The organism is Acinetobacter nectaris CIP 110549 (assembly GCF_000488215.1).
Taxonomy (GTDB): Bacteria; Pseudomonadota; Gammaproteobacteria; order Pseudomonadales; family Moraxellaceae; genus Acinetobacter; species Acinetobacter nectaris.
Map to the genome: position 1 here is coordinate 607,566 of NZ_KI530712.1, position 115,343 is coordinate 722,908.

Consider the following 115,343-nt stretch of genomic DNA (forward strand, 5'->3'; position numbering starts at 1 on the left):
TTAGCCATATTAAAGACTCTCTTGGTATGAGTGTATCTGGTGGTGAACGTCGTCGTGCAGAAATCGCACGTGCCTTAGCAGCAGACCCAAAATTTATGCTGCTCGATGAACCTTTTGCAGGTGTTGACCCAATCTCTGTCGGCGATATTAAAGATATTATTCAAACGCTGAAAGATCGTGGTATTGGTGTTCTCATTACAGATCATAATGTACGTGAAACACTTGCCATCTGTGAAAAAGCATACATTGTAAGTGAGGGTGCTGTTATTGCCGAAGGCACAGCCGCTGAAGTCCTTGCTAACAGCACCGTTCGTGAGGTTTATTTGGGTGATGACTTTACAGTCTAAATAATGAAAGCAAGGTTAAACCTTTTAGCCTTGCTTCTTATAAATGCTTAAATACATTGCATGTATTGCAACAAAAAAACTGAGCAATACAATACTAAGTACCCAAACAGGTACAACAAAATACATTATCCCCAATATTCCTAAACAAGTACCTAACTGCTTAGCATCTGCACGATAACACCAATGTATTAATTGATGATTACATTGAATAAGGGTGTGTAATGGCTTTACATAGCTAAACCATGCACGATATGCAAAGAAAATGAGAACGAGCAAACCAAGCCCTGAGACCACCAAAAACAATTGATTTACCCATCCAAATAAGACACCGATATGTAAATCTACTCCCCAACGTGTCAATTTTGCAGACAATGGAAAGTCTTTAAAATAAATCCGATCTACAACCAATTTATCTTTAATATTTACCGCCAAAGCATCTATTTTTATTGGCCATTGATGTTGTAATTCTTCAACTGTCCAAGCACGTTTTTCATCATAACTTGGTTTAATTTGTAACGCAGATGCATTTAGCCCATGTGTCCGTGCAATATTTACCATAGCATCAAAATCGGTTAGATTATTTAATGTCATTTCGCTGCCATGATGCATCATCATACCCATACGATGTTCAGCATGTTCATCTGTATTAGCTACTGAATAAATACCTAACTGAGTATTTAAAGACGGTGTATCACTATTCATCAAATGCCTAAACTTAGCAATATTCCCCCCTGCCCAATTTGACCATGTCAGTCCAGTTGCCGAGAAAAATAAAAGCATGGGTAAAACACATATGCCTATCAGACCATGCCAATATATAGACTGACTTCTTAAATACGCATTGGATGGTTTTCTTTTTCTTCTTTGCCATTGAATAAAACCTGTAATCGCAAATATACCCAACCAACTCGCAGCAAGTTCACTATAGATACGTCCATACTCACCAAGTAATAAATCACGATGTAAATGGTCTAAAAAGGTACGTATAGGCAAAACCCCACTTGTTCCATAAACAGGTAATTTACCTTGCATTGTCAGATTATAAGGATTAATAAATATAGCTACGGTTTTACTTGGGTCTCTCATATCCATATACAACACTCGCGTTGTTGTATTGGCATCTATTGCAGGTCGAACAGCAGTAATATGTGCAGATGATGGTAAAAACCTTTGAGCACGTTTGACTTGCTCACTTAAAAGGTGTGGCTGCTGATGCACTTGATGTTTTGCAATCAAGTACGGCTCATAAAGCTTTTTCTCAATTTGTGGTGTTAATCCATAAAGTGTTCCTGTCAACGCTGCAATAAAAATAAACGGCGCAACAAGAACGCCCACATATACATGTAGGACTCGTAAAGTTTGGTCTATAAAGCCTTTAAATGAGAAATTTTGGTGCATTCTATTAGCAACATACTTTTTTACCTTACATATATTAACAATTATAGAGTAAGATAGCTGTGCTTTTCATATTTTGACAATATATTTATGTCTATGCGTAAACTTGCCTTATCACTTGCGACAATTGCATTGATATTTCAAAGCCTTGTGTTTTGGCAAGTTTTTATGCCTAAATCTATGCATATGAATGCAGTTTGTATAGAGATACAACATGCAACTCAACACATGGATAAGCATAAAAAAAACATGCTTAGCTCCATGGAAAGTAAGCATACATTCACATTAGACGATTGTCACTTTTGCCAAGTCTTTTCTCATGTCTATAGTACACCTACATTCAGCCCTCAATTAATCACTAATAAAATACAAGTTAAGCTTCTATTTTTAGCAGAACTAACCTATATATTTCTATATTTACGTCAACTACTCTTATTTCCACAGAGCCGAGCCCCACCTTTACTCATATAAATATAAAGATTAATTAAGGATCTGATTCAAATCAGAATAATTCAAATGAATGAATATTATTAGGCAAAATATGTCTCAGTTTTTCTCACCTAAATTTTATATTGTTGTAATGGGTCTTATCTCTATACATACCGCTTTTGCGGAAGAAACTCGACTACCGACAATACAACTGACTGCAAATACCAATCAGGAAAACACTTTAGAAAGTAAATCTCTTACAGGATTCAAGCATAATTTACTAGAAGTGCCCTTAAATAAGTCCCATATCTCTAATGATGTTATTCAGCAGCAAAATATACAACGAGTGAGTGATGCACTCTCACAAGTTAGTGGTGTATTTTATCAAGACAGTTACGGTGGTGGCTTTTGGGATAACTATTCCTTTAGAGGCTTTAGTACCGATCCAAATATGGGAACAAATAGTTTAAGGAATGGTCTAAGTACCATTAGCGGTATTCATACACCTCAAGATATGGTGAATGTAGAAAGTATTGATTTTCTAAAAGGTCCTGTCGCAGCTATGTACGGTCAGAGTGCAATTGGTGGCATGATGAATATTACAACCAAGAAGCCTTCATGGACATCTTCACACACTCTTTCTCTAAGTGCTAGTACATACCAACAATACAGAACATCCCTTGACCTTACAGGTCCAATTAATGATCGTCTTGCTTATCGCTTAGGTCTTGCCTATGAAAATAACCAAAGTTTCAGAAATGATGTTACTCAAAAGCATTATTTTATTGCACCACAAATTACATGGAAACTTTCTGATCACACACAACTTTTTTTAGATACCGAGTTTGCAAAATACTCTGGATTATTTGATCGAGGTATACCACTCATCAATGGAAAATTTGCCAATATTAAAAATTTTTATGGCGATCCTCGCGATGGTGATATGCAGGTAAAGTCTAATTTTTATCAGCTTAGGCTAAATCATCAAATTAATCCCAACTGGGAAAGTACAACTGCTTTGAGTTACAACAATGGTGAACGTTTTGGTACGTCTACTGAAATATCATCCGTAGCTACAGATCAGCAAACGCTTAATCGATTCCGCAGATATAGATACTTCTCGACAAATACGCTTTTACTACAAAGTGTACTAAAAGGACATATCAATGACACTTTCGGTTTAAAACACGAAGTCTTAGTCAATGCCGAAATTGGAACTTATAAAATTCACCAACTCCAAAAACGAAATCTATTAGGTACAAATAGTCCAATTAACCTTTATGCGCCTATAAATAGTAGTACACCTTTAACACTCGGAAGAACAACCAAATATTCCGATGAGAAACAGAATACTTTTGGTATTAATTTACAAGATCAGATCTTTTTCAATGATCAATGGAGTCTTTTAATTGGTGCACGACTCGATCAAATGCAGCAACATATTATAGATCGGAAAAATCAGATACAGGCAAAAAAGACATATTCCCCTTTCAGCCCAAGATTAGGTCTTAATTATCAAGTCAGTTCTCACCTTTCTTTCTATAGTAATTGGGGAAAAGCATTTGAAATGAATACAGGTTTAAATAAAAACCATTTACTTTACTCCCCTGAACAAACACGAAGCTGGGAATTAGGTGGGAAATACTCACTTAATCCAATGAGTCTATTCAGCCTGACTTACTTCGATATGACGAAGAAGCACCTACTTACAGAGGGGATTACAGACAGTTATGTAGATACAGGTAAAGCACAAAGCCGTGGTATTGAAGCAAGCCTTTTACATCACTTTAATGATCACTTCAATGTGACTGCAAACTATACTTTTACCGATGCCTCTATCTTAGAAAGCGAAGTAGAAGCTAAAGGTGCGAGACTAAAAAATATTCCAAAGCATAGCGCCAACCTTACCGCAAGCTATAACTTTGATATAAAAGAATATCCAGTGAATGCTTCTCTCAGTGCAAACTACTACGGTACACGCAGTGCAAACTATATTGATAATGGTACAAGCCTACCTGCTTTTACCACCATTAATCTAGGTGGAAGTATGCAAATAAATCCTGATTTAAAAGCACGTCTAAACATCACCAACTTACTCAATAAAACCTATTATGTATCTAGTTATACCAATTATTGGGTACAGCCCGGAGAGCCGTTAAAAGTAACATTATCTTTTGACTGGAATTTCTAAACCATTAAACTGCGTATCTATACGCTTAGATACGCAGTTGTTTCGTAAAATAAAGTGTCAAAGCATAAAAAACCATCAACATCTATTTGTTTTTCTCGTATAATGACCCGCCTATCTATCATGTACTGTTCTACGATTTTTTATTATGCAAAGACCTAAACTAGAGTTGCCAAATAAGGCGGATAAGTTATTACTTCATTCTTGTTGCGCACCATGCTCTGGTGAAGTTATGGAAGCACTCATCGAATCTGAAATTGATTTTTCAATCTTCTTTTACAACCCAAATATTCACCCTGTAAAAGAATATATCATTCGTAAAGAAGAGAATATTCGCTTTGCTGAAAAACATAATATTCCTTTCATCGACTGTGACTACGATACAGACAACTGGTTCGAACGTGCCAAAGGCATGGAAGAAGAACCTGAACGTGGAATCCGTTGCACCATGTGTTTCGATATGCGCTTTGAACGTACAGCACTTTATGCACACGAACATGGGTTTCCTGTCATTTCAAGTTCGTTAGGTATCTCTCGTTGGAAAGATATGAAACAGATTAATGGCTGTGGTGTCCGTGCCGCATCTCATTATCCCGACATGACATATTGGGAATACAACTGGCGTAAAGGTGGTGGTTCAAGCCGTATGATTGAAATTAGTAAACGTGAAGAATTTTACCAACAAGAATATTGTGGTTGCGTTTATTCTCTACGTGATACAAATCGTTTCCGCAAAAGCCAAGGTAGAGACCGAATTAAACTCGGTGTAAAATTCTACTCAGCCATGAGTGACGAAGAGTAATTATATTTAAGAGCTTCAAAATATTGAGGCTCTTTTTATTTTCCCCAAATATTTTCTAAAACACTTAACCAGTTTCTATGACTAATTTTATCAATTAAATCATCACTATATCCATGCGCTGAGAGTTTATCTATAATTTTTGGAAAATAAGAAATATCAGCCCACGCATTCGACATAAATCCACCATCATAGTCAGAGCCAAATCCAACATGATCTTCTCCTAAATATTCAATAAGATGATCAAAATGGCGAATTAAAATGTCAAATGATGTCTCTGCATTACGCTTCCCATCCTCACGTAAAAAAGCAGTATCTAAATTTACGCCAACAAAACCTTTAGATGCAGCAATTTCTTCCAACTGCATATTGGTTAGATTACGTGCTTGAGGACATATTTCATGGACATTAGAGTGCGTCGCCACAATGGGTTGCTGCAAAATACTTGCAGTATCCCAAAATGCTTTTTCATTCATATGAGAAACATCAACAACCAATCGTTTATGTTGACAATAGCGAATGAGTTCTTTTCCTAATGCTGTTAAACCTTGCCCTGTATCAGGCGAATGAGGAAAAGGTACGTTTAAGCCATGACCAAACTGGTTTGGTGTATTCCATAGTGCCCCAATACTTCTTAGTCCCGCAGCATAAAAAACATCAAGTAAATGAAAATCTGCATCAAGTACTTCAGCACCTTCAATATGCATGACTACTGCAAATATCCCATTTGCAATACAATCATAAATTTCTGCAACAGTTCGACAAATCTTAATTTTTCCTGCTGACTTTGCCTCTATCTGTAGTAGATAGGACATTTGTGCAAAACAGATTTGTTCAACTTGCTGCGTTGTATATGCAGTTTGATGTAAAGTCCAATCAATTTTATGTGGATAGTTCTTTTTTACATATTCAAATGGCGGAACAAAAATAGCAAAAAGACCACCGATCAGTTGACCCTTTTGACATCTCTCCCAGTCCATTTGTCCTGTAAGCGTACTGTGCAAAAAAGCAGATGATGGGTCTTCATCATCTGCTAACCAAAGTCTTGCCAAAAGATCATTATGACCATCGAATATCTTTGGTTTTTGCATTAAAAACTATCCTTTAGAGACCAAGATCAACTTAGAGTTCTTTTTATTTCTAAATGTCAGCTCATGTAATGCAAGCTCACGTTCGCTTTCTTCCCTTGCCTTTAAAATTAAATGATGATGGTCTGACTTTGAACAGACTGGATCTGGCTGAGATGCATCTCCTGTCAACATAAAGGCTTGACAGCGACAACCGCCAAAGTCTTTTTTCTTTTCAGGGCAACTTTTACATGGCTCAGGCATCCATGCATCACCTCGGAAGTGATTAAACCCTGTAGAGCGATACCATATATCAGAGAGCTTTTCATCTTTAACATTAGGGAAATTCATTGGTAGTTGACGCGCTGCATGACATGGTAATGCCGTACCATCAGGTGTAATTGTCAAGAAAATACTTCCCCAACCATTCATACATGCTTTTGGACGCTCTTCATAATAGTCAGGCACTACAAAGATAAGCTTACATGGATTACCCGCATCACTGAGCTTTTTACGATATTCATTGGTAATCCGCTCGGCACGTACCAATTGCTCCTTAGTTGGAAGAAGTCCTTGTCTGTTTAAGTATGCCCATCCATAAAATTGACAAATCGCAAGCTCAACTTGGTCTGCTTCAAGTTCAATACAAAGCTGAATAATATCTTCGATTTGATCAATATTATGTCTATGTATAACAAAGTTCAGAACCATCGGATATTCATATTTTTTAACAAGCCGCGCAATTTCATTTTTCTTTTCGAAAGCACGCTTTGAACCTGCCAACATATCATTAATGACAGGATCACTGGCTTGAAAACTCACCTGAATATGATCTAAACCTGCTTGCTTAAACTGAGCAATTTTTTCCTCATTAAACCCAAGGCCTGAAGTAATGAGATTGGTATAAAAACCTAATTTATGCGCATATTCAATAAGTTCGGGCAAATCTTGGCGAACCAATGGTTCTCCACCCGAAAACCCTAACTGAACTGCGCCCATCTCACGTGCTTCTTTAAATACATCGAACCACTGCTCTGTTGTTAGCTCATTTTGCATAGATGCAAATTCAAGCGGATTGGAACAGTATGGGCATTGTAAAGGACAACGATATGTCAGCTCGGCAAGTAACCAGAGCGGTAAACCAACCTCACTCATTTGTCTAACTTAATCCAATTTTCTTTTTGCGCTACAAGCATATAGTCGGCTACATCGGTATCAATTTGCTCAATATCGCCAAACTGTTGTTTTAGGTTTGCAATGATATCTGCAATCGTACGCTGACCATCGATATGCTGTGCAATCGCTGCGGCAGATTCATTCAGCTTAATCATTCCCTCAGGATACAAAATAATATGTGCTTGCTGTGATGGCTCATATTGAAAACGATAGCCACGTTGCCATACGGGTACAATACTTGTATCTAAACTCATCTAAATAATCCTTTATGCCATACGGGTTGGTCTGTCACACTGTGATACGGCGCTTCATTGTGCACATGTGCTAAGGTCAGTGCATCTAAAATTGACCACAAAATATCAAGCTTAAACTGCAAGATTTCTAACATACGCTGTTGCGATTCATACGTTGTAAATGAATCTAACGTAATATTTAGGCCATGCTCGACATCACGGCGAGCTTGTCCAAGCCTTGAACGAAAATAATCATACCCCTGCTCATTAATCCAAGGATAATGCTGTGGCCAAGAGTCTAAACGTGATTGGTGAATCTTCGGCGCAAAAAGCTCAGTCAAAGAGCTACTTGCTGCCTCACGCCAAGACGTTCGGCGAGCAAAATTCACATAAGCGTCTACAGCAAAGCGTACACCCGGCAGTACAAGTTCTTCTGAAATCACTTGTTCACGTGTTAGTCCTACTGCTTCAGCCAAACGTAGCCATGCTTCACGCCCACCACCATCTGGATACTCACCATCTTGATCAATCATACGCTGAATCCACTCTTGGCGTACACGTTGATCAGGACAATTCGCCATAATCGCAGCATCTTTTAAAGGAATATTAATCTGATAATAATATCTATTAGCAACCCATGCTTGAATTTGCTTTTGAGTTGCACGCCCTTCATGCATCATGACATGAAATGGATGATAAATATGATAATATTGACCTTTATCTAAGATCGCCTGCTTAAATTCCTCAGTCGTAAAAGCTGTCTGCGTATGACTCATTTTCTTTCCTTGCTCTTTATGTTTTAAAGCTCTATTTGCATGCCGTCAAATGCGACTTCCACATCATGTTTCTTTAATGTTGCAAACTGCTCTGAATCTTCATCCAAAATTGGATTAGTATTATTAATATGGATATAAACCTTACGTGTATCTTCAAGTTGGTCTAGATAAGACAGTGAACCACCCTCGCCATAAATATACAGGTGTCCCATATCTTTACCCGTTTTCGTACCAACGCCACGCGTTTGCATTTCGTGATCTGTCCACAGTGTACCGTCAATCATCACACAATCCGAAGCTTGCATAATTTGCATAACTTCATCATCCACCTTTCCTAACCCAGGTGCATAAAATAATTGCTTCTGTGTTTTACGATCTTTGATAATCATTGCAATATTATCGCCATCGTGCGGGTCATTTCGGTGTGGTGAATATGGTGGTGCAGCACTGCGAATAATCAATGGAGTAAATTCTAAGTTTTCAAATCCATCAATTTTAAACTGCTGTGTAGGGTCAATTTTATGATGCTGTAAACCACCATTCCAATGTTTTAGCATATTAAACAATGGAAAACCTGTGGTTAAATCTTGATGTACCATATCTGTACACCAAACATTGATTGGACAGCCTTCTCTAAGCGTGATCAAGCCTGTTGTATGGTCAAGTTGACTGTCCATCAATACAACACTTTTAATACCTGTATCTCTTAATGCTCTAGCAGGTTGTGCTGCTTTAAAGTCAAAAAGTTGCTGACGAATATCTGGAGAAGCATTGAATAAGACCCAGTCTATGCCATTTTCAGAAACTGCTATTGAAGACTGTGTTCTTGTTTTAGCATTGAGTGTACCTTTTCTTACGCCATCACAATTAGCGCAATTACAATTCCATTGTGGGAAACCGCCACCTGCAGCCGAACCTAACACATAAATATACATATTTTATTTACCTATTCCACAAAAACATAAGCCCTAGAATTTCTAGGGCCTATCAATAAATACTTTTAAATTAACGATGTTCGAAATACATCGTTACTTCAAAGCCAATACGTAAATCAGTGTATGCAGGTTTAGTCCATTGCATGTCCAATACTCCTATCATTATGTGCTAATTGGTCGCACATCCGGTTAAGGTAAATTTGAAATTCCATTGTAACTAATTCTATATAAAATAGACAGCCTTGAAATTCCACAAAATGTAAATTATGCACTGTAGCTGCTTAAACGCTCAGTCAGTAAATCAAAGAATCCATCACGATCAATCGTATTTAAAAAGTATGCATTCTTAGGACGGTCTGTCACTTTCCACCAATCGGCAACTGTTGCACCCATGGTTAACTCGCTTGTAGTTTCGATTTCCACATTAATTTGCTTGCCCGTAAACAAATGTGGTGCAACCAAATAACCAATAACACATGGGTCATGCAACGGCGCACCTGCTGAACCATATTTTTCTTTATCATAGCGTTCAAAGAAGTCTGTCCACGAAGCCACTGCTTCACCCACAAGTGTATTTAATGCTCTCAACTCTTTAATCCAAGTCGCGCTTGTTAACGCCTTATGTGTAACATCCAATGGTACAACAATAATTTCAATCCCTGCATCAAATACAACTTTTGCTGCATCAGGATCTACAAACATATTAAACTCGGCAGAAGGCGTAATATTACCACCCTCAAAGAAGCCACCACCCATCGAAATAATTTTTTGAATACGTGTCGCAATGTCTGGTGCTTTCATTAACGCCTGAGCAATATTGGTCATTGGTCCTAATGTACACAATGTAATTGTTTTCTCAGGTGCATTACGAAATGTTTCTATAATAAAGTCAACAGAGTGCTGTGCTTGTAATGGCATTGTTGGCTCAGGCAAATCTATACCATCTAATCCAGTTTTGCCATGCACATTTTCAGCAGTAACCAATGGTTTCTTGAGTGGTCTATCACAACCTGCAAAAACTTTGATATCTGAACGCTTTGCAAGCTCGCATACCATTCTTGCATTACGACTTGTTAAAGCAAGAGGTACATTTCCTGCAACAGTGGTAATACCTATAACTTCTAATTCTGGGCTTGCAAGCGCAAGTAAAATTGCAACACCATCATCCTGACCTGGATCTGTATCAATAATAATTTTTTGAGTTGTAGATCGCATGTAAATACCTTTCAATGAGCAGAAAGTCAACACGACTGTATCGACTTAAAAATGACACGGCACTATACCGTGAACCCTATATGAAGTGAACCTAACTCTGTACAATTCTAATGCAACTATCATAGCGCATGCTTAAGTTAATATCTTTTAAAATAAGTTACATAAAAAAAGCCAAACATACATTCCGTATAGTTTGGCTGAGTAAAAACAAATTATTTTATTTATCACATTGTGAAAGACAAACAAATGCCTGCAATTGTTGCACTCATTAAATTAGAGAGAGTGGCTGCCAAGAGTGCGCGTAATGCAAGTTTAGACAAAACTGGTGTTAGACTTGGCTCTACAACACTAAACGCACCAATAACAATACCAATTGAACTAAAGTTTGCAAAACCACAAAGACCAAATGAAATAATTGCAGCAGTATGTGGTGAAATGCTGTGATCTGCTAGATGAGGTGCTAAACCTAAATACGCAACAAACTCATTAATTGCCAATTTTTGACCAAGTAATGCACCTGCAAGCGATGCATCATTCCAATCTACTCCCATTAAATATGCAAGTGGAGATAAAACATAGCCGAAAATTGAGTTAATTGATAAATCTGAGAATCCAAATATTCCACCAATTCCACCAACTAGACCATTCAGTAATGCCAGTAAACCGACAAAAACCATAATAACAGTACCAACACCAGCAGCAATTTTAAGACCGAGCATGGCACCACTTGCAGCAGCTTCAATAATATTGGTTGGTTTGTTTTCACCAAAAGATATTTCTTTTACTTCTACTTGTGAAACTTCAGTTGCAGGGCTAAGTAATCTTGCAAATAAAATACCACCCGGAATAGCCATTAAAGAAGCTGCAAGTAAATATGTCATAGGTACACCAAGACCTGCATAACCAACCAATACCGATCCAGATACAGCAGCCATACCACTACACATTACAGTAAATAGTTCATTTTTATTCATTTTAAGTAAAAATGGACGGAGTGCAGCAGGTAGCTCATTTTGACCAATAAAAATGGTTGTAACCGCGGCAAACGATTCCACTTTACTAATGTTTAATACTTTTTGAAATGCACCACCTAAAACACGAATAAATACATTCATAATTTTAAGGTAATACAAAATAGTAATGAGCGCTGTAACAAAAATAATGGTTGGAAGTACTCTAAAAGCAAAAATAAATCCTGCGCCATCAAAGACCGCATTCATTTTACTACCAACAAGGGGCCCAAAAAGAAAAGCGCTCCCTGCATCAGAGTAACTAATAATTTTATTGAAACCTACCGCGAGTTGTTCAAATAAATATTTCCCAAATGGAACATATAAAATTAAGATTCCCAATGCAAACTGCAAACCCAATGCAGGCAAAATGGTACGTATCTTAATCATTCTTCTGTTATTGGAAAAAATAAAACCAATGAGCAACAGAATTAATATTCCAATTAAGCCGCGGTATTCAGACATACGTATCTCCGTAATATAAGCACAAGTCTACTCGCACCTATTTAAAAATAGATTACATAGATACTTTTCTTATATTACAAAACTCAGATTAAACTTGATGTTGCAGTAAATTCTAGCATTTACATATTACCAAACAGCAAATACCCTAAAATCTACCCAAAACGAATTGTTCATGCTAAATTTCAAGCATAAAAAAGAAGCAGTTAAAATTAAGCAATTGTTTTTTATAAACAAAATTATTTTGACTACTTCAATTAGCACAAATGTAACAAATTTCTACTAAAATATCGAATATTTTTTTGTTTATCTTTTAAATTATTACTTTTGGTAATAGCGATTATAACTCAAATTTAGGCATATCTTTTGCTCACTCACAAGTCAACGTCACAGTAAATTGAAAAAAAACACGGTATCATTTATCTCATTATTTTATATTTTGGGTAATTCATGAATTCTATACCTCATAAAAAACTTGTTGTGCTCGGTAGTATTAATGCAGATCATATTCTCAAACTAGAGCACTTCCCTCACCCCGGTCAAACCTTAACAGGGAATGATTATCAGATTGCTTTTGGCGGCAAGGGTGCAAACCAAGCAGTTGCTGCTGGTCGTAGTGGTGCAAATATTTCATTTATTGCTTGTGTTGGGAATGATGCTATTGGCGACAGTGTTAAAATGCAATTAGAAAAAGATAATATTGATATACATGCCATTCAATCAGTTAATGAACAACCTACTGGTGTTGCTCTTATCTTTGTAAATGCACTTGCTGAAAATTGTATAGGTATCTGTGCAGGAGCGAATGCTAGCCTTACACCTTCATATGTACAACAACATAAATCGCTTATTTCTGAAGCAGATGCTTTATTATTACAATTAGAAACGCCATTAGAAAGTATTATAGAAGCTGCAAAAATTGCAAATGAAGCCAATGTAACAGTTATTTTAAACCCTGCACCTGCACGTGAGTTGCCTGAAGCACTCCTAAACTTAGTCGATATTATTACGCCAAATGAAACTGAAACACTCAGCCTAACTGGAAAAATCGTACATAATGAAAAAGATGCTGATGATGCAGCTCAAATTTTACATGGCAAAGGTATTAAAACCGTTGTAATTACTATGGGTGCACGCGGTGTTTGGCTCAGCCAAAATGGACAAGGTCAACTCATTACTGGGTTTAAGGTACAAGCAATAGATACGATTGCCGCTGGTGATACATTTAATGGTGCTTTTATTACAGCGCTTCTTGAAGGTCAAACAGCTCAGGAGGCAGCACGTTTCGCCAATGCTGCTGCTGCAATTGCAGTAACTCGTGCAGGAGGTCAACCTTCAGTACCATGGCGCAAAGAAATTGATCTATTTTTAGAAAAATAATAAATAAATAGCGCCCTTACGTCACCCTTCCACAAGGGCGCTATTTATACATCAAAGACCATATATGTCTTGATGTGATTTATATACTTTACTGAAAAAAATACAAAATTATCTGCTTATTTTTACTTAATATTGACATAAAAACAGAATCTAAATAGAGTATTTTCAACATTTACAGCAGATTCTTCTGATGAATACTTAATGAACAGTACAGAATATACACTAGATGCATTTGATTACAAAATACTATCTGCCCTTCGAAACAATGGTCGACTTACTGTTGCACAACTTGCGGAAACTATTGGTTTATCTTCATCGCCATGTTGGACAAGGCTTAAAAGATTAGAATCACTTAAAGTTATTGAAGGCTATACAGCAACAATTAATAGAAAAGCCCTCGGGATTCATGAGCTTTTCTTCATAGAAATTACCCTTGAAAGGCATGATGATGAGACCCTTGAAAAATTCAGTGAGATTCTCGCAGATATACCTGAAATTATAGAAGCTCATTTAGTGACAGGTGAATATGACTATCTCGTTAAAGTTGCTGTTAAAAATGCAGAACATTACGAGCGTTTTTTGAGAAAAAAGTTATATTCAATTGATGGTATTCGCCATACTCGATCTATATTTGCCTTACGTCCATTAAAAGTTGAAAACTCAACTGAACTTACACATTTTAATGAAATTTAAAATAAAAAAAGCCGACTTAGATTAGTCGGCTTTTTTATTAGAAGGATATTGATTCAAATCGCTCTGCGACACTTAATACGCTAGCATCAGCAAACCTTTAAATAAGCCTGCAATAACTGCAAGTACTAAAATACCGCCAAGCCACAGAAGCACAAACCATTTTATTTGAGAACCTTTCATATTTCCCTCATAAATTAGTGATAACCTTCATCACCTACACGAACTTTATCTCTAAATACCCAATATCCCATAATGGTATACATAAGGATAATTGGTATGAGTACCAATGCACCAATTAAAGCAAATAGTTGACTATCTCTAGGTGCTGCAGCCTGCCAAATTGTTAAAGATGGCGGAATAATATTTGGCCACAACGAAATAATAAACCCTGTATATGCTAAAAACATGATACATAATGTATAGAAGAATGGCTTAAAGTCATCACGTGCAAAACAAGATTTCCATGCAAGGAAACCAAATAGAATTACAAGCAATGGTACAGGCATAAAGTAATAAAGCTGTGGCGTTGTAAACCATTTTTGTGCAATCGTGTGATGTGCAAATGGTGTATATAAACTAACAGCCGCAATAAGCAATAATACTGCAATCACAAGCTTTGGCATAAGACGATACATTTTATCTTGTAGCTCATGATCAGTCTTCATAATTAACCAACCACAGCCCAATGCCGCATACATCACTACAACGCCAATACCAGTAAATAGAGAGAAAGGTGTTAACCAATCTAATCCACCACCAACATATAACCCATTCTCAGTTTTAACACCTTGGATATATCCACCCAAAATGATACCTTGAAGGAAGCTTGCAAATGTAGAACCGCCAATAAATGCCATGTCCCAAACTGGCTTAGAACGATGTGCTTTAAAACGAAACTCGAAAGCAACACCCCTAAAAATCAGCGCAACAAGCATCAGCATAATTGGCATATAAAATGCTGAAAGCAACGTACCATAAACGACAGGGAAAGCACCAAATAGACCAGCACCACCAAGTACCATCCAAGTTTCGTTACCGTCCCATACAGGAGCCACTGTATTCATCATTACATCACGTTCTTGCTGATCTTTAATGAATGGGAATAAAATTCCTATTCCTAAATCAAACCCATCAAGAACAACATAAATTAGAACACCAAGCGCAATAATAACAGCCCAGATTAAAGATAAATCAATCATTATTGTTTACCTCCCTTGTTACCATGACTGTCATCTTCATCAATGTCATCATCAACTGCACTTAAAGGACGCATAGGTGTTTTAAAATGACCAACACCACCAATTTCTTCAGGGTTCGAGTGAATAAATTGAGGACCTTTATGCATAAGTTTCAAGATATAGTAAATACCAGTACCAAAAACTACAGTATAAACAATCACAAAGATAATCAGTGTAATACCTACTTGGTTTGCAGATACTGGAGACATTGCATCAGATGTACGTAGTACACCATACACAACCCATGGTTGACGCCCCATTTCTGTTGTAATCCAACCTGCGAGCAATGCAATATATCCTGTAGGAGCCATTACAATTGCAAAACGGTGGAACCAAGACTTCTCATAAAGTGCCTTACCTTTACGCAGTACTAAACCTGTTACTGCCAATAAAAGCATAAGCATACCTAGACCCGCCATTACACGGAAAGTCCAGAAAATTACTGTCGAGTTTGGACGGTCTGCTGCAGGAAACTCTTTGAGACCTTTAACAACACCATTTAATTCATGAGTCAGTACAAGGCTACCTAAATATGGAATACCAATTGCATATTTGGTTTTCTCTTCCTTCATATCTGGAATACCAAATACATATAGAGGCATAGACTCATTTGTATTTGTTTCCCAGTGACCTTCAATCGCTGCGAGTTTTGCAGGTTGATGATGCAGCGTATTTAAACCATGCTGATCTCCAACCATAACTTGTGCTGGCGCTGCAAACAAAATCATCCAAAGTGCCATGGAAAATGATTTTTTAACCAATTCATCACGGCGACCACGTAGTAGATGCCATGCTGAACAGCCTGCAACAATAAGTGCAGAAACAAGAAATGCTGCTATTGCCATATGTACAAAGCGATATGGGAAAGATGGGTTGAAGACAATTGCTAACCAATCTTTTGGTACAATAACACCATTTTCAATGGCAAATCCTTGCGGGGTTTGCATCCAACTGTTCGAGGACAAAATCCAGAACATTGAAATACAAGTTCCTATTGCAACCATGAACGTTGCAAAGAAGTGGGCTCTTTCACTCACTCTTCCCCAACCGAACATCATTACACCCAAGAAACCTGCTTCCAAGAAGAATGCTGAAAGCACCTCATAGGTAAGTAGAGGGCCTGTAACACCGCCGGCGATTCTTGAAAATTCACTCCAGTTCGTACCGAACTCATAGCTCATTACAACGCCAGAAACCACGCCCATACCGAACGCAACTGCAAATATTTTAAGCCAATACTTAAATAGGTCTTTATATACAGGGTTTCTTGTACGTAACCAACGCCATTCCAAAACTGCTAAAAAGCACGCTAAGCCAATAGACGTTGCAGGGAAAATGATATGAAAAGAAACCGTAAAAGCAAATTGAATTCGTGCCAATTCAAGTGCTGTTAATCCTAGAGACATATTTCCTCCTCAGGATTATGAGATCTAGTCATCTCGACTAAGTCATGCTTAAATTTCCTTTACCGGTAAATCATCTGCAAATATATCGATCTGGCTGTCTGCTAGACGATAAACTCACAGCTGCTCAGTTAACTTCAACCAAACAATTGATGATTTGGGTATAAACTGCATCAATATGCTATCCATGTTTATAATGGTATATATTAACTGAGTTATATAAGATTTGATGCCAAATATTAATATTTTTTTCAAATTACTGTTATCTCTTTATACAGCATCCAATTATTTTAAGGCCTTGTATTAAAACAATAATAATTAAGAAAAAAGATCTAAAGTAAACGTTTTTTTAGATAAAGACCAATTTTCCTTATATATTTTTAATATATTATTAATGCATAAATTAACTATCTATAATACAATTATGTGACACAAGTCACACTTATGGGAAAATGATTAGTTTTTCTTTGCAGAGAAGTTCGTTATCTATTCTATGCGCTACTTCTATTTATACATCACATTCACTTGCATACACTCCGCCTCTCTCTATTCCGCAAAGTCAGATAGTGACACGTGAAACTGCAGTACAGATGGTCTACCAAGGAAATATAGATGTCGGTATATCTCAGCTTCAACAACTTTTAGACAATGAGCCAACCAACCAAAAACTTCTTGCTGACTATTTAACACTACGCGCTCACTATCAGCAATTCACAGAAAGTGATCTACAACACCTGAAGCAGATTCATATTTCAGACTATCCGAGCTATGCCCAAATACCCACAATACAAGGATTAAGAAATAGTAAATATTTTTTAGTTGCTTTAGCATTCACAGAAAAACTCTACAAGCAGTGCCCATCACCAAATCTTTTATTATTAAAAGCAATTTTAGAGGCAGAAGCACAGCAAATACCTCAAGCTATAGAAGACTTGAAATTATTGCCTGTGGCACAGCTTACTGTAGAACAGCGCTTACAAGTCGCTTATGTATGGCGTATTACCAGTCACCCATTAAACAGCTTAAATATTTTAGTTCCTCTATTCGAGAGTGATCCAAAAAATAAAAAAATAACCGAAGAGTATATTCAAACACTTATTGCTCTAGGCAACCACTCCAAAGCGTTAGATGCACTAGAAAAGTCAAATTTGTCTCAAGACTTCCCTGAGCTATTCATCAATTTAAAGTTGGCAATTTTCAGCACGAATATCAATGATGCAATTGCACATTATAAATATCTATCTAACAAGGGTGAGCCCGATCAAGTTGCTTTTAAACAGCTCGACGAGACTTTAGATGAAACCAATGATTTAAAAAAAATACTTACAGATCAATCTAAACAATATCTAATGTTTTATTACGACTATGTCTATGCACTTAACTTTAGGAAAAGTTTCTCAGAAGTTCTTAAGTATGCATCCCAACCCCATAAGCCGTACCTACAAATGCCTGCATATGTACGACATGCTATTGCCAATGCTTATCTTTATTTAAAGCAACCACAATACGCCCAACCATTATATGAAAGTTTACTGCAAGAAAAAAATTATGCTGATATGGAGGTTTATAGTGGTCTTTACTATGCATATTTAGAACAAGAAAAATATAAAGAAGCAAATGAGCTCATTGTTAAAATTGACCAACTCATTCCAACATTTATTTATAGCAATGCACTAGGCACAGACAAGACAACAGCACCCGATCGTTACGAATACATAGAGCTGCAAGGCTTAAACATTGCATATCACAACCAATTAGACTTAGCTGAAAATCACTTTCAAAAACTTGTCATTAAGTCGCCAAGTAATGCCAGCTACATCAATGATCTTTCAAAAATACAACGTTGGAGAAGCTTACCTCTCACGGCACAAGCAACACTTAGACGGCTCAATGGCAAAAACACTATTGACAAATCAACGTTCATTAATAGATTGGAAAACTTCCAAGCACTTGAAAATATTAATGCTTGGCGGACACAACTTGAGCAGGTAGAAGATCTATACCCTCAAGATACAAGCATACAAAAAAGCCGTAAAGACCTAAATGCAAGAGATAAATTCACAGTTAACCATGAAACTCGGCTTGGACGTAATACCAATAATGTTGGACAAGATTTAGAAAGTATTTCTCAAATATATTCACCATGGGTTGAAAATAACTACCGTGCATTTTTCACACATCAGTTACGATTAGGAAAATATCAAACACAAAAAATACTTTCTGAAAGCTATCAAACTGGGCTGGAATGGCGTTCAGAAAGAAAACAGTTTGATATTTCCCTTTCACAATCGAAAAGAACCGGGCTAATGCTAAACTGGTCTGCATGGCTAAATGACCATTGGCAATATAATATGGGCTATAACAGCCAAGACCCTATTCCTTTACAAGCCATTCAAATGAATTATAAAGGGTTTACCTATACCATAGGTGCGCTATGGCAAAAAAATGAGTCACTCTCTGCTAAATTAGCTTATCAGTCGACTTACATGTCGGATACAAACCAACAAAATGATTATTCAATTCATCTTACAAAGCGTATTTTTGCATCTCCTCATCATACCACTGAAGCACAATTAAACTTCAGTACAGGAACGAATCGTAAACAAAGCTCGGAGTATTTCAGTCCAGCAACATATTTAGATTCAACACTGGTACTACATCATGATTGGCTAACATGGCGTAATTATGAACAATATTTTAATCAACGCTTTGAACTAGGCCTAGGCATCTATCAGCAAAAAAATACACCGCCGCTTCCATTTTTAAGCCTCCAATACTTACATGATTGGGCATTAAGCGACTCATGGCATCTTCAATATGGTATGAACTTTACCAACCATCCTTATAACGGTCAGCATGAGAATCAGCTCTCAGGACTAATAGGCATACAAGGATCTTTTTAATGACTATTTACAAGCTATCAAAATACTTCTCTTGTTTGCTTCTCAGTCTGAGTACTGCAACAACTCAAGCTATAGAATTTAATGAAAATCTAAAAAAAGATCAGTCTATTTCTTTTAATTTTCATGATGTAAGAGATGATGTACAAAAACAAGGAGATCGTGACCCTTATGCTATTCATACAAAAAACTTAACTGCTTTTCTTGACTGGCTTTCCACATCTAAATGGAATCCTGTAACACTACAACAAATTTTAGATGCAAAAGAAGGTAAACATCCTCTTCCTCAAAATGCAGTTCTTTTAACTTTTGATGATGGCACACTGAGCAATTACACTCATGTTTTTCCACTACTCAAGCAGTATAAAATTCATGCTGTATTTGCAATTGTCACGAGTTGGATTGATGGACGTAATTCAGGTGGTGAAACCGCATATGGTAAAAAAAATTTAGTTTCTTGGGATCAACTTAGAGAAATGCAACACTCTGGATTAGTCGAGTTTGCAAGCCACTCTGACCAACTCCATCAGGGTATATTGGCTAACCCCCAAAACAACCTAGAACCTGCTGCTATTACTCGACAATATTTCATAAAAGAAAACCGTTACGAAAATGATGATGAATATTACAACCGCATCATTACTGATCTAAAAATATCAAAACAAAGATTAGATCATGAGCTAAATATTCAGACCAATACAATTATTTGGCCTTATGGTGCAGTAACACCAGAGTCTGAAAAAATTGCCAAAGATGCTGGCTTACCGCTATCTTTTAGTTTAGGACGTTCAGGTATCAATAGCGCACATGACGGTACATTAAAACGACTCTTAGTTACAGACAATGCAACAGCCGAAACTTTAAAAGAGGAATTATTAAACCTGACGCATTATCATGAAGATTTAATCACTGATCAAAAGCACAGTATCCAATTTAGTTTAGATGACCTCATTTCCCAGCCAACGAATGATGTAAATAATAACCTTGGGCTTTTTCTTAATTATGTGCAGGCTTTATCTGTAAATCGTATTTTCATTAATACGATTCAGGACTCATCCGAAGGACCTGTAACTTTTTTCCCAAATGAAGTATTCCCCATAAAAATGGACTTACTCAACCGAACTATTTGGCAATCTAAAACACGACTCTTTCTTAGTGCTTATGCATCTATTCCAATGCATTACTTCTATGCAAACCCTACTCATTTAAATACCTTTGTGCAAAATCTAATGAAGAATAATACGGGTATTTCAGGGTTAGATTTAGATTTTGGCGATCAACTCTATAATAATTTTATAGCAAATGAGAATGCTCAATGGTTTGAAAAACTACAACACATTAAAGCCACTGCTGAATATTTATCTAATGTAAGTACAACCTTTAATATTGTATTACATGGTCAGGTATCTCTTACTGAAATGCCTGCATTTAAGCAAAAACTTGCTTATTTAACCCATTATTTTAACTATATAAATATAAATATCCCTACTCTTACAAATAATAAGGAATCTCATGCTTGGATAAATATATTGAAAGACATTCCACAGCATCAAAAAAACAAATTAATTGTCAGTTTAAATATTAAAAATATCAACCAAGCAAAAGTATGGGAGACTGCTCAAAATTTTCTTCAAGAGCTTGAACGCATAGGTATTCATAATATTAAAATTCAACCTTACACCCTCGCAAAAGCAGCAGATATACAAAAGCACTTATACTTTCCAATAAGTGAAAATAGCAGTCCTTTAAGTTATAGAAACCCATTTCCTGAAGGAGAAAGTCTATGATTTCTTGGCTAGAATATCTCTTTGATTTTTCTTTTTTCTATCCACTACTCATGGCATGGATTTGGATTGTTGGCGGACTATGGTTCTTCTTTAAACATGAATTTACACCATCACCACTTCCAGTACCAAATACAGAAGAAGGTTGCAGCATTATTATTCCATGCTTTAATGAGGAAGCCCAAATACATGAAACTATCCGTTATGCTTTACAAACACAATATCCAAAATTTGAGGTTATTGCCGTAAACGATGGTAGTTCTGACCGTACAGCTGAAATACTTGATCAACTACAAAAAGAAAACCCACGTTTAAGAATTGTACATCTAGCTGAGAACCAAGGTAAAGCCATTGCGCTACGTTCAGGAACATTGGTAAGCCAATACGAATACTTAATTTGTATTGATGGTGATGCATTACTACACCCGCATGCTGTTCTTTGGATGATGCAACCTTTAGTTTCCCATGCACGTGTTGGTGCAGTTACAGGTAACCCACGGATCATTAATCGCTCAAGCATATTAGGAAAACTTCAGGTTGGAGAGTTTTCATCAATCATTGGTTTAATTAAGCGTGCTCAAAGAACTTATGGCAGAGTATTTACCATTTCAGGTGTAATTGCTGGGTTTCGTAAAACTGCGTTAGAGCGTGTTGAGTTTTGGTCAGATGATAAAATTACAGAAGATATTGATATTTCATGGAAACTACAATGCGACCACTGGGATATTCAATATATTCCTCAAGCACTTTGCTATATCTATATGCCTGAAACGCTTAAAGGATTATGGAAACAAAGACTCCGTTGGTCTCAAGGAGGCATTGAAGTTTTAAAGGACTATATTCAAAGAATTTTTAAATGGCGCTTACGAAGAATGTGGCCAATTATTCTTGAAGGAATTGTAAGTATTATTTGGGCTTATACCATCGCCCTTATTTTCATTCTCTTTATTCTTGGGCTATTCATACCTCTACCAAATGCAATATATATCAAAACATTGTTTCCTGAATGGTATGGTGCAATGCTTGGTTTAACCTGCTTAATTCAATTTGCCATTAGCTTATGGATAGACAAACGCTATGATGGTCAAAACCGTTTCATACGCAACTACTTTTGGGTGATTTGGTATCCTATCTTTTTTTGGTTACTTACAACACTCACAACTATTACAGCTTTACCAAAAACACTCTTACAAAAGAAAAAACGTGCAAGATGGGTAAGTCCAGACCGCGGTTTTAATGGGAACTCATCTCCATGAAAAAAGATCATATAAAACTTGATATTCCTCAATATATTGATAACCCACACTTTGTGACTAAAAAAAGTAGAGATCATCTCATACAATTTTTAGGTTGGTTCTGTTTTATGGGATTAATACTGCCGCTTATCACTCTCCTACTTTGGGCATTTGAGTTCACTACTATTCAACATTATATATTCATTGATGGGCAACACGCACGTCAAAACAATCTTATTCGTACAAGCATGGCCACTTTCATCTGCTCGACAATTTTATTGAGTTGGGCATCTTATAATTGGATACGCTTTAGAAACAATGAAAGACGAAAAAAACCATTAAATACCCCCTTAAACCAACTTGCACAAAGCTTTGATGTTACTGTTCATGAATTAAATGAACTTCAAAAGTGCCAAAATCTCACGTTATATTATGATATTAATGGCAAATTAACTCATTTTCGTCAAAATAAAACATAGCACATTAGTTTTTCAATAGATCGATAGGTTCAACTTGTACATCACTCATTCTTTCACCGTGGTGTAATAATTGATTAAAGTACTGCTCAACAACTTCTGCCTGTTCAGCAGTGCTATCGACCTTATACATTTGTTGACGAAAATCATTACTTGAGTGCAAACCTTTGGTATACCAAGCAATATGCTTCCTTGCGATACGGCATCCTGAATATTCACCATAGAAATCATATAGTTCAGTTAAATGCCCAAGAAGTACATTTCGCACCTCCTCGATTTCAGGCGCAGCTAAATATTCACCCGTTTTTAAATAGTGAGCGATTTCTCTAAATATCCATGGTCTTCCCTGTGCAGCACGACCAACCATAATGGCATCTGCACCAGTTGTATCTAAAACATATTTTGCTTTTTCAGGGCTATCTATATCGCCATTTGCAATTACAGGAATATTAATCGTTTTTTTGACTTCAGTAATCAAATCATAACGTGCGGTATTTAAATACATATCTTCACGTGTACGACCATGCAATACGAGTGCTTGTATTCCCGATTTCTCAGCACATTCTGCTACTCTTAGAATATTTTCCTCACCATTAAGGAAACCTAATCGAGTTTTTAATGTCACAGGCACATCCACAGCTTCAACAACTGCACTAAGTATTTGCTCAACTAAACCTTCATCTTGAAGTAATGCTGATCCTGCAAGCTTATTGCATACCTTTTTTGCAGGGCACCCCATATTTATATCAACAATTTGTGCACCGTTAGCAACTTGATATCGTGCTGCCTCAGCAAGCTCTAGTGGGTCAGAACCTGCAATTTGTGCAGATATTGGTGCAATTTCCCCATCAAAGTTTGCTCTATATAAGCTTTTTTTTGTCATTCTTAATGTTTTGTCTGCTGTCATCATTTCACTAACAGCATGACCTGCACCAAAATATTTGCATAGTGTTCTAAATGGTCTATCAGTAACACCTGCCATCGGTGCAACCCAAATCTTCTTATCTATTGATCTATCAAACAATTCTCTAATTACATTGTTTTTACTCAATTTTTACAACCTCATTAAAGTTTGTTTACCCTCATCTTATTAACTTTTAACTCCCTATTTGCCCCTTAAAAAATTATGGTGCAAATAGGGACTATTACTAAACGTCAATAGATAGTACAAATAAATATCGTGCTCAAGCATGCATACACACACAAAACTTATCCAATAAAAACATTAATTAAAAGCCCCTACCTAAGAATGGCTGAAAAATGAAGCTTAGATAGAAAAAACCAAAGAAAAATACTTAATCAAAAATGATAAAGCCTAAAACTTTAGCAAATCTCATTAAAAAGTATTTAGAAGAAGTAGGCAGTTTCGCTAGGATAAAACTTGGATGCTTAATTAAGTCATTAGTTTAAGCATTTCTGAGAAAAATATCTATTTATTAAAAGTAAGAAAAGCTTAATCTGTGCTTCAAAAGAGTTCAATTTCAAGAAATATGCAAAAAAAATTTAATTAAATACAATATTATCTTATGCACACATTCTTAAAAATTAACTTTAACCTATGCTCTGACTATTGGAATAAGTTTACCCAGTAACTCTATTAAGCTTGGCGTATCAGGAACGCCAAAATACTCGACATTATCAGCATATAAAGAAAAAATAATAATATATTGATACATATCTGCATTTACAGTTTGTGCGATCAATACAGTAATGTATTTAGGAGAGTTTTCAGGATTAAAATATAAACTAGGATCGCAGATATACCCTAAACGCTCCATTCCCTCTTCAGGAGTAATGGGTCCATCTGTTGTCTGTAACTCTCTATTTAACTCAGCACTGAAATCATATTTAGCATCTACCCATCCTGTTCTATAGTTATACTCATACATCTTTATTCGTTTCCGCTCTCAATGATCTTCAGTGACTCAGTATAGGCTGTTATAGACCGTTAATAAATTTCTTATTTCTCTATTCGAAATGACTGCGAAGAATAAATAAAATAAAATGCGTAGAGTTTACGCATTTTATAAAAAACTTAGTTTTGAATATCAATAATCTTATATCTTGTTTCAAGAAGCAAAGAACCTATTTCTTTTCCAATCTCAGGTTGTTTCAATGCTTCAAGATAGTTATTTTCTTTGATTAATTGTTGATCTTCGTCATACCACTCCACAACAGTTACTTGATCACCATTAATTTTTTGCTTGATCACTTCCTGAGCAGACACTTTTAAAGTAGAGCCATCCAGTACTTTTTCTAGCGTAACAATCACTTCACATTTCCTATGTAACTTTTTAAAGTGCGTTATAGATACCATAGAAAAGGCTATTTGTGATGCAATAAAGTGTTTCAAACCATTGCATTTCGCTTATTTAGTTTTTTAAGGCATAAAAAAAACCACGCAATTGGGGTATTAACGTGGCTATAAAAAGAGGGTGGTTAATAAACATCTTTTATAAAAGAATATCTAACCTATGAAAAATATTATACCTAATTATTTTTAGTTAATCAATATTGTTGCAATAAAATTTCAATATGTACATTTAGCAACCAAAAAACCAAGCAATATTGCTTGGTTTAGCTTTTTTTCAAAGATTTTTAAGCATCTAGGACTTTATAAATTTTTGAAGATGTATTACTCTGAAATAATAGTTCAATCGAAGGTAATATTTTTTCACCTTTTACTTCAATAAAGTGAATATGCTGAACTAATGATGTATGCGGAACTCTATTGGCATGTGTTAAATGATTTAAAAAAGCTGTTGCGTAATGAATCTTATCAAATTGATCTTTAACTTTTATAAGTAAAGTTTTCATCGTTTAAACCCCACTGTTATAAACTGATCATTTTTATAACATGATTTCCCCATGTATAAAAAACAAACATTGTAAGAATTTATGGCATAGTTAATAATATTTATCAAATGTAAATAAATCAGAAGAATTACTACCAACATGCAACCAATTATTGAAACTCATCCGTTAGCCCCTTTTTTACCTAAAAAAGCTAAACTACTTATGCTTGGTAGCTTTCCACCCCCTAAAAATAAGTGGAAAATGGATTTTTATTATCCAAATTACCAAAATGATATGTGGCGCATCATAGGACTATTATTCTTTAAAGATGTATCTTACTTTTTAGATATTGCAAATAAAAACTTTTATCTAGATAAAATTAAAGCTTTTCTTCATGAATATCATATTGCTATTTTTGATACTGCATACAAAGTCAAACGTTTGAAAGGAAATGCATCGGATAAATTTTTAGAAGTGATTGAACCAAGCAGTCTTACTACATTTTTAACAGCAATACCTGATTGTAAAGCAATCATGACTACAGGAGAGAAAGCGACTCAAACATTAATGCAACACTTTCCTACCGATACGAAAGCACCAACAATACAGCAGTCAAGTCATGTACATTTCATAAATCGTGATATTAAATTATATAGAATGCCATCAACATCTCGTGCTTACCCTTTAGCGCTCCAAGAGAAAGCACAAGCATATCAAAAATTATTTAAAGAAATTGGCTTACTATAATTTAGATTCAAAAATCTCTAATACCTGCTTAAACACTTCCTGCTCAGAACGTGTTGCATCTACCTTATAAATACGTTGAGGTTGTTGCCGATGTAATTCTGCATATCCCTCTCTCACCTTAGAGAAAAAAGACAGTTTTTCTTTTTCAAAACGATCTAACTGACCACGTGCACGCGCACGGGACATACCAACTTCAATAGGTGCATCTAACCATAACGTAATATCTGGCATTCTTTCTACAAAGGTTTGGTTGAGTATTTCTAATTTTGATTTACTCAATCCACGCCCTTTCACTTGGTACGCAAAACTTGCATCTGTAAAACGATCACTTAAAACAACTTTACCATCACGAAGTGCAGGTAAAATGACTTTACTTAAATGCTGACTACGTGCTGCATAAATGAGTAAAAGTTCTGTATCAGGACACATGACCTCTGTATCATCAACCTGCAATAAAAGATTTCGTACTTTTTCTGCTAAAGCTGTGCCACCAGGTTCACGTGTTAAAATAACTTCTTTATTTTTCTCTAAGAAATATTCATGTACACGTTTAATTAAAGTGCTTTTACCAACACCTTCTGTACCCTCAAAACTAATAAACATTTATGGTGTTGCTCCATTCTTCTTTGCTTTTAAAACAGATAAATAACTTTGAACTGCCGCATTGTGCTCCGCGAGTGTCTCACTAAATTTATGCCCACCATTTCCTGTTGCTACAAAATAGACATTTTTAGAATCATCGGGATGCATCGCAGCTTCTATAGACTTGGTATCTGGTAACGCAATTGGTGTTGGTGGTAAACCATTCATTGTATAAGTATTATATGGTGTAGGTGTCCGCAGATCTTGCTTTGTAATCGAACCATCGTACTGGTCTCCTAACCCATAAATTACTGTTGGATCTGTTTGTAAACGCATACCATGCTGAAGCCGACGTACAAACACACCTGAAACTTCATTAAGTTCACTGTCTACACTTGTTTCTTTTTTAATAATAGATGCCATGATCAGCGCCTCATATTTATTTTTATAAGGTAGATTGTCAGCACGATTTTCCCATGCATGATCTAAAGCATCCATTTGACGATGGTATAAATTCAAAATAATTCGTTTATCTGTTTCACCCTTATTAAAAAAATACGTATTCGGTGCTAAAAGTCCTTCTAAACTCTTATAAGGTATTCCAAGCTCTGCCATCATTTGGTCATATGGTAAATTAACAATTGTTTTAGTCACAAATGGATCTTGACGCAACCGATCCAAAAGCTGTTTAGATGTTGTCCCATCAATCACCATAATTTTATTCATTTGAGAGTTTTCAGCATTAGACATAAGCTGTAAAACCTCAAGTACAGTCATTCCTTTTTCAACCTCATAAACACCTGCTTTTAGCGTGCCATGAACCATCAATTTACGATAAATTTTTACAACCGTTGGAAAATCAATTTTATTTTGCTGTGCCAATCGGTCGATCAAGCCTGTATATGTTTCACCTTGATTAATAGAAATAAATTGCTTTTGTCCATCAACAGGATATTGACGCCCTAAACTCAAACCATAAATAATCCAACAACCAGCAACAATGACAAATAGTGCAACAAACCAAAAGCGTATATTGGTTTTTTTCTTTTCAGGTCTATTTTTTTCCATTCTACTCATCATTATTACATTTGGTCTAATTTCAACAGATCAAATAATTGTTTAGTTATTTGATCATCTAATATGTGATTATCTATTGTTTGAACAGCTTGCATAGGATGTAGTGCATTACAAAAGAACATTGCCTGAATATTGGTTACTTCATCAATATAAACTTCGCGCTCTTGGCAAATAATATGAGATTTTTTCATTCTATCTAATATTTCAGCACGCATTACACCATGTATGCCATTATAACCAAGATAAGGTGTAACCCATTGTCCATTTAACAACAAAAAGCAATTACTGCTTATACCTTCAACAATTCTATCTTGAATATCTAAAACAAGTGCTTCTTTAATACCTTTATCTGTTGCTTCTCTTTTCAGAACAACTTGTTCCAATCTATTTAAAGACTTGACGCCAACAAGATTTGGCATTGTTATACCAATTTTATTATTTAAAATACTGCATGCTGCTATTGTTGAATATGGTGTAGCCTTTTGATGACTCGGGAAGAACAATAGATAAATATCTACTTCTTTTTCTCTTGAGAAATCATATCCTCGTTGCCCCTCACCTCGACTAAGTATTATTTTTAAAGTGCCATTAAAGTCCCGAATTTCTGACAGAGATATAATCAATTGTTTTTCTAAAGCAGTTTCATCAAAATGAAGCATTAAACATTCAGCAGATTGATGCAGTCTGTTTAAATGTCTAGACCAGAGCTGTATTTCGCTATTTTTAATGTATGCAGTAGTAAAACAGCCATCTCCATACTGAAAAGCACGATCTAATAATGAAGTATGAGTTACGCTTACACCATTTTTAAAACAAAACATAACTGCCCTCTCTTACTTTTTAATAGTGTAAATTCTTTATTTAAGTTTTTATACTTATTTTTATAAAAATGCTTAGATTTTAATAAATTAAAACTATTTTTATGAAGTATTTATCATGTTACATAAGTAAGTCTTATAGATTCAACCATTTACATTTATAATTTATGAAAGACATAAGGATTAAAATTAATGACACATTTTAAAATACATGTAATAGATGTTGAAAATAGTCTACAAAATTATATTTGGTTACTTGAAGATACCAAAACACATGAGGTCGTGGTAGTAGATCCAACAGAGGGAGAGATTGTTATTGAATACTGTAAGAATAATTATTTAAAAATAAAGCAGGTATGGCTTACACATTGGCACAAAGACCATACTGCTGGCGTACCAAAACTATTAGAATTCGATGCGAGCTTGCCTATATATGGCCCACAGCTAGAAGAAAAGAAAATTCCTTTTTTATCTAAGCCTCTCCAGCATCAGGATCAATTTAATTTTAATCATTTTAATATTGAGGTTTTGGCAACACCTGGTCACACCCTAGGTCATATTGTCTTTTATATTCCAAACATAAACTGCGTATTTGTTGGAGATACACTATTTGCTATGGGTTGTGGTCGCGTTTTTGAAGGGACGCATACTCAAATGTATCACTCTTTGCAGTTACTCACAAAACTACCAAATATTACTCAGGTATATTGCACACATGAATATACTTTAAGTAATGCAAAATTTGCATTATCTGTAGAACCTGATAACTTTATATTACAAGAGCGTGTAGAACACATTGAGTATTTAAGACTGCTCAATAAAATTACACTTCCAACAACCATTGCTCTAGAAAAAGAAACCAACCCATTTCTACGCGCAGAATCGATTGAATCTTTTTCAAATTTACGTACTCTTAAAGATAATCTATAGCGGCGTAATATTTGCTTACAGTATAACAAAAAGTGTAAATGTAACATTGATAAAATATTTTTATCTAAATATTAATTTTAACTCTATGATTGTATAGAAATATTTATTATTTTAGTAAGAATATTTTATTTTACATTTCAAGCCAGATTGTAACCAGTGTTGTTATTTTATAACATTTTTTTTTGAAACGTATTTTTTTCATATTTATTGCAATTCTACCCCTTTAAAAATACCGTATAGAACCTTATAAATAAGAAAGTACAAATAAGGAGAGAATCCATGAAAAAGGTTGTTAAAGCAAAAAACTTAATTGCTTTTCGCATTTGGTTAGAAAAATTGGGGTACTCAGTAAAAAGTTTAACTGACAATAAAGGTTTTACATTTAGTTTTAAAAAAGAATATGGTCTTGTGACTTACGATTTAGGTGGCAACTCATTAGCAATGCAATTGGGCGAAGAGTTTGAAGATCACTTAAAAGCATAAGTCTATTATATGGATCAACTCCGATTAAACACAAAAAAGCAAGACTCTAGTCTTGCTTTTTAATATATGGTGGGGATGAAGAGACTCGAACTCTTACACCTTGCGGCGCTGGAACCTAAATCCAGTGCGTCTACCAATTTCGCCACATCCCCTAAGTTTTACACCTCAGAAATTTTTCTAATAAATAATGGCAGAGGATAAAGGATTCGAACCTTTACGAACGGTTTTGGAGACCGTCATGCTACCATTACACCAATCCTCTAAAACTCAAATCTTAATAATAAAAAAGCAAGACTGTTATCTTGCTTTTAAATATTGGTGGGGATGAAGAGACTCGAACTCTTACACCTTGCGGCGCTGGAACCTAAATCCAGTGCGTCTACCAATTTCGCCACATCCCCTTTGAGTATTTACTCAGATTTTAGAATAACTTCTAAAAGTGGCAGAGGATAAAGGATTCGAACCTTTACGAACGGTTTTGGAGACCGTCATGCTACCATTACACCAATCCTCTACTATTTTTAACAGCATACTGCTATTAAAAATTGGTGGGGGCGAAGAGACTCGAACTCTTACACCTTGCGGCGCTGGAACCTAAATCCAGTGCGTCTACCAATTTCGCCACGCCCCCAATGGCTGTGTATATTATAGAGAAGTCATTTGTATGACAAGTATTTTTTTCCAAAAGTTATTTCACATGCACAAATAACATTCAAAACATAAGCTTAGCATGCTCCAACTACATAAACTTAAAATAAATCGAGTCTTTAAGTGCACCTATTGTTTGAAATCTATTCAATTTTTGTTTTTCTAACAACCCATCAATTATAAATTGTAAACCGCAATAAACTTTAGGCAGTTGAGCAAAATATTGCTGACAATGCAATTTCGCCCATTCTTCATAAGAATATATATTTAAACGTTGTTGTGCTAACCACTCATATAAAACAATACCCAATGCGTATAAATCTGTTTGCACTGTCTTATTTTGACCATGAAAAAGTTCTGGTGCCATATATCTTGGTGTTGCATTTAGATTAGATATATTTTCAGAAGAAGCTAAGACCGTATGTTCAAAGTCTAAAAGACAGAAGCGTTCGGCATATTCAACAAAATGTTCTTTTTTTATATCACCATGAACATATCCCGCTTGATGCAAGTTTTCTAAAGGCTCACACAGCTTCAACACTTGTTCTACAATCTCATGAATATTGAATTCACTCGGACTTCTATTCAAAAAAAATGATTTTGCTTCTGGCAGAATAAAACCAATATTATTTTCTGATAAACCAAACGCATCTAACGTTATAAAATTTGCTTCTTCAAATGGTAATAGAAAAAGGCTCCTTGGATGTTGAATATAAAAACTGTACTCGCGCTTAAAACCTTGCTTAAACTGTTCATGACCGACATCACTTTGACACTTCAAATAATAAAATTCGTCTGCCTTTTTAAAGCGAAAAACACGGCGTCCGTATTTTAAACTTTGTGACTTTGAAACTAACTCAGGATTCATCTTTTAATAAATCTGCATGAATTTTCGTAAGCGTTTTTCCAATACGTGCATAAATCTCTATCATCGATAGCTTAGGCCAAGTTGCACGTTCACCTTCTTTTTGTAGCTTTTTAAATATTTCAGGGGTTGGATTTTGCAATAAATAGCCATAATGACGAAGGTTATACTTACCAATAATATTAATATCTCCATAATAATATTGGTCAACGATGCCATAACCATGATCAAGCAAGCGACGAACTTGTGGCACAGCACCAACACGTTCACGTGTAAAATCCATCACACCTTTGGCAAAGACTTTCCCTTGCCTTCTCACAATGCGCTCTGGCCAACTTAACAAATCTTGACGATAGCGCTCAACATCACTTTGCATAAAAGGAACAACATGCGGATTTGCCTGACTCGCAATGCTATAATTCACATTATACAAGCGTGCAATTTTTTCTTGTGGAAAATCACTTCTTACACTGCCATCCACCCAACGTGTATTTTTCATAAATGGTACGTGTTTACCATCATAACGTTTTGCAACCAGCTCAATGGGAGAAAATAAAATAGGCACAGCACAAGATGCCAATACAGCACTCCAAATCATTAAATCGGGTGACATATAACGGTTTAATACTCGAGGATTTTGTGACGCATTATAAGGTGCTACTGCAATATTAATATCTAGACCTGATTTTTCATACGCTTCTGCAAAAGTAATATCGCCTAAATGCTCTTGTAAGAAAGTCTTCAAATAATTGACATCCGTAAAACCACTTGGATCTTTTAAAAGCATTTTTAAAGATTTAAACTGAAAAACCTGACTATAAAATTGATCGCCTGTAGACAATGCATTAAATTTCTCACTGTCTAATGTACCTAGCATGGCTGTCATAATTGCGCCTGCACTTGAGCCTGATAGTACATTTGGCAAAAGATCGTGCTCTTTAAGCGCCTTACAGACACCACTATGAAAAAGTCCTAATGTTGCACCACCTGAAAACATCAATGCAGGCTGACCATATGCGGTCTTACAGAGCTCAAAAAACTTAACTTTTTCATCCAATGAAATGACTTCATCAGATGCAGCAGCAATATATTTTAAGCTTTGATCAACAGTATCAATATAGTCTTCAATAATTTTTTTTGTACCCAAATAAGATACAACAAATAGCATTGGATGGCAGATATTCGCGACATCATAGGTCAGCCCTTCATGCAATATGCCTAAGAGATCTTTTACCCGACCCTGTTGTTTATATTTTTTGAGTAGAAATAACCGATGTGCAATAACATCACGATCAAAGTATGTCGACTCATCATCTTCCTTCCATGCTTGTATACCTGATGTTTCATCAAGCTGTTGTGCTATTTCTTTCCATTCATCATAATTATTTGCATGTACAAGCTGCTGTTCCAATCTTTTTATTTTATACGCATGCTGAAAATTTATCGCATGCTGTGATAGTAGCTTTAACATTCTATGTCCTAAATTTTTACCAAACCCAATCGCTGTTGAGTAAAATTAACTAAGTATAACTGTATCTATAAAACATTTTATAAAATATAAAAAGAGCTGAAGTACAGCTTTTATGCTTTACTTGTAAATTGTTTTTAAATATTTTAAAAAGTAATAAAGCAAACCAATGATAATACAAAATTATGGCACATATAGAACTCCCCGATCATCTTATTGAGTCACTCTCACACGTTTTACAACAACTTAAACAAACCCTACCCGAGCTAAAACAAGAAACCGATTTTTCAGCACCTGCCTATAAATGGCAAAACAGACAACTTATTGCTATTCACTCGCCTAAAGCGATGCACCTTAACGACCTCAAGGGAATCGAGAGACAAAAAGAAGTCATTATTCAAAATACTGAGCAGTTTTTAAAAGGTCTACCTGCAAATGATATTTTGCTCACAGGCTCTAGAGGAACAGGTAAATCCTCTATTGTTCGTGCTTTACTTACCCAATATCAAGATCATGGATTAAGACTCATTGAAATCGAACGAGATGATTTATCCGACCTACCTATAATTCAAGCACAAATTAAAAATAGACCTGAAAAATTTATTGTTTACTGTGATGACCTTGCATTTAATGCAGAAGATGAAAATTATCGTAGTTTAAAAAGTGTTTTAGATGGCTCATTACAATCTGGAAACAACAACTTTATCGTATATGCAACCAGTAATAGACGTCATTTACTTCCTGAGTTTATGCATGAGAATACACCAACAACTCGGGTAGACGTCCCTCAATATACAGAGTTGCACCCTCAAGAAGCGATTGAAGAAAAAATATCTCTGTCTGATCGTTTTGGCTTATGGTTATCCTTCTACCCTATGGATCAAAGCTTGTATTTAGAAATCGTGGAACATTATTTAGAAAAGAACGGCTTAGAATTTAATCAAGAAGTTCGCCTACAAGCATTACAATGGTGTCAAATGCGAGGACAACGTTCAGGACGTGCAGCCTATCAATTTTCAAAGCATTGGATTGGCTCTTCTCAATTAAAATCTCAAAAAAATTAATTATTTAAAATACTATAAAGATATCACTTCTTGCTTCATCAAAGCATGATCTGATATCTCCCATGATATATAGTCTCACTAAATATGTTACTATAAGTAATGATATGACCTAAAAATATATGTTTTATTACACTTTATATCGCAAGATGAATATGAAAATGGTTTAAGATTTTTCTATTCTATATTCGTATTCATTTTAATTTTTAAAATTTAATTTGTGTTAGGATAACAATATGTCTGAATTTTCAATTCCCCTTATGGCGGGTGAAGTCAACGCTATTCTTAGAAAAGAAAAACAACAACTCCGTGTGCCAATTCAACCTCAACCACAAAATGCAGAAGAAGCCGCTAAACTGAGTATTCCCTTTCAAATTGGTGATCAAATTTGGATTCAAGAAAACTGGGCAGCACATTGGTCATATAACGATGCATCTGCTGAAGAATGTAAAAGCCCTAATGTAGATGATGATAACTATTGGTATCAGGCTGATGATGTTGGATCAAAAGGTTCAAAAGGCAGTCCTGCTTCTTTACGTGGTACATGGCGACTCGCAGAAACGATGCCTAAATTTGTTTCTCGCCTACATCTTAAAGTTGAAAAGGTTTGGATAGAACAAATTAAAGACATTAGTGAAGAAAGTGCAAAAGCAATGGGCTTCCTACCTGAGTTCTTTAAGAATGTAAAAGAACAAGAGTTAAGCGAAGACTATGAAGCAACAGCAAAAGATGCTTTTTTAGAAGACTGGGAGCAATTTCGCGGCGCACTTGACTTATGGACTTATGCTGTAGAGTTTAGTTTAGATACAGACCAGTCAATGCTACACCCTGCTTTCTTAAATGACCGTGAAACTCTCACTTATAAAGTAGATTGCTTAATTACAGACACTAAAAGCGAAGAAATAAAAGAGCTTAGCTATACAACTGAAGATAAATCATTGGTTTGTGCACTTGAGCATGTATTGGTTGAAGAATTTAAGAATGACTTCAAAGATTTAAGCCATGACTTTAACCATCTTGGTGAATTCTTCAAAATTATCGATATCGAATCAATTCGTTATGTTCAAGAGCTCAACCATATCGACTTAAACTTTGAAGTGCGCGCAAAAAACAAACGTGTTGAAATCAAAGTCGAATTACTTTCTTTATAAAATATAAAATTAAAAAAAAATACCCACATAAATGTGGGTATTTTTTTAACTGCCTATGTCTACGTTAATTGAGCCATCGCAATTTTTTTAGTGTCTACTTTCACAGCAGCATTTTGATAATCGCTCATCTGATCAAAATTCATATATCTATAAATATCAGATGACATACTATCAATTTGCGATGCATAAGTTTTGTATTCTTCAGGTGTTGGTAATTTACCTAAAACTGCCGCAACCGATGCAAGCTCAGCAGAAGCAAGGTATACATTTGCTCCCTGACCTAGACGGTTTGGAAAGTTACGTGTAGATGTCGAAACAACAGTTGTATTTGGTGCAACACGTGCTTGGTTCCCCATACATAATGAACAACCTGGCATCTCTGTTCTTGCCCCAGCACGACCATAGGTATTATAGAAACCTTCTTCCATTAACTGATGTTCATCCATACGCGTTGGTGGTGCTAACCAGAGTCTTGTCGATAGCGAACCACTTGGTACTTTATCTAACAATTTACCTGCTGCACGGAAATGACCAATATTGGTCATACAAGAACCAATAAAGACTTCATCAATTTTTGCACCTTGAACATCAGATAATAATTTTGCATCATCTGGGTCATTTGGACAGCACAATACAGGCTCTTGAATGTCTGCTAGATCAATTTCATAAACTTTGGTGTATTCAGCATCAGGGTCTGCTTTCAACAAGTTTGGTTCTGCTAACCATTTTTCCATATTTTCTACACGGCGTGCCATTGTACGTGCATCGCCATAACCCTGCGAAATCATCCACTTCAACATCGTAATATTTGAGCGGAGATATTCAGCTACTTTCTCTTCAGAAAGTGTAATTGCACAACCAGCAGCAGATCTTTCAGCAGATGCATCTGACAATTCAAAAGCCTGTTCTACTGTTAGCTCATTTTCCATTTCAGTTAAATCAATTTCAAGAATACGGCCCGAGAAAATATTTTTCTTGCCCTTTTTCTCGATGGTTAAATCACCTGCTTGAATCGCATAATAAGGAATGGCATGTACAAGGTCACGTAATGTAATACCCGGCGCCATTTTCCCTTTGAACTTCACAAGAATTGATTCAGGCATATCGAGCGGCATAACACCCGTCGCTGCAGCAAATGCAACCAAACCAGAACCTGCAGGAAATGAAATTCCTAATGGAAATCGTGTATGAGAATCCCCACCTGTACCCACAGTATCAGGAAGTAACATACGGTTTAACCAAGAGTGAATAATACCATCGCCCGGACGTAGTGAAACTCCACCACGATTCATAATAAAATCAGGCAATGTATGTTGCATTTGAACATCAACAGGTTTTGGATAAGCTGCGGTATGACAGAAAGACTGCATTACTAAATCTGCAGAGAAACCTAAACATGCTAAATCTTTCAATTCATCACGCGTCATTGGGCCTGTGGTATCTTGCGACCCAACCGTTGTCATACGTGGCTCACAGTATGTATCAGGGCGCACCCCCTGACCTTCAGGTAATCCACAAGCACGACCCACCATTTTTTGGGCAAGCGTAAAGCCTTTACCCGAGTCATGCGGTTGTCTTGGCTGACGAAACAATGTTGATGGTTCAAGACCTAATGCTTCACGTGCTTTTGTTGTGAGTCCACGACCAATAATTAAATTGATACGACCACCAGCACGCACTTCGTCAAGTAATACAGGTGTTTTCAATTCTGAATCAGCAATTTGCTGACCATTTTTAAACGCTGTAACTTTTGCCTCTGCTTTATTCACTTTAAGAAGGATTTCATCCCCCATGTTCATATCAGAAACATCAATCTCTACAGGTAGTGCACCAGCATCTTCCATTGTATTAAAGAAAATTGGCGCAATTTTTCCACCTAAACACACACCACCATCTTTTTTATTTGGAATATGAGGTAAGTCTTCACCAAAGTACCAAAGCACCGAGTTTGTTGCTGATTTACGTGATGAACCTGTACCAACAACATCACCCACATAGGCAACTTGGTTTCCTTTTGCAAGCAATTCTTTAATTTGCTGAATCGGACCCACTTCACCTTGCTTTTCAGGATGAATACCATCGCGCTCATTCTTTAACATTGCTGTTGCATGTAAAGGAATATCAGGACGGCTCCATGCATCCTGCGCAGGAGATAAGTCATCAGTATTGGTTTCGCCTGTGACTTTAAAGACAGTAATTTTAATTTCTTCAGGTACATCTTTACGGCTTGTAAACCACTCTGCATCTGCCCATGACTGTAAAACGGCTTGTGCATTTGCATTGCCCGATTTTGCTTTATCAGCAACATCATGAAATGCATCAAATACGAGTAATGTTTTTTTAAGTGCAGTTGCTGCAAGTTCGCCAAGCTGCTTATCTTCAAGTAAATCTACAAGTGGCGCTACATTATAACCACCAAGCATTGTACCCAATAAATATACAGCTCTTTCTTTAGTGATAAGTGGAGACTCTGCATCACCTTTTGCAATTGCCGCAAGAAAAGCTGCTTTCACATAAGCTGCTTGGTCTACACCTGCAGGAATACGGTTTTCTAGTAAGTTAACTAGATAATCTTCTTCACCTACTGGCGGATTTTTAAGTAATTCAACCAATTCAACAGTTTGCGTATCATTTAATGGTTGCGGTGGGATTCCGAGTGCGGCACGTTCTTCAACGTGTTGGCGGTAAGCTTTTAGCACGGTTTTCTTCCTCTTTTTTCTCAAAAATTACTTACTCATCCTATTGCTGTAAGTAATGTACTGTTTAAATTTTACTAGAGTTAATTCAAAAAGTTAATGTTATTTGGGTGTTTGTTTGTGATGCTCATTATTTTCTGGCGAAATGGTATATATAAAAATAAAGCACTCTATGTGAGTGCTTTATTTCATTTATGGTTGCTGTGCAACACAACTGTCATAGCGTCCTTTGCCAAAGTCAGCCATTGCCTTTTCTTTATCGGCCATTTGTTCATACAATGGTACTTTATATGCTTCTTCTACAAGACTCACTAAATAGTTACGTGCATGTTCATCTTGAATTTTTTTGGCGTTGTCTAGTGCTGCACTTTCTGTAATACCTTGTTGACGATCTGTCATAATATTATATGCAGCACTTGGAATCGATTTACAAAACCCTTGCCATGCTTCTTGCGGAGACACTTGTTTATGTCCGCCACAACCTACCAATAAAATACCACTCACTGCGAGCAATAATAATTTCTTCATTCTAGCTCCAAGCCAATATGACTTTATTTTAATCCATGCAAAGTGCTTAATTATGCTAACACTTTGCCTGATTTATCATGTAATTAAAAGCGCCAGTTATAGAATAAATCGACTGCACGTTCGACAGACTCACTCGCTTCTAAATACAAACGTCTGTTTACTTGATAGCGTAATGTTAACGTATTCACTGCTGTAAATACCCCTACACCATAGCGTAAATATAAGTCAGGTGTAATATAGCCTGTTACACTCACCTGCGTATCATTACCTGTACCTTGTGCATCTAAAGCGAGACCACTCAAGCCAAATGCATGACCAATTTGGTTTGTAAATGCTCTTGTTCCACCTAGACCCAAGCTAATGCCCGCTGCGGCAAGCGTATTATTCACATCAGATTTAAAACCTTCCGTTTGGCTTAAACTACTACTGCCTTCATTAATACGTCCCGTAATTAGAGCATTTAATGCTTCTTGCTCAGATAACCCCCCATCATTATAGATTTGAATATTTGGGGTAGTTGCTGTGCCTGTAATTCTAACACCTACCGTCGTATTCGAAATTTTCTTCGTTGTATCTATATCTAATGTTGGATTTGCAAGTGGCCCATTAAAACGGGCAATCGCACGATTTAAATCTAACGATTGTCCATAAGCTTCAATCTTAACCTTTTGACTCACACCAATCGCTCCATTTGCACTCATTGCGATTTCTGTACCTCGCTGAGATAAATATAAACGACCAGTCAAAGGAATTCGGCTATTAAATCCTTGGAAAATAACACGATCACCGAGTGCTAAATCAATATCAGCCTGTATATTCCACGGTTTTGCTGCTTTTAGAATGGCAATTAAATCGTCACCTGTATGAACTACACGTGCATCTGAAGATACATTAATTACATCAGGGCTTGTTTCGGGCATATTAATAATTGCACGAGGAATATCAATTTTACCATTCACAACAATACTTCTAGACATTGGATAAATATCTAAATCTACTTTCGTATTTACAAGTGCTGTTACCAAAGGTGTTTGTTTAACAAGTAAATTATCGCCTTGTACTTTCAGTTGAACATGTAAATCATCTGCCCAATTAACAAAACCATCAATTTTTCCTGTACCCGGCCCACTATTAAAGATCCCCATAATACTTGCCTGATCTTGTCTAATTGCAGAATATAGTTGAATATTCGTTAAATTGACTGGCATCGAAATCATACTAATAGAGCCGTCTTTTAAACGCAGATCACCAGTTGCTAAAGGTTTTGAAAGTGTTCCATTAATTTTTCCAGCAAAATCTAATGTTCCCCCAATACTTCTTACATCTGAAATAAATGGTTTTAAAAATTTAAGATCGACCTGTGAAAATGCAACTTCGCCCTGCATCGGTAGACTTTCATCATATGGATTAATCACCACACTTGCATAGCCATTACCAATATTTGCTGTTTTTACATCAAAACGCATTAATAAGCCTTGAGCTACACTTTTAGTAATCAAACTCATTTGTTGATAGCTTGTCGTTGTCGCAGGGTCATCAGGATCATCTGAAGAAACACCAATCTGACCATTTTTTGCAATAATGCTGGCATCAATATTTGGTTTATGACCCTCAGACCAATTTGCTTTCGCATAACCATCAACCTCTCCAGTCATTGCTAAACCAGTTGGCATAAATGCTGCAAAGTCATTCAAGTTCAAGTTATTGGCAACAAATGAAACATCTCCACCTGTTGGGCTAATCTGCACAGGCTTATCAAAGCAAAGTTTACTTTGATTACTTGCCCAACAGTGCTCTCCAACATATAGCTGTTTTGTCGCTGTGCGATATATAACATTTGCATTCGATTGCTGATTTAAAACAGCACGTACAGAGTCAAATGTTCCTTTCTGAATTTGCCCTAACCAATCATTATTGGCATTAAAACCACCTGCCAACTGAACATAGAACTTAGAATATTTATTCCAAGCTTGTAGGCTAACAATATGTGCTGCTCGCGTACCTGATAAAACTAAGCCACCATATTGAATCTGCCTATTACCATAATTCAAATTGGTCAGTTCTGCTTTTAGTGTACTTGGTGTTGTTTCAGAAGTAGGAAGTTCTCCACGAATACGAACTTTCTCAACATTTAGTTTTCCAGCATATGCAAGATGATCTACATTAATATTTGCCGTCGCTTTCAAATTAGGCTGTGTTTTTAAATGTACTGAACCATAAGCATTCCCTGAGAGTCCACCATAAAGATTTGATAATGCAGGTGCATTGAGTTTTACATCTAAATCTTGCGCATTTCCTGTCACTTGAACTTGATTACCTGCATAAGCAAGGAACAAATCATTTGCTTCAAATTGCTGTGGCACTAAGCTATTATTTTTTGTATTTAAAACTAAACTAAGTTTACCCTTACCACGCAAAATTTGACGATTGATAATACCCGCTAAGTTCAAATCTTCTATAGAGATACGCTTTGCCTGATCAGACCATACTCCTTGTGTCTTAATCACACCAGAGACTTCACCTTGCACATTAGATACAAAATATTGTGGTTTAAACTTCACCAATGAGGCATTCATATTCCAACCAATACCATTATGTAAGTTTACAACACCATTGGCTAAAACTTTACCAGCAGTCCCTTCATGTTGGAATTGATTCACTTGAATACTATCTTTCGTACCCGCAATTTTAATATTTAATGCACCATCTGCATCTGGATATTGGCTAGACTTCAAATTTCCATTATAAATTACACCATAACCGCGTAATCCACCGCCATGCTTTTCATCATTCATTAAAATAGATGCTGTAGTATCACCAGTTAAACGAATCGTCTCTTTCTGTTGAGCCATTTTTCCAGTGAGATCAATTGCTTTTAACTGAATAATTTGTGCATCTTTTTCAGCATAACCATTTGCTTTCAATGACCCATTGAGCAGATCTACAGGTGCAGCATCAGCTACAGTTTGTGGATTAAAGTTTTTAGCCTGTAAATTGGCTTCCCATTTCAATTGTCTTTTTTCATTAGGTAATAATACTTTTGCATCACCTACAAGCCCACCCTGAGGCGTAATATATTTAAACGTAGAAACATCCAAATCATGCGCATTCAACAGTGCATTTGCAATATATTGCCCTGTAGGTAGCGTTCCCTTTGGATTTTTAATAATATCTAAGTTTGCATTTACTGATGTTTTTTGCCCTTCTAATGCAATATCTGCCTGTCCTTTAGGGCTATTCAACCACCCAATATAAGGCATAGCACGATTCATATCAGACCATGAAACATTCATTTTAAGTGGCGATACAATGTTTTGATGTGCTGTGTTCTGTTCATCTTGTATCAGTTTAAATTTAATTTTTTCATATTTATTAAAATCAATAAATGCATTGAGGTGAGTCCCTTTATCTAAATCACCAGTTGCACCTAACTTACCATCCATATCAGGAGGCAAAAAGTCTTTAATAGAAGTAGGAATTGATTTGTCCGATGCTTTTAGACCATTTAGCTGTCCTTTTACATCCCAACGTAGCGCCTTTTCCCAATTCAAAATACCTGAGAGATTAATAACACCTCCCATTAAATTACCTTGAAATTGGTTAATCTTCATTTGATGTACATAGTCCACATATAAATCTGCTCTATAGCTTCCTTTCGGTACATCTTTACCCGACAATTCAGTATTTAAATTAACAGACATATCTGAAGCAGAACCATTTAAATAGGCAACTCCCGATGGAATAAATAGTTTTTGGTCTGTTGCGAATGGCAAGTGGTAATTTTTAAAGTTTAATTGACCATTCATCGGCACATTATCACGTACAGGGTGAACAATCATTCTTCCTGATACTAAATCTGGAGTATTTGTTGCAAAACCTGCTGCTATTGTGTCTAGCGTCCCTCTTGCATCGACAAAAATATTTTTAATATTTAATGTATGTAGTGATGGAATATCTACTTGTGCAGTCACATTTAATGGATACTTTTGCTTAAAGTCCATCATACCTTGTGCTTTATTTACAGCAACGTAATCACCAACCTTTAAGTTTGCTTCTTTAAATGTAAGCTTAGTACCTTTCCAAAGCGTATTCTTCAAATGCAAATCTTTGAGGTCTGTACTTGATGTTGTCGTTTTTATACGCAATACATCTAAATTTGCCTGATCTAAACGCAAAGTCACAGGCATATTAATATCACTGAACTCAAAAGGCTTATTGCTTGGTGGTTTCTTATCAATAATTTGTAGTTCTTGAATATTTGCGCGTGAGAAGTGAACCTCTTGCTCTAAGACAGCGCGCCAACCGATCACCAAGTCTGCACGTTTAATTTTGATTTCGAGTGAGTCTAAATTGACATCAATATTATTTAAAATAAGACCATCTAAAAAACTACCGCGTTCATACTGATACTTCAACATACTTTGATGTGAAAGTACGCGATCTAATAAAAATTTGCTTCCTTTATCTGTTGAAAACATCACAGCAAGTGCTGCTAACAACACAACAAGAATGCTTAATAAGGAAATAAATACTCTTTTTAACCAACTTGATTTTGGCTTTTCTTGTACAGTCATGCGTTTTCTCACCCAAAAATCAAAGCTCAGAGCCAATAAAGAAGTGTAAACGGATTGGATGCCCCGGATCAGAAATACCAGAAGCAATATCTAAACGAATTGGCCCAATAGGAGACTGCCAACGAATACCCGTCCCTATACTATAAGCAATTGGGTTACTAAAATTCTTGTTATAGGCATTACCAAAATCGGTAAATATTGCAGCACGCCAACCTTCTTTAAATTGATAGTTATATTCTAATGAACCTACAGCTAGTCCTTGCCCACCAATTTTATAACCGTCTTCTTCAGGAGATAATGCTTTATAGTCAAAGCCTCTTAGACTCTGATCTCCACCTGCAAAGAATCTTAAGTTATATGGAACATTTGCAAAGTCATCGGTAAAAATATAAGCAAGCTTTGCACTGCCAATAAACTGGTGATTATAATTTTCCCCTAACGAATAAATGAAGCTCCAGTCTGCATTAGCAATTGCCATATTGGCATCTGAAACAACAGATTTTGAGCCTAATTGAAGCTTATATGTTTGCTTAAAACCTTTCACAGGATTAATTGGGTCATTACTATTGGTTTTAGACAATTGATAACCAAATAATAAAGCCTGTTGTTCAGGGCTAGAACCGGGTCTTAGAAATGCAGCAGGCACATCATTGGTATTTACTTGACCAATTTGATGAATTTTATCCAAGCGATAACGGAAACCAAATGACTGTTGCCACCCACCAAAAGGATTACGAATAATACGTTCTGCACCTGCAATTGCTGTTTCAGTTGTCAGGCTCATATTTGGCCCAACACCATCAAACTTATTACGTTCATAACCAGAAACTAGGTTAAAATAATCATTGAGTGGATGCTTATATGGAATCGTATAATGCGCATCAATTGCTTGACGAATTTGCGATACTTCCATATTGGCATCAAAAGAATGCCCATAACGGTTAACAATCGCACGACGATACTGAGTACGCACACGAACCCCTGTATCTGTACCATAACCAATACCTGCTTCTGCACTATTCAGCTTATCTGCATTTAATGTCACAATAACAGGGACTTCTTTCGTTTCACGTGCTTGTGCTTTTAATTGATTTTGTTCGTTGTCTTGCAATTTTTGTGGGTCAATTTGACCATCAGCTTTTTTAGTTTTATTTTCTGTACCTGCAAACTGTTGCTCATCTACAACATGCTGCTTTACTTCTTTTGAAGAAGGGTCAGATGTTGGCTTAGTCGTTTTACTTTTTGTTGCAGCATTCTCTGAAAGTGCTTCACTCAGTGTAATTTTTTGCTGATCAACCAACGCTTGAATATCAGGTGGAAGATCAAGTGGTTTTACAATAGGATCTGGCTTAACAGTTTCAACCAAACTCCAATTAAAGTATCGACTATTGGTTAAGTTGTTTGCTAAAGTATTTACACGCCAAAATGTATAATCATCTCCATTTTCCCAAGGCACCATACTTTTTAATACATTCATATTTAATGGAAATGGTTTTTTAGCATCACTCATACGAAACTCGACATTCGCCAATTTATAGCGCTGCCCTGTTTCATAACGTAGATTAATATCTGCCTTATTCTCAGGCAGCTCAATTTTTAAATCGTGTAAGCGCCAATACGCATCAAAATAACCATTATCACTTGCTGCTTCTACAATTCTTGATTTTGTTTTTTCATATTTTCCTTGATTCAAGATATCACCGATATCTAGGTCAGGAATAAGTCGAATAATTTGAAACTGGGGTGTTGCCGCACCTTGCCCTGTAAAGTCAATATTTTCCTCAGCAACTTTCACTGGGTCATTCGGTGTAACAAGTACACGTACTTTATTATTACTTATTTTTTGAAACTTAAACTGAGCATTATAATAACCTACAGCTTGTGCTGCCTGCGTCGTCTGTGCACGTAATTGTGGTAATGCAGAACTATAATCATCAAAAGCTTCTTGCGTAAAAGTCGAAAGTTTATTCTTAATATTAGTTTCAAGAAGTGGTGGTGCACCTTCCACTTGTGCAGATATCTTAGGAATAGATAAAGCAGTAATATCACTACGTGGCTTTAGACGATAAAACCAACGTTTAAAAAATCCTTTTTCTTTTTCTTCTGGCTGTACTTCAAAAGTCGCATCATCAAAAATAGCACCTTTATTCTGCCCTGCATTTTTTTGTGCTTGTGTCAGGTCATCTTTATGCGCACTTTCAATAGATTGCATAACTTCATTCACATTAACTGTACTACCTTGAATTTGGTTTAACTGCTGTTCAGTTTGTGGTGAAATTTTAGTATTTGCAGGTAAGCTCTGTCCTCTATTTAATTGAGCTTGTTGTTTGGCCTGATCTGCATCTTGCAATATCTCTTGTGCCATACTTTCGTCTACAGGTGCACTAGATATATTATCTAAATCTTTTAAATCAATTGGCTTAAAATCAGTGAGCGCAGGGTTTTGTTGCTGTTGTTGTAAAAGTTGCATGCTATCAAGATTTGATGAATTTTTTGCCACACTTAAACTAGAAGCATTGTTATTTGAAGCTGTCGATAGTACATTTTGACTTGTATTCGAATCTGCTGTCTGTGCAAAACTATATGAACAGAAACTAAACAACAAACTCGTACATATTAAGCGCTGAAGATCATTCACCTTTAATATAGTTTGTACATGCTGAACAAGGATCAGCTTTTTAAAATGTTTCTTTAAAAGCATAGAAGCAACAACCAATTTTTTTATTGTCGGAATGATGCTGCATCTGTAACAATTTATGCCACGAAGAGGCAGTTCCATCAAGTTTGATCTATCATACATCATTTTAATAATGAGATAATCTATCATCTATCTATAATTCTACAGTTTTTTTTGAGCGTATCTACAATATGGAAAAAAAACAAACGTTACTGACATCTCGGCGCTTTCTTCCAATGTTTTTAACACAATTTTTTGGCGCACTGAATGATAATGTGTATAAACAGTCTTTACTCCTTGTAATTACTTACGGCCTCATTCAAAACACAAATAATAATATTAGTATTTTAAATAACTTAGCTGCCCTACTGTTTATTTTACCTTACTTTATTTTCTCTGCAACTGCTGGGCAAATTGCCGACAAGTTCGAACGGTCTCAGCTCATTCGTTATATCAAACTACTTGAAATTGGCATTATGGTTATTGGCTCTTGTGGTTTCCTACTTGGGCATATTTCACTCTTATTATTTTCATTATTCCTAATGGGCGTACATTCAACCTTCTTCGGTCCTATCAAATATGCCATTTTGCCTGAAATTCTAAAACCCAATGAGCTCATGACGGGAAATGCACTTTTCCAAACAGGCACATCCCTTGCCATTTTGTTTGGTATGATTTTAGGCGGTGCCGTTATTTCTATCTCACATGACCACCTTATATGGGTCTGTATAACAGTTTTAAGTATTGCCCTTTTAGGTTACTTTTCAAGCCGATTTATTCTAAAACAACCTGTCAATGACAATCATATTGATATTGATTGGAACTTTTTTCGTACCAGTTGGCAAACTATGTCGTATGCCAAAAGTATTCCTGTCATTTATCTTATTCTTCTCGGTAATTCATGGTATTGGTTTTACGGCGCATCTTATTTAACACAGATTCCTGAGTTAACACATAAATATCTCAATGCATCTGAGAATGTTGTCAGTCTACTTCTGACCTTTTTTTCTGTAGGTATTGGTATAGGCTCTTTACTATGCCGCAAAATAGGTGGCTCAGAGGTCAATATTAAAATGGTACCAATTGGTGCTATCGGCTTAACTGTGTTTGCTTTTTATCTTGCTGGTGCACTTTACTTTGTACCTGAGCAACCAATTACGTTACAGTTAACCGATATATTCACACATGGTCTTGTTTATTACCATGTCATGCTTGCAATTATTTTATTAGGTATCAGTGGTGGTTTCTATATCGTTCCACTATATGCGCTCATGCAAGCCTATTCACCACAGTCACATCGTGCACGTATTGTCGCGGCAAATAATATCTACAATGCAATATTTATGGTTGCATCAGCAATCTTTTCGATACTTATTTTAAGTATTCTAAAAATAGATATGAAAGTTTTGTTCTGTATCACAGCGATACTGAGTGCTATATTTAGTTTTTGGTTGCTTAAAAAAGTTAGACCACTGCTAAAAGAAACCAATGCTTTAGAGGATTACAACTAATGCGTCATTATTCAGGCATTGATAAAATCATTCAATCATTTGATCAGGGTCTACGTAGCCTTGTTCCGGGTGCAACGAGTGCACATCGAAAAAATCCTGCTGAAGATCATGTATCTGCTCTTTCTATACGTGAAGCTAGACATGTTGCAGGACTAATGCGCGTCAACCATAGTGGTGAAGTATGTGCTCAAGCGCTCTATCATGGGCAGGCACTCACAGCGAAACTCCCCAATGTAAAAAAAGAAATGGAACAAGCTGCTATTGAGGAGCAAGATCATCTTGCATGGTGTGAAGACCGCTTAAATGAGTTGGAAAGTCTACCAAGTTTTCTTAATCCAATTTGGTATGGCTTATCATTTACTATGGGGGCATTTGCAGGTATTGCAGGTGATAAATACAGCTTAGGGTTTGTTGCAGAAACAGAGCGTCAAGTCAGTTTACATTTAGAGGATCATATACAACAGCTTCCACCTCAAGATATCCGATCTAGAAAAATTTTAGAACAAATGAATGAAGATGAACTTCACCATCGTGATACTGCACTTGAAGCAGGTGGTGTTGTACTCCCACCACCGATTTGCGTTATTATGACAACCGTATCTAAATTAATGACAAAAACCAGTTATTACATCTAGTTTAATTTTTTATACATTGTTGTAGTGGTAAAAATACGGTGCGGTAGTTCGATTTATACTGAAACATCAGCGTTGGATGTTGAATAAGCTCTGAAAGTGGAATTTTAACATCTAACGCGAAAGGCATTTTCTTTACATTAAACTGCCAACTCTCTTTTTCATCAGCATTTTTCCATGCAATTAAATCGATATCTAAAGAAATTTGATGCGATGGCCTTACCCTGCCCGAATCCTGCTCAAGTGCTTTAATCAATATATTTAAACACTCTAGGTTCATATTTGACGTACGCAATAAACAGGCACAGTTAAGGTAATCCTCTCCCACATCATCTCTACATGGAATTTGAAACACGCGAGAGAGGGTCAGATTCCCATATTGCATCAGCTGTTCTAAAGCCCAAGTCAAATTATTTTGAGCATTCAAATTACTCGCAAGTGCGAGTGCAAAAGTCATTTCGTTGGCGTTCAAGGCGAATTCCTACTGAATTTGCTTGCGCGATAATCGCAGGCTTACGAATTGTAATAGTAATTTTTTCAATACCATTAAATGTTTCAAATAGCTTTTCTAATACAAGCTGTGCAGCATGTTCAATCAATTTTGGCTGAGTTTTTTGTATAACCTCAGCACTCAACTCACAAATTTGAGCATAATTGATTGTATCATTTAAATCATCAGAAATTGCTGCCTTCGATAAGTCATGATAGATCATTAAATCTAACATTAGTGGCTGATGAATTTGTCTTTCCCAAGCAAAGCATCCAACCACTGTATCTACTTTTAGACCTTCAACTAAAATTACATCCATATTGAGTATTAACCTACGATGATTGAAGCATTTTCAGACGTTCATCTGCATAAATATCCGCATATGGTGCAAGTACTTTCATAAACCGATCGAAATACAATATCTGCTTAAATAATAATGCGAAATCTCTTGGGAAATGAATACCGTGCTTTTCACCCACTCCTACAATATCTAACATAATTTCATTTAAATCTGCAGGATTGCTTGCAAGTATTTTCTGAGGGTCTGTCAGCGCAACCCCATTAAAAAGGCGTTCAATATCTTGTGCAAGCTGTTGAATATTTACTTTTTGGTTTGTCATACCCATCTGTAGCATACTTTCTGCCATATCCATATATTTTGTATGCTGTAATGCATCCATAAATGAAATACAAGCTTGCCACACTTTTGGTTTTAAGATACCAACGATCCCAAAATCAATAAATCCAACGCGCCCATCTTCAAGTAACATAAGATTGCCCGCATGCAAGTCAGCATGAAAGCTTTTACACATCATCAAGCTACCAAACCATGTATTCATAATGGTTATTAAAGTTTGTGAAGCGTCTTTACTGTATTTTTCAACAAGCTTAAAATCGGTCAAAGGGACACCATACAAACGTTGCATGGTTAAAACACGGCGTGTTGAATATTGTTGGTACACTTTCGGTGCAACAACATCTTTGTTATCTGTTGCATGAAGATATTGCACAAAATCATCTAAATTATTGGCTTCCTCTAAGAAGTCAACTTCACGTACCATACGATTTTTTATTTCTTCAACAATATCTGCTAAAGATGCAAATTTCAGTTTTGGGATAAACCGCTCTAAAATTTTAGTTGACCAATGTAAAACACTTAGGTCGGTATATAAAATATTCTCAACCCCAGGCTTCTGTACTTTAATGACAACATCTTCACCAGTCACAAGTTTACCAGCATGAACTTGTGCAATAGATGCAGAAGCAAGCGGTGTTTCATCAATAAATGAGAAAATCTGATTTAATGGTTTATTTTCAAATTCTTCTTTTAGTACAGATTCAATATAGCTATATGGAAGTTTAGGCGTCTGATCTAAACAACCTTGAAACTCCTCTACAAATTCTCGAGGAAATAGAGATGGTGTACTTGCAATAAACTGCCCAAGTTTAATATATGTTGAACCAAGCTCTTCAAACGTTTCTCGCATTAATTTTGCAGTACTCGGTTTATCAGTCGCATACTTAATTCCAGCCTTCGCCGCCACGAATGTTGTTTCACTTATACGGGCGACAGATTGAAGACCATTTAATAATAAGCTTTTCTTCATATATTTTAACGTTAGTTGCAGTTTACTCAGTTTAACAAAAAAAGGTTTTTAATCATATTTTTAATCGACAAATCGAGCAATCTTCATCTTTTTCAAACTTAACAATACGTTGAGACATCGTTAAGCCATTCCACAATAATATTTTTTGTACTAAAGGCGCTTTTCCTAAACCTAGATAAAGAAGTGCATGATGCGCTTGTAATGCACCCATCACATTAGGAACAGTTGCTAAGACACCTGTTTCACTACATCGCTTTGCATCGTCTTCCTGTTGTGCATACGGAAATAGACACTCATAACATGCAGATTGTGGCTGTACCATAAGCAACTGCCCCTCATAGCCTATTGCTGATGCACTCAGTAAAGGAATGTTGAATTGATAAGCATGACTATTCACCAAGTAGCGTGTTTTAAAGTTATCACATCCATCAAGTATAAGGTCTTGCCCTTGAAATAACGAATCAACATTGCTCTCATCAAGTGCATGAGTCACGGAAATAATATCAATATGGGGATTTATTTCCTTTAGTTTTGTAGCCATAACATCCGCTTTAAAAAAACCAACATCTTGCCGACCAAATCCAACTTGCCTTTGTAAATTACTTACATCAACTTGATCTTGATCTATAAGTGTTATTTTACCAACGCCCGCACGTGCCAAAAGCTCAGCAGTAATACAGCCTATTCCTCCCACACCAACAATCAGTATATTAGATAGTTTTATTTTCTCTTGCGCATCAATATCCCAATCATCTAAAAAAATTTGTCGGCTGTATAACTCCATTTCTTCATCTGAAAGTGTCTGCCAAATTTCCGCTAGATGATCAGTCATATAATATTCCATAATTTATGCTATGCATGAATAATTATACTAATTCTTCTATGAGAAAAAATAGAAGAATTAGTATAATGTAATGACATCTAACTACGTAATGAATGACAATTCCACTCATAAGCCGAATAAATATTAGTCATATAATTTTTCATTAAATAATTTTTCTTGTTTTTCAATTTTCTTGCCGCTATTATTCTTTGCATATAGGCGTATAGCTCAGTTGGTTAGAGCGCTACGTTGACATCGTAGAGGTCTCCAGTTCAAATCTGGATATGCCTACCAATATAAAACAAGGGTTTACAAGCAATTTCAATGACTTGTAAGCCCTTTTTTAATTTCTGCAATGTTGCATATGTTTTATTTGTTGCATTAAATAGTCCAAATAAACCCTATTTTGTGTCATGATTGTGTCAGGATTTGTGTCAAGAAATCGTGTCGAGCGCTTAAAATTAAACGTAGCGCTCAAATAACATGTATTTTTTACATAAATTTACAATTCATCAATAAATGGAGTTTTTAGGCGTGAAATTACCTAAGCCTCGTCAACGTGGAAATAGTTGGTCTATCTCAATTACTGTTCACGGTAAACGAGAATACTGTACTCGTGATACTGCTCAAGAATGTTTACATTGGGCGATGAATCGTACTATCGAGGCAAACTCTACCCCAAAAGAAGAAATCGAAGAAAAAAAGAAAGTCGTTACAACTTTTCAAGATTTATTTTCCATGTATTACAAAGCACATGGTCAAGATACAAAGTCTAAAAAATACATCAAAGAACAACTCTCCTCTTTTGATAAAAAGTTTGGCAGCCTTGCTCAAAAGAATATCCTGGATATTACTGCACAAGATCTAACGCACTGGCGCAATAAAAGACAAAAAGAAGTATCTGATGGAACCGTACTAAAGGAAATTTCTCTCTACAGTGCAGTATTCACTTATGCTCACAAAGAACTGTTTTTACTTGATACAAATCCATTCTTTGGTCTTAAGAAACCAAAAAGACCAAAAGCTAGGAATAGACGAATACTTCAGAGTGAAATCGAACTTCTATTAGAGAGTTTTAATTACGAAGTCGGAAGCTCACCAAAGACCAGTGGTCAATACGTTGCATGGGCATTCTTATTTGCATTAGAAACTGCAATGAGACGTGGTGAAATATTGGCAATACGCAAGAGTCATATATTTGACGATCATATCCATCTTGAAGACACAAAGAATGGTGAAAGTCGTGATGTGCCCCTTACTAAGCAAGCACGGCAGTTATTATCCCTTATAACTCATAATGACAATAGACTGATTCCATTAACTGAAAATGCTTTTAGGCTTCAATTTGAAAGAACAAAAGCCAAAGTTGGCTTGGATGATTTACACTTTCATGATACTAGACACGAAGCTATTACAAGGCTAGTAAATGCAAGAAAGCTACCTGTTGAGGTTTTAGCTAAAATAACAGGCCACAAGACAATTAAAGTGTTAGTAAATACTTATTACAACCCTAATGTCTCAGATATAGTTAAGATGCTAGATGATTGATTTTAGTATTACAGTTTTTATGCAGCAAAACATGAGAAAACATACATCATACGCAATTTTTTAGTAGGGTTTTGACAATTATTGCTAAATCACACATTTGTCAACCAAGATTTATTGCTAAAGATGGGATTTGTCAACCAAACGCCTTGTGTCTTGATGAGTGCATCATGCCTGTACTTGCAGTCATTATATTTCTTCACCGTATCCACCGACCAAAGAATCCACGCCTTTCCTGTATTTTCATCTAACGTTTGAAGATCAGGACAAGGCTGTAATAAGTTACTTGGTATCTGTACTGGTGGTTTGACTTGATTTGATGAGGTCATTGAGCTGCACCCGACCATCGTCATCGATGCACACATTACGATAGACAGGGCGATCAATGTATTTATTGATTGTCCTAGTGACGTATTCAACTTTTGTTGCTTGCTCAGCTTTAAGCTTTTCATAATCTGCACTCACCTTGTTCATTTCGATTTGCTGTTGTTGAGCAGCTTCTAAATATTTCTGTCTTTGTTCCTGTATATAAGCAATATGCTCTTGCTTCTGCTTTTCAATCACTTCATCTTTATGATTCAAAATCATAAGTAAGCACAGAATTAAAAAAGCGAGTAATGCAATGAAGCACTCTCGCCAGTACTTCAAAGCAAGTAATAAATAAGTCATTGGTTTGCCTCCATGCATTTCTCATAACGGTTATTTTGACGTACATACACGCCATAGCAGTTATTAGATCGAATTGAACAGTCACGCCCTGCGGTGTATTTATATTTCAGAAGTGCTTTACAGGCTTGGACGTAATTGCCTTGAAGTAAGTTGGTTCTGATTGAGGACTGATTGAAAGTGCCAATACCGAACTGGTACACGAAATCGATGTAAGCGTCATACTCGCTTTGAGCGAGTTTTACATTCGGAATGGATTGTTTGAATTGTTTCTCTACTTTTGAGATATGGTCTTTTAAGTAGTAGTCGGCAGTTTGTCTTGAAATTGGTTTATCATGCATGGTGACTGCTTTGCCATTTGGATAGACCGTGGTGCCGTGGCCGATGGTAGGTACATCACCTTGCGTTGGCCGAACAGGTTTGGAGGTAAAACCTTCATCAGTTCGTACACCATAAAACAGTGCGCTTGATGCAGTGAGTAGACCTATAATAATCTTATGTTTATTTTCCATTTTCCAGTTCCTGAGACTCTTTGAGTAGTTTCTGCATCTCTAATCGATGACGCTCTTCAGCACGTATTTCTTCCCGTTTTCTAAAGCGCCAATTTGACCAAACACTGATAACCGCAATACAAAAACCACCTACCGTCGTGCATGTGGTGATGATAGTTATCAGGTCGTGGTGTGAAATGAGTGCGATAAAGCCAGAGCCAACCGTAGTTGCTGAGCTTGTGAGTGTTGTTGATTTACTAGCAATAACTGAACTTGCTGCATCGACAAGTGGTTGTTGATCCGACATTTTTCCCTCTGATTTATGATTTTTAGGCAATAAAAAACCGCTCAGATAGAGCGGTTTCGTATTTAACTAATTGACTAGATATTATTATTACTTAATTGCATAAATATATCGTATGTAATAGGTGAACTAGGGATTGTTGTACATGTACCTATACCTGATAGCTCACCATTGTTTCCTGTACGAGATAGTGATGGTGTTGCAAGTCCATTCTTAATATCATCACCATTATTGTAAGCAACTTTAGCATCGGTAATTCCTGGTATATATGAATTATAGTTAGTATTGCTCACTTGTGTATTCATATACTTTACTAAGTTCATACTTGTACTGATGGCTGTTGCTGTAATTCTCATTAGCGATGGGTAGTTAAAAAAGTTTTGTCGAGCAACTTGTTTTGAGTCAAATGCCATAGGATAGAGAATCCCATTTAAACCACGTGTAATATTCAGCACAAAACTACTTGATGTTCCTGCATCCCCCCAGTCAAAACCTACATTTACAAGAGGAGTATCCCAACTTAGCTTAAACATATTGAAATTATCTAAGGTGATATTAATATCAGCATTATCCATATAACGTGTATGGAAATCGAAAGGTGTTTTAGTTGTTGTGAACATACTCATATCAACTTTACTTTCTTTGAAATTAAATCCCTCGACAATATTTCTTGCTGAGTTCAATGTGCTGAAATTGGCTATGCTATAGACTTGAATTTTTAAATTGTCTCTAAAAGTTAGATTCTTAGGAACAAAGCTATTGTCACTAATACCTATTAAACAGCTTGTACTTCCAGTAGAGAAATTCGAAGAAAAGCTATAGTCATAATTTGTTGGATCTTCTGCAATAATATTGTTGTAGATTGCAATAAGCTCTGAACTTGCTTGTGTCGTCTGAGTGTTGGCATTATAAACATTAAACCATAATCTAGAGCTTTGCTTATTATACCATGTCATACCCTGCTCATTTGACGTTAGATAACGACATGATGTGAATTCATTATCATGGATCAAAATTGGTTTAATATTCGTAAATTCTTGAGCCATATCAAATTGAATAAAATTACACATGGTATGTATTTTATTATCATAGAAATGTATGCCGCCTTTTTGACCACTTGGGTCATAATGCTCACGTGTTTCAAACGCAACAATCATAGAGTTTTTATAACCACTCACGTAGTTATTATAAAGTTTATGTCCAAAGTTATGTGCTTCCCATACCGACCCAATAAGAGACATTTTTGGACATACTGTTTGATCTGAAATAAAATTATTGTTGTATCCAATTGCATTGGTTGCAAGAATATAAACTGATGAATGATCAGTGTTAATTGTACTATTGCAGACTAAGTTCTTAAATGTACAGTTGGAGACAACAACATTATCACCATAGATCTTATTAGTTAAATTGCCAATTGCATTTGTTAAATCGCCATTTGTAGCATTGCCAACAAAGGTCAATCCATCAATTAAAATATTACTGCTACGAACCATTAATAGAGCATAACGAGTTTGATAAGCCGTTGTACCCATATTTCCTGATTGCGTGAAATCTATGGTACCACCGCCATAAATTGATACATTATCTACAGCAGTTGCCTCTACATCACTTCCACCACCAACCCATGTTTTATTTGCATCTGAATGAAGTCCAAAAAGGATAAGATGAGGGGCATTGGGCTTGTTGTAATCAAAATTTGAACCAACGATAAGCGTTGCTGTTTTATCAACCATGAAATTCATGTTTGATGCGAGCTCTATAATTGAAGGGTAACTTTTATTATAAGAGGAAGCCATTTGACGGTTGACTAAAAACTTACCATTTGTTAGCTGTACTTCACCAAAACCAAGCTTATAAATTGCCTGTAAACATCTTTCGATATATGGCTGGTCATCAGTAACCCCATCACCATATGCGCCAGCTTGATAAGCATTAATGGTGTTATGGCTATCTAGGTGGAGAGCCCAGCCATTAATAATAGTGACATTATCATTTTGGTTACTAAGAGCACTTCTATATGTAAAGGTTCCACCACCTCTATAAGTTGGCAATGAGCTAGTTGGTTTATAGTACCCTTTAACACTTACCGTTCTACCTTCCCAAGCATCTAAACCCGCTAAATCTGCAACACTTTCGACGGTAGTCACACCCTTTTGGTTGAATAGGTCTTGTGTTTGGGCATCAGTAATTTTTGTTGCGACAATATCTGTAATCCAACCATTTGCACCAGCACCTGCTGCCTTAGCCACCTCAAGTGTTTCTTTTAACTGATTAAGTGCATCAACTTGTTTTGAGTCAAAATTGCTTGTTGCTTGATTCACCTGAGAATCAATATTTGCTAATATCCCATCAATATCTAATTCGGATAATTTATCTGTCTGCCCCAATATTTTTCTTAAAATAGCCAATACATCATTTAAGTTTTTAGTGTTGCTTAAGATCGTATTCCAGTTCGTTGCCATCTTTATAATTCCTTATAGTTTCATAGCCTGTTGCCACATTTGGTCAACTTGATCGTCAGTTAATTGCAACAGATTTACCATATAGAGCACAGAGTCGCTTTGTCTTTCAAATGAACCCGCATAGTTATATTCAATATTGATTTGAGATTTCTTGGTAGAATCAGAAATAGCATTAATTGCTGCTTCGGTTTTATCCAAGAGGTTGTTCTGTAAAAGAGCCAACTTAAATTGACGTTGAGTTAGAGGACTAAGTGTTGCCAAATAATCCTCTCTCTTTTGTATATCTGTTCTAGAGTCAACCCATACACCATTTTCCAACTTTGAATATGCTGATGGTCTTGGTGTAGATATCGTTAAATCTTTAAAAAAAACACACTGATTGTTAATTGCCGTATATAGCTTATCGTGCTCATCAGAAGATATGAGTTGATAGCCATCACCTAGATCTGCATCAGATTGTCGAATATCTAGTGCTTGCTTGTCTACATTTGCAAAATAAAATACATTGTCCATTAAAATATTCCCACAACAATAGCTTTAGCGGTAATTGGCTCATCATTCATGCCAGTCCATCTACTAAATCGAGCACATAATTGTGTCTGTGCACTTGTACCTCGATATCCGTCATACATCACATTAACAAGCCATTCCATCGCTTCTAGGAAATACTCTGCCGTTGCACCTTCCTCACTTAATTTGATTGATGAGGACATGCGTTTTTTTAATGTAATTGGTAGAGCAAAAGTAGCAACTCGACAGTTTGATCGACCATTATCGCCAGTCGTCTGGTTAACAACACTATCATTTGTCCAAAGCGACATTTCAATGATTGCTATACGTCGTGCATCATCATAGGTGATGGTGTAGTTATTGCCTGTGACCACTCTCAGAGCATCAGTATTGGCACTCACTGAAATATTGGCTGTAGATGAGCCATCAAATACTGCTGAACCATTGACCGCACCACTCACTTTAACTGTTGCTGAGTTGTCTAGTTTCTTATCAATAACTTCGTTTATCTTTAAGAAAGTTGCATTGAACAAATAGTTAAACCATTGTCTAGCTGGACGTATACGTGATGGGAATCCAAGTGGCAGATTTAGATTATCAGTACCCTTTGATGCAGTAGGGTCAGTAGCGAAATCAGGCAGTTTATCAATACTCATTTTCACCCTCGAATATTAGTTTTACGCCCGAAGGCAATGGAAACATCATTCTCACGAGCTCTCTTTCCCATGCCTCATAGCTATCAAGAAAGGTGAATGTGATTGACATATCCAGGTTATCTGTAAATTTGAATTTTTTAGTTAGAATTAATGACAAGATATCAATTGCAGATTGTTCAGAGCAGTCCGACTGATTTAAAAGAATCTTGGCATAAATTACGTTGCGAAATAGACCGGTATCCATAACCTTTGCTGTGGAGTCATTCATACCTGACTCACGCCAGTAACCACCGACTGTAGGATCATCTAGCTCGCCAAAAGGTAATGACCCGTCTTGATCATCAAAACCAAAGAACGGAATAGGAATTGCATTAGGTATCGCGTTTGGTGCACCGACCCAATCTGCAATAATCTGTAATTGATCCCCTGTTGCAGTGGCTAAGTCAAACCTCCCATTCATTGACTGCAAGCAGTTAATAACATCTATAATCGGCTCAATTGATGCTCGAACTGCTGCATTAAATTTTGGTTGTGGTCGGTGCTGGCTTGTAATGAGAGATAAGAAACTTGATGAGTCCATTTACCCCCCTGCGATACTGATATCTATGTTCTTTGTTTCACAATATGCCACTTCATTAAAACTTAATAAGAAGTCACCGGAAATCTGCTGTCCATCAACTGTGATAATGATTGATGAAATATCGTAGGTCATTGAATCAAGACCACCGTACAGACCCGCAGGAACATAGATTTTATTGAGTGCAATCTTGTCACCAATGTCTAGCTGATTCACATAGTTAGCTATTGCTTGCTTGATTGAATCGCCAATATCACTCGTGTAGTCCACAGTGCTTTGAGCGCCAATGATAAAACCGATACTTCTAACATTTGGTCGATAAAACTGTACGATGACAGCCTCACCAAAGTTGTCATTGACAGAAACACTGGTATTGCCATACCACCCACAACCCAATGACTTCTTAGAGCGCATGGTCTGAGCGATAGCATTTGCGTCGCCGCCTGAAATCACTACACATAACGTATTTGGAGGCAATCCAAGGCTATTGGTTTGCTTGGTATCATTCTCATAGGTTTTACAGCGTGATACACCTGCGAGGCTGAATAAAGCACCCTTAATACTGTCTGTTTTAGACTGAGATGGGATTGCAACTGATAAGGCTTGTCGCTGCTTTAAATGAGCATCTTGCTCTACTGCTGTTCCGAGTGTAGATGATGCAACATTTGTTACACTCTGCCACCCTCTTGTTGGCTTCCCTATGGTTGTTACTGATCCAGCCATTGCCAATATTGCACCTGCTTGAGATGCTGTTGCAGTCACTACAATTGAGCCACTAGATGGGATAGTCACTGTTGCTGGTAATATCCATTGATTGTTATTCTTGTCCACTGCATAGCCATTCGTAATCACTGTTCCTGATGTGCCCGTAATGGTCAGATCAACAGTTGAGTAAGTAGGTAGTGCACGTTTAATGCCGTTAATCGCGACATTTCTTGAGAGTGCATCACCTGTAGCTGTTTTTGGTGAGAATGTTGAATATGCATCTACACATGCAGCACCACAGTCTGAGACAACACGAGCAATCACACCAAGCCACTGTCCATCTTGGCTATCATTTTCTAAGTAGGCATCATCACCATAAATAGCCTTATACTGGTCTTTTAGATAATCTAGCGCCTCAAAGTAAGTAGGTGCAGATACACCTGAGTCCGTAATTTGAGGAGCTATCGTGGTTAACGTCATCTGTTAATTTCCTCATCCAATGAATATGTGCCATAAATCGTGTTTATTGTCATGGTGACTGTAAGCTTTCTTATGTTTGGATCAGTTTGGCTTTCAAAGTCCTCAATACTCAAAACACCCTGCGTTTCCAAAACACGCTGTCTAAGTGCTAGCTCGTATAAGTTCCCAGCTTTCTTGCCAAGTACGGCTTGATTCCAACCCGTACCATCTGAAGTATCTGCAAACCATTCCCCAATCCAAAGGTTGAGCCGTGTTTTTACTGATTGTGCAACCGCTTCAGCAGAATCAACATAGAAGTCGTTTGCACTAGAACCAAATACGTGGTCCCCGTCTTGATCTTGCTTTCTATAACGCATAAAAAAAGACGCTTTCGCGCCCCTCTATCTTGATTAAAACTATTGTGGCCCACTACTGGTTGATCCACCGCCTTGAACACCACCATGCTTATGACTAAACAGACTGATTGTTTTTGCAATCACATCAGCAAGTGATTTAATAATGCCTGTTACAGTCAGAGTTTGAGTCATCTCTACAGGGCAGTTAAATGTTGCTTTTTGACCAAAGAAGTTAATCTCACCGTTTGGAGTCATCTGTATCTTGCAACTACCATCATCAGTTCTAATTTCTAGATTATCTGTTGATATATCAGATATTTTATTAAGCTGAGATTGTGGCCTAAAGAATGCAAAACCATCTGATAGGTCATGCTTTCTCATGTCAAATGGGTCTTGTATACCACCTGATTGCCACCACAGATCAATATTTCTATCGCCAAAATTAACGAGACACTCATCACCTTCTCGAATAGGATGGGTAATAGTAAAACCACCCGCACAAGTGAACATCACAGGCACATCAAGTAGCATTGGTAAATTGACTGTTTGAATACTGCCATCTTGCTGTCTAATTGGAATCTTAATCAATGGCTGAACATCGACTGTGACATTATCAGGGTTATAAGACATGACCTCACAAGGTAAACAAGTCCACAGGTGTGCTATCTCATCTCGTATCGACTCTTTAATGATATTGAGATGTGTTGGGGCTTGTTCTTCATAACTAAGTGCCATTGTCATCTACTCCCGATATCAATAGACCTGATTTTGGAACAACTGTATCAACACCGACACAAATAAGTGTGCTGTAACATTCATCACCACGCATATCGCCATAGTGCTCTACAGAAACAATAATAAATGTCCCTTGAGCATTGGTTGCTAGGTTTTGGTTTTTAAATGGCTGATCAACACCCTGTTGTCCATATTGCACATCGTAACTTTCTGTCTGTAGATTTGATAAATCAATCTGTATTCGACCATTACGTTTGAACTTAGGATTAATCAGTGAAGTTACTTGCACCCCTTCACTTGTGAGCCTTGGCATGCCGATCATTCCGTTCTCTTTATTCAGAGACAGCATCGGAATGACACTATATTTACCGAGTGGAATAGCGTTAAAAGTATCGTCATCTACAGAACAACTGGTGTTATTGTCTTTATAGAATTGATTGGCATGACGATCTAAAGACCCAAAAAACACTCGCCCTCTTGGGTATCTTTGTTCAGCTAATTGAGGCGTTTCACCAATATCAATACCATAGCTACTGTATTGCTGAAGAATGAACTGCTGCATGTCATTGAGTGATGTTCCTGCTGGCAGTGAGTTATTTACAACAGCAGCGCTTTTTACCGTATCAGCACATTGAGCAAGAATACATAGCCAAGTATCTGTCTGGTTGTCTCGACCCTTTCTAAACTGAAATGATGTCCCTCTAAATAGAGTTTCTAATGGCCCTGATTTATAGCCAACTTCAAGAATGACTTGAGTATCCTTATTTTGACTATTCTCACCTGCAAGCGTATTCATTGTTTTGTGAGACATATTATAAATATATATCTCAGCGTACTTGGGTTGTTCCGTTGTTGGCTGTGCTACATGGAATACAATTCTAAACTCGGATAGATCAAGTGCTTGTGGCTGATCCTTATTGATTTGAACAGTAAGCCTACATTGCCGAATCCATTGCTCCATTAGCTATCACTCCAGTACAGGGTAATTTTATCGCCCAAATCACTAAAGTTTTGTGCTTCACTATCATTCACATTGACGACATATAAAGAGCCTGGTAGAACATGCTGATGTTGAACAAGTAAATCATCACCCATCACCATTGGAATTCCTAGCACCAATGGATTTTCAGCAGTATCCAATATGTCTAGAAACCATTTTTGTGAACGATAGATTAAGCGGAGTTTATAAGTTGTACTTCCCAAAACCACATTCAGTTTTTGGTTGTTGCTAGTGAGTGGGATATTAAAATAAGCCATAACTAACTCCCAAAAGGATTAAGCAATGTGTATGCACCGCCTTTAGCCCCACCCATCATTTGAGATAACCAAGACTCATTTGTTGCTTGCTTTTGTACCGTTCCATTGTCTTGAACCTGAGAGGTCTTAGATGGATCGGATTGTTGCTCTAAGAGTACTGTTGCTTCTGAGGTTTTCACGATATTCACTTTTTTAAATGTGATATCAATCATCAAAACATTTTCTGTTTCAGGATCCGTTGTACACTCAAGCGTTTTAATAATCATATTGGTGTACAGTCGCTTGCCTGTAGAAACGATAAGGCGTGTGTATTTATCTTGAAGTGTTTGGAGTACTTCATATATTGCGACAAGGCCCGTACTCCCTGACAGCAATGAATCACCAACTAGACTATTTAAGCGACCAGCACTTTCAGACCAACCTACCTTAATTGAGACTTCAGGCGGTATTTTGTAGGCATGGTCAGAGATTGGAGAACCTGTTTCAACCGGGTGCTCTGTAATTTGCACTTCATCTTTATGCTTTTCTTCAATAGTTACATCGGCAAACAACCCCATGATTGTTCTACCTTTGCCGGCAAGCAATAAAGAGGCAGCTTTCTCTGTATAAGGTGAGCTCGAAGCAGTGCTGTAAGCTGAACTTAGTAAAGACTCTATTCCCATATTTCACCTATAAAACACCATTCAGATGCTAATTTTTACTTCACAACTTCTATTAATTTAGCAATTGCATTAATAATATTTGGCGCTTGCCATAAGAGAATTGCAAATAAGCAAACTCCTGTTACTTTCCAAAATCCATGTTTTTCCATAATCACCTCTACTTTATGTAGAATTACTGCTATACTTTTAGACATGAATATTTATTTTCCTCTTGTTCTTGTCTGTTCAAGTTGAAATACAAAAACCCCTGATGCGACCAACATCAGGGGTTTTTCTTTGGGCATAAAAAACCACCCATAAAGGGTGGCTTCGATTACTTAATTTAATAAATAATTTGAATTAACTATCATCATCTTTTTTGTTTTTTTGTAAAAACATAACAATAGCGAGCGAAACAATTATTCCTATGCATGCAGTTGCAAGTAAAGGGTAACCCATACTTGCAAAAACAACTGATATTCCCAACAAAGATAATGTTGTGAGCAAAGCAAACCACTGACCTATAGATTTTATCCGTAGCTCACCTTTACGCAGCTCAGATACTGCTTTCATTTCAGCAATATTGGCATCATTAATTTTTATATTTTCAGTGTGATTTAGTTTTTGTATTTCCATTTCATGCCTAGACTTCTCCATAGAAAATCTTTGATGCTCAAATGTTAAACTCATTAATTCTCTAGCCATCCCTGGATATATTTCATCATATTGTTTAAGGATGTTAGGCGGCAGATAAGGGGATCTTACTGTATGTTGTTCAACATGGAGTGTATGATGCTTTTGGTTTGGCATGCGTGGTGGCTTGATGTATTCATTATCATCTAGTTTTTGGAAGCCTCCATCAATCTCAAAGCTATTTTCATCTTTTTCCATATTGATTCTTTAACTCTGAGCTTAGATTCTTAGTCAATAGAGTTTGGAAGCTCTCCTGTTGAAAAGCAACAACTGCATGAACACTCTCTTGCTGAACAGATACAACAGAGTATGCATTGCCTGGTGATGTTTCTCTAGCTCTTAGTACTCGTGCTTTATAGTTCTTTTTCTGAGGAAACATATCAAAAGCAGATATGACACCAGATGCAAATGCACTTAGATAAGTCATAATAATCTCCCTCTTTTAAAAACACATCACATAGATATCTATGTAAAACTTATTTTATGATTATAACAAATAATACTAACTAAGAAATATACTATAGATCTATAGCAAAACAACTACATGACAGTGCAGTTATTTAAATTTAAGACATTTACACTCACAGTTGACAAACTATTACAAATAACTTTTACAGTAACGCCCCCATCTTGACTGAGATTATAGTCATCAGAATCAGCATTTCTATAGTCAATTGCATTTAAAAATATTGGCTTACTTGGGTTATCTGTAGAAGCTTCAAGTGCATACATGTGAGCTGCTTTTTGCTTATTAACTAATGTTATACTGCCTTCGTTTGGTGTAATTTTAGTCAGTGTAATACTATTAATTTCAATTCTTTTATCTTTGTATTTTTGCATAAATAGTTCTTGATTATTATCAAACTCTTGTTGCAAGTTCTCAGCACTACTAAAAGTTTCTAGCTGTTTTGTTTCTTTTGCAAAAGTAAATGATGAAGCTAATGCTACAAATGCAATTGTCAATAACTTCTTATTTATCATGAATAATTACTCAAAAAATATGTATTAAATATAAGCTGCAAAAATAAATGGCGCAAGAGCAGAAACAACAAAGTATTGCAAACAGTACTGATCCAAGCGAAACTCTACATATATCGACAACAATTAGGCATAACAACTAATCTCTTTTTAGTCTACTCCCAACTTCTTTCTCAGTCTTTGATAGACAGTAGCTATAGTTCTTACTGTCTATTAAATCACAATCACTCCCCAAATCGACTTCTGATGCTGTTTTCATAATTGAGGCTAATTTTTCATTTGATGCAACAATCTTACTTACTTTATCTAGTGCGAAATCATTTAGATGATCTTGAAAATAATCTACAGAGAACATTCTTGTTGGGCTTTTAAACATTGAGCATCTAGCTATTAAATCACCATCTTGTTCAACTACACTTTTACACATTAATGCTATAGGTTTGCTTAAATCTATGTCTTCAGCTTCATTCCTTGTTAGGCCACTAATGTATAAGTGATTTAAATATCCAACATCAAAAACACCTATAGGATTGCCATAGCTATCTTTTTGAATGCTTGCAAAATTACCAACTATTCGCTGATATTTTTGACGGTACATCTTTTCTGATGAAAATGAATTTTTCTGAAAGTTTGCAAAAACTTCTATTGGGGACTCAATACCCGGATCAAGTGAAATATCTTTCTGAGCAATACCTGACCAATTAAAAAGCGAACTCCCTGATGAGAGCCAAGCCTCCATATCATTCATAAGTAAGAGCTTTTGAGATTGATTAAAATCAGCATTTGATAGGGTTGGTAAGATAGCTATTAATGCAGTAATTATTTTTCTCATGTTGTCTTAAAGCATCCAGTTAATTTATTATCATTACTAGATGTACAGTAAAAACCATCTTTTTTAAACTCTTTGGCATCCACAGTATTATCAGAATTTGCACCTATAGATAGTGCGCAGTTATCACCAGAACAATCGCTTTCGACATAAATAGAATCTTTTTTTGATTTTAAAATGTAATAACTACCTCCAGCACCGCCACCATTTTCGATAGTGCACGGTGTTGGCTCACTTCCATTGAAAGTACATATGCCTTTTTTATTTGGAAAATCATGTGCAAATACATTAGTCCCGCAAAGGAGTAGTGCTAGAAGATAGTATTTCATATTGTTCACCTTAAGCCATTACGCCCCTAGTATTTCGTGCTAGAAATATCTTGGCATTATCTTGGCTTCTCTTTACAGCATTAGCAGACTCTTGTGGATCTTTAGCGCCATTCACTGTCATTGTTGTATTGTATTCTTGATGAATAGTAACATTAGATGCAAATGATTTAGTAGAGTTTATTTGTGACTTATTAGGATTACCTCTTGGTGGAGCAAAACTATTTATTTGCGGACTGCCAATACCAAAGTTGGGCTTGGAGAAGTAACTTCTTTGATGAGCCTTAAAGGATGGATTCTGCACCATTTCCCCTTTGGTAATTATACCATCGTGATTTGAGTCCCAAACTTTGTTTAAATCATATGCTGCTGTCGCTTTTTTATACCCCCAACCTGTAACAGCACCATAAACATCTCCAACAGAGTATGATCCACCCTCTTTGAATCCTCTCTCCTTATAATACCGCTCGACATATTTCATTTGTTCAGCAAAAGATAATGATGAGAATTGATCACGAGTCATGCCATAGTACTTATTTTTCACGCCACCAATACCTTTCATAAATTGGATTAACCCTGTAGCCGATGACTTTTTGTTTTTTGCACTAGGACTGAATGTTCCACCTGTTTCAAATGAAATTACCGCAGCTAGATCATTTGGATCAACACCTATTCTTTTCGCTGTTTCCTGAATTACTTTCGCCTTTTCATTGGTAAAGTTTTTACTTGTGTAATTTTGACTATATTGGGTTGCAGCACCTTTCACCCCACCAACCGCAGCATGAGCAGTACCTCTTGTCCAGTTTATAAAATCACGTGCTAAATGAACTGTGCCGTCCTTTATATCCTTGAGTGTACCTTTTGGGTCATGTACAAGCTTTTGAACAAACTCAATTGCCTTACCAGTCAGACTGGAAATCAAATCCATAAAATCTTTAATTTTTTGGGTTACCCAATCAATCTCTTTTGTCCATTGAGACCAATCAAGAAAAGACTTTCCGCCCTCTTTCCATGTTTTGTAATCATCATAGAGTGCAAGGATTCCTGCAGCTAAAGCAGCAATAATACCGAGTGGTGTGGCAAGGAAGGCAACCCGCAATAAACCAAGAAGGCGAATAAAGAATTTCAATGGTGCTATGAACAGAAGGAACAAGCCAAATGCTCTTGCCACACTACTGAATACTGTAGCCAGTAGCGCAAACCGAAGACCAATCACCAAACCTTCTTTAATTTTAGGATTCATCTGACTAAAGGCATGTACCCCCATAAGAACAAGGTGATTCAAACCTTTAAGCACTGGAATAAGCGCCTTACCGACCTGCATAACAATGACTTGAAACCCTGTCTTAGTAATCATAGACAAATCACGGTATTCACTCATGAAATCGTTACCAGACTTCACAAGTTTGTCATTCATACCAAGTTCTTTTTGAATCTTTTGGTACTTCTCCATATTGCCGATGAATTTATCATCACGCATGGCTAAAAGTGTTTTTTGATCTATTCCCAAAGAATTTGCATAGGCATTAGCTTGATATGACGGCATTTTAGCAAGGGTTGTGCTTAGGTCTTTCATGACTTCAACACGATCTCTCAATGCACCATTTGAGTCCTTGGTTTTTACACCAAGACTATTAAGCATTCCCTCATATCCGGGAGAGTTACGCATTTTCTCAGCAAGGCTTTCTAAAGTGCCTATCGCGTCCTCTGCACTACCACCCATTTGAGAAATAGCATTACCGTACGCATTAATGTTTTCAGCACTTGCACCTATACGTTTTGATGAGAAGTAGAGTTTATCGAGTTCACTTGCCGTTTGACGGACTGCGAGAACAGCACCAACAGCAAGCGCACCTAAAGCCATATTGAGGGATTTAGCTTTAAGCTCAACACCCTGTAATGCTCCTTGCATCTTCGCAAGGCCTGCATTGTCTGTTTTGAATCCCAATGCAACGAGGAAGTCTTTAATTGTAGCTGCTTGTGCCATATCTATCGCCCGTAAAAAAACCACCCGAAGGTGGTCGTCAAACTACTTGTTCGCTGCTTCTCTCTCCCTTGCTTTTTCAACAAGGTATTCATTGTCAGCAACAACATCTAAAGCATCATTCATTAATGAAATATCATGTAAATCGATAGTTCCATCTTTTAATGACTCAAACTTACACATGCCTTTCATGACCGGTCTTAATAACCAATCTTCACCGTCAGGCAAGCTTTTATAATTTACGTGGACTGCTCCTGCAAAGCTCTCGCCTTGGTAAACAGCCCTTGAATAAAATTTCCCATGCTGTCACGAATTACCGCAACAACGAGTGCAAGCATCTGCCCCAACTCCAAATCATCAAACATGATTGTATTGTTTTGACAAACCTTTGCACCATTTCGAGTGCAAACTGATAAACACTTGTGAATCACATAGTCCACATCTTCTTGAGGAAGCTCGGCAAATGATTTTGTGAGTGGAGATAGTGCACCTGATAAACCATTTAGGGATTTGAGATCAACTTTGTTAAGCAAGTCATCAATGTTATTAATATCAAGCTTTTCAATATCTAGCTCTTCATCAATTTTCTTTAGTGTTTTAACCAAACCACCATGCATAATTTCAGAAATCACAGGAATGATATGCGGTGTCATCGGTGATATTTTTCTTGATACGTGTAGTTGATCAAATGCATTTAGCTTTTGAATCGCGTACATTTGTCCGCCAATTTCTAAAGTCATCATATTTAATTACTCGTATGTACCCAATTTCATATCAATTTTGATTGCATCAAACACCCAGTCAACTGTTGCACCATCTTCTGCTGCGTTGTAATCAGGTGCTTTTTGAAAAGCAAGCTTGGTGCCTGTGACGTTATCGCCTGAAGCATCGTTGTTTAAAGTAAAATTATTCTTTCCCCATTTTTTAGAACTTGCCGACTGTGTGTTATACAAATTCATCAGTTTGGCATTTGCAGGAGATGTTTTTAAAAGACGTACTGTAATTGTCCCAGACTTACTACAGTGTAGAGAGTGCATCCCTTCGCCATCTGCACCAGTTGTCATCGTGTTTTTGTTTTCTGACATGGAAATGGTGATACCTTCTTTTGCAATCGCAGCACCATAACCCAAGTCAATCGAACCATCATCGCTAACCAATGTGGCATGTGTGTCCATAAAAGACCAAGTTGACATTATTTTTCTCCTAGCGGTTTACTGACACAATCACATCAGCAAAGTGTGTTGCATCTGCAAGTTTTGAGGCGATTTGGAATACTGGTGATTTACGTGCTTCACGATCTGCTTGAAGTTGATCATCCAAACTATTGGCAAAGACGTAATAACCCTTTGTGAGATAGTCACCTGATTTAAGTGTTCCAAACTCATCACCATTCCATACACCACCTGCAAGCAATCCATTGGTAACGCCTTGCTCACTTACTTTTTCAAGTACGGCACATTGACGATTTACACCTGCAGGTGTTTGCGGAATTTTGGTCGTTGTTGTGTAGTAAAGATTCCATAATGCGGTTTCTAAGGCATTTTGGTACCAATCCAAACCATGGACTTCATCAAAGAATGAACCATTAGACATTACGCCTTCTTGCAGAATTGCCGTGTCATTGTTGTACTCAGCAAAGACATTGCCATTATTTGCAGTGATATTGGCTGCTTGTGAAACTTTCAGGTCTTCAGGAGTGATACCAGGTAGTTGCTTAAACTTTAGCGTAATGGTGGTATTTGTACCCTCAAAATTCACAGTAAAGGCACGACCAAATACTGAGACATCAGCATATTTAGTAGAACTTGAGTAAATCCAAAATGTACGTTTATACCCTGCTTTAGATAACTTCACACCAATGTTGTCAGTGTTTGTCTTATCAAGCACATTTACATCTTGTGTTGTGTGGCCATATAAACGACTCGGGCTTGCAGCTTCAATCAGTGATGCAACCGATAGAACATCACTATCAACAAGATCATCTACAATAACAAGTCCATACCATTTTAAGGAGTCCAAACATGCAGATACCGCATCAGTAACCTTTTCAGGTGTTGCAGATGTTTTATCCCAGTGCCCGATATATAACGTACGTGGCTTTGGTGATTGAGAGAAGTAAACAACTGCAGCCTTGTATTCAGGTGAGTCTGTACCAAAATCATTGCCTACAGATACAGCATCTGAATATAGGCGAATACGCTCAGTTGTACTAATTACGTTTGGCGTGGTACCTAAAATAAGTAGAGAGCCAAATGATCGTGGCCCTGCCGCTAAAGCAGCAATAGAAACGCTGACATTTACGACATTAGAAGTAGGGAGTGTCATTGATGACTCCTAGCTATTTTTTAAGTTAATTTGAAAGTTTTCAAATGTGCGAATTGGAACTGTTCGTTGTGTTTTGCGTCTGAATGTGGCGGTCATGTCATGCCGCTGCACCCACTGTTGGTTTAGAAAGTCAGGTGCAGCAATGATTTGATCAACAGAAACGAACTTAATTTGAAATTGACTGAGTTGAGCGATATTTTGTGGAATTGCTAATCCATCTTTGAGTAAGTTGATATTGCTTTCAGATGATGGGCCATAAAATGAAATCAGCACTTGTATAGACTCATGCCGAATAGATACGGCTGAATCATCTTGCTGTTCAAAGTATGGGGAATCGTTTGGCTCTGTAACCTTTACGCCAAAAGCGCACCAATCTGTATTGATGTCAGGTGTAGGTAAAGGAACCTGTTGCCATCGTGGGCGAACCAAAGTGCCATCCATTGCAACGACTGCACGAATGAAAGCTTGGAATATATCTCTTAACTCTTGATCGTAAGCAACCCCACCTGTTGGCACAATGTAGCCACCAGTTGTGGAGTCTGTCATGGTCTATCCTGAAAGTGGTTTTAGCTCACAAACTGCCTTAACAAAACCTTGTCCAAAGTGAGCATTTGAGAGCACCTGTGAAACAATATAGGTCTTTCCTCGCCACTGAATTTCATCGGCACGAGTCGAGCTATCACCTGAAGTGAGATTGAACTGTGTATGAATGTTAATAGCACCTTTAATCAAAGTACCATCTTCTCTACGATCCATATTCAGACCATTATTTGTCGTCACAACACCTGCAAATGGAGTGCTTTGTAGTGAGGTACTAGCAGTACCATTCTGTTGAGGAACCACCTGAATGCGATTGCAAATTAAATCAGTCGTCATAAAGTCAGGATCAAGTAATACATCAGACACATCAAGATTGGGCACGATTCACCTCCTTATCCCCATCCATGACAATGTATGTTTGAGAGTTTCTATATTGACCTGTATCTACAAGCGGTTTTGTTGAAGTTCTACCACGAGATAAGCGATTACGAATCGTTGCGGGTGCAAGTGGAATAAAATCACCTTCATTGATGATATTTTTAACACTACTCATTGCTTTCATGCCCGCAGTATTCAAATAGAAATACATTTTCTTTTGGTTGCCATCGAGCGCTGCATCTATGGCTTTTGTAAGCTGTTGTGAAATAAAGCCCTGAACCTCTTCAACACCTCTCACCAAATGAGGGCGAGGCGGTAAATTTGTTGCTGGCGATCCATTCTCTAGCAAATAACCAATTTGGGCATTGGTTAATTCACTATCTGTTCTTTCAGCACCACTATCAGGAACACCTACAAGTACATCTGTTTTTGAGAGTTGTGAGACTGCTTCTAAAATATCAATCAGCCCCACACCTGTTGATGTGACACTACTCATAATTGAACACCACCTGCACCCACCATTCTAGCAAGTTGCAGAAATTGAATGCCCCATGTTGTTTGATTCCATTGCCCTGCATCATCAAGCGTTACGCCTGATACATCCATTGACTTAGAAACACTATCAACAGACTTGGAAGTTTCATTGCCCACAACCTTTCCTGTATCAGCACCAATGAGTGCAGCACTCATTGTGCGTTTATATAGTGTTAGGTAATGAGCAATAAAAAAGGTTAATCCCTCATCCAACAGATCATCCCATCGTTTTTCAGGCAACAACTTCACACCGTAATTTAGGTAAAAATTAAACTGTGATGATGGGTAAGCATTTACATCTGCAAACATCGGCATTGATTCACGAAAAGATGATTCTGTTAACATGATTACTTCGCCTTAGTATCTTCGATTTGTTTTTGCAGATCGGCAATCGTTTTTTGTGCAGCAGCAAGTTCCGCCTTTAAAGATTCGACCTCTTTTTTATGAGCATCGTCCTTAACTGCATCTGATGTGATTGGCTGAGAATGCGCTTTGACGTACCAATGGTCGGCAATATCTTGCTCGACCTCTTGTAGCCCCGACTTTAATTCGACTGGATCTTCAGCAGAAAGATGGATCAGCAAATCTTTGGATAAGAGAATCTGTACTTTTGACATGTCTTACTCCTTAGATACCATCTGCATAGAATGCTGTTTCAGGGTATACCCATTCGACAACACCTAAACGACCATAGTAAGTCACAAGCTGACGTAAATCGCGATATTCAAGCGGTGTGCGTTGTAGTGGTACCAATGGTAATCGAACACGGTTTTTATCTTTTGTGTAAGCAACCATACGATCTGTACCACCAACCCCACGACCTGATAACCACTTCAATGGTTGAATATCTAAAGGACGGCCATTGGCACTGTTTGATAAGCTGTTTGCTTTTAAAAATTCTAGAACTGAAATATTGCCAGCTTCTGATACTTTACGAGTAACCAATAAGCTAAATTGTGTCGGTGAAATTAGAAGCTTGTCAGGAACAATCGCAAAACCTGTTGCAACCCATGATTGATTTAGTACCAAGTTCACATCTGCAAGAATTTCATCAGCAGTTTTGCTCTTCCAGTCAGCTTTACCTGATGCCCCAACAGGAACATTGGTTGAGCCAACTTTGCTGCTAGTTACAAGGCCTTCGACACCCAAAATATCATCGCCAATATAAGCTTGCTCATCAACATCCATATTATATTTCAGCATCATGCCGCTATATTTTTGCGTATCAATTGGACGGCCAACTTGTTGAGCAGATGCAAGCTCTGGAAGCGTCCAACCTAATTGCATCCCCCATAAAGTTAATGGGTTTGCTGTTTTACTAATATCCAAAGCTAAGCCATGAATTGCATCAGTTTCTTTACCAATCCAAGATTTACCATTTGGCGATGCACCACCAGCAGCTGCAAAAGTTGAGTTAGTAAATGATGAGACCTCATCAGCAATCGATACATCTTCACGTAAATCAATATCACGAGTCCACGTCACAGATGCCAGTGGATCATGCATGGTCTGATCTAGTCGCTCTAGCTCACCAATAACAAAAGCACCTGCACTATCAACAGTTTGAGCATCAAACGTCTGCCACGAATCACGTGTTTGAGCACGAGTTTTAGGTAAAATTAAAGAACCCATATTTATTTATCTCCGCACATAAAAAAAGCACCTTTCGGTGCTGTGCATATTTGGTATTTTTTAAATGTTGTAAGCGATTTCTACATTGCCATTAGCATCGGCATCAGCCATGAAATATGCATCAACTGCAATGGTCTCATTTGTTGTCGCAATAGCCTCAATACCACCTAACGGCTTAGCAGCAGAGTCATTAGCTACACGCACATAAACAGGTGCACCTTTTTTCGCAACACCCGCATTATTAAGTACAGTCATGTATCCACGTTTCAGAACATCATTAATTGTTCCTGATGTTGGAGCAGATGAACCGAGTGATGTTGCTTGACCTTGAAATGGATAGTCACGAACCAGTATTCCGTATGGTTTGGTTGTGTCTGCTGTTGGCGGGACAAAACTACCATTTGCATCAATGATGCCGAACAATCCGCATGATGCAAACTGAGCACCTAAATGGTGTGCTTCGATAGTTGATTGTGATTTACGAGAAACATCACCCGGAATGCCTGAAGGCATGCGGTATAGAAATGAATTACCCATATTATAGAGTCCTTATTTATTCCAAAATTCGCGGTTTTTTGCATTGATATCGGCAATGCTCATTGGTGCACGACCAAAATCTTTAGTTGAAACGCCTGAGCGGATACCTTTTGCATTATTTTTTAATTTAATGAGTTCTGATGCTCCAACAAACGCAGCATCAATGGTATGACTTGGCAATTTGTCAAAATCAGTACTACCACCTGTAAATGGTGTGATTGCACTTAATCCATCTTGTGTTTTAACTGCCTGTTTTAGTACTTGGCGCTTTGTATTTAATACAGCCTTGCCATTGTTTGCACTGTCAAATGTTGGGGTACGAAATCCCGGTGAAAGGATTTCTGCACGAGACAACACTTCTGTAAGAGAGTCGCCTGTATATGTACGAACACCTTCATCAGAAAGCTTTTTACCTGCGCCCGGTTCCGTTAGATCTTCACCATCTTTGGTTTCTTTTGGGTCGCCATCTTCATCAGAAGTTTCCTTACCTTCTTCACCCTCATCCTTGGTCTTATCTTTTGCCTGTGAGCGAATGAAAGCATCCATAGTTTTCATCAGTTTTCGCATATCACTACGAAGTGCTGCATCACCTGTTTTGGTTTTTCCTTCTTCCTCTTCATCAGAAGTTTTTTCAGGTTCTTCATCTGAAGTTGGTCGATCCTGTTCTGGATCTCGGTTTTCTTCATCTTCAACTTGTTTAGCGATTTTTTCTGCTTCATCAGCATCACGAGTAAAAACAAGACTACGAATTCGATCACCAATACTTACTCGTTTTTTAGTGGGCTTTGTCGCCATAAAACTATCTCCTATACGGCATCGTGAACCACAACGCCCTTTATCAACTAATGCAACGTGATTACCTAAAATGTTGCTCTGAACCCCTTTACCCACACTAACTTCTTGATAGTCAGCATCGTAGCCAAGAGAAATTTCAACTTTTCCATCCATAACTTTATCGATGGTTTCTTTATCTGTAATAAGTAGATCAGCAAGCAAAAATTCATCATCAGGGCTTTCACCACGATGAACATTTTGTGTTGTACCTACTGTGAGTTCTTTCCAATTTTCAGGACTTACCCATTCGTTAGGATGGTCATCTGTAACTGACTTTCCCTCAAAACTTGAAATCGTTTTTGGATCGAATAACTCATCTTCACCACGCTCAATCAAGATCAAACCTGTATTGTCAGCAGTAACAGGAACTTCACCTTTGCCATATTGCAGAACACCAATTCGTGCGACAGCAACATCACGACATAGCAAATAACCTTCAGGTGTGGTTTCGCGTGTACGTCCAATCTTGCCAGTGGTATAAAGATTTGATCGATCTAGGGTTCGACTATCTTTCGTTTTCTTTTTAAACATGATTTCATTCATCTTTTTTGGGTGATTGGCTTTGAGGCACTCCATCACAGATATAGGAAACCAAAGGCTCAAGTACTCTTACAATATAGTCATGGTTAATTATTCTTTGCTCTAATGCTTGCTGAACAAGTATTAAACGTACTTCATTTCTAGTCATACTATTTTCCTTGGGCAATAAAAAAGAGCCTTTCGGCTCTAGTAATCTTCGGGAACAACAGGTTCGGCATAACACCGACAATTTGGAAAGCATCCAGCATGACCTGTCATATTGTCTAACGTTGGTGGACTATCCCATCGCACAAATTTTCCATCCATTTCCTGATGACTATGACGAACATCAGTATCTTTACTTGTACGCCAAATATAACCTTCAGAACCTAAATGCTCGGCACGTGCTTGCGTAAAGCTTGTTTGCGCTCTGCTTATCTCGGTTCGTGCGATTGTATTTGCTCTAGAATTTGCAACAGGGCCAGTTTCCATAACCATGTCGACGATTTCTTTTGTACGACCCCCACCGATAACGGCTTTGGTTGCGAGATTTTGAACACGCTGGGCAGATTCTAAAGGCAAAGATTTAATGAGATTGACTTGCTCATCAAGCAGCTGCTGATACGTTGCACCTATAGGTGTATTTCGTATCTCATGCTGAACGCCTTTTGAAATATCCTTTGCATAAATAAGCCATGTCTTTTGATCCCGCAAAGCCACATCCATCATGATGCGACCTGCGGTATTTACAGCCCATTCATGCAATGTCGATGCATATTGGTTAAGTGCATTTGCAATGATGGGATAGTTATCTAGATTATTTAAATCAAATCCTTTAACAATCGTATCAATGTAAAACGCTATCTTTCGAAGCTGCTGGCTGTACCGTATCTCCACCTTCCTCGCTCGATGGGGGTTGATCCGTGTCAGTTGGTTTTTCATTTGTCATCTCACTTGGAGGCGGTGGATCGTCCTCAGCTTGATCAATCTCTTCATCAGTAATATGAGAGAAAATGTTGGTTACTTCTGATGATTGACGTAGCTCTTTCAACGCTGTTTGACGGGAAATCAATCCATCTTCTACCGCTCGAGAAACCGCAGTAGATACTTTATCTGCAACATTTGCCTTAGTTTCATCATCAATTTGCCAAAGCGATGCAAAGTCAAACTTAAATGAGCTAGGCAATGGTTTGCCAAGTTTAGACATCGAAATAACTTCTAAAAGTATATTCAGCGGTGTTCTTAATCGGCCTTCTTGAGATTGATTAATCCCATCGTAGTAGTTAGATAGATCACTTTCGCCCGTTGCGTTAAACCCAGCAGGAGATTGTCCAAATAACTTCACTAGCGGAATACCTAGCGCACCTGATAACTGCTGTCCAAATTGGATCAAAATATTATCAAGGCCTGCAAAGCTGTACTGGTGGGTTGCGAACTCATCCTTAGAGTCCATCAGGGTCAAGCCCTCATTGGACTGCCATAAACGGATCTGCTGAATTTGCTTAACCAAGCCCTCAAAAGCTCGACCACCTGTCGCAATAATGTCACGCAGCTTATCTACCTTATACGTACGTAAATGCGCCTTATAAACAAGTTGCCCTGCACCGAGTGTCGCATATCAAAAATCGTTAAACGATCCTCTAAGCGCTCAATAACAGACTGTCCCCATAGATTCTCAGCAATTGACTGCCAGTATGGGAGTTTCACACCATCAATACGAATCACCCGTGAGTAGTGAATTCGCTCATTGCATAATCCAACTGAATCAGAAAACACATCATAGTATTTAGGCTTGCCATAATGTGGCCCATACTCAGTAACTAGATCTTGCAATGTGGGTTGAACCATCCAACGATCAAGAACAAGTAGTCCTTTGAATTGATCTTTACCGACAGTTTTTAGATTAAGTGGTGTTGAGTTATCCTGCCCATCAATAAGCATGACCGCCAATGCACCACCGTATAAACGACCCCATTTAATGGTTTCATTTAGACGATCCCAAACTTCTAGTTGGTCCATCGTGTCATTGATAATCTCAGCTTCACTTGGATCATCTAAACCGCGGATATTGGTACCTTCGCGTGTCATATCATCAGCAACAACATCAATCGCTTGACCAACTACCCAACTTGAGCGATACATTGCTTCAAGTTTTAAGCGGTTGCGACTTAGAAAGTTAAAGCCATACGTTGAATCGTCATGCTGATTTCCTGTGCCCAAGCCAACCCGAGCCGCAAAGTTCTGAAAACTATCAGTAGTACAGTAGTACGTTTTAAGATATTCATATAAGACTCGAATTAAAGCTTACTCCAAACATCAATGTTTGAGAGTTGCGGGTTATAGCAAATCATTACAGCATCAGCTCGGTTAGGTGATTTCGAGCCATCAGGCTGTTTGTCTACAAGTATTTTCCCCACACCATTTTTACTGTATGTCGGTTGTGATAATTCCATAATGAGCTGTGTTATCTCATTCTTATCAAGGTCATCACTAGAGATTGAAATAAGATTGTCTGCATCATAATCACGATCATTTAAAGCACGATGCGTATTTTGGAAGCGTAGTCGTAAAGACCACCAAGACTGTGCCTTAAGGTTTGCAAAGAAGTCTTTATTTAGACGTTTCTCTACCATCTCACCATCTGGATCATGTACTGATGCAGAACCACGGAATGATTCAACTGTGATTTCTGTTCGACCAAGTTCACGACTTTTTTCATTGATGACTCGTGCATCACCACGACATCCGGCACCTAAGCCATCAGCATCGTAGAACAATGTTGAATAAGCGTCATCGATACAGATATCCATGGCTTTTTGTGTGGTGCCAAAAATATCATCGCCTTTGCCTGACCATGTATCTAAGCGTTTGAGTAATATCCCATGACGACCAGCAAATGAGTTTTTATCTTTACCTTCATCTGCCACATCGAGACCACCAATCTTGTCGCCAGTCGGTTCGATATTTAATATCTTATGAGCATCTATCGCAGAACGAACCCATTCAGCAGGAATAAGCACACCCTCAACCGAAGCCGCATAGTTAATATCTACTTCTTGAGCAAGAACAACATCATCTAATGTGGCAAGTTGCTTTTCATACCATGGGTGAATCTTTTTACCCTTGTATTCAACTGACCAATTCTTATCAGGGTTATCACGCCAAGGCATTGTAAAAATAGGATAACGACCACTAAAACGATCTTGATAAAATCGATCACCAATACCGTTTGGCGTTGAACCTTTGATGTGTACGTTTGTATTTTGAGATATTGCAGCATCCACAGCATTTTGACGCTCTGTAAATGCCCACTCATCAAGTAAGTACATCGAGGTACGACCACCACGACCAATATTGTCACCTGCCTCACCTGTAATGGTTGCCCCATTATCAGGGTTCACAATACGCAAATAATTGTCATGGTCGCGCTCACTAAAACCTTTAGGCTTCATCCATGAGGGCATCTTAGAGAACATGTCTCTAAACTTATGAAGTAGCGTTTTAGGATCGCCTTTCTTATCAACTAGGTCTTCTTTACGACTTCCAACACCTGCAGCAAAACCATCAACAAAAAGCCAATGATGTAGAAAAAATCCAAGCACGACATAAGACATTCCCTCATCACGAGACTTTTCAATTAGACCACTGGTCTGCGTATCTTCTCGATCAAGTAGCCATTCAACCAATTCAACTTGTTTGGGTCTAAGTACAAAAGGCAGATTCGCTGGCAAACCATAAGCCATACCACGAGGATCATAAGTCCATATCCAGTGATTAAACCAATGAACAGGGTCTTTTCTGCATTTCTCGATTTCTGCTTTCTTGGATTCTTCTGATTGCTCAGTGACTGCTTTGTAGTAGTACCGTCTAGTCATCTCAGCAATGACTTCAGGAAGTCTTGTATTGATTGTCCAGTCTTTTAAGAGAGGTGTGATTTCTTCAAGTGCATACATTAAATCTCCCCATTAATTGCTAATCGAGATAACTCTTGAGCTGTAAGTTTTGAGAGTTCTTCAGGTGTAAGTTTTGGTTTAGCTTCTACTGAGTGTTCAATAGGTCCACCGTCCTTACCTGTATGCTCTAAACGATCCTTGAATGCACCAACCGCAATATGTTTACCGAGTAGCTCGAGGTTTTTAACTTTATCTGGCCATTTGATTTTCTTAACAGCGCCATTAACATCAGACAATTCGATGCTTTCAAAGTTAGAAATGTACTGTCGCCAAATCTTTGGCCATTCACTTAGTGGTAGCAATTTACCGCTATCATCCATGATGTCTAATGCATCCATTTGATCAATTTCAACCAACCGCTGTAAGACGTAATCAGCGTCAACTTGAACTCGATTCAAGCGATGGCCATTTAAGTACTGGATACGCTCTTGAACTTCTTCACGGTTATAAACATCAAAACCATGCTGTTTAGCTGAGCGCTCACTAAACCCTGCACGAACGGCAGCTTGTGAAATATTTAGGTCTTTTAAATACTCTTGGCAGAACAACTCATGACGCTCATTTTTAAGTTGTTCAGCGCCTTGTGTTGCGTCTGTCATTTTGTTTTTCCCATAAAAAAAACCACCCGAAGGTGGCTTTTATTTACTTGGTATAGTTTAGCTTATCTAAGAACTCATTCATTTCTTCAGACGATTCAAATTTCAACGTAACCGCATCATCTTTACTAAAATGAATATCTACTTCATATCTAGGATTACCTGTACCCATATATTTGTATCCATCCGTAATAAAAATATAATTTATTAATGCTGTATTGATGATTTTTTCTTGAATCTTTATAAACATAGCTTTGCAGTCCATTGATTAAATAAAGTCTAATCATGAACCCAAATAGATCAACTTTCAACCGCCCACTTCAAATCATCAGGCGTTTCTAAATACTTCCCCTGCACCACACAAAAATCATGGATGTTGTTTAGATACTCACTCATCTGAACCACTGTCGCTTTTGTTGTACTTGTCATCCGAATAACATGCTGAGCTATTGCTTCATACTCTTCTTGCTCATTATTTTTAAGCTGTTTTATCGCTTGGCACATCTCAGCAAATTCAGCATCGTCCCTATTATATATCCCTATAAGAAACTTCTTCTTAAAGAAGTAATGCTCTGAGTCTTTATCTGATCCAATATGCTTAGACCACTCATTAAGCCACTTCCAGTACAGTCTATTTTGTGCTGTACTTCGATCTTCTTGTTTAGTTGATATTTTAACAATGAGAGGTGTCTTATTTTCCAAAGCTTCCTCTCTGTTTCTGCTTAAGCAGTCTTGAACTCGTAACTGGTCAGTATGAGACTTAATGACGAATGTTTGTTTTAGATCCATCGTCATTTCCCCACGTTTAGTTACCCAAAATATAAGGGCGTGGCAATAAGCCATACCCTTTAAAAATCATTGTTCAAATGGCAAACACGGTTGCATAAGTCGCTCTACTTCAGTAAGCGCAGTCACTAATACATCACGTTTCTTTCTATAACTACCAAGAATATGCCCTGCTAGACTTGCATCAGCTTTTTCCATACCCAGCTGCAATGAAATCTTATTGTGAATATTGTTATAAGTCTGATCCTGAGATTGGATAAATGCTCTTGCTTCAAAGAATGATCTAACCAGTGCTTTCTTAAACTCAATAACTTTTGGACTGTTTCGCATAAGCGTCATTAAGAAAGTAGCTTGTTGTTCGTTTAGTACAGCATATCGAGTATGGCGGCCTCGGCTAGACTCACGATCTGAATTCGCCATTTCAAATGCGGAATTGCTTGATTCAAATCTAACCTTCCCGAATTCCTGCATATCTGGAAAATAAGTTCTTACAAGCTGAATCACAGATTTATGTGTTAACCCTAAACCGAATGCAATCTGCAAAGTATTTGTTACTGGCTCACCCTTATCAACACTAACAATGTCAATCGGCTTTAATATCGCATTCATAAGTAACTCCTTTTGAGTTAAGTTAAGCTTGAGTGCAGAACGCAACTAAACACTCAGGCATAAAAAAAGAGCCCTATTGGCTCCATATTAAAAACTACAAATTTCGGACTAGAATATTTCTGTCTCGTCCATTGCTAGCATTCGATTCGTCTTAGCCAGCATCTGTTCAAACCACAACTTCGACTCATCACGTTTCATACTTGAGTACGTATCGAATTCATAGTGGTGTTGTCTACATAAGGGGATAACAAATTCATCACTTGCCTTTATTCCTATGCCCTTACCATACTCAGACCAATTTGCATGACACGCTTCACTTGGTGCTGGCTTACCACACTTCACACAAGGCAATGATCTAACCGCGTTTAAACGTTGATTACTTCGCATAGTTGCTCATCCTTGAGCTGTTGGATTAAAGAAACTTAATCGCAAGTGTTAAAAGTTCAGACTTAGCATCAGGGCCTAGAAAATCAACGCCATGTTGGATGAAGTTGTAAGCCGCTTCTAAATCTTCAACACCTTTTTTAATTACACCTTCTGCTTCTGTTGCGATAGTTGTAATTGTGCTTTCTGTAGATTGTTCAGTTGTTGGTTGTGGTTGTTGCTCTAAATCAGTCATGATGACTTCCTTTTGTTGGGGTTTAAAAAACTGTATGAAGAATGCGAATATGCTGAATATCTTAGTGAGCACTTAGCATCACCTTAATGTTTGCTATGTATCTCTTAAAAACTCTTATCTGCCCATCAACCATTTTCAATTCATCTTCGCCCATAAACTTTCTAGAAAGACTCTGATATTTTCTTAATTCAGTTTCATATTCTTTTAGATATTTGCGTGATTCGTTTTTCTTGTTCATGGTCTTTCCTTGGAGTTGAGATGACTTTATCTATCGTCTCACTTGTCTTAAACGTTGCTGAGCAGTTTATGTTTTGGCATTGATAGTAAATTTCTTTAGTTTGATCTGTGATGTATCTACTTGTTCTTGTATGTGATGAGCTTCGGCATATTGGGCACTTCATCATATTTCTTTTACTCAATAAAAAACCGCAGCTACCTTTATGGTAACTGCGGTTTAGACTAGATAACTTATTTAGTTATTTCTGTAATTCATGAATAAATGAAGCAAAGAGGATTGCATATATTCCAAAAACAACCACACAAAATAAAAAGATTCTAAATGCTTTATTCCACTTATTACTTTTCTTTCGTTTGAAATACGCTATAACAGCAAGTAATAAGAAGAATGGAGCCAAAAATACTGAAGCTATCCCACCATCGACTAACGCTAAAAACATGATATCGTTCGCTGTCATTTAAACACTCTTCTACTTATTTTTATCAGTAATTTATAACTTAGGACAAAGCAACAGTTGAGCTTGGAAATATAATATTTAAACCGATGATTAATATTCAAAGCAAGCCCATAAAGTATTGAATATTAATCATCGGTTTAAATATAGCTTATTTTTTTTAAAAAGCAAATTCTATAAAAAATTAGGGCTTGGCATAAAAAAAGGCTAGCCACATGATAGATCTAGCCTATAAAGAATTACTTACACCGTGGATAATGTAAGTAAATTTAGGGGATGGCTCTGTCTAAAAGCCTAGTGAATTACTATATAACTTCGTTCACTATAACAGAAATATAGCAGTTGCTTTGATCAAGGTCAACTGCTTAAAAAATAATAAATGGATATCGTACGTGTAATGCGGCTAAGCCACATTTCACATCATACTTTGCATCCATTCCTGTACGTGATTCCGTAACCATATCTGCCCAAGAGTTACCATAAAAGTAACGATCTATTACAGCATCTAGCCACTCATCTAATATTTCAGACTTACCCTGCATATCTAAAATTAAATGCTGTACTGCTCTTGCTTCATCATCAGTAATATTACATTCAAACTTACTTCTTCTAGGCTTAGGAGTATCCAGATCACTGACCATATAGTCTGCAATAACTTGTCTTTGCTTTTTAACGCCCAGTTTAAACTTCTTACGTTTAACTACAGCCTGATCCATAGCTACAGCAATTGGATTGATACTTTTCCCACAAGTGCCTGAACTTGAATATTGCCATGCTCCAAACTGATATAACCACTCTTCTAGACTGTACTTAGACCAATCCATTACCTGCATAATATGTCGTTCAGCAACTGCGTTCATCTCTAACCCTTATCCTTTTTGTATTACTGTTATTGCTTGATCTACACTCTCAACCACGTAAACCCGACCTCGCCATGTTTCATGCCATATCACCTGATCAGGTGTTAGCTTTCTACTTGATTTTGGCTTACTTCCATCCTTCACTTCGAGTAGGTAGTTATTGTTCCGAAATCCACACAACAAATCGGGACAACCTCGACCCACCGAGTGCAAGTGTTCTACTGTGCACCCGATCTGACGTAATGCCTGAACAATCTCTGTTTGATTGGCATCGACTTTGGCAGCTCTACGCATCGTGCCCCCATATTTTTAGTGCAACGATACCTCCAACTAAAATTGCTACAACCAAGACATAAAACATAATTTCTATATTCGTTTGTGGTTTACAGCTCGTCATGAATAAGAAAAGCATTACTGCAAAGAAAGTAGGCATTAAATTGCCTCCTTGTTTGCTATTTGGTCATGTTTATTCATGGCAACCGCTTCCCTGCTTTGATTTCTTCGGGGGTTGCATGGCGAATATCAGAGTATGGGTATTCAATAGAATAAGCCTGTACCCCAAACGCATCTGATTCATGCTCAATTACAAATCCATCGTTAGATTCTTTTGTAATTGTAAAAATTTCCTGATACAAACCATCCATTACTACAATCAAGTCACCTTTTTTAAACTTATTTAGAAGCAGACTAGCTAATCTAAGCTGTTCAAGTGGAATGCTCATTGCAGCCTTTGAAGTCTTGCATCGAATATCAACATAACCATCACTGCACAAAGCTAAAACTGTCCAAACTTCTTTTTCTGCAACCCATATAATTAAGACTTCGTCACCCACTTTGAAATTGGTAATTGGCAGCACTTCAATTTCAGGAACATTTTTTGGCACAAGATCAGCCAATGTAGTTAACAAATTATCTAAACTCATTGACAGCTCTCCACATCAGCTATGGCTTTATTCAAAACACCTGAATCTGCACAAGGAATATTTTCAGCTAAGAAGCATTTGGCATGCTCTAAACCACCAAAAGAACCAACCAACTCATACGACTCAATCAGGCGTTTTAGTTCGCCAATATCAATTGGTATGCCAATAAAAGGGTTATAAGGGATAACCCCGACCTGATTATCGTTAGCAACTGTTGCTGTGCTTAAAAGACGCTTTACTTCATTCAACCCAGCTTTTTTTATAAACTCATTCGCTTTCATGCACTAGCTCCAAATAAATCCTGCTGACTATCTCCACCCCACTGCATTGCCATTGCATCAGCTATCCCCTGAAAGGTCTTACTTCTTATATTTGAGCGCTCAGAACTTCCTCTTGCATCCGCATACCATTTCGCCATCCTTTTACCACTTGCAAAAGTCACCATTTCACCCTTATCCACAATCTTTGTTGGCGTTAGTTTTGGCAAACCTTTTAACCATAGGCATGTTGTTTTTTGAGCTTCATCACCAAATTGCCATGGTTGAATGATTTGATCAGGCTTTCTCCATAAGCTCGACATGATGCAAACAGGATTTTCGATACAAACTCTTGGGATGTTTGACTTGGCAAGCATCATGAAAAAGCTTGCTGCAGCATGTTGACGACCATCAAATGCTTTTTCTTTAAACCAAGCAGCACCACTTACGGCAATGTGTGTACAAGGTGGATGTGCAATCATCATGTCGAATGGATAATCAAGTAGATCTCGAATATCTCCCTTGTAGTGCGGACCAGGAGATTGGGTATCTTGTATATCGCAAGAAATAGCATCGTGACCCAAAGCAATAAATGCATCCCTAACAGTTCCAGACATTTCACATGCTATTAGAATTTTCATTCCCCACACCCCACTAACACTTCCTCAAGCTCAGTTAGTGAAACGCTACTTTCACAACGTATATCGTCATAACAACGCTTCTCTGCATCGTAATAAACTGCCCACTGCGGTGCTGCTTTAACAATTCTAGTTGCTCTTGCAATTCCATGTGACTGGATAAAATCTACTGCTTTCATACAACACCTCGTTTACCCACACTGCGGATCTGATTCATTAAATGCGCTGGGCACGGAACACCTTTGCGGTTGCTTTCTGAATGCCCTAACTGAGCCATTTTTTGAGGGACATAAAACTCTTGCAACTTCCCTTTCTGCTTAGCTTTTGCAAGGTAATCCTGATAAATATCTCGAAATGCAAAATGTGCTGATTTTTGCCCCTCGTTGTCCATGATGTGACGCACCTCATCAAGAACGACTTTGGTTAGTGTTGTAATCTTCACAGACTTATCAGCTTCAAACTGCATTGCCTTTGCCCAAGCATGTTCAGCAGTCCACCAATCCGATGCTTGTAAGCACCAAGATTTAAACTCAGGAAGTTTAGGACACCACTTTTCTTCATAGAGGCGTTTTAAGCCACGTTTTATGTCGTTTGGTGTAAGACCATCAAGAACACGACAAGTTAGGCTCAGAAGCTCGCTCTGTTTCATCTGGGCATATTTTTTATTGAAGTCATCACCGTGTAGGCTTTCAATTTCACCTAAGATTTGATCTGCAAGCTTAGTTGGGAAGTTTTGGCCAACATCTTGAGTCAGGTTTGAAATGTTACTCATGGTAGCCTCCAACGTCTCTCATTGGCTTTGGCTGTTGATCAATGAAGTGATTCCCAAAACGTCTTTTAGGTGCTTCGGGTTGTTGTTTAGCAGCTGGTGGTTGATTCCATGACGCATTAAAACTTTTCCAAGAGTTCACAATGCAAAGTTCTAGGACTTCATCAAGTGACTTACCTGATTTTTGTTGTTCAGAGATAAAACGCTTAAATGCAGTTTCTGAATCGACTGCACGTTTCGCTTTTCGTACTTCCATGAACTCAGATACGAACTGTTTGTTTGCTCCGAGTTTTAAGAGTGATTTTTCAAATGAAAACTTCTTAAATTTCTCAGAGACTGAACGAGTTTTTTTAGCAGGTTCACTACATATATCTATTGTTTTTGTATTAGTTGTTTTTGTAGTTGTTTTTGTGTGTGGAATTTTTCCACTAGTAACTGGTGGAATTTCTCCACTAGTGGGGTGTAAATTTTCCACTAGTGGAGATTCTACTAGTGTAGAAAATACACTAGTGTTTAGAGAGTAAGATTTAGGCGCTTTTGCATTTTTTTGCTCATATTCTTCAACAAATCCATAAGAAATTAATTCGTTTAAAGCCTTGATTACAGTCTTACGAGATAGGCCTGTAATCTTTTCAAATTGACTTAAAGAAATTGCATCTTCGTTCTTTTGCCAGCCACGAGTTTTACGAACAATCACGATATAAAGCATATTAGCTGTTGGGCTTAAACGACTCATTGCTTCATCAACAAAAGCATTAGGTAACTGAAAAGAATTAGGAATAAAACTCATTAAACACCCACCTTCAAAATTACACCTATGCGCTCGGCTTCTCTGCTAAGAGAGTCCATCATGTCATCAAGACCAAAAATGTTTGCACGTTCTACCAGGTGGCGAATTGTGTTTGCGTCAAATTCAAATAATGGTGCAATTGTGCATTTTTCACTTTTGTTGACAGCTTTTTGAATCTCATCAATTTCTTCACTGCTAGCACAGGCAATAAAATCGCAAACATCTCCAATTTCGATCTCCACATCAACACAAGCGCTAACTTCAACTTCTTTTGTAATAGAAATACCCATTAGATAAGCCCCTCACTCGTTAATTGCTCAAATACCCATTGCTCACCCTTTGTCGTGAACATTGCTTGTGAGTAGCCTAAATCTGTCTCTTTCAGCTCTCCATAACCTTGATCTATAAACCATTGCTTAAATACACGACCACGCTTCACGGCATGACTGTAGACATTGAGTGTGTCTAAAATCTTATTGAGCTTCTGAGCAGACATACTGATTTTTTGAGCGACTTGAGTTGCGTTCATCAAGGTAGTTCGGTCTGCTAATTTGTCGTAGAAATTAACCTTAGGTGCTTGCAGTTCAAGTTGCTTCGCTTGGTCTGCTGCGAGTTGAAGTGCTTCGGCAAATGACTGTGGGAGCTGTTGTTGGTTTTCTAGTTCGTACCAACGCTTTACAAGTGCTGCTGTGAACTCAGGGCAAAGCTGTGCAACAACGGTGATGCTGTCTAACTTTCCTTGTTCGCCTGAAAAAATATATACCTGAGTTGTATATAGACGGTTATTGACTACATTTTGCACATCCTCAATTTGAGGGCGTGCTATTACTCCTGAGTCAATGAGATTTTCAACAGTACGCTTAACATTGTCATGGCGCTTGCTAACAAGCTCTGAAATTTCCAGACTTGTCATACTCTTTTGGTTGTGATTAAATTGTGTAATCATATTCATGTTCATTGCTCCATAAGTTTTGAACAACAAACCTCAGTTGCTACCAACAACTGAGGTTTTCTTTTTCTTGGCATTTGAAATTCTCTTATTCGGAAAATCTCGCACTTCATAGCAGTGGTCAATTACATCTCCACTTTCATCAACAACTGCATAAACCTCTCTCTTTTTTGAGATAACTTGGTTTACCAGTGTTAGGTGACAACCAATCTTGTCGGCAACTGCTTGCCTCCCTTGGCTGTCTATCAATGAGATTAACGGTACTGTTTTCATTTCACTAACTTTACTATTAAAAACCATAAAATAATAACATCACTATTAATAGCTTGCAATAACATTGTTATTTGTAGTTTAATAACAGCGTTATTATTATGTAAGTATCAAAGGCTTAAAAAGAATGTGCACCATGACAAAACGTCAAATATCACAAGAACGACAAGCGGATGCTGAGCGTCTTAAAAAGGTGTGGATGGAATTTAAAGACAAAGAGAAAGCAAATAACCGTAAGGTATCTCAAGAAGATGTTGCAGATGGTTGTGGTTGGTCTACCCAAGGAGCTTTTAGTGCATATTTAAATGGTAGAACCCCTTTGAACCTAGATGCCCTCATTAAGCTATCTTCTTATTTCAACGTTTCTCCAAGCGAGATAAGTCCCGATTTAGCAGAAGAATTACAATCCGTAGTCGATAGAGCTGGTAGAGTCCATCATATTGAACGCACGAACACAGAAAGAAGTGGCCGCCTCGTATCGGTTAAAGCCTTTGAAAAGATGGACGAGAATGGTTATTACCGTAAACTGGAGTCTGAAGAGGCTAACCATGAAAATCATGGCTATGTTCCATCTTTAGATGCAAGTAAGGATGCCTACGCTATTCAAGGCACAGGTAACTCAATGTATCCAGTAATTAGAAATGGTTGGTTCTTTGTATGTGATCCACAGGCAACACCTCATGTTACTGAATTTGTTGAAGTAGCATTAAAAAATGGTGATCGAGTGATAAAAGAATATATAGGCGTTATTGGCTCAGTTTTACACTTACTATCAATCAATAGTAGCGAAAGAAGTACTTTTGATATGGATGAGGTTGAGTCAGTTGTTCCTGTTATTGAGATAATTCCACCTAGTCGCCATACCAAAAATAAATAATTTTTTATTATAAATAATTTAAATCCTGCTATATGCAGGATTTTTTTATATTTAATTAACATTACTATTAAAAATAAAACTTCCTTTTGTATTTTTTAATAACATTACTATTGAATAGTATTAATAACATTGTTATTATTATCTCATCCAAACAACAAAAAGCCCGCGCAGACGTCGAAATCAAACACGGGCTTTCCATCGGAACGAGGTAATTATGCAACAGAACAATCTAGCAAATCAACAGCGATTAGTTAAAAAGCTAATCCGCAGTCAAAACAAGAAGTTATTTAAAAAGCGTCTGATTGAGGATGCTAAAACTCTAACCGCCTTCTCTATTTTGGTTTCTATCGCTGTGTTTTTAGGAGTGAATTTCTAATGAATGTTCAAGACTCTCAAGCACAATACATTCTTAACCGATTCAAAAACGATACGTGGCAAGAAAAACAAGCCGTTGTCGAAACACTCTACATACTTGGTCACTTAACCAATGCTGAGCATACCAAGCTCACCCAAGAATCGATGCACATTAAAGACCAGGTGTGTCAACAAGAAGAAGCTGAACTATTTGGTGAGGTGTACGCATGAACACATATCTAGTCTATACAAGCTCAAATGGATTTCACCCATTTAAAGCTACAAAAGAAAATGGGGTTTTCCTCGATGAAGATGGGAAAGTTATTGAAGGTATAAATGCACTTTCTCGTGTTACTCCTGATCAGGCTGAGTTTGAGCTTACATACAGAAAATACGAGCTTCATGTAGATTTTCATAAGCATGACAACTTGGTTTATGGAAATCCTAAAACACAGGCTATTTATAGTTTGTGGCGTAATGCGAAAGGATTACCTGTTTCAGATCCGAATTATATTCGTGTTTCCCAAGAGTTGGCTGAGAGATCTACCCAACAACCTGAAATCTACTCAACAAGAAAATACAAAGGGGATTAATCATGGAACACTTTGTATTTACTAAGGCTGAGCGCAAAAAAGCGAAATTAAAGCTTAACTTAAATGGTCCATCAGGTAGTGGTAAAACCTACTCTGCACTTACCTTGGCAAGTGGTTTAGGTCAGAAAATTGCAGTTATTGATACCGAAAATGAATCGGCTTCTTTATACGCCAATGAGTTTGTTTTTGATACGTTGCCACTACGCCCACCATACACACCTGAGCGATATGTCGGTGCAATCCAAGCTGCACACAACATGGGTTATGACGTTCTCATTATTGACTCTGTAACACATGAATGGACTGGTACAGGTGGTTGTTTAGAGATTAATGACGAAATAGCTAGAACACGTTTTCGTGGAAACTCTTGGGGTGCATGGTCTGAAACTACACCACGCCACCGCAAGTTTATTGATGCATTACTTCAAACAGATATGCACATCATCACGACTACGCGTGCCAAAACTGAGACGGTTCCAGGTGAAGGTAAAAAGATTCTTAAACTAGGTATGAAAGCTGAACAACGCGATGGTTTTGAGTATGAACTAACAATCGCACTGGATGTTGTTCATGATGGTCACTCTGCTCTGCCTACAAAAGATCGTACCAAATTGTTCAGCAAAAATGGTGAAGTTATTACGGCTGAAACAGGTGAACGTATTCTTGCCTGGCTTAATGATGGTCGTAGCCAAGAAGAAGCGATGCAAGCTGCGTTCGATGAAGCAATTCAGCGCATAGAAAAAACATCAGATGTGGCTGAACTTGGAATTATCTACTCACAGTTCAAAAACACAGATTACGAAGCGGAAATTGTGAGTGCTTGTGGCAACAAGAAGAAATCATTAATTCAAGATCACGGCAACGCTTAGATGAAATTTGAATACTGCTTCCACTGTAAGCAACTCATGCAAGCAGATACGAAAGGTCGATGTGTCGCTTGCTATACATATATTGTTTTTGGAATAAAAAGATGAAACATACAAAAGAAACTTGGGAAAAATTTGTTAAAACCTTAGCAAAGGCTCAAACAGAACATAACGCCATCACTGCAAATCCTATTTTTTGCGTTCAAGAAAAATTAGTGATGTGGGGTAAAGATAAAGATCACTCTTATGATGTTGATTGTTTCTATACACCTAATGGTGGAAGTCGTGAGAATGGTGATGATCTATATGCTTGTCTAGATGCAGCGGAAAAGCATGAGCTAAACGGTATTGCCCTTGAGAAATTTGGAGATATGTTTTCCGATCTTGATGATAGTGATCAAGAAGAAGCTTTGGAAGAGTGGGATTCAAGCTATTTAAAAATATATGGCTCTGTGTACTGGTCAGATGTTTGTACTCATTTAACAAAAGAAGCAGCAGAACGCTACATTAAAGAAAATGCTCATAATCACAAAGAGCTACGTGTTTATGTTAATTCTCTAAATCGCTGTCCTGAATTTATTGCTTTGGTTCAAGGAATTTTAGGCGGTCAAATTGGTTTTATTGGAGAAGAAGAATGCGTGGCGTAAATAAAGTAATTCTTGTCGGGACGTTAGGCAAAGACCCTGAAACCAAAACATTTCCAAATGGTGGCTCTATCACTCAGTTCTCTATCGCAACTAGTGAATCTTGGACGGATAAAAACACTGGTGAGCGTAAAGAGAATACTGAATGGCATAGAGTTGTTCTAAACAATCGCCTTGGTGAAATTGCACAGCAGTATTTGCGTAAAGGTTCAAAGATCTACATTGAAGGTTCTCTTCGTACTCGCCAGTGGACTGATCAAAACGGTCAGACTCAATATACGACTGAAGTTCGGGGTGATCAAATGCAGATGCTGGATAGTCAGCGTCAAGATGGTCAGCAGAATAATAACTACGGCAACCCTAGTCAGGGCTACGGATACGGACGTTAGGAGCTTTGGGAATGATTGATTTAGAGGAAGAAAAGCAACTAATGATAAATGCCATGCGTGAATCAGGTGTAATAGAAATAAATACCAATTGTCGTCAATTTCACGAGCATCTTAAAACATGGTGCAAACGCGCAGAACTAGCCCAAGCCGAAATCACAGAGCTAAAACAAAAGCTTGAAAAACTTGAAGATGGTGAGTTTGTTTTGGTGCCGAAAGTTCCTACATTTGCAATGACTGAAAGTGGGCTAATGACATTAAAAAAGAATGAATCAGGATACTACATTGGATCAGTGCAACACATTTATAAAGCTATGATTGAAGCAGTGGAGAAAGACCATGGCTAAACGCTTAAACAAACTAGATCGGATGACATCTGAAGAAAAAGTGGCTGAAAGTTTACGCTTTTGGGAAGCTGGCAATGATGCACTCTTCCCTCCTGAAACAATCGCTATTGTATTAGGTATGTCTTTAGCTTGGTTACAAGCAAAACGATGCAACGGTGGAGGAATTAGTTTTATCAAACCGAATGGAAATAAGATTATTTATTATCAGAAGTCTGATGTAATTAGCTTCATTAAAAGAAATAAGCTGGCCAATACAGCTTAATCAAAAAAGGGGGTTTAACCCCCTTTAATTTTGCCCAAAATTTACAGAATCAAGTAGACTCTGAGTAGACCGATCCGAGTAGACCGTGAGTAGACTTAGGGCATGTTGTAATATAGGGTAATCTATTGCGATATATTGCAATGTATAATTGAATATTAATAAAAACAGTGGCTTATGCGATAAAAATAAGAGGAATTGTATGTTTTTTCTTGCTTTTCTGAGGAGGCTTATAGAATTATGAGTCCGCTGCTCTAACCAACTGAGCTATAGGCCCTAATTTTATAGCTAAACTAGTTATAAAACTAATGTAGCAGATAATAGATAAGTTATCTCAAGAAAACAAGAGGATACATCATAAAATATTACAATTAATATCTAAATGCACATATTTTACTCAAAAATACTTATAGAAATAAATGCACCGTATGAGTTGCTGTTTGAGCAAACCAATAAATTAAAAAAATAATTACGAGTACGGAACTAGATGTTACAAATAGCTCTATTTTAGACATAGTATTCACCATTCTTATTTTTATTGCTTATGTAGAAATTTTAAATCATTTTTACAAAAGATACAAATAAATAAATTTATTTACCAATTATAATATAATAAGAACAGATAAAGAGACTTAAATCTCGCTTTCCTAATGAAATCGCCAATAAATTGATGCAATTGTTCTAAAAAGACTCAACACTAGCTTATACTTTTAAGCTGAGCTACATTAATTATCAGTTTCCCATCTTTCTCTGTTTGCTGACCAACAACTTGTAACTTCACACCGCTATATAAGCTTCCATATGGAGCTAGGCTAGGGTCAATATAAGCATATATAATTTTAAAGTGATCTTTTAACACATAAACATTATCATCTAATACATAATCAATCTTTGCGTTTAGTTTTATAATACTACCCACAGGAAGCCTACTGGCTTTTAAAACACTGATAGGTTTTTTATGTAATGCTAATGCTTTTACCTCATCTCGACTATACTGATCTTTTTCTACAATTGAAGATGCTGCTAAAACAGTAGAACTACTAAAAGAAATTAAAATAATAGGTAATATTAAATTTTTAAACATTTTTATCTCCTTTTTTACCATTATTGCTAAAATAAATAGCGAATACTTTATTGTTTTTGTTATCCAAGGTTTACTTATACGCATAAAAAATGGCGACAAAATTGGTCGCCATTTTTTATTTCTTTAATACTTAAGCATCAAGTTGCTCAAGAATCTCATCTGGAATTTCTACATTTGTATACACATTCTGAACATCATCTAGATCTTCAAACATATCAATCATTTTCATGATTTGTTTTGCTTGATCTACATCAGTAATTTCAGCTTTTGTTGATGGACTCATCACAACTTCAGCATTATCAGATTTCAACCCTGCTGTTGTAAGCGCATCTTGAACTTCACCAAATGTTTCAGGTGTAGTAATCACAAGAATACCATCTTCTGTTACTTCAATATCTTCAGCGCCAGCTTCTAACGCAATTTCCATAATTTTTTCTTCCAAAGAGACATCTTCAAAAGAAATTTCGCCACGCTTTGTAAATAGGTAAGCAACTGAACCAGATGTACCTAAATTACCATTTGTTTTAGTAAAACAGTGGCGTACATCAGGTACTGTACGGTTTAGGTTATCAGTCATTGTTTCTACTAGAACAGCAACACCACCTACCCCATAACCTTCATAGGTTACTTCTTTTAAATCTTCGTTATCTTCGCCACCAGCACCACGTTGAATTGCACGGTTAATGGTGTCACGTGTCATATTTACAGAAAGTGCTTTCTCTACAACAGCACGTAATCGTGGATTTGCTTGTTGATCAGGCCCGCCTAATTTCGCTGCTGTCACAAGTTCACGAATATACTTAGTAAAAACTTTACCGCGGCTTGCATCTTGTTTTGCTTTACGATGCTTAATATTGGCCCACTTAGAATGACCCGCCATGCAAAATGCTCCTAAAAGATTGGTCTTTTACGCAATATAAAAAGTTTGGCAATTCTAACATAAGCACGAATATTAGAAAAATGGTCACTTTCACTTTAAGTATAAATTGTAAAAATAATCACCACACAATGTTTAAATACTATACTGAATCAAGCATTTTAGACTCTTCAGCAAGCATATAAACCAAATCTAATTCAGGGCAAGGAAACCCATTATAGTCAATGCTGCTGTGATTTGTCCCCGATGATGTGTACTATGCTGAAACACATTCAGCAGTACACCTACATAAGATAAGCTCATGGGCTTACCTGCAGAGGTGATATAGTCAAGTTACTTTGGAAACCTTTTGTCTTGAAAATGTGCCAAGAAGCCAACCCAATTATGTGATTTTTGGTTCAACAGATTTAGAATTTCTTTTTTATCCGTTTCAATAATACTATTCAACTTTAAATCATCGGGTATTGGCAGTCTTGCAAATCGGCTATACCAAAGATAATGCTCACCCACGAGTATATGGTTTAACGTGCCACAGATGCTATTAAAAAATAATCCACATGGTCGTGAAAAATCACTTTCTGAAACATTCAGCAATGCTTCGGTCAATTTTTGAGTTGCCCAAATATTATAACGTGCTAATACCTCAAATTGCTTCATATCCATGTGGAAATATTTCAACCTCAATTCTATTTATAATGGTGTAACTAATGGTTCTTTATTAAAAAAATGAATCAAGTTTTCGCAAACCAGTTCCGCCATCGCCAAACGCGTTTCATGTGTCCCACTTGCATAATGCGGTGTAAGTACAACATTCTCCATTTCAAATAATGGGCTTTCTGTGCATGGTTCTGTTTCAAACACATCTAAACCCGCACCAGCTATTTGTCTATTTTTCAAACTCTCAACCAATGCCTTTTCATCAACAACTGAACCGCGAGCAATATTAATAAGATATGCACTAGGTTTCATTTTGTCTAAAATATTCGCATTAATAATATGCTGTGTTTCACCCGTACTTGGTAGTGCTAAAATGAGAAAATCTGCTTGCTTTGCCAATTCCTCTAATGTTGCGATATATTGATAATCCACATGATTTTTTTGAGTACGATTGTGGTAAATAATTTCCATCCCTGCTGCTTCAGCACGCTTCGCGATAGCCTCACCAATATTCCCCATACCCAAAATGCCACATACTTTTTTTGAGAGACTCGTTGTTAAAGGGAATGATGATGTCCACTGCCCTTTTTTCACGTAAGTATTTGCTTGGATAAGTTGTCTTGCGACAGCATATGTCAACATCATTGCAGTATCTGCAACACAATCATTTAATACATTTGGCGTATTGGTTACTTGAATACCACGCTGTTTAGCATAGTCGACATCTATACTGTCATACCCCACACCAAAACTTGCAATAATCTGAAGCTTAGGTAAAGCATCTATCATTTCTTTAGACATCCCAACATTATTACTTGTTGCAACAGCAATAATTTCCGCTCCGTTATCTTTTAAAAATTCTTCTTTATTTTCGATATGCGCCAGTTGATAAATCGTTGAAAAATGTTTTTTAAGTAACCCTAAAAATATCTCTGATTGTTCACCTAATACTAAAACGGTTGCTTCTAGTGGGTTAGCCATTCCTTTCTCCCTTATGCTTTCACTTTATTTTATATACACTCTAATCTAGCGCAATCTGCTATACATGACCTTAATATTTTTTAAGCAACAAATAAAAAGACGCTGTACAACATGCTTAGATTTATTCAAAATGAGGATGCTTTAAAAATCTAAATTCTCCTACTTTCTCAAATGTAAGGCGTGCGTGTGTCCAACTTAGATCAGATCATACAAAATATCTCATCCCATACTCCAATGATGCAACAATATATCAACGTAAAGATGGAACATCCACATAGCCTCTTGTTCTATCGTATGGGAGATTTTTACGAACTTTTTTTCGATGATGCAAAGAAAGCAGCTAAACTTTTGGGAATTACTTTAACCCACCGAGGAAAAAGTAACGGCGACCCTATCCCTATGGCAGGTGTACCATTTCATGCTGCCGAAGGCTACCTTGCACGCCTTGTAAAACAAGGTGAAGCTGTTGTTATTTGTGAACAAGTTGGTGAAGTTACAGGCAAAGGACCTGTAGAAAGAAAAGTTGTTCGAATTATTACACCAGGTACGCTTACAGATGATGCGTTACTCAATAGTACACAAAACTCGAACCTTGTCTCGTTAAGCATACAGCAGAATCAAATTGGTATTGCACTTCTCGATTTAAGTGCAGGTATTTTTAAAGTTCAACAACAAGACTTTAAACCTGAAATGCTGACCATAGAGTTAGCACGTTTAATGCCAAGTGAAATCTTAATTAACGAAGATTTAGTCGACCAAAATATCATTGAAATGATAAAAAAACAGTTAGAGTGCCCTATTACCAAGCGCCCAAATGTCGACTTTAATCAAAAGAATGCAGATAAAACATTATGTGACCAATTTAATGTATCTACGTTGGCAGGTTTTGGCATTGATCATTTGCCTCTTGCCAAGTCTGCCGCTGCTGCACTGATTCACTATGCAAAAGAAACACAAAAAACAGCGTTACCACATATTCGAAATATTACACTTGAACAAAGCCAAGACTTTATTGCATTAGATCCTGTTACACGGCGCAATTTAGAAATTATCGACCCTCTCTTTGAACATGGCACATCACTTTTCAATTTAATTAATGACTGCCAAACTGCAATGGGCAGCCGACTACTCGGCCGCACACTCATGCAACCCGTTCGAGATTGTGCCATTTTAGAGGCACGCCTAGAAGCCACAAATCAGATTTTAGAAGGCTATTATGAGTCTCCTATTCGTCTCGTACTTAAGGAAATAGGCGATATTGAACGTGTTCTTAGTCGCGTTGCTTTAGGGTCCGCTCGCCCTAGAGACTTAGTGCAACTTAGACAAGCTTGTGCTCAAATTCCTTACCTACATGAATCAATTGCACCATTACTTCAACAAAACGACTCACCTAAGCTCCTTGAACAACTCAATGATGATTTAGGTGATGTACATGCACTACATCAACATTTAAGTGCAGCAATTGTAGAAAACCCACCTGTTTTACTGCGTGATGGTAATGTAATCGCCGAAGGTTTCGATGCAGAGCTTGATGAATTAAGGCAAATTCGTGACCATGCTGGACAATTTCTCATAGACTTAGAAATTAAAGAAAGACAAGCAACAGGAATAAATACACTTAAAATCGGTTACAACCGCGTAAGTGGTTATTACATTGAACTCACACGAGCACAAGCCGAACAAGCTCCGAGTCACTATATACGTCGCCAAACATTAAAGAATGTTGAACGCTATATCACTCCTGAACTAAAAGGTTTTGAAGACAAAGTTTTATCGAGTGAATCTCGTGCACTTGCGCGAGAAAAAATGCTATTTGAGCAAATTTTAGAACAATTACGCGCAAATATTGCAGAACTACAACTCATGAGCAGTGCAATTGCACAAACAGATGTACTCACTAACTTTGCACACCAAGCGCGTATACGTCATTGGGCACGTCCCGACTTTAGTCCTGAAGTTGGTGTTCATATTATTGCAGGTAGACATCCTGTTGTTGAGGAATTAAGCAAAACACCATTTACACCAAATAGTGCTCAGCTCAATGCTCAGCATCGTCTTGCAATTATTACAGGGCCCAATATGGGTGGTAAGTCGACATTTATGCGACAAACTGCACTGATTAGCTTACTGGCATATTGCGGTAGTTTCGTACCTGCTGAAAGCGCAACACTTGGACCTATCGACCGAATTTTCACACGTATTGGTTCTGCCGATGACCTGTCTACAGGCAAATCGACCTTTATGGTAGAAATGACAGAAACATCTCAAATTTTGCACCATGCCACACAACAATCTCTTGTTCTAATGGATGAAGTTGGACGTGGAACAAGTACTTATGATGGTTTATCCCTCGCATGGGCTTGCGTGCTTGATTTATCTAAACGAATTAAATGTTTATGCTTATTTGCAACACATTATTTTGAGCTCACAGAACTTGGGCATGAAAGCATGATTGATAACTACCATGTTACTGCCAAAGAACTCAATGGGAATCTGATTCTTCTACATAAAGTACAAGCAGGCCCTGCAAGCCAGAGTCATGGTCTACAAGTTGCAAAGTTAGCAGGGATTCCATCAAGTGTGATTAAAGAAGCACAAAAGCGGTTAAAGATTTTGGAAAAGCAACAAATTGCTTCACCGAATATGGTGGTACAGAGTGATTTATTTTCACAAGAAAAAGATGTCGCAGAAGCACCTATTATAGAAACTGTTGAAAAAATTGTAGAAGTGATTCAACCCTCAAAGGTAGAAGATAGATTATCGGATATAGACATCGATGATCTCACCCCACGTCAAGCATTAGAGCAGCTTTATAAACTCAAATCCTTGCTGAAATCTTAAGCTTTTTCTAATAAATGAAAAACCGAGTATAAAAATACTCGGTTTTTTAATAAGTATATAAATTATTCAGATTTTAGGTGTACACAAAAAGCTATACATTACATATAAAGTTATAACGACTGAATATATTATGAAAAGTTTTTTAACCACGACAGCAACTATTCTAACAATTGGTCTGACCGCCTTTGGCTGTCAAAAATCAGATAATGTACAACAAAACCAAACAAGTGCGACAAACAATGAAATCACGACATTAAATATTGGTTATCAAAAAGCTGCTCTCAAACTGATTGTTGCAAAACAGAACCATTTTTTTGAAAAAGAATTTCCAAATGTAAAAATTAGTTGGAATGAGTTTCCTGCGGGTCCACCAACTTTAGAAGCGCTCTCAGCAGGTGCAATTGACTTTGGTTATACAGGAGATGCACCCATTGTATTTGCGCTTTCTGCAGGTAAAAGTCTGAATTACTTAGGCTATGAAGATGCGGCAAAACGTGGACATGCACTACTCGTTCCAAATGGTAGCAATATACATACTATTTCAGACCTAAAAGGAAAACGTATTGGTTTAACCAAAGGATCAAGTGCACATAACTTCCTTGCAGAAGTCTTGAAAAAGGCCAATCTTACATGGGCAGATATTCAGCCGGTTTGGCTCGCACCATCTGACGCGCGTGCGGCACTAGACAAAAAGGCGATTGATGCTTGGGCAGTATGGGAACCCTATGTCAGTGCAACTGAACTGTCAGGTACAGCAAAAGCTGTTTTTGATTCGACAACACTACCGAAAACATATGGTTACTATCTTGCTCAACCAAGTTTCATTCAGCAACATCCAAAAGATGCCCAAAAAGTACTCGACGTACTCAATGAAACCGATCAGTGGATTAATAACCATCCAAAAGAAACTACAGAAATTCTTGCAAACAGTACAGGCTTAAACCTCAATATTGCAGAAAAAGTATTAACAACAAAACCAACCCCGAATCCTGTTGAGCCTCTTACACCAACAGTCATACAATCTCAACAGGATTTAGGCAATCTCTTCTTTAGCCTAAAACTTATCCCAAATAATATCCATGCCTCTGAATTTGTTTGGCATCCTCAAAAATAAAGAAAATGCCATATATTCAATGTAATATATGGCGCTTTTTTCTATTTCACTTGTAAAATTTCTACAAGCCTATTTTGTATATGACTAATTGCATTTGCATAACCCTGATCATACATTTCTGACCTTTGCCTCCAAAACTCCCAATGTTCAATATATTCAGTTTCCAACTCTTTAATTAATTTTTGTACTTTTTGGACTTTATGTTTATTTACATCTTTTGCGATGTTTGGTTTATGCCCACCACGTTTTGCATTCTTCATTTGTTTTTGATAGTTAAGTTCTGCTTTAATATTCATTCTACCTTCCGTATGTCTACACAGTTGAAAGTTCAATAAAACTAAACCTCACACTCAGCATTACGTATATTTTTGAAAAAAATATGACAAATAAAAGAACAATTCATGACAAGACTTATCCATTTGAGCTGAAATAAAGCCTATCATCACTCTATATCAATATTTTCATCTTATAAACTTTACTCGAAATACCATTACAGATAAAATGCACGAAAATTGATATTAATTCTCATTATCAGTAAAAATCATATAGAAATGGGTATTTCATAGATTTAAATAATTAATATCAATAAAAGGAATTGTTACTTGACCCATTTTTTGCCTACAATATAGCAATTAAAGATGAACACCAAATTTTTTAGGTAGCTGTCGCTATGGCCTTTGTTGTCACTGAAAACTGTATTAAATGTAAATATCAAGATTGCGTTGAAGTATGTCCTGTCGACTGCTTCTACGAAGGTCCTAACTTCCTTGTCATTCACCCTGATGAGTGTATTGACTGTGCATTATGTGAACCTGAATGCCCTGCAAATGCAATCTTTTCAGAAGATGAACTGCCTGCGGGACAAGAAGTCTTTATCGAACTGAATGCTGAACTTGCTGAAAAATGGCCAAACATCACAGAAATTGGTGAACAGCCAGAAGACCGTGAGGAATGGAATGGTAAAACAGATAAGCTCCAATATTTAGAAAAATAAGAAAAAAGATCAGCAATTGCTGATCTTTTTTTATTGTTAAAATTGCTTACTTAATTTAAATACCTTATTTGAAACTGTAACCGTACAATAGTTTTATAAATAAAATTGTTTAAATTATGACTTATGTATAATCCTCAAAAAATTAAAAGAACTCTTTTAGCACTTACTTTAACAATGTCAGGTGCATCTACTTTTGCAAAGCAGCCTGCACCACTTATTGTCACACCTATTCCTAGCTATTATCTTACTAAAAAAATTCCATCTTCTTATTTCTTATGGGTTTCGCAAAAAAATCACCTACAAAAAGTCAAAGCTTATGAGGACTTCCTCACAAAACATGATGTGAATAATGTTATTCCAACCTTCGAGCTATTAAGAACAGCACGAGATTGGAAACAATGCGGAAGAGAAGAATACCTAGTTCCCCCTAAAGAGCTTTGGGAAAATCAAGTGCCAACACTCAAAGTGTTTAGATATCTGACAGCAACAAAAACATTAACTAATTTTGAGGTAACATCTGCTTATCGAGACTTTCAAATGAATCGTTGTGCAGGTGGTGCTGTTTCTTCGCGTCATATTCTTAATGCCGCAATGGATTTTCGTATTGGACCTGAACACCCGACAGCAAAAGATTATACAAATATTGAAAAAACTAAATTTAAATTATGCCAATTTTGGAAGCAATACGGACCTGACCTAAAAATGGGTCTTGGGACATACTCATCAGGACAAATTCATATTGATACACAAGGTTATCGAACATGGGGACCTGACCATACTCAGACATCTTCTATCTGTCTTTAATCTTATTTTATATGTTAAAATAGCCATTCAACTACAACAAGGAATGTGGTGGAAGAATGTTAAAAATTTGTATGACTGATGACATCCCCGAACGAGAAGCACGCGCATTCGATACCGAAGCGCTTGGCACATTTTTTATTACACAACGCGATGGACAATTTTTCGCTTATAAAAACATTTGCCCACACTTACAAGTAGAACTTGAGATTTTGGAAAATCAGTTCTTAGATCAAGACCAAGAATTCATTCAATGTTCAACACACGGCGCATTATTTCAAGTCGAAACAGGAGAATGTATTTCTGGTCCCTGCTTAGGTGAATCACTTACCGCTATTCCCATTCAAGTTCATTCTGATGGCGGTATTTATCTCGCGTAAGTATATATGATGAATAATAGCCTAGATAACTTTCTACAAAGCCCAGAATTACTTCCATTTCACTTATGCGTAATTACTTTTATTTTACTTAGTGTTTTTGAAACACTCGGTTTATATATTGGAATATCTCCATTTCGTTTTCTAAAGCGACTCATTCCTTTTCGTCCAAACAACCCACTCTTACAAATTAAATTTTCAAGAACACTTATTGTTGTTTTCTTTCTCATTAATTTTAGTTTTGCAGGATATTTTTTCCAATTTGCTTACTATGCTTATGAGCAGGCCTTTGCTTCAAGTATATATGTACTTATCCCAACGCTAATCACAGCGCTTTTCTTCACTATTTTTATGATTCACTGCTTAGATCAGGTAATCAAACCTAAATTCATTCATAGAGAACTCAATTTAATTGGGCGCTTAGCAACCATTTCAACAAGTAGTGCCAAGCCTGAAATCAATGCTCAAGCCCGTGTCAGAGATGAGTATGGTCAAGTTCACTATGTTAATGTATGCTCAGAATTTGGTGAAATTTCACCGCATACACAGGTTATCCTTATCCGCAAAAAAGATAACCTCTATATTGTTAAAAAAATTATTGAATCTAACTACTTACTAGATCATGAAATATTCCCTAAATAGTTATTTATGAGGAATTATAGATGGTGCAATTTTAGTAATTGGTTTTTTTACTGCTAGATGATTAAAAAAGATATTTAATACGACAGCAACAATACATGTAATACTAATACCCGAATGGAACATCATTTGTACCCATTTCGGAAAATGAATAAAAAAATCGTGATTAATCATGGGAATCATGCCTGCAGAAAGTGCAACAGCAACAATAATTAAGTTCTTTTGATCACTAAACTCTACTTGAGCAAGTGTACGAATTCCACTTGCGGCAACAGAACCAAATAATACAATACCCGCACCGCCTAAAACAGGTGCAGGAATCGCAGCAATAAAACGCCCCATAACAGGAAATAATCCAAGTAAAATAAGAATTGCGCCACCTGCTGCAACTACAAAACGACTCTTTACACCAGTAATTGCGACTAGACCCACATTTTGAGCAAATGCACTTTGCATAAATGTCCCAAAAAATGGAGCGATTGCAGATGAAAGCATATCTGCACGTAAACCATTGGCAATACGTTGTTGTGTAACCTCACTCCCTACGATTTCTCCCACTGCTAAAATATCTGCGGTGGTTTCTGTGAGTGTAACAATCATAACAATACACATCGCAACAATGGCAGGAACATTAAAGATAGGCAGACCAAATGAAAATAGACTTGGAATAGCAATCCACTGTCCGTCTAAAACTTTTGAGAAATCACAATATCCAAATAGGTATGCTGCCACTGTTCCTATAACAATTGACAGTAAGATAGCAACTCGACGTAAACCAATAGAACCAAAACGACTAAATAGCAATAAAATACATAAGGTAAATGCAGCTAAACCTAAATTAGATAAACTTCCCCAATTTGCTAATTTATTATTTCCACCCATTATCCAATTTAGTGCAACAGGCAACAATGAAAAGCCAATAATTGTAATCACACTTCCCGTAACTACAGGTGGAAAGAATCTTACAATCCGAGAAAAAAATGGCGCAATAACCAAGCCAATAAGCGAACTCGCCAATACGGCACCTAGAATCGCTTGAAAACCACCACCCGTTGTTCCAATAGCAATCATGCTAGCTACGCCTGCAAATGAAACCCCCTGAACCAATGGAAATTTTGCCCCAAACCATTTCATACCCAGTGTTTGCAATAATGTTGCAAGCCCACCAACAAACAAAGAAGCAGTAATTAATATACCTATTTCGATATGGTTTAAACCAATTGCTGAACCAACAATAAGCGGTGGTGCAACAATCCCACCATACATGGTTAAAACATGTTGTAAGCCATAAGCAATACTTTTATTTAGACCTAGATACTCATCTTCATAAGCAATTTTATTCTGCTTCATCACCTTTTCCTTGTTATTTCTTCAATATGAATAAAAATAAGCAAGGCATATGCCAATTTATATTGCTTTAAAGCGTCTTTTATTCAGCATTTATGATGAAACACTTAGAAAACTCAATAATTTTGTTATAATCATCTCGCTTTCATATAGATACTTTTGTTTCTGCTATGAGAAAAAAACAAAATCAATCCTTAAACATTCCAATCGGTTCACACCTTTTGGTAAAACATTTTGGTTACACGCACCATGGCATCTATGCAGGTAAAGGCCGTGTGATTCACTATTCTGGATTTGCCCACTTTTTTAGAAAGCATCCTATAGAAATTACAAAGCTTGAAAAATTTTCACACCACAAACCCCTTCATATTCGTACCTATAAAAATCCGAAATTTAAAGGTCGTGCAGTCGTTCGGCGCATGCGTTTACGTATGAATGAAAACCACTATCACCTTATTATGAACAACTGTGAACATCTATGCTCATGGGCAATTACAGGAATTGAAGACAGCCCTCAGGTAGAGAAAATGATGCGTCGCCTAACCACTATTGGTTATATCAGTTCTTTAATGAGTTATATGAATGGTGTTTTTATTACCGTTGCCACTGCTAGCTTTGCACTAGTCTTATATATTAAGAAAAAATTAAAAGATAAAGCCAAAATGGAAGGCCCTGTTCACCTATTTTTAAAGCGAATGAACAAAAAATAAAGCCCTCATCATCCTAAAACCATGAGGGCTCATCTATATTTACTAAATATTATTTAGCTGGTTTAAAACTATCACGCAAATCTAAAATACGGTTAAATACAGGCTTTTCCGTAGAGTGATCATAACGATCTGCTACAAAGTAGCCTTCACGCTCAAACTGGAAACGCTCTTCATTTTTTGCTTGTGCCAAAGCAGGCTCAATCACCGCTTGTACAATTTTCAATGAATCTTGATTCAAGTTAGCCAAGAAATCATCACCGACTTCAGGATCAGCTTCTGTGAACAAACGATCATAAATACGTACTTCCGCAGGAAGACCATGCTCAGCAGATACCCAGTGGATCACACCTTTCACTTTACGACCTTCAGGTTTTTTACCTAATGTGTCAGCATCAATCGAACATTTAAGTTCAACCACTTCACCATTGGCATCTTTAATCACTTCGTCACACTTAATGACATAAGCATGGCGTAATCTTACCTCACCCTCAGGCGTAAGGCGTTTAAAGCCTTTTGGTGGAACTTCTTCAAAGTCTGAACGATCAATATAAATTTCTTGCGTAAGCGGAATAGTGCGCTCACCCATATCTACATTTGGGTGGCGTGCATGTACCAAGTCCATCGCTTCAGGTAAGTTCGTCAATGTAACTTTCAGTGGATTAAGCACAGCCATACCACGTGCAGCCGTATTTTCTAATGACTGACGAATACAGAATTCAAGCATTGCAACATCAACAATACCTTCCGTTTTTGAAACACCCACACGCTTACAAAAATCACGTAAGCCTTCAGCAGTAAAACCACGACGGCGCATACCTACAACTGTTGGCATACGAGGGTCATCCCAACCATTTACATGGTTGCCTTCAACCAAACGACGCAGCTTACGCTTAGACGTAATTGTATAGTCCACATTTAAACGAGATGACTCATACTGACGTGGTACAGCATTTGAATGTACTTTTGCTACAACCCAATCATAAAATGCACGGTGGTCTTGGAATTCCAACGTACACAATGAGTGCGTTACACCTTCAATCGCATCTGATAAAGGATGCGCATAATCGTACATTGGATAAATTTTCCATTTATCACCTGTTTGATGGTGCGATGCATGTAAAACGCGATATAAAATCGGATCACGCATATGCACATTTGGGCTTGCCATATCAATTTTAGCACGCAATACGGCTTGCCCTTCACCATAACCACCATCACGCATTTTTTCAAAACGTGATAAGTTTTCTTCTACACTTACATCTCTATAAGGTGAGTTCTTACCAGCTTCGACAAAATTACCACGATTCAGCTTAATTTCTTCAGGTGACTGTAAATCGACATAAGCATCACCTTGCTGAATCAGTTGAACTGCCCATGTATAAAGTTGATCAAAATATTTTGATGCATAACGTGCTTCGCCATCCCATTGGAAACCTAACCACTTCACATCATTTTCAATCCCTGTTACATACTCTTGTTCTTCTGCATCAGGGTTTGTATCATCAAAACGTAAATTACATACGCCTTTAAATTCTTCAGCAACACCAAAATTTAGACAAATTGCTTTTACATGACCAATATGTAAATAGCCATTTGGCTCAGGTGGAAAACGAGTAACGACTGAGCTTGTACGACCTTGTGCTAAATCATCAGTGATCACTTGACGTACAAAATCTAAGCCGGGCTGTTGTTCTTGCTGCACAGAATCAGTAGAGGCTTGACTGTTTTGTGTCGGGTGATTTGGCAGATCTGAAACAACATCATTTGGCTTCATAATAGATAATTCACTTCTATAAAGTTAAATTTTGACTGAATGAAACGTTATCTTAACTTTTTTTATAAGATAATTAACGTTTATACTTGCTATCTAGTTTACAGTTTGCTTATGCTTCTCTCAACCAAAAACCCATGGCTAATTTAGTCCATGTATAGGAGATATAAATATGAGTCTGCCTCAAGTTGAATTAAATACAAATAAAGGACGTATTGTTCTTGAATTAAATAGCGAAAAAGCACCAAAAACTGTTGCAAACTTCTTAGAATATGTACGTGATGGTTTTTATGATGGTGTAATCTTTCACCGTGTGATTGATGGCTTTATGGTTCAAGGCGGTGGCTTTGACGAAAACTTTAAAGAAAAAGCAACACGTGATTCTATTGAAAATGAAGCTGATAATGGCTTAAGCAATGATGTAGGTACAGTGGCTATGGCACGTACTCAAGCACCTCACTCTGCGTCTGCACAGTTTTTCATCAATGTTAAAAATAACAGCTTCCTAAACCACAGTGGTAAAACGACACAAGGTTGGGGCTATGCAGTATTTGGTAAAGTTGTTGAAGGTCTAGACATCGTAAACGAAATTAAAAATGTTCGTACTGGTAACCGAGGCTACCATGCAGACGTACCTTTAGAAAATGTTGTTATCGAATCTGCTAAAATTATCGCTGAATAATTTTAATTGAGTATCAAGTGACCTATCTGTTTATCTCAGATTTACACTTATCTCAAAATCACCCTCGACTTGTTCGGGGGTTTTTCGCATTGCTTCAACACTACCAAAATAAAAACACCCAACTGTATATCTTAGGTGACTGGTTTAATGCTTGGATTGGTGATGATGATACCTCTCCATGGCTAGAGGAAATTGTTCAACAGCTGAAATGCTTTACCCAAGTAGGTAATACAATTTATTTTCAAGTGGGCAACCGTGATTTTGCACTTGGACAAAAATTCCTAGATCAATTCTCAGGTCATTTATTACCCGATACATACATACTCACGATTAATCATAAAAAATACCGTTTAGAGCATGGCGATGCATTATGTACCGATGATATTTCTTACCAACGCTTTAAAAAAATTATTCGAAACCCTATACTACTTGGGTTACTCAAAAAAACACCTTTAGGCTTCCGCAGAAAACTTGCCAATGGCTTTCGTAAAAAAAGTACATCATCACAGCAAGAAAAAAGTTATGACATTATGGATGTAAACCCTAATGCAGTGAGTAAAGCCTTAGAAAATAACCATATTCTCATACACGGACATACGCACCGTCCCACACAGTACAATCATCAGAGTAAACAGCGAATTGTTCTTGGTGACTGGAGAGAAGCTACTGGTGAGGCTCAAATTCTAGAGATTTCAGAGCAAGGGAAACAACTTTTTTATACATGGAAACTTTAACCCTCCTCTTAATCATAATGTCATAGTGATTTTCTATATTATTGCACTTATTCCATAGAAAGATTTATCACTCAATATGAGCACTTTAAAAAAATCTCTTACACACTCGATTTCCCTAGCTATTGCTTTAAGTACAATTCTTCCATTCACAGCACATGCACAACAAACAAAAGAAGCAGAAGTTGCACCATCATATACTCAAAATACAAAACTTTTAGCAGAAGGACATTGGGATCAGTTTAACCGAAAACAAATTGATTCACTTATTCTAAAATACGGCAAACAGAGTCCAAACTATAACCCTGCTAAACCTTCTTACATCGTTGCAGATTTTGATAATACATCTGTGTTCTTAGACATTGAAGAAGCAACACTAATTTACCAATTAGAACACCTTTTATTTAAAGTGACGCCTGAGCAACTTAACAGTATTATCCGTAAAAATATTAGTGATAAAGACTTTGTCGCTGACTATAACAATGCTCAAGGACAATCTGTAAATATTGAGAAAGTTGCACCCGACATTATTGAAAGCTATACATGGCTGTATCATCACTACAAAGGCTTAAAAGGTACAGAAACACTCGAACAAGTCCGCCAAAATCCAAACTATGGTAATTTCATTACAAAAATGCGTTACCTCTATGCTGCCATCGGTGACACATTTGAACATGAAGTATCATACCCTTGGGTAACATATCTATTTACAGGCTTCAAAGCACCTGAAGTTAGAGATATGGTTAAACATACTGTAGAATGGCAAAAGCAACAAAAAATTGAACCTGTAAAGTGGACTTCTCCTGAAGCGCTAGCAGGCAAAGCAGGTGTTGTCTCAATTAGTTGGGATAATGGCTTACGCCCATACAAAGAAATGCAAAATTTATTTGCAACATTCCAAGAAAATGGCATTCAAGTCTATGTATGCTCTGCATCATTTATTGATGTGGTTAAAGAAATTGTTTCCAACCCGCGTATTGGCTACGGCGTAAATGAAAAGCATGTCCTTGCAATGGAATTAGAACGGGATTCTCAAGGGAGAATCTTACCTGAATTTAGAAAAGGATATTTCCAAACTCAAGGCGTTGGCAAAAGCCAAATGATTAAAAAATTCTTAGTCAGTAAATATGGCTATGGTCCTATCTTCATTGCAGGTGACAGCGAAGGCGACCAAAACATGATGCAGGACTTTAAAGAAACCGAGAAAGTACTTATTGTAAACCGTCTAAGAAAGCCAACAACAGATATTGGGCGCTTTTCTAAGCTTGCTGTAGACACATATGGTCAAGACAGTGCCAAATATCTACTACAAGGTAGAGATGCAAATACAGGCGAATTTGTGCCATCGTATAAGAGTATTTCTTACGGCTCTACAACACCAAAAGCGTTAAAATAAATAAAAAATGGCATGAGGTTGGAGTACACCCTCATGCCATAATAACTTGCTATAACGCCTTTCTTATTATAACTGGTCTTGCGCTGTATTATATTTCACAGACTTTTTTGCGCGGTGTCTTCTTGAAACAATCACACCTGAAATGACAACAATCAAAGATAATATTCCTGTTGAGGTAATCTCATGCACATGTTTTGGATCGAAAGCCATAATTCCTAAAGCTGCAACAATAAATAAAATAACAGCCCAAGTTAAATATGGATAAAGCCACATTTTCATACGAATTGGCTGTCCTGAGCTTAACAATTGCTTTCTCATATTTAATTGAGAAAATGCAATCACTAGATACACAAGCAACGCAATTGCACCTGAACTATCGAGTAAGAAGTTAAATACTTCCGCAGGCGCTGCATAGTTTGCAAAGGTACAAATAAAAGCGACAGCCGTAGAAAGTAATACTGCATATACTGGCGTTTGTTGGCTATTCAACTTTTGTACGAAATGAGGTGCATCACCACGTTTTGATAGTGAAAATACCATACGAGATGCCGTATAAAGTGCAGAGTTTAAACAACTTGTTACAGCAGTTAATACAACAATATCAACAATGAGTTTTGCATGAGGAATATTAAGTAACTGTAAAACTGCTTGATACGAACCAATTTTAGCTAAAGTTGGGTCATTCCAAGGAATCAAACTAATTACAATAAAGATAGATACAAGGTAAAATAAACCAATACGCCAAATTACAGAGTTAGTCGCTTTGGTAATTTGTGTTTCAGGATCTTTTGACTCACTTGCTGCAATCGTTACAATTTCCGACCCCATAAATGAGAACATTGTTGTAAGTAATGCACCTAATACTGCACCCCAACCATTTGGTAAGAAGCCACCATGATCATATAAATGCTGTACACCACCCACTGAAGGATTGAGTGAAAAACCAAAAATTGCAGCACAACCAAGAACAATAAAAATAACAATTGAACAAACTTTAATAGTTGCTAACCAAAACTCAAACTCACCATAGTTTTTTACACTAAATAGATTCGTTACCGTTAGCGCAATCGTTATAAGAAACGCCAATAACCAAACAGGTGCATCTGGCATCCATGAGTGTAAAATTGTTGCTGCGGCATTGGCTTCAAATGGAATAACAAGTACCCAGAACCACCAATATAACCAACCAATGGTAAAACCTGCCCATTTTCCAATAGACCGATCTGCATATGTTGAAAAAGAGCCACTGTCGGGCTGTGCAACTGCCATTTCCGAAAGCATACGCATGACAAGTACAACGAGTGTACCTGCTGCTAAATAAGAGATTAAAACAGCTGGCCCTGCTGCTGCAATTGCATGTCCAGACCCAACAAATAAGCCTGCTCCAATTGCTCCTGCAATAGAAAGCATCGTAACATGCCTATTTTTAAGTCCCTGTGAAAGATTGGTCGACTTTTCTTGTGTCATAAACACACCTAATTATCTTCTTAAATATTTGAAATTTTCACTATTCATCTACATAAAACCATGCATATATAATGCCAACCTTGGTTTTAACGAAATAATCTGAGATGAAATGGCGATTTCCTGTTTAAATGTACTTTCTCTTTCCTTAGAAATATTAGAAAAGCTCAGGTGTTTCCTTCTTTTTATTACATAGACATTACAATACGCTGTTTTTTACTTTGGTCAATAAACTGTAACAAAGAAGATTTTTTATTTTTTATTTAATATTCAATAATTTATATAGCAGTAAAACTAAAGTCTATACATGCATCTATCAAACAGCATGCCCATTTTATGTGCAAAATATAATAAAAGCGCTATTTTTGTGCAAAAAAAACCAGCATCAAAATGCTGGTTTTTAAATATATAAATATTATATTGCTTGATCAAATAGCAAGTTTACTTTCGCTGCTGTTGCAATTCGATTCATATAACGCTTGGTATGAGGTTGGAAATCTAAATCTTTCACAATACTTAAAGAGCGCAACCATGGGAAAATAATAAAGTCAGTTATATTAATTTCTGTATGGTCTTGAATTAATATTTCTATTTTTTTCAGTTCTTCATTCATGGAAACAATATCCTGCGCGCTTTCAGAAAAAATCTGATCTAAGTCGCCAAAAGATGCTGTTTCTCTTTCAATAAATGCCTTCCTTGCTTCAGGTGTTGAAATTTCTTTAAAATCACTTCGTGTAAAACGCGGCACAATTAATCTAAAAATTAGATTTGAACTGTCCTTTACCCAAGCCTGAACTTTCGGATCAACTTCACCTGTTGCATAAGCAGGTGGTGTTAAATCATCTAAATAGTGCACAATATCTAAGCTTTCAGTCATATATTGACCATCTGGCTTATGTAAAATAGGTACAACTTTTTTACCTACAAGATAAGTCGGCGTTTCGCTGTCGCCTTCCATAATAATACTGTACTGAATTGGCAAATTTTTAAAACCCGCGATCATACGCGTTCTTAAACAAAATGGGCAATGCTCATAAATATATAATCTCATGTATCCTTCTACTCCCATCTTTCCTATTATTTTCTATTACCACTTATCAATATGTATGGCATATAAAACGAACAATCTAAAACATATTTTGGCAAAACTGCTTATCTACAGCATATAGAAAAATTATAAAATTTAATCAAATTAAACGACTTTAAGAGTAACCCATTTCAATGACATATCAAAAAAATATCACAAAACACAGCATAAACTTTCGTAGTAAACCAATATAAATCCTTTCTGTTACAGGCTTACCACGTTATATCCAAAAATATGAAGCACTTTACTCTATAAATAATAGTGCCAAACGAACTTGGTCGTAACCCATACGTGGCTGTGTTGCTTCAACTATTGGGCGCAATCGAATCGAACCATCATCATTAAAGTTTTCAGCACGTTTAGTACGTTGTAGCTTTTTATAAATTTTACGCACTTGCTCTACCACTTCATCCCCAGGATGAGCCACAGAAATATCTAGTCCTTCTTTTTGTAACTTTCCTAAATGGTTAATAATCGTTGCAGGTGTTAAATGTCTTTCTTGAGCAATATCTTGAATCTCATAACCATCTTCAAAAAGTGCTTTTGTTTCCTCTAATGTTGCTGCACCATAACTTTTTTGTGCTTGTCCCTGCCCTAATCTTCGTTGGTTACGCTCAATCTCTTTTTCGTTGAGTGTTCCACCACAATGACGAATAAATGCTTTATGTTGTACTGTGAGATCAACATGTTCAAATTTAGACTCTGCTTCTTGCGAAAGTTCTTGAAAACGGCGATCTGCTTTTATTGCTAACGTATCTAAAGCGAGTGCCTCATCATTAAAGCCTAACAGACGTAATCCATCTAAAGACTTTAAACGAGATAAAGCTACATAACCTTGCCCTTTTTCAAAAGTATGCTTTAAATTAATTTCGGCAGCATCTAAGGTCATACCTTGGCTTTTATGAATTGTAATGGCCCAAGCAAGCCTTAATGGGACTTGTTGAAAACTTGCAATAACTTTTCCTTCATCATTTTCTACAGACCATGTTTCAGGTGGAACGATAAGCGTCGTGCCATCGGTTAACGTGACTTTTGGCAATAAACCAAACTCATCATCATCTTCAAAACCAATCACTTCACCTAAGCTACCGTTAATATAACCCATGTCAAAATTGTTTTTTACAAACATCACTTTGGCATGTTTCTTTAGACTTAATGCTTCAGGCGCACGTACAGAAGACTTGAGAGTTTCGATCAGTTTTGCATTACCATCTAGCGTTGCCGTGAATTCATGTGATTTACCATCTAAATCACTTAAATGCTCGGTATTTAAGCTATCTACATCCATATTATGTGTATAAAGGCGTGTAAAAGTTTCACCAATATCTTGCTTCGTGGTCGACATCAATGCTTGATAATGCTGATCTGTTAAATTCTGTGCTCGAATTGCATTTAATATCTGATCTAATATCGCATCTTCTTGTCGGTGTTGCTCTGTTAAATAACAGATTCTAAATTTTGCTTCTACCCATGCATCCGACATGAAACAAAACTTATCTCTATTTTTTTCACCATTTCTACCCACAGGTGGTAACTGAAAAAAGTCACCAGCAACAATTACCTGAACGCCCCCGAAAGCATCATCAGTTTCTTTAAAATACTTTAAAACTTGATTCACCAAATTGAGTTGCTTCGCATGCAACATTGAAATTTCGTCTATGACAAGGACTTGTGCACTTTCTAAGTGTTCTTTTAAATATTTACGTTCTTTCATACGTTTTAGATCATCATCCGATAAATGATCTTTAATACCAATACCTGCCCAAGTATGAATAGTCATACCATTCATATGTGTTGCTGCAATCCCTGTAGAGGCAGTAATTGCAACTGTTACTTTTCGAGCTTTCAAATATTGAATATATTGATTTAACGTATATGTCTTGCCAGCACCTGCTGACCCCGTCAAAAACACATTTTCACCAGCTTTTAACAGTTTCAATGCAGTTTCTTGCTTCATAAGACCATGTTCTAAAAATGAATGCTATAGCCTAACTATTTTTGATGAAAATGTTAAGTTTCCATCTCCAATTTTAACCACTATCTTATTTCAAAACTTGTAAAAAAATTGATTTATTCAAGAATAATGCTAGTCTAATCGTCTATTTTTCTTTGATTATCATAGGTCATGCTATGCAAAAATTTGCTAAAACAATTTACGCAATTCAACATCTTGCATTTGAAGACCTTGGCTCACTTGAAGATGTCTTTTATCAGAAAGGTTATCGCATTCGTTATTTTGAAGCGGGGGTAGATGACTTAGCTAAAGCACTGAACTACGATGGTCTTACAGTTATTTTAGGCGGACCTATTGGCGTCAATGAAGTTGAAGATTATCCATTTTTACAACAAGAAATAGATTTACTCAAAAAACGTTTAGATGATAATAAACCAACTTTAGGTATCTGTTTAGGTGCACAGCTTATTGCTAAGGCACTTGGTGCAAATGTTTATGCAGGTGATGTAAAAGAAATTGGTTGGAGTACTCTTAGCCTTCCATATCTAGACCAAAATATATTATTTCCTCTTTTAGATATTCCTGTTTTACATTGGCACGGCGATACTTTTGATCTGCCTCAAAATACTAAACATTTAGCCAGTTCAAATGATTACCCAAATCAAGGCTTTCAATTTAAAAATGCGCTTGCCTTACAGTTTCACTTAGAAGTAGATGATGAACATTTGGAAAAATGGCTCATTGGACATACTTCTGAGCTAAGACAAGCAAATATTAATATTAAAAAATTAAGAGAAGACAATAAAAAGTATGCCCCTCAACTGATGCAAGCTGCAAAATACGTTATACAAAACTATTTAAAACAAATTGAAACTGCGTAATCATATCTGAGCTGTAATGACCTACTATAGATAATTCCTAATCTATATAGGTCAAAATATAATTAAACATCAATAATAAAAGAATTATTATTTCCACTTTCTTCTGTAAGACGTATTTGGTCACAGATAACAAAAACTTGTATTCCTCAAACCACCAAAGCCCTTACAAAAGATTTTGGCATAGTTCTACACACTTTTTATATAAAAGCAAATCGCTTGGCTTCAACTAAGCCAAGCGATTTTTATATTTTATTTATCTACAGATGCTTCAGTTGTAATATTTACAGTAATCTTATCGCTCACATTAGGAACATAGTTTCCGATACCAAATGCAGAACGATCAAAAGAAGTTGTTGCATTAAAGCCAATCGATGCTACTTTCTTCATTGGATGAATGCCCTCTTTATTTAGTACTGCATCAAGTACAACTGGTTTCGTTGTACCCTTAACCGTTAAATCACCAAAGATTTTAAAATGCTTCTTATCTTTGGTTTCTACACGTGTACTTTTAAATGTGATATTTGGGTATTGTACTGCATTAAACCAAGCTGCTTCTTGAAACTCTTTATCTAGCGCAGGAACATTGGTATTTACACTGCTTACAGGAATAGTCACATTTACAGAAGACTTTTCAGGTTGTGCATCATCTACATTAATTGCACCTTGAATATCTGAAAAGTTAGCTGTTGGCGTAGAAAAACCAAAATGATTCCAAGAAAATAAAGTTGCAGTATGTGCAGGGTCTATTTTATATGTTGTTGGTAGTGCAAAAGTTGTTACACTTGCGATAGCTAGAGAAAGTCCTAGAGCAATTTTTTTATTCAACATGATTATTTTAAGTTCCAATTATAGGCAGTTATTTTTATCTTAATGGTATAAAAGCTCAGAATACACCGCAATTTATAAAACGGTTTGTCCTAAAAATAGAACAATTTATAGATATCTCCGTTATTTTAAGATTATTTAGCTAATCAATTTGACTTACTCGCCCTAGTACTTAAAATAGCATTTTTCTTATATTGTAATGATTCCAAAGTTATGAATAACGATCAACTTGAACCTCAAATTGTCGACCTAGATAATTTGCACGAGCATCGTGAGATTGTGACATTTATGCGCCGTTCATCTCCGCTAAAT

Annotated in this window: 132 protein-coding genes, 6 tRNA genes and 3 pseudogenes (2 of these 141 cut by a window edge); 40 read left to right on the plus strand and 101 right to left on the minus strand. The window is 36.9% G+C overall.

What is annotated here, in order from left to right:
- On the plus strand, nt 1-347 hold the final stretch of the coding sequence (lptB, locus tag P256_RS03090) for an LPS export ABC transporter ATP-binding protein (protein WP_023272227.1). The gene continues 397 nt to the left of window position 1, outside the view; 347 of the gene's 744 nt are visible here — the last part of the coding sequence; the start codon falls outside the window, past its left edge; its stop codon occupies nt 345-347.
- Between the two features lie 24 nt (nt 348-371).
- Here the strand turns inward: lptB and P256_RS03095 are convergent, their stop codons facing one another.
- A complete protein-coding gene (locus P256_RS03095) occupies nt 372-1,745 on the minus strand; it encodes a PepSY-associated TM helix domain-containing protein (RefSeq protein ID WP_023272228.1) in 1,374 nt (457 codons plus the stop codon).
- An 87-nt stretch (nt 1,746-1,832) separates the two neighbouring features.
- On the opposite strand from P256_RS03095, the gene P256_RS03100 reads away from it, so the two are divergent.
- From P256_RS03100 to P256_RS03110, 3 genes are all read left to right on the plus strand, one after another.
- Nucleotides 1,833-2,213, plus strand: a complete 381-nt coding sequence (locus tag P256_RS03100; RefSeq protein WP_023272229.1) for a DUF2946 family protein — start codon at nt 1,833-1,835, stop codon at nt 2,211-2,213.
- 70 nt (nt 2,214-2,283) lie between these two features.
- On the plus strand, nt 2,284-4,362 hold the full coding sequence (locus P256_RS03105) for a TonB-dependent receptor (RefSeq protein ID WP_023272230.1): 2,079 nt from the start codon (nt 2,284-2,286) through the stop codon (nt 4,360-4,362).
- Between the two features lie 145 nt (nt 4,363-4,507).
- Nucleotides 4,508-5,161 carry an epoxyqueuosine reductase QueH gene (locus P256_RS03110; protein ID WP_023272231.1) on the plus strand — a complete coding sequence of 218 codons (654 nt, stop codon included), beginning with the start codon at nt 4,508-4,510 and terminating at the stop codon, nt 5,159-5,161.
- 35 nt (nt 5,162-5,196) lie between these two features.
- On the opposite strand, the gene P256_RS03115 is transcribed toward P256_RS03110, so the two are convergent.
- From P256_RS03115 to P256_RS03145, 8 genes are all read right to left on the minus strand, one after another.
- Nucleotides 5,197-6,249 (minus strand): dipeptidase, encoded by a 1,053-nt coding sequence (locus P256_RS03115; protein WP_023272232.1) that lies wholly within the window; start codon nt 6,247-6,249, stop codon nt 5,197-5,199.
- 6 nt (nt 6,250-6,255) lie between these two features.
- The gene (gene pqqE, locus P256_RS03120; RefSeq protein WP_023272233.1) at nt 6,256-7,380 is read right to left on the minus strand and encodes a pyrroloquinoline quinone biosynthesis protein PqqE; all 1,125 of its coding nucleotides are present in this window, start codon (nt 7,378-7,380) and stop codon (nt 6,256-6,258) included.
- Entirely contained in the window at nt 7,377-7,655 is a 279-nt protein-coding gene (gene pqqD / locus P256_RS03125; RefSeq protein WP_023272234.1) for a pyrroloquinoline quinone biosynthesis peptide chaperone PqqD, read from the minus strand. Before pqqD ends, pqqE begins: the two co-directional genes overlap by 4 nt.
- Nucleotides 7,652-8,410 (minus strand): pyrroloquinoline-quinone synthase PqqC, encoded by a 759-nt coding sequence (pqqC, locus tag P256_RS03130; RefSeq protein ID WP_023272235.1) that lies wholly within the window; start codon nt 8,408-8,410, stop codon nt 7,652-7,654. The genes pqqD and pqqC overlap by 4 nt, the downstream gene beginning before the upstream one ends.
- Before the next feature lie 23 nt (nt 8,411-8,433).
- Complete coding sequence (pqqB, locus tag P256_RS03135; protein WP_023272236.1) at nt 8,434-9,345, minus strand: pyrroloquinoline quinone biosynthesis protein PqqB; 912 nt, start codon at nt 9,343-9,345, stop codon at nt 8,434-8,436.
- 70 nt (nt 9,346-9,415) lie between these two features.
- Nucleotides 9,416-9,490 (minus strand): pyrroloquinoline quinone precursor peptide PqqA, encoded by a 75-nt coding sequence (gene pqqA / locus P256_RS13085; protein WP_081401732.1) that lies wholly within the window; start codon nt 9,488-9,490, stop codon nt 9,416-9,418.
- A gap of 119 nt (nt 9,491-9,609) precedes the next feature.
- Nucleotides 9,610-10,560: a nucleoside hydrolase gene (locus P256_RS03140; RefSeq protein WP_023272237.1), complete on the minus strand. Its 951-nt coding sequence runs from the start codon at nt 10,558-10,560 to the stop codon at nt 9,610-9,612.
- A gap of 224 nt (nt 10,561-10,784) precedes the next feature.
- A complete protein-coding gene (locus P256_RS03145) occupies nt 10,785-12,035 on the minus strand; it encodes a NupC/NupG family nucleoside CNT transporter (RefSeq protein ID WP_023272238.1) in 1,251 nt (416 codons plus the stop codon).
- A 447-nt stretch (nt 12,036-12,482) separates the two neighbouring features.
- Here P256_RS03145 and rbsK point away from each other — a divergent pair, with 447 nt between their 5' ends.
- A complete protein-coding gene (rbsK, locus tag P256_RS03150; RefSeq protein WP_023272239.1) occupies nt 12,483-13,412 on the plus strand; it encodes a ribokinase in 930 nt (309 codons plus the stop codon).
- Between the two features lie 201 nt (nt 13,413-13,613).
- Nucleotides 13,614-14,105, plus strand: coding sequence for an Lrp/AsnC family transcriptional regulator (locus tag P256_RS03155; RefSeq protein ID WP_023272240.1), 492 nt, complete (start codon nt 13,614-13,616; stop codon nt 14,103-14,105).
- Nucleotides 14,106-14,299: 194 nt separating this feature from the next.
- Here the strand turns inward: P256_RS03155 and cydB are convergent, their stop codons facing one another.
- The gene (gene cydB / locus P256_RS03160; RefSeq protein WP_023272242.1) at nt 14,300-15,304 is read right to left on the minus strand and encodes a cytochrome d ubiquinol oxidase subunit II; all 1,005 of its coding nucleotides are present in this window, start codon (nt 15,302-15,304) and stop codon (nt 14,300-14,302) included.
- On the minus strand, nt 15,304-16,749 hold the full coding sequence (locus tag P256_RS03165; RefSeq protein ID WP_023272243.1) for a cytochrome ubiquinol oxidase subunit I: 1,446 nt from the start codon (nt 16,747-16,749) through the stop codon (nt 15,304-15,306). Before P256_RS03165 ends, cydB begins: the two co-directional genes overlap by 1 nt.
- A gap of 563 nt (nt 16,750-17,312) precedes the next feature.
- Here P256_RS03165 and P256_RS03170 point away from each other — a divergent pair.
- The 4 genes from P256_RS03170 to pgaD are packed head-to-tail and all read left to right on the plus strand — an operon-like array spanning nt 17,313 to nt 23,144.
- A complete protein-coding gene (locus P256_RS03170; RefSeq protein WP_051353542.1) occupies nt 17,313-19,649 on the plus strand; it encodes a PgaA family protein in 2,337 nt (778 codons plus the stop codon).
- A complete protein-coding gene (pgaB, locus tag P256_RS03175; RefSeq protein WP_023272245.1) occupies nt 19,649-21,433 on the plus strand; it encodes a poly-beta-1,6-N-acetyl-D-glucosamine N-deacetylase PgaB in 1,785 nt (594 codons plus the stop codon). Before P256_RS03170 ends, pgaB begins: the two co-directional genes overlap by 1 nt.
- Nucleotides 21,430-22,686 (plus strand): poly-beta-1,6-N-acetyl-D-glucosamine synthase, encoded by a 1,257-nt coding sequence (pgaC, locus tag P256_RS03180; protein ID WP_023272246.1) that lies wholly within the window; start codon nt 21,430-21,432, stop codon nt 22,684-22,686. Before pgaB ends, pgaC begins: the two co-directional genes overlap by 4 nt.
- Complete coding sequence (gene pgaD, locus P256_RS03185) at nt 22,683-23,144, plus strand: poly-beta-1,6-N-acetyl-D-glucosamine biosynthesis protein PgaD (RefSeq protein ID WP_023272247.1); 462 nt, start codon at nt 22,683-22,685, stop codon at nt 23,142-23,144. The genes pgaC and pgaD overlap by 4 nt, the downstream gene beginning before the upstream one ends.
- Before the next feature lie 4 nt (nt 23,145-23,148).
- Here the strand turns inward: pgaD and dusB are convergent, their stop codons facing one another.
- The 4 genes from dusB to P256_RS03205 form a co-directional block, all read right to left on the minus strand.
- Nucleotides 23,149-24,165 carry a tRNA dihydrouridine synthase DusB gene (dusB, locus tag P256_RS03190; RefSeq protein ID WP_040331763.1) on the minus strand — a complete coding sequence of 339 codons (1,017 nt, stop codon included), beginning with the start codon at nt 24,163-24,165 and terminating at the stop codon, nt 23,149-23,151.
- A gap of 532 nt (nt 24,166-24,697) precedes the next feature.
- Nucleotides 24,698-25,030 carry a hypothetical protein gene (locus P256_RS03195; RefSeq protein WP_023272249.1) on the minus strand — a complete coding sequence of 111 codons (333 nt, stop codon included), beginning with the start codon at nt 25,028-25,030 and terminating at the stop codon, nt 24,698-24,700.
- Nucleotides 25,031-25,176: 146 nt separating this feature from the next.
- Nucleotides 25,177-25,413: a hypothetical protein gene (locus P256_RS03200; protein ID WP_023272250.1), complete on the minus strand. Its 237-nt coding sequence runs from the start codon at nt 25,411-25,413 to the stop codon at nt 25,177-25,179.
- Nucleotides 25,414-25,739: 326 nt separating this feature from the next.
- Entirely contained in the window at nt 25,740-25,958 is a 219-nt protein-coding gene (locus tag P256_RS03205) for a hypothetical protein (protein WP_023272251.1), read from the minus strand.
- Nucleotides 25,959-26,096: 138 nt separating this feature from the next.
- Between P256_RS03205 and P256_RS03210 the strand changes: the two genes are divergently transcribed.
- On the plus strand, nt 26,097-26,684 hold the full coding sequence (locus P256_RS03210) for a uracil-DNA glycosylase family protein (protein WP_023272252.1): 588 nt from the start codon (nt 26,097-26,099) through the stop codon (nt 26,682-26,684).
- Here the strand turns inward: P256_RS03210 and tmk are convergent.
- Genes tmk through pabC form a run of 3 tightly spaced genes read right to left on the minus strand, consistent with a single transcriptional unit; the run spans nt 26,679 to nt 29,164 of the window.
- On the minus strand, nt 26,679-27,287 hold the full coding sequence (gene tmk / locus P256_RS03215) for a dTMP kinase (RefSeq protein WP_023272253.1): 609 nt from the start codon (nt 27,285-27,287) through the stop codon (nt 26,679-26,681). The two genes, P256_RS03210 and tmk, sit on opposite strands and share 6 nt — an antisense overlap.
- Nucleotides 27,288-28,334: an endolytic transglycosylase MltG gene (gene mltG / locus P256_RS03220; protein WP_407637976.1), complete on the minus strand. Its 1,047-nt coding sequence runs from the start codon at nt 28,332-28,334 to the stop codon at nt 27,288-27,290.
- Nucleotides 28,335-28,348: 14 nt separating this feature from the next.
- Nucleotides 28,349-29,164 carry an aminodeoxychorismate lyase gene (gene pabC / locus P256_RS03225; RefSeq protein WP_023272255.1) on the minus strand — a complete coding sequence of 272 codons (816 nt, stop codon included), beginning with the start codon at nt 29,162-29,164 and terminating at the stop codon, nt 28,349-28,351.
- Nucleotides 29,165-29,353: 189 nt separating this feature from the next.
- Here pabC and gloB point away from each other — a divergent pair, with 189 nt between their 5' ends.
- Together gloB and P256_RS03235 are read left to right on the plus strand one after the other, a co-directional pair.
- Entirely contained in the window at nt 29,354-30,091 is a 738-nt protein-coding gene (gene gloB / locus P256_RS03230) for a hydroxyacylglutathione hydrolase (protein ID WP_023272256.1), read from the plus strand.
- A 279-nt stretch (nt 30,092-30,370) separates the two neighbouring features.
- Nucleotides 30,371-30,574, plus strand: coding sequence for a hypothetical protein (locus P256_RS03235; RefSeq protein ID WP_023272257.1), 204 nt, complete (start codon nt 30,371-30,373; stop codon nt 30,572-30,574).
- Nucleotides 30,575-30,641: 67 nt separating this feature from the next.
- On the opposite strand, the gene P256_RS03240 is transcribed toward P256_RS03235, so the two are convergent.
- The 7 genes from P256_RS03240 to P256_RS03270 form a co-directional block, all read right to left on the minus strand.
- Nucleotides 30,642-30,726: transfer RNA gene (locus P256_RS03240), tRNA-Leu, on the minus strand.
- A gap of 36 nt (nt 30,727-30,762) precedes the next feature.
- A tRNA-Trp gene (locus P256_RS03245) sits at nt 30,763-30,836 on the minus strand.
- Between the two features lie 54 nt (nt 30,837-30,890).
- Nucleotides 30,891-30,975: transfer RNA gene (locus tag P256_RS03250), tRNA-Leu, on the minus strand.
- A gap of 39 nt (nt 30,976-31,014) precedes the next feature.
- Nucleotides 31,015-31,088 (minus strand) — tRNA-Trp (locus P256_RS03255).
- A 32-nt stretch (nt 31,089-31,120) separates the two neighbouring features.
- A tRNA-Leu gene (locus tag P256_RS03260) sits at nt 31,121-31,205 on the minus strand.
- Nucleotides 31,206-31,313: 108 nt separating this feature from the next.
- Nucleotides 31,314-32,090 (minus strand): protein kinase domain-containing protein, encoded by a 777-nt coding sequence (locus tag P256_RS03265; RefSeq protein ID WP_023272258.1) that lies wholly within the window; start codon nt 32,088-32,090, stop codon nt 31,314-31,316.
- Nucleotides 32,080-33,558 (minus strand): DUF3336 domain-containing protein, encoded by a 1,479-nt coding sequence (locus P256_RS03270; protein ID WP_023272259.1) that lies wholly within the window; start codon nt 33,556-33,558, stop codon nt 32,080-32,082. The genes P256_RS03265 and P256_RS03270 overlap by 11 nt, the downstream gene beginning before the upstream one ends.
- Before the next feature lie 182 nt (nt 33,559-33,740).
- Between P256_RS03270 and P256_RS03275 the strand changes: the two genes are divergently transcribed.
- Together P256_RS03275 and P256_RS03280 are read left to right on the plus strand one after the other, a co-directional pair.
- Nucleotides 33,741-34,619: an ATP-binding protein gene (locus P256_RS03275; RefSeq protein WP_023272260.1), complete on the plus strand. Its 879-nt coding sequence runs from the start codon at nt 33,741-33,743 to the stop codon at nt 34,617-34,619.
- A gap of 233 nt (nt 34,620-34,852) precedes the next feature.
- The gene (locus P256_RS03280) at nt 34,853-35,767 is read left to right on the plus strand and encodes a hypothetical protein (protein WP_023272261.1); all 915 of its coding nucleotides are present in this window, start codon (nt 34,853-34,855) and stop codon (nt 35,765-35,767) included.
- Between the two features lie 59 nt (nt 35,768-35,826).
- Here P256_RS03280 and P256_RS03285 read toward each other — a convergent pair whose 3' ends face one another.
- From P256_RS03285 to P256_RS03300, 4 genes are all read right to left on the minus strand, one after another.
- On the minus strand, nt 35,827-38,466 hold the full coding sequence (locus tag P256_RS03285; protein ID WP_023272262.1) for a bifunctional aconitate hydratase 2/2-methylisocitrate dehydratase: 2,640 nt from the start codon (nt 38,464-38,466) through the stop codon (nt 35,827-35,829).
- 189 nt (nt 38,467-38,655) lie between these two features.
- The gene (locus tag P256_RS03290; RefSeq protein WP_023272263.1) at nt 38,656-38,991 is read right to left on the minus strand and encodes a hypothetical protein; all 336 of its coding nucleotides are present in this window, start codon (nt 38,989-38,991) and stop codon (nt 38,656-38,658) included.
- Between the two features lie 83 nt (nt 38,992-39,074).
- Complete coding sequence (locus tag P256_RS03295) at nt 39,075-43,565, minus strand: translocation/assembly module TamB domain-containing protein (protein WP_023272264.1); 4,491 nt, start codon at nt 43,563-43,565, stop codon at nt 39,075-39,077.
- Between the two features lie 19 nt (nt 43,566-43,584).
- Nucleotides 43,585-46,266, minus strand: a complete 2,682-nt coding sequence (locus tag P256_RS03300) for an autotransporter assembly complex protein TamA (protein ID WP_023272265.1) — start codon at nt 46,264-46,266, stop codon at nt 43,585-43,587.
- Nucleotides 46,267-46,433: 167 nt separating this feature from the next.
- Here P256_RS03300 and P256_RS03305 point away from each other — a divergent pair, with 167 nt between their 5' ends.
- Nucleotides 46,434-47,753, plus strand: coding sequence for an MFS transporter (locus tag P256_RS03305; protein WP_023272266.1), 1,320 nt, complete (start codon nt 46,434-46,436; stop codon nt 47,751-47,753).
- Nucleotides 47,753-48,388, plus strand: a complete 636-nt coding sequence (coq7, locus tag P256_RS03310; protein ID WP_023272267.1) for a 2-polyprenyl-3-methyl-6-methoxy-1,4-benzoquinone monooxygenase — start codon at nt 47,753-47,755, stop codon at nt 48,386-48,388. The genes P256_RS03305 and coq7 overlap by 1 nt, the downstream gene beginning before the upstream one ends.
- Nucleotide 48,389: 1 nt before the next feature.
- On the opposite strand, the gene P256_RS03315 is transcribed toward coq7, so the two are convergent.
- Genes P256_RS03315 through P256_RS03330 form a run of 4 tightly spaced genes read right to left on the minus strand, consistent with a single transcriptional unit; the run spans nt 48,390 to nt 51,314 of the window.
- Nucleotides 48,390-48,857 (minus strand): 2-amino-4-hydroxy-6-hydroxymethyldihydropteridine diphosphokinase, encoded by a 468-nt coding sequence (locus P256_RS03315; protein ID WP_040331622.1) that lies wholly within the window; start codon nt 48,855-48,857, stop codon nt 48,390-48,392.
- The gene (gene folB, locus P256_RS03320; RefSeq protein ID WP_023272269.1) at nt 48,814-49,194 is read right to left on the minus strand and encodes a dihydroneopterin aldolase; all 381 of its coding nucleotides are present in this window, start codon (nt 49,192-49,194) and stop codon (nt 48,814-48,816) included. The genes P256_RS03315 and folB overlap by 44 nt, the downstream gene beginning before the upstream one ends.
- Nucleotides 49,195-49,207: 13 nt before the next feature.
- The gene (locus P256_RS03325) at nt 49,208-50,482 is read right to left on the minus strand and encodes an ABC1 kinase family protein (protein WP_023272270.1); all 1,275 of its coding nucleotides are present in this window, start codon (nt 50,480-50,482) and stop codon (nt 49,208-49,210) included.
- Nucleotides 50,483-50,534: 52 nt separating this feature from the next.
- Nucleotides 50,535-51,314: a HesA/MoeB/ThiF family protein gene (locus P256_RS03330; RefSeq protein WP_023272271.1), complete on the minus strand. Its 780-nt coding sequence runs from the start codon at nt 51,312-51,314 to the stop codon at nt 50,535-50,537.
- 208 nt (nt 51,315-51,522) lie between these two features.
- Here P256_RS03330 and P256_RS03335 point away from each other — a divergent pair.
- Nucleotides 51,523-51,599, plus strand: a tRNA-Val gene (locus P256_RS03335).
- A gap of 240 nt (nt 51,600-51,839) precedes the next feature.
- The gene (locus tag P256_RS03340) at nt 51,840-52,853 is read left to right on the plus strand and encodes a tyrosine-type recombinase/integrase (protein WP_023272272.1); all 1,014 of its coding nucleotides are present in this window, start codon (nt 51,840-51,842) and stop codon (nt 52,851-52,853) included.
- A gap of 279 nt (nt 52,854-53,132) precedes the next feature.
- Here P256_RS03340 and P256_RS03345 read toward each other — a convergent pair whose 3' ends face one another.
- The 57 genes and pseudogenes from P256_RS03345 to P256_RS03595 form a co-directional block, all read right to left on the minus strand.
- A complete protein-coding gene (locus tag P256_RS03345) occupies nt 53,133-53,519 on the minus strand; it encodes a hypothetical protein (RefSeq protein ID WP_023272273.1) in 387 nt (128 codons plus the stop codon).
- Entirely contained in the window at nt 53,516-54,028 is a 513-nt protein-coding gene (locus tag P256_RS03350; RefSeq protein WP_023272274.1) for a glycoside hydrolase family protein, read from the minus strand. Before P256_RS03350 ends, P256_RS03345 begins: the two co-directional genes overlap by 4 nt.
- Entirely contained in the window at nt 54,018-54,314 is a 297-nt protein-coding gene (locus P256_RS03355; protein WP_023272275.1) for a hypothetical protein, read from the minus strand. Before P256_RS03355 ends, P256_RS03350 begins: the two co-directional genes overlap by 11 nt.
- A 74-nt stretch (nt 54,315-54,388) precedes the next feature.
- Nucleotides 54,389-56,776 (minus strand): glycoside hydrolase family protein, encoded by a 2,388-nt coding sequence (locus P256_RS03360; protein ID WP_023272276.1) that lies wholly within the window; start codon nt 56,774-56,776, stop codon nt 54,389-54,391.
- Between the two features lie 12 nt (nt 56,777-56,788).
- Nucleotides 56,789-57,289, minus strand: a complete 501-nt coding sequence (locus P256_RS03365; RefSeq protein ID WP_023272277.1) for a hypothetical protein — start codon at nt 57,287-57,289, stop codon at nt 56,789-56,791.
- Complete coding sequence (locus P256_RS12935; RefSeq protein ID WP_023272278.1) at nt 57,289-57,942, minus strand: hypothetical protein; 654 nt, start codon at nt 57,940-57,942, stop codon at nt 57,289-57,291. Before P256_RS12935 ends, P256_RS03365 begins: the two co-directional genes overlap by 1 nt.
- The gene (locus P256_RS03375; protein WP_023272279.1) at nt 57,932-58,522 is read right to left on the minus strand and encodes a baseplate wedge 1 family protein; all 591 of its coding nucleotides are present in this window, start codon (nt 58,520-58,522) and stop codon (nt 57,932-57,934) included. Before P256_RS03375 ends, P256_RS12935 begins: the two co-directional genes overlap by 11 nt.
- On the minus strand, nt 58,523-59,704 hold the full coding sequence (locus P256_RS03380; RefSeq protein ID WP_023272280.1) for a baseplate J/gp47 family protein: 1,182 nt from the start codon (nt 59,702-59,704) through the stop codon (nt 58,523-58,525).
- Nucleotides 59,701-60,060: a contractile injection system sheath initiator gene (locus P256_RS03385; protein WP_023272281.1), complete on the minus strand. Its 360-nt coding sequence runs from the start codon at nt 60,058-60,060 to the stop codon at nt 59,701-59,703. Before P256_RS03385 ends, P256_RS03380 begins: the two co-directional genes overlap by 4 nt.
- Nucleotides 60,061-60,099: 39 nt before the next feature.
- The gene (locus tag P256_RS03390; RefSeq protein WP_023272282.1) at nt 60,100-60,774 is read right to left on the minus strand and encodes a Gp138 family membrane-puncturing spike protein; all 675 of its coding nucleotides are present in this window, start codon (nt 60,772-60,774) and stop codon (nt 60,100-60,102) included.
- Complete coding sequence (locus tag P256_RS03395; RefSeq protein ID WP_023272283.1) at nt 60,764-61,735, minus strand: baseplate hub protein; 972 nt, start codon at nt 61,733-61,735, stop codon at nt 60,764-60,766. Before P256_RS03395 ends, P256_RS03390 begins: the two co-directional genes overlap by 11 nt.
- Nucleotides 61,735-62,031: a phage baseplate plug family protein gene (locus tag P256_RS03400; RefSeq protein ID WP_023272284.1), complete on the minus strand. Its 297-nt coding sequence runs from the start codon at nt 62,029-62,031 to the stop codon at nt 61,735-61,737. The genes P256_RS03395 and P256_RS03400 overlap by 1 nt, the downstream gene beginning before the upstream one ends.
- A gap of 2 nt (nt 62,032-62,033) precedes the next feature.
- Complete coding sequence (locus tag P256_RS03405; RefSeq protein ID WP_023272285.1) at nt 62,034-62,693, minus strand: phage baseplate protein; 660 nt, start codon at nt 62,691-62,693, stop codon at nt 62,034-62,036.
- 35 nt (nt 62,694-62,728) lie between these two features.
- Nucleotides 62,729-62,887 (minus strand): hypothetical protein, encoded by a 159-nt coding sequence (locus P256_RS13265; protein WP_023272286.1) that lies wholly within the window; start codon nt 62,885-62,887, stop codon nt 62,729-62,731.
- 145 nt (nt 62,888-63,032) lie between these two features.
- The gene (locus P256_RS12940) at nt 63,033-63,563 is read right to left on the minus strand and encodes a DUF2335 domain-containing protein (protein WP_023272287.1); all 531 of its coding nucleotides are present in this window, start codon (nt 63,561-63,563) and stop codon (nt 63,033-63,035) included.
- Entirely contained in the window at nt 63,550-63,792 is a 243-nt protein-coding gene (locus tag P256_RS03415) for a hypothetical protein (RefSeq protein ID WP_023272288.1), read from the minus strand. The genes P256_RS12940 and P256_RS03415 overlap by 14 nt, the downstream gene beginning before the upstream one ends.
- A 113-nt stretch (nt 63,793-63,905) precedes the next feature.
- The gene (locus tag P256_RS03420; protein ID WP_023272289.1) at nt 63,906-64,346 is read right to left on the minus strand and encodes a hypothetical protein; all 441 of its coding nucleotides are present in this window, start codon (nt 64,344-64,346) and stop codon (nt 63,906-63,908) included.
- Between the two features lie 136 nt (nt 64,347-64,482).
- The gene (locus P256_RS03425; protein ID WP_023272290.1) at nt 64,483-65,175 is read right to left on the minus strand and encodes a hypothetical protein; all 693 of its coding nucleotides are present in this window, start codon (nt 65,173-65,175) and stop codon (nt 64,483-64,485) included.
- On the minus strand, nt 65,172-65,501 hold the full coding sequence (locus P256_RS03430; protein ID WP_023272291.1) for a hypothetical protein: 330 nt from the start codon (nt 65,499-65,501) through the stop codon (nt 65,172-65,174). Before P256_RS03430 ends, P256_RS03425 begins: the two co-directional genes overlap by 4 nt.
- A gap of 10 nt (nt 65,502-65,511) precedes the next feature.
- Nucleotides 65,512-67,485: a phage tail tape measure protein gene (locus P256_RS03435; protein WP_023272292.1), complete on the minus strand. Its 1,974-nt coding sequence runs from the start codon at nt 67,483-67,485 to the stop codon at nt 65,512-65,514.
- A gap of 42 nt (nt 67,486-67,527) precedes the next feature.
- Nucleotides 67,528-67,674, minus strand: coding sequence for a DUF6889 family protein (locus tag P256_RS13270; RefSeq protein WP_171068498.1), 147 nt, complete (start codon nt 67,672-67,674; stop codon nt 67,528-67,530).
- Between the two features lie 47 nt (nt 67,675-67,721).
- Entirely contained in the window at nt 67,722-68,225 is a 504-nt protein-coding gene (locus tag P256_RS03440) for a phage tail assembly chaperone (RefSeq protein ID WP_023272293.1), read from the minus strand.
- Between the two features lie 6 nt (nt 68,226-68,231).
- The gene (locus P256_RS03445; protein ID WP_023272294.1) at nt 68,232-68,675 is read right to left on the minus strand and encodes a phage structural protein; all 444 of its coding nucleotides are present in this window, start codon (nt 68,673-68,675) and stop codon (nt 68,232-68,234) included.
- Between the two features lie 10 nt (nt 68,676-68,685).
- Nucleotides 68,686-69,807: a DUF3383 family protein gene (locus tag P256_RS03450; protein WP_023272295.1), complete on the minus strand. Its 1,122-nt coding sequence runs from the start codon at nt 69,805-69,807 to the stop codon at nt 68,686-68,688.
- Nucleotides 69,808-69,816: 9 nt separating this feature from the next.
- Nucleotides 69,817-70,353: a phage neck terminator protein gene (locus P256_RS03455; RefSeq protein ID WP_023272296.1), complete on the minus strand. Its 537-nt coding sequence runs from the start codon at nt 70,351-70,353 to the stop codon at nt 69,817-69,819.
- 3 nt (nt 70,354-70,356) lie between these two features.
- On the minus strand, nt 70,357-70,728 hold the full coding sequence (locus P256_RS03460) for a hypothetical protein (protein WP_023272297.1): 372 nt from the start codon (nt 70,726-70,728) through the stop codon (nt 70,357-70,359).
- Entirely contained in the window at nt 70,715-71,221 is a 507-nt protein-coding gene (locus tag P256_RS03465) for a hypothetical protein (RefSeq protein ID WP_023272298.1), read from the minus strand. The genes P256_RS03460 and P256_RS03465 overlap by 14 nt, the downstream gene beginning before the upstream one ends.
- A complete protein-coding gene (locus P256_RS03470; protein ID WP_023272299.1) occupies nt 71,218-71,604 on the minus strand; it encodes a DUF4054 domain-containing protein in 387 nt (128 codons plus the stop codon). The genes P256_RS03465 and P256_RS03470 overlap by 4 nt, the downstream gene beginning before the upstream one ends.
- Before the next feature lie 2 nt (nt 71,605-71,606).
- The gene (locus tag P256_RS03475) at nt 71,607-71,876 is read right to left on the minus strand and encodes an STY1053 family phage-associated protein (protein WP_023272300.1); all 270 of its coding nucleotides are present in this window, start codon (nt 71,874-71,876) and stop codon (nt 71,607-71,609) included.
- A 10-nt stretch (nt 71,877-71,886) separates the two neighbouring features.
- Nucleotides 71,887-72,891 (minus strand): DUF2184 domain-containing protein, encoded by a 1,005-nt coding sequence (locus P256_RS03480; RefSeq protein ID WP_023272301.1) that lies wholly within the window; start codon nt 72,889-72,891, stop codon nt 71,887-71,889.
- A 60-nt stretch (nt 72,892-72,951) separates the two neighbouring features.
- On the minus strand, nt 72,952-73,428 hold the full coding sequence (locus tag P256_RS03485; RefSeq protein ID WP_023272302.1) for a structural cement protein Gp24: 477 nt from the start codon (nt 73,426-73,428) through the stop codon (nt 72,952-72,954).
- A 12-nt stretch (nt 73,429-73,440) separates the two neighbouring features.
- Entirely contained in the window at nt 73,441-74,793 is a 1,353-nt protein-coding gene (locus P256_RS03490; protein ID WP_040331772.1) for a DUF2213 domain-containing protein, read from the minus strand.
- 4 nt (nt 74,794-74,797) lie between these two features.
- Nucleotides 74,798-74,950, minus strand: a complete 153-nt coding sequence (locus P256_RS13210; RefSeq protein WP_023272304.1) for a hypothetical protein — start codon at nt 74,948-74,950, stop codon at nt 74,798-74,800.
- Nucleotides 74,951-74,988: 38 nt separating this feature from the next.
- Entirely contained in the window at nt 74,989-75,678 is a 690-nt protein-coding gene (locus tag P256_RS03495) for a phage head morphogenesis protein (RefSeq protein ID WP_023272305.1), read from the minus strand.
- Nucleotides 75,629-77,079: pseudogene (locus P256_RS03500) on the minus strand (DUF1073 domain-containing protein). The gene P256_RS03495 and the pseudogene P256_RS03500 overlap by 50 nt, the downstream one beginning before the upstream one ends.
- The gene (locus P256_RS03505; RefSeq protein WP_023272308.1) at nt 77,079-78,734 is read right to left on the minus strand and encodes a terminase large subunit; all 1,656 of its coding nucleotides are present in this window, start codon (nt 78,732-78,734) and stop codon (nt 77,079-77,081) included. Before P256_RS03505 ends, P256_RS03500 begins: the two are co-directional and overlap by 1 nt.
- Entirely contained in the window at nt 78,734-79,333 is a 600-nt protein-coding gene (locus P256_RS03510; RefSeq protein WP_023272309.1) for a terminase small subunit, read from the minus strand. The genes P256_RS03505 and P256_RS03510 overlap by 1 nt, the downstream gene beginning before the upstream one ends.
- A gap of 43 nt (nt 79,334-79,376) precedes the next feature.
- The gene (locus P256_RS13445) at nt 79,377-79,502 is read right to left on the minus strand and encodes a hypothetical protein (protein ID WP_265596952.1); all 126 of its coding nucleotides are present in this window, start codon (nt 79,500-79,502) and stop codon (nt 79,377-79,379) included.
- Between the two features lie 128 nt (nt 79,503-79,630).
- On the minus strand, nt 79,631-80,119 hold the full coding sequence (locus P256_RS03520; RefSeq protein WP_023272311.1) for a NinB/YbcN family protein: 489 nt from the start codon (nt 80,117-80,119) through the stop codon (nt 79,631-79,633).
- A 66-nt stretch (nt 80,120-80,185) separates the two neighbouring features.
- The gene (locus tag P256_RS03525; RefSeq protein ID WP_023272312.1) at nt 80,186-80,725 is read right to left on the minus strand and encodes a Rha family transcriptional regulator; all 540 of its coding nucleotides are present in this window, start codon (nt 80,723-80,725) and stop codon (nt 80,186-80,188) included.
- Nucleotides 80,726-80,833: 108 nt separating this feature from the next.
- Entirely contained in the window at nt 80,834-81,112 is a 279-nt protein-coding gene (locus P256_RS03530; RefSeq protein ID WP_023272313.1) for a DUF968 domain-containing protein, read from the minus strand.
- A gap of 25 nt (nt 81,113-81,137) precedes the next feature.
- Complete coding sequence (locus P256_RS03535) at nt 81,138-81,344, minus strand: hypothetical protein (RefSeq protein ID WP_023272314.1); 207 nt, start codon at nt 81,342-81,344, stop codon at nt 81,138-81,140.
- 61 nt (nt 81,345-81,405) lie between these two features.
- Entirely contained in the window at nt 81,406-81,582 is a 177-nt protein-coding gene (locus P256_RS13275; protein ID WP_023272315.1) for a hypothetical protein, read from the minus strand.
- Nucleotides 81,539-81,748 (minus strand): ogr/Delta-like zinc finger family protein, encoded by a 210-nt coding sequence (locus tag P256_RS13095; RefSeq protein ID WP_081401715.1) that lies wholly within the window; start codon nt 81,746-81,748, stop codon nt 81,539-81,541. The genes P256_RS13275 and P256_RS13095 overlap by 44 nt, the downstream gene beginning before the upstream one ends.
- Before the next feature lie 72 nt (nt 81,749-81,820).
- Complete coding sequence (locus tag P256_RS03540; RefSeq protein ID WP_023272316.1) at nt 81,821-82,039, minus strand: hypothetical protein; 219 nt, start codon at nt 82,037-82,039, stop codon at nt 81,821-81,823.
- Nucleotides 82,040-82,401: 362 nt separating this feature from the next.
- Entirely contained in the window at nt 82,402-82,896 is a 495-nt protein-coding gene (locus P256_RS03545) for a hypothetical protein (RefSeq protein ID WP_023272317.1), read from the minus strand.
- Between the two features lie 9 nt (nt 82,897-82,905).
- Nucleotides 82,906-83,190 (minus strand): PDDEXK family nuclease, encoded by a 285-nt coding sequence (locus tag P256_RS03550; RefSeq protein ID WP_023271653.1) that lies wholly within the window; start codon nt 83,188-83,190, stop codon nt 82,906-82,908.
- Nucleotides 83,183-83,329: a hypothetical protein gene (locus P256_RS13215; protein WP_023271652.1), complete on the minus strand. Its 147-nt coding sequence runs from the start codon at nt 83,327-83,329 to the stop codon at nt 83,183-83,185. The genes P256_RS03550 and P256_RS13215 overlap by 8 nt, the downstream gene beginning before the upstream one ends.
- A 37-nt stretch (nt 83,330-83,366) precedes the next feature.
- Nucleotides 83,367-83,819, minus strand: a complete 453-nt coding sequence (locus P256_RS03555; protein ID WP_023271651.1) for a hypothetical protein — start codon at nt 83,817-83,819, stop codon at nt 83,367-83,369.
- Nucleotides 83,816-84,100 (minus strand): hypothetical protein, encoded by a 285-nt coding sequence (locus P256_RS03560; protein ID WP_023271650.1) that lies wholly within the window; start codon nt 84,098-84,100, stop codon nt 83,816-83,818. The genes P256_RS03555 and P256_RS03560 overlap by 4 nt, the downstream gene beginning before the upstream one ends.
- Complete coding sequence (locus P256_RS03565) at nt 84,097-84,717, minus strand: hypothetical protein (RefSeq protein WP_023271649.1); 621 nt, start codon at nt 84,715-84,717, stop codon at nt 84,097-84,099. Before P256_RS03565 ends, P256_RS03560 begins: the two co-directional genes overlap by 4 nt.
- Complete coding sequence (locus P256_RS03570) at nt 84,714-84,893, minus strand: hypothetical protein (RefSeq protein ID WP_023271648.1); 180 nt, start codon at nt 84,891-84,893, stop codon at nt 84,714-84,716. Before P256_RS03570 ends, P256_RS03565 begins: the two co-directional genes overlap by 4 nt.
- Nucleotides 84,890-85,486 (minus strand): hypothetical protein, encoded by a 597-nt coding sequence (locus tag P256_RS03575; RefSeq protein WP_023271647.1) that lies wholly within the window; start codon nt 85,484-85,486, stop codon nt 84,890-84,892. Before P256_RS03575 ends, P256_RS03570 begins: the two co-directional genes overlap by 4 nt.
- The gene (locus tag P256_RS12945) at nt 85,479-86,273 is read right to left on the minus strand and encodes a replication protein (protein ID WP_023272318.1); all 795 of its coding nucleotides are present in this window, start codon (nt 86,271-86,273) and stop codon (nt 85,479-85,481) included. The genes P256_RS03575 and P256_RS12945 overlap by 8 nt, the downstream gene beginning before the upstream one ends.
- Complete coding sequence (locus tag P256_RS03585) at nt 86,273-86,563, minus strand: hypothetical protein (protein WP_023272319.1); 291 nt, start codon at nt 86,561-86,563, stop codon at nt 86,273-86,275. The genes P256_RS12945 and P256_RS03585 overlap by 1 nt, the downstream gene beginning before the upstream one ends.
- Nucleotides 86,563-87,225, minus strand: a complete 663-nt coding sequence (locus P256_RS03590) for a phage antirepressor KilAC domain-containing protein (RefSeq protein ID WP_023272320.1) — start codon at nt 87,223-87,225, stop codon at nt 86,563-86,565. Before P256_RS03590 ends, P256_RS03585 begins: the two co-directional genes overlap by 1 nt.
- 33 nt (nt 87,226-87,258) lie before the next feature.
- Complete coding sequence (locus tag P256_RS03595; RefSeq protein ID WP_155756733.1) at nt 87,259-87,495, minus strand: hypothetical protein; 237 nt, start codon at nt 87,493-87,495, stop codon at nt 87,259-87,261.
- Between the two features lie 133 nt (nt 87,496-87,628).
- On the opposite strand from P256_RS03595, the gene P256_RS12950 reads away from it, so the two are divergent.
- From P256_RS12950 to P256_RS03635, 9 genes and pseudogenes are all read left to right on the plus strand, one after another.
- On the plus strand, nt 87,629-88,369 hold the full coding sequence (locus P256_RS12950) for a LexA family transcriptional regulator (RefSeq protein ID WP_051353544.1): 741 nt from the start codon (nt 87,629-87,631) through the stop codon (nt 88,367-88,369).
- Nucleotides 88,370-88,583: 214 nt separating this feature from the next.
- A complete protein-coding gene (locus P256_RS13220; protein WP_023272323.1) occupies nt 88,584-88,745 on the plus strand; it encodes a hypothetical protein in 162 nt (53 codons plus the stop codon).
- A complete protein-coding gene (locus tag P256_RS03605; RefSeq protein WP_023272324.1) occupies nt 88,745-88,954 on the plus strand; it encodes a hypothetical protein in 210 nt (69 codons plus the stop codon). The genes P256_RS13220 and P256_RS03605 overlap by 1 nt, the downstream gene beginning before the upstream one ends.
- Nucleotides 88,951-89,316 (plus strand): hypothetical protein, encoded by a 366-nt coding sequence (locus P256_RS03610; protein ID WP_023272325.1) that lies wholly within the window; start codon nt 88,951-88,953, stop codon nt 89,314-89,316. Before P256_RS03605 ends, P256_RS03610 begins: the two co-directional genes overlap by 4 nt.
- A gap of 2 nt (nt 89,317-89,318) precedes the next feature.
- Nucleotides 89,319-90,185: an ATP-binding protein gene (locus tag P256_RS03615; RefSeq protein WP_023272326.1), complete on the plus strand. Its 867-nt coding sequence runs from the start codon at nt 89,319-89,321 to the stop codon at nt 90,183-90,185.
- A gap of 101 nt (nt 90,186-90,286) precedes the next feature.
- Nucleotides 90,287-90,829: a hypothetical protein gene (locus P256_RS03620; protein ID WP_023272327.1), complete on the plus strand. Its 543-nt coding sequence runs from the start codon at nt 90,287-90,289 to the stop codon at nt 90,827-90,829.
- Nucleotides 90,817-91,203: pseudogene (gene ssb, locus P256_RS03625) on the plus strand (single-stranded DNA-binding protein); the annotation flags it as partial. The gene P256_RS03620 and the pseudogene ssb, both read left to right, overlap by 13 nt.
- Before the next feature lie 23 nt (nt 91,204-91,226).
- On the plus strand, nt 91,227-91,559 hold the full coding sequence (locus P256_RS03630) for a hypothetical protein (RefSeq protein WP_023272329.1): 333 nt from the start codon (nt 91,227-91,229) through the stop codon (nt 91,557-91,559).
- Nucleotides 91,552-91,821 (plus strand): hypothetical protein, encoded by a 270-nt coding sequence (locus P256_RS03635; RefSeq protein ID WP_023272330.1) that lies wholly within the window; start codon nt 91,552-91,554, stop codon nt 91,819-91,821. The genes P256_RS03630 and P256_RS03635 overlap by 8 nt, the downstream gene beginning before the upstream one ends.
- 694 nt (nt 91,822-92,515) lie before the next feature.
- Here the strand turns inward: P256_RS03635 and P256_RS03640 are convergent.
- The 4 genes and pseudogenes from P256_RS03640 to P256_RS03655 all read right to left on the minus strand — a co-directional run bounded on the left by P256_RS03640 (nt 92,516) and on the right by P256_RS03655 (nt 95,417).
- Nucleotides 92,516-92,902, minus strand: a complete 387-nt coding sequence (locus tag P256_RS03640; protein WP_023272331.1) for a hypothetical protein — start codon at nt 92,900-92,902, stop codon at nt 92,516-92,518.
- A 130-nt stretch (nt 92,903-93,032) separates the two neighbouring features.
- Nucleotides 93,033-93,782, minus strand: a complete 750-nt coding sequence (locus P256_RS03645; RefSeq protein WP_023272332.1) for a YebC/PmpR family DNA-binding transcriptional regulator — start codon at nt 93,780-93,782, stop codon at nt 93,033-93,035.
- Nucleotides 93,783-93,921: 139 nt separating this feature from the next.
- A pseudogene (locus P256_RS03650) lies at nt 93,922-94,442 on the minus strand (DinB family protein).
- A gap of 27 nt (nt 94,443-94,469) precedes the next feature.
- Entirely contained in the window at nt 94,470-95,417 is a 948-nt protein-coding gene (locus tag P256_RS03655; protein WP_023272334.1) for a 2-hydroxyacid dehydrogenase, read from the minus strand.
- Nucleotides 95,418-95,651: 234 nt separating this feature from the next.
- Between P256_RS03655 and mutS the strand changes: the two genes are divergently transcribed.
- Both mutS and P256_RS03665 read left to right on the plus strand, forming a co-directional pair.
- Nucleotides 95,652-98,258 (plus strand): DNA mismatch repair protein MutS, encoded by a 2,607-nt coding sequence (gene mutS, locus P256_RS03660; protein WP_023272335.1) that lies wholly within the window; start codon nt 95,652-95,654, stop codon nt 98,256-98,258.
- A gap of 130 nt (nt 98,259-98,388) precedes the next feature.
- Nucleotides 98,389-99,372, plus strand: a complete 984-nt coding sequence (locus P256_RS03665; RefSeq protein WP_023272336.1) for an aliphatic sulfonate ABC transporter substrate-binding protein — start codon at nt 98,389-98,391, stop codon at nt 99,370-99,372.
- A gap of 41 nt (nt 99,373-99,413) precedes the next feature.
- Here P256_RS03665 and P256_RS03670 read toward each other — a convergent pair whose 3' ends face one another.
- The gene (locus P256_RS03670) at nt 99,414-99,662 is read right to left on the minus strand and encodes a hypothetical protein (protein WP_407637980.1); all 249 of its coding nucleotides are present in this window, start codon (nt 99,660-99,662) and stop codon (nt 99,414-99,416) included.
- Nucleotides 99,663-100,042: 380 nt separating this feature from the next.
- Here P256_RS03670 and fdxA point away from each other — a divergent pair, with 380 nt between their 5' ends.
- From fdxA to P256_RS03690, 4 genes are all read left to right on the plus strand, one after another.
- A complete protein-coding gene (gene fdxA / locus P256_RS03675) occupies nt 100,043-100,366 on the plus strand; it encodes a ferredoxin FdxA (RefSeq protein WP_023272338.1) in 324 nt (107 codons plus the stop codon).
- Nucleotides 100,367-100,489: 123 nt separating this feature from the next.
- Entirely contained in the window at nt 100,490-101,170 is a 681-nt protein-coding gene (locus tag P256_RS03680) for a D-Ala-D-Ala carboxypeptidase family metallohydrolase (protein WP_023272339.1), read from the plus strand.
- A 71-nt stretch (nt 101,171-101,241) separates the two neighbouring features.
- Nucleotides 101,242-101,547: a Rieske (2Fe-2S) protein gene (locus P256_RS03685; protein ID WP_081401733.1), complete on the plus strand. Its 306-nt coding sequence runs from the start codon at nt 101,242-101,244 to the stop codon at nt 101,545-101,547.
- Nucleotides 101,548-101,556: 9 nt separating this feature from the next.
- Nucleotides 101,557-102,186: an OB-fold-containig protein gene (locus tag P256_RS03690; protein WP_040331779.1), complete on the plus strand. Its 630-nt coding sequence runs from the start codon at nt 101,557-101,559 to the stop codon at nt 102,184-102,186.
- Here the strand turns inward: P256_RS03690 and P256_RS03695 are convergent, their stop codons facing one another.
- Complete coding sequence (locus P256_RS03695) at nt 102,187-103,533, minus strand: nucleobase:cation symporter-2 family protein (RefSeq protein WP_023272342.1); 1,347 nt, start codon at nt 103,531-103,533, stop codon at nt 102,187-102,189.
- Nucleotides 103,534-103,700: 167 nt separating this feature from the next.
- On the opposite strand from P256_RS03695, the gene P256_RS03700 reads away from it, so the two are divergent.
- A complete protein-coding gene (locus P256_RS03700; protein ID WP_023272343.1) occupies nt 103,701-104,240 on the plus strand; it encodes a lecithin retinol acyltransferase family protein in 540 nt (179 codons plus the stop codon).
- A gap of 49 nt (nt 104,241-104,289) precedes the next feature.
- Here the strand turns inward: P256_RS03700 and P256_RS03705 are convergent, their stop codons facing one another.
- The gene (locus P256_RS03705) at nt 104,290-106,014 is read right to left on the minus strand and encodes a glutamine--tRNA ligase/YqeY domain fusion protein (RefSeq protein WP_023272344.1); all 1,725 of its coding nucleotides are present in this window, start codon (nt 106,012-106,014) and stop codon (nt 104,290-104,292) included.
- A 169-nt stretch (nt 106,015-106,183) separates the two neighbouring features.
- On the opposite strand from P256_RS03705, the gene P256_RS03710 reads away from it, so the two are divergent.
- The 3 genes from P256_RS03710 to P256_RS03720 all read left to right on the plus strand — a co-directional run bounded on the left by P256_RS03710 (nt 106,184) and on the right by P256_RS03720 (nt 108,820).
- On the plus strand, nt 106,184-106,693 hold the full coding sequence (locus tag P256_RS03710) for a peptidylprolyl isomerase (protein ID WP_023272345.1): 510 nt from the start codon (nt 106,184-106,186) through the stop codon (nt 106,691-106,693).
- Between the two features lie 17 nt (nt 106,694-106,710).
- Nucleotides 106,711-107,427, plus strand: a complete 717-nt coding sequence (locus P256_RS03715; protein ID WP_023272346.1) for a UDP-2,3-diacylglucosamine diphosphatase — start codon at nt 106,711-106,713, stop codon at nt 107,425-107,427.
- Between the two features lie 76 nt (nt 107,428-107,503).
- Entirely contained in the window at nt 107,504-108,820 is a 1,317-nt protein-coding gene (locus tag P256_RS03720) for an HAD family hydrolase (protein WP_023272347.1), read from the plus strand.
- Between the two features lie 66 nt (nt 108,821-108,886).
- On the opposite strand, the gene gabP is transcribed toward P256_RS03720, so the two are convergent.
- The 3 genes from gabP to P256_RS03735 form a co-directional block, all read right to left on the minus strand.
- Nucleotides 108,887-110,287, minus strand: a complete 1,401-nt coding sequence (gene gabP / locus P256_RS03725; protein ID WP_023272348.1) for a GABA permease — start codon at nt 110,285-110,287, stop codon at nt 108,887-108,889.
- Nucleotides 110,288-110,699: 412 nt separating this feature from the next.
- Nucleotides 110,700-111,335, minus strand: a complete 636-nt coding sequence (gene grxB, locus P256_RS03730; RefSeq protein WP_023272349.1) for a glutaredoxin 2 — start codon at nt 111,333-111,335, stop codon at nt 110,700-110,702.
- A gap of 280 nt (nt 111,336-111,615) precedes the next feature.
- The gene (locus P256_RS03735; protein WP_023272350.1) at nt 111,616-113,328 is read right to left on the minus strand and encodes an AAA family ATPase; all 1,713 of its coding nucleotides are present in this window, start codon (nt 113,326-113,328) and stop codon (nt 111,616-111,618) included.
- A 173-nt stretch (nt 113,329-113,501) separates the two neighbouring features.
- On the opposite strand from P256_RS03735, the gene P256_RS03740 reads away from it, so the two are divergent.
- Nucleotides 113,502-114,206 (plus strand): glutamine amidotransferase, encoded by a 705-nt coding sequence (locus P256_RS03740; RefSeq protein ID WP_023272351.1) that lies wholly within the window; start codon nt 113,502-113,504, stop codon nt 114,204-114,206.
- A 249-nt stretch (nt 114,207-114,455) separates the two neighbouring features.
- Here P256_RS03740 and P256_RS03745 read toward each other — a convergent pair whose 3' ends face one another.
- Nucleotides 114,456-115,034, minus strand: a complete 579-nt coding sequence (locus tag P256_RS03745) for a YceI family protein (RefSeq protein WP_023272352.1) — start codon at nt 115,032-115,034, stop codon at nt 114,456-114,458.
- A 210-nt stretch (nt 115,035-115,244) separates the two neighbouring features.
- Here P256_RS03745 and trmB point away from each other — a divergent pair, with 210 nt between their 5' ends.
- A protein-coding gene (gene trmB, locus P256_RS03750; RefSeq protein ID WP_023272353.1) for a tRNA (guanosine(46)-N7)-methyltransferase TrmB crosses the window boundary here: on the plus strand, nt 115,245-115,343 show its beginning. It continues 618 nt past the right edge of the window; the window shows 99 of its 717 coding nt (coding positions 1-99); its start codon is at nt 115,245-115,247; its stop codon lies off the right edge, out of view.

Coding starts and splice junctions, on each gene's coding strand:
- P256_RS03095 (WP_023272228.1), bottom strand. CDS start 1,745: ATGCACCAAAATTTCTCATTTAAAGGCTTTATAGACCAAACTTTACGA.
- P256_RS03100 (WP_023272229.1), top strand. CDS start 1,833: ATGTCTATGCGTAAACTTGCCTTATCACTTGCGACAATTGCATTGATA.
- P256_RS03105 (WP_023272230.1), top strand. CDS start 2,284: ATGTCTCAGTTTTTCTCACCTAAATTTTATATTGTTGTAATGGGTCTT.
- P256_RS03110 (WP_023272231.1), top strand. CDS start 4,508: ATGCAAAGACCTAAACTAGAGTTGCCAAATAAGGCGGATAAGTTATTA.
- P256_RS03115 (WP_023272232.1), bottom strand. CDS start 6,249: ATGCAAAAACCAAAGATATTCGATGGTCATAATGATCTTTTGGCAAGA.
- pqqE (WP_023272233.1), bottom strand. CDS start 7,380: ATGAGTGAGGTTGGTTTACCGCTCTGGTTACTTGCCGAGCTGACATAT.
- pqqD (WP_023272234.1), bottom strand. CDS start 7,655: ATGAGTTTAGATACAAGTATTGTACCCGTATGGCAACGTGGCTATCGT.
- pqqC (WP_023272235.1), bottom strand. CDS start 8,410: ATGAGTCATACGCAGACAGCTTTTACGACTGAGGAATTTAAGCAGGCG.
- pqqB (WP_023272236.1), bottom strand. CDS start 9,345: ATGTATATTTATGTGTTAGGTTCGGCTGCAGGTGGCGGTTTCCCACAA.
- P256_RS03140 (WP_023272237.1), bottom strand. CDS start 10,560: ATGCGATCTACAACTCAAAAAATTATTATTGATACAGATCCAGGTCAG.
- P256_RS03145 (WP_023272238.1), bottom strand. CDS start 12,035: ATGTCTGAATACCGCGGCTTAATTGGAATATTAATTCTGTTGCTCATT.
- rbsK (WP_023272239.1), top strand. CDS start 12,483: ATGAATTCTATACCTCATAAAAAACTTGTTGTGCTCGGTAGTATTAAT.
- P256_RS03155 (WP_023272240.1), top strand. CDS start 13,614: ATGAACAGTACAGAATATACACTAGATGCATTTGATTACAAAATACTA.
- cydB (WP_023272242.1), bottom strand. CDS start 15,304: ATGATTGATTTATCTTTAATCTGGGCTGTTATTATTGCGCTTGGTGTT.
- P256_RS03165 (WP_023272243.1), bottom strand. CDS start 16,749: ATGTCTCTAGGATTAACAGCACTTGAATTGGCACGAATTCAATTTGCT.
- pgaB (WP_023272245.1), top strand. CDS start 19,649: ATGACTATTTACAAGCTATCAAAATACTTCTCTTGTTTGCTTCTCAGT.
- pgaC (WP_023272246.1), top strand. CDS start 21,430: ATGATTTCTTGGCTAGAATATCTCTTTGATTTTTCTTTTTTCTATCCA.
- pgaD (WP_023272247.1), top strand. CDS start 22,683: ATGAAAAAAGATCATATAAAACTTGATATTCCTCAATATATTGATAAC.
- P256_RS03195 (WP_023272249.1), bottom strand. CDS start 25,030: ATGTATGAGTATAACTATAGAACAGGATGGGTAGATGCTAAATATGAT.
- P256_RS03205 (WP_023272251.1), bottom strand. CDS start 25,958: ATGAAAACTTTACTTATAAAAGTTAAAGATCAATTTGATAAGATTCAT.
- P256_RS03210 (WP_023272252.1), top strand. CDS start 26,097: ATGCAACCAATTATTGAAACTCATCCGTTAGCCCCTTTTTTACCTAAA.
- tmk (WP_023272253.1), bottom strand. CDS start 27,287: ATGTTTATTAGTTTTGAGGGTACAGAAGGTGTTGGTAAAAGCACTTTA.
- mltG (WP_407637976.1), bottom strand. CDS start 28,334: ATGGAAAAAAATAGACCTGAAAAGAAAAAAACCAATATACGCTTTTGG.
- pabC (WP_023272255.1), bottom strand. CDS start 29,164: ATGTTTTGTTTTAAAAATGGTGTAAGCGTAACTCATACTTCATTATTA.
- gloB (WP_023272256.1), top strand. CDS start 29,354: ATGACACATTTTAAAATACATGTAATAGATGTTGAAAATAGTCTACAA.
- P256_RS03235 (WP_023272257.1), top strand. CDS start 30,371: ATGAAAAAGGTTGTTAAAGCAAAAAACTTAATTGCTTTTCGCATTTGG.
- P256_RS03265 (WP_023272258.1), bottom strand. CDS start 32,090: ATGAATCCTGAGTTAGTTTCAAAGTCACAAAGTTTAAAATACGGACGC.
- P256_RS03270 (WP_023272259.1), bottom strand. CDS start 33,558: ATGTTAAAGCTACTATCACAGCATGCGATAAATTTTCAGCATGCGTAT.
- P256_RS03275 (WP_023272260.1), top strand. CDS start 33,741: ATGGCACATATAGAACTCCCCGATCATCTTATTGAGTCACTCTCACAC.
- P256_RS03280 (WP_023272261.1), top strand. CDS start 34,853: ATGTCTGAATTTTCAATTCCCCTTATGGCGGGTGAAGTCAACGCTATT.
- P256_RS03290 (WP_023272263.1), bottom strand. CDS start 38,991: ATGAAGAAATTATTATTGCTCGCAGTGAGTGGTATTTTATTGGTAGGT.
- P256_RS03295 (WP_023272264.1), bottom strand. CDS start 43,565: ATGACTGTACAAGAAAAGCCAAAATCAAGTTGGTTAAAAAGAGTATTT.
- P256_RS03300 (WP_023272265.1), bottom strand. CDS start 46,266: ATGCTTTTAAAGAAACATTTTAAAAAGCTGATCCTTGTTCAGCATGTA.
- P256_RS03305 (WP_023272266.1), top strand. CDS start 46,434: ATGGAAAAAAAACAAACGTTACTGACATCTCGGCGCTTTCTTCCAATG.
- coq7 (WP_023272267.1), top strand. CDS start 47,753: ATGCGTCATTATTCAGGCATTGATAAAATCATTCAATCATTTGATCAG.
- folB (WP_023272269.1), bottom strand. CDS start 49,194: ATGGATGTAATTTTAGTTGAAGGTCTAAAAGTAGATACAGTGGTTGGA.
- P256_RS03325 (WP_023272270.1), bottom strand. CDS start 50,482: ATGAAGAAAAGCTTATTATTAAATGGTCTTCAATCTGTCGCCCGTATA.
- P256_RS03330 (WP_023272271.1), bottom strand. CDS start 51,314: ATGACTGATCATCTAGCGGAAATTTGGCAGACACTTTCAGATGAAGAA.
- P256_RS03345 (WP_023272273.1), bottom strand. CDS start 53,519: ATGACTTATTTATTACTTGCTTTGAAGTACTGGCGAGAGTGCTTCATT.
- P256_RS03350 (WP_023272274.1), bottom strand. CDS start 54,028: ATGGAAAATAAACATAAGATTATTATAGGTCTACTCACTGCATCAAGC.
- P256_RS03355 (WP_023272275.1), bottom strand. CDS start 54,314: ATGTCGGATCAACAACCACTTGTCGATGCAGCAAGTTCAGTTATTGCT.
- P256_RS03360 (WP_023272276.1), bottom strand. CDS start 56,776: ATGGCAACGAACTGGAATACGATCTTAAGCAACACTAAAAACTTAAAT.
- P256_RS03365 (WP_023272277.1), bottom strand. CDS start 57,289: ATGGACAATGTATTTTATTTTGCAAATGTAGACAAGCAAGCACTAGAT.
- P256_RS12935 (WP_023272278.1), bottom strand. CDS start 57,942: ATGAGTATTGATAAACTGCCTGATTTCGCTACTGACCCTACTGCATCA.
- P256_RS03375 (WP_023272279.1), bottom strand. CDS start 58,522: ATGGACTCATCAAGTTTCTTATCTCTCATTACAAGCCAGCACCGACCA.
- P256_RS03380 (WP_023272280.1), bottom strand. CDS start 59,704: ATGACGTTAACCACGATAGCTCCTCAAATTACGGACTCAGGTGTATCT.
- P256_RS03385 (WP_023272281.1), bottom strand. CDS start 60,060: ATGCGTTATAGAAAGCAAGATCAAGACGGGGACCACGTATTTGGTTCT.
- P256_RS03390 (WP_023272282.1), bottom strand. CDS start 60,774: ATGGCACTTAGTTATGAAGAACAAGCCCCAACACATCTCAATATCATT.
- P256_RS03395 (WP_023272283.1), bottom strand. CDS start 61,735: ATGGAGCAATGGATTCGGCAATGTAGGCTTACTGTTCAAATCAATAAG.
- P256_RS03400 (WP_023272284.1), bottom strand. CDS start 62,031: ATGGCTTATTTTAATATCCCACTCACTAGCAACAACCAAAAACTGAAT.
- P256_RS03405 (WP_023272285.1), bottom strand. CDS start 62,693: ATGGGAATAGAGTCTTTACTAAGTTCAGCTTACAGCACTGCTTCGAGC.
- P256_RS13265 (WP_023272286.1), bottom strand. CDS start 62,887: ATGTCTAAAAGTATAGCAGTAATTCTACATAAAGTAGAGGTGATTATG.
- P256_RS12940 (WP_023272287.1), bottom strand. CDS start 63,563: ATGGAAAAAGATGAAAATAGCTTTGAGATTGATGGAGGCTTCCAAAAA.
- P256_RS03415 (WP_023272288.1), bottom strand. CDS start 63,792: ATGACTTATCTAAGTGCATTTGCATCTGGTGTCATATCTGCTTTTGAT.
- P256_RS03420 (WP_023272289.1), bottom strand. CDS start 64,346: ATGATAAATAAGAAGTTATTGACAATTGCATTTGTAGCATTAGCTTCA.
- P256_RS03425 (WP_023272290.1), bottom strand. CDS start 65,175: ATGAGAAAAATAATTACTGCATTAATAGCTATCTTACCAACCCTATCA.
- P256_RS03430 (WP_023272291.1), bottom strand. CDS start 65,501: ATGAAATACTATCTTCTAGCACTACTCCTTTGCGGGACTAATGTATTT.
- P256_RS03435 (WP_023272292.1), bottom strand. CDS start 67,485: ATGGCACAAGCAGCTACAATTAAAGACTTCCTCGTTGCATTGGGATTC.
- P256_RS13270 (WP_171068498.1), bottom strand. CDS start 67,674: ATGAAAGGCATGTGTAAGTTTGAGTCATTAAAAGATGGAACTATCGAT.
- P256_RS03440 (WP_023272293.1), bottom strand. CDS start 68,225: ATGATGACTTTAGAAATTGGCGGACAAATGTACGCGATTCAAAAGCTA.
- P256_RS03445 (WP_023272294.1), bottom strand. CDS start 68,675: ATGTCAACTTGGTCTTTTATGGACACACATGCCACATTGGTTAGCGAT.
- P256_RS03450 (WP_023272295.1), bottom strand. CDS start 69,807: ATGACACTCCCTACTTCTAATGTCGTAAATGTCAGCGTTTCTATTGCT.
- P256_RS03455 (WP_023272296.1), bottom strand. CDS start 70,353: ATGACAGACTCCACAACTGGTGGCTACATTGTGCCAACAGGTGGGGTT.
- P256_RS03465 (WP_023272298.1), bottom strand. CDS start 71,221: ATGAGTAGTGTCACATCAACAGGTGTGGGGCTGATTGATATTTTAGAA.
- P256_RS03470 (WP_023272299.1), bottom strand. CDS start 71,604: ATGTTAACAGAATCATCTTTTCGTGAATCAATGCCGATGTTTGCAGAT.
- P256_RS03475 (WP_023272300.1), bottom strand. CDS start 71,876: ATGTCAAAAGTACAGATTCTCTTATCCAAAGATTTGCTGATCCATCTT.
- P256_RS03480 (WP_023272301.1), bottom strand. CDS start 72,891: ATGGGTTCTTTAATTTTACCTAAAACTCGTGCTCAAACACGTGATTCG.
- P256_RS03485 (WP_023272302.1), bottom strand. CDS start 73,428: ATGGGTAATTCATTTCTATACCGCATGCCTTCAGGCATTCCGGGTGAT.
- P256_RS03490 (WP_040331772.1), bottom strand. CDS start 74,793: ATGTTTAAAAAGAAAACGAAAGATAGTCGAACCCTAGATCGATCAAAT.
- P256_RS13210 (WP_023272304.1), bottom strand. CDS start 74,950: ATGACTAGAAATGAAGTACGTTTAATACTTGTTCAGCAAGCATTAGAG.
- P256_RS03505 (WP_023272308.1), bottom strand. CDS start 78,734: ATGTATGCACTTGAAGAAATCACACCTCTCTTAAAAGACTGGACAATC.
- P256_RS03510 (WP_023272309.1), bottom strand. CDS start 79,333: ATGACAGACGCAACACAAGGCGCTGAACAACTTAAAAATGAGCGTCAT.
- P256_RS13445 (WP_265596952.1), bottom strand. CDS start 79,502: ATGGGTACAGGTAATCCTAGATATGAAGTAGATATTCATTTTAGTAAA.
- P256_RS03520 (WP_023272311.1), bottom strand. CDS start 80,119: ATGGATCTAAAACAAACATTCGTCATTAAGTCTCATACTGACCAGTTA.
- P256_RS03525 (WP_023272312.1), bottom strand. CDS start 80,725: ATGAATGCGATATTAAAGCCGATTGACATTGTTAGTGTTGATAAGGGT.
- P256_RS03530 (WP_023272313.1), bottom strand. CDS start 81,112: ATGCGAAGTAATCAACGTTTAAACGCGGTTAGATCATTGCCTTGTGTG.
- P256_RS03535 (WP_023272314.1), bottom strand. CDS start 81,344: ATGACTGATTTAGAGCAACAACCACAACCAACAACTGAACAATCTACA.
- P256_RS13275 (WP_023272315.1), bottom strand. CDS start 81,582: ATGAACAAGAAAAACGAATCACGCAAATATCTAAAAGAATATGAAACT.
- P256_RS13095 (WP_081401715.1), bottom strand. CDS start 81,748: ATGATGAAGTGCCCAATATGCCGAAGCTCATCACATACAAGAACAAGT.
- P256_RS03540 (WP_023272316.1), bottom strand. CDS start 82,039: ATGACAGCGAACGATATCATGTTTTTAGCGTTAGTCGATGGTGGGATA.
- P256_RS03545 (WP_023272317.1), bottom strand. CDS start 82,896: ATGAACGCAGTTGCTGAACGACATATTATGCAGGTAATGGATTGGTCT.
- P256_RS03550 (WP_023271653.1), bottom strand. CDS start 83,190: ATGCGTAGAGCTGCCAAAGTCGATGCCAATCAAACAGAGATTGTTCAG.
- P256_RS13215 (WP_023271652.1), bottom strand. CDS start 83,329: ATGCCTACTTTCTTTGCAGTAATGCTTTTCTTATTCATGACGAGCTGT.
- P256_RS03555 (WP_023271651.1), bottom strand. CDS start 83,819: ATGAGTTTAGATAATTTGTTAACTACATTGGCTGATCTTGTGCCAAAA.
- P256_RS03560 (WP_023271650.1), bottom strand. CDS start 84,100: ATGAAAGCGAATGAGTTTATAAAAAAAGCTGGGTTGAATGAAGTAAAG.
- P256_RS03565 (WP_023271649.1), bottom strand. CDS start 84,717: ATGAAAATTCTAATAGCATGTGAAATGTCTGGAACTGTTAGGGATGCA.
- P256_RS03570 (WP_023271648.1), bottom strand. CDS start 84,893: ATGAAAGCAGTAGATTTTATCCAGTCACATGGAATTGCAAGAGCAACT.
- P256_RS03575 (WP_023271647.1), bottom strand. CDS start 85,486: ATGAGTAACATTTCAAACCTGACTCAAGATGTTGGCCAAAACTTCCCA.
- P256_RS12945 (WP_023272318.1), bottom strand. CDS start 86,273: ATGAGTTTTATTCCTAATTCTTTTCAGTTACCTAATGCTTTTGTTGAT.
- P256_RS03585 (WP_023272319.1), bottom strand. CDS start 86,563: ATGGGTATTTCTATTACAAAAGAAGTTGAAGTTAGCGCTTGTGTTGAT.
- P256_RS03590 (WP_023272320.1), bottom strand. CDS start 87,225: ATGAATATGATTACACAATTTAATCACAACCAAAAGAGTATGACAAGT.
- P256_RS03595 (WP_155756733.1), bottom strand. CDS start 87,495: ATGAAAACAGTACCGTTAATCTCATTGATAGACAGCCAAGGGAGGCAA.
- P256_RS12950 (WP_051353544.1), top strand. CDS start 87,629: ATGACAAAACGTCAAATATCACAAGAACGACAAGCGGATGCTGAGCGT.
- P256_RS13220 (WP_023272323.1), top strand. CDS start 88,584: ATGCAACAGAACAATCTAGCAAATCAACAGCGATTAGTTAAAAAGCTA.
- P256_RS03605 (WP_023272324.1), top strand. CDS start 88,745: ATGAATGTTCAAGACTCTCAAGCACAATACATTCTTAACCGATTCAAA.
- P256_RS03610 (WP_023272325.1), top strand. CDS start 88,951: ATGAACACATATCTAGTCTATACAAGCTCAAATGGATTTCACCCATTT.
- P256_RS03615 (WP_023272326.1), top strand. CDS start 89,319: ATGGAACACTTTGTATTTACTAAGGCTGAGCGCAAAAAAGCGAAATTA.
- P256_RS03620 (WP_023272327.1), top strand. CDS start 90,287: ATGAAACATACAAAAGAAACTTGGGAAAAATTTGTTAAAACCTTAGCA.
- P256_RS03630 (WP_023272329.1), top strand. CDS start 91,227: ATGATTGATTTAGAGGAAGAAAAGCAACTAATGATAAATGCCATGCGT.
- P256_RS03635 (WP_023272330.1), top strand. CDS start 91,552: ATGGCTAAACGCTTAAACAAACTAGATCGGATGACATCTGAAGAAAAA.
- P256_RS03640 (WP_023272331.1), bottom strand. CDS start 92,902: ATGTTTAAAAATTTAATATTACCTATTATTTTAATTTCTTTTAGTAGT.
- P256_RS03645 (WP_023272332.1), bottom strand. CDS start 93,782: ATGGCGGGTCATTCTAAGTGGGCCAATATTAAGCATCGTAAAGCAAAA.
- P256_RS03655 (WP_023272334.1), bottom strand. CDS start 95,417: ATGGCTAACCCACTAGAAGCAACCGTTTTAGTATTAGGTGAACAATCA.
- mutS (WP_023272335.1), top strand. CDS start 95,652: ATGATGCAACAATATATCAACGTAAAGATGGAACATCCACATAGCCTC.
- P256_RS03665 (WP_023272336.1), top strand. CDS start 98,389: ATGAAAAGTTTTTTAACCACGACAGCAACTATTCTAACAATTGGTCTG.
- fdxA (WP_023272338.1), top strand. CDS start 100,043: ATGGCCTTTGTTGTCACTGAAAACTGTATTAAATGTAAATATCAAGAT.
- P256_RS03680 (WP_023272339.1), top strand. CDS start 100,490: ATGTATAATCCTCAAAAAATTAAAAGAACTCTTTTAGCACTTACTTTA.
- P256_RS03685 (WP_081401733.1), top strand. CDS start 101,242: ATGACTGATGACATCCCCGAACGAGAAGCACGCGCATTCGATACCGAA.
- P256_RS03690 (WP_040331779.1), top strand. CDS start 101,557: ATGAATAATAGCCTAGATAACTTTCTACAAAGCCCAGAATTACTTCCA.
- P256_RS03695 (WP_023272342.1), bottom strand. CDS start 103,533: ATGAAGCAGAATAAAATTGCTTATGAAGATGAGTATCTAGGTCTAAAT.
- P256_RS03700 (WP_023272343.1), top strand. CDS start 103,701: ATGAGAAAAAAACAAAATCAATCCTTAAACATTCCAATCGGTTCACAC.
- P256_RS03705 (WP_023272344.1), bottom strand. CDS start 106,014: ATGAAGCCAAATGATGTTGTTTCAGATCTGCCAAATCACCCGACACAA.
- P256_RS03710 (WP_023272345.1), top strand. CDS start 106,184: ATGAGTCTGCCTCAAGTTGAATTAAATACAAATAAAGGACGTATTGTT.
- P256_RS03720 (WP_023272347.1), top strand. CDS start 107,504: ATGAGCACTTTAAAAAAATCTCTTACACACTCGATTTCCCTAGCTATT.
- gabP (WP_023272348.1), bottom strand. CDS start 110,287: ATGACACAAGAAAAGTCGACCAATCTTTCACAGGGACTTAAAAATAGG.
- grxB (WP_023272349.1), bottom strand. CDS start 111,335: ATGAGATTATATATTTATGAGCATTGCCCATTTTGTTTAAGAACGCGT.
- P256_RS03735 (WP_023272350.1), bottom strand. CDS start 113,328: ATGAAGCAAGAAACTGCATTGAAACTGTTAAAAGCTGGTGAAAATGTG.
- P256_RS03740 (WP_023272351.1), top strand. CDS start 113,502: ATGCAAAAATTTGCTAAAACAATTTACGCAATTCAACATCTTGCATTT.
- P256_RS03745 (WP_023272352.1), bottom strand. CDS start 115,034: ATGTTGAATAAAAAAATTGCTCTAGGACTTTCTCTAGCTATCGCAAGT.